General features: G+C 56.3%; 106 protein-coding genes and 2 pseudogenes (1 of these 108 running past the window's edge). 64 read left to right on the top strand and 44 right to left on the bottom strand.

The genetic code is table 11. The features are described 5' to 3' along the window. From ACR0JA_RS15605 to ACR0JA_RS15590, 4 genes are all read right to left on the bottom strand, one after another. Nucleotides 1–931 carry the 5' portion of a glutathione S-transferase family protein gene (locus ACR0JA_RS15605; protein ID WP_480576690.1) on the bottom strand. 17 nt of this gene lie to the left of the window's left edge, so only the first 931 of its 948 coding nucleotides appear in the window; the start codon lies at nt 929–931; the stop codon falls past the left edge of the window. A 4-nt stretch (nt 932–935) separates the two neighbouring features. Further along, the gene (locus tag ACR0JA_RS15600; RefSeq protein WP_480576687.1) at nt 936–2,501 is read right to left on the bottom strand and encodes an ABC transporter substrate-binding protein; all 1,566 of its coding nucleotides are present in this window, start codon (nt 2,499–2,501) and stop codon (nt 936–938) included. Nucleotides 2,502–2,651: 150 nt separating this feature from the next. Then, nucleotides 2,652–4,232, bottom strand: coding sequence for an ABC transporter substrate-binding protein (locus ACR0JA_RS15595; RefSeq protein WP_480576684.1), 1,581 nt, complete (start codon nt 4,230–4,232; stop codon nt 2,652–2,654). 179 nt (nt 4,233–4,411) lie between these two features. Further along, complete coding sequence (locus tag ACR0JA_RS15590; protein ID WP_480576681.1) at nt 4,412–6,757, bottom strand: alginate lyase family protein; 2,346 nt, start codon at nt 6,755–6,757, stop codon at nt 4,412–4,414. Nucleotides 6,758–6,985: 228 nt separating this feature from the next. Here ACR0JA_RS15590 and ACR0JA_RS15585 point away from each other — a divergent pair, with 228 nt between their 5' ends. Then, nucleotides 6,986–8,296: a UDP-glucose dehydrogenase family protein gene (locus tag ACR0JA_RS15585; RefSeq protein ID WP_480576678.1), complete on the top strand. Its 1,311-nt coding sequence runs from the start codon at nt 6,986–6,988 to the stop codon at nt 8,294–8,296. Nucleotides 8,297–8,320: 24 nt separating this feature from the next. Here the strand turns inward: ACR0JA_RS15585 and ACR0JA_RS15580 are convergent, their stop codons facing one another. From ACR0JA_RS15580 to ACR0JA_RS15570, 3 genes are all read right to left on the bottom strand, one after another. Next, the gene (locus tag ACR0JA_RS15580) at nt 8,321–9,193 is read right to left on the bottom strand and encodes a glycosyltransferase family 2 protein (RefSeq protein ID WP_480576675.1); all 873 of its coding nucleotides are present in this window, start codon (nt 9,191–9,193) and stop codon (nt 8,321–8,323) included. Nucleotides 9,194–9,198: 5 nt separating this feature from the next. Continuing rightward, nucleotides 9,199–10,983 (bottom strand): ABC transporter ATP-binding protein, encoded by a 1,785-nt coding sequence (locus ACR0JA_RS15575; protein WP_480576672.1) that lies wholly within the window; start codon nt 10,981–10,983, stop codon nt 9,199–9,201. Between the two features lie 217 nt (nt 10,984–11,200). Continuing rightward, on the bottom strand, nt 11,201–11,884 hold the full coding sequence (locus tag ACR0JA_RS15570) for a DnaA N-terminal domain-containing protein (protein ID WP_480576669.1): 684 nt from the start codon (nt 11,882–11,884) through the stop codon (nt 11,201–11,203). A 469-nt stretch (nt 11,885–12,353) separates the two neighbouring features. On the opposite strand from ACR0JA_RS15570, the gene ACR0JA_RS15565 reads away from it, so the two are divergent. The 8 genes from ACR0JA_RS15565 to ACR0JA_RS15530 all read left to right on the top strand — a co-directional run bounded on the left by ACR0JA_RS15565 (nt 12,354) and on the right by ACR0JA_RS15530 (nt 22,949). Next, the gene (locus ACR0JA_RS15565) at nt 12,354–13,661 is read left to right on the top strand and encodes an AAA family ATPase (protein ID WP_480576666.1); all 1,308 of its coding nucleotides are present in this window, start codon (nt 12,354–12,356) and stop codon (nt 13,659–13,661) included. Then, on the top strand, nt 13,658–14,764 hold the full coding sequence (locus tag ACR0JA_RS15560; protein WP_480576663.1) for a ParB/RepB/Spo0J family partition protein: 1,107 nt from the start codon (nt 13,658–13,660) through the stop codon (nt 14,762–14,764). The genes ACR0JA_RS15565 and ACR0JA_RS15560 overlap by 4 nt, the downstream gene beginning before the upstream one ends. A gap of 341 nt (nt 14,765–15,105) precedes the next feature. Next, the gene (locus tag ACR0JA_RS15555) at nt 15,106–15,789 is read left to right on the top strand and encodes an IS6 family transposase (protein WP_480576660.1); all 684 of its coding nucleotides are present in this window, start codon (nt 15,106–15,108) and stop codon (nt 15,787–15,789) included. A gap of 294 nt (nt 15,790–16,083) precedes the next feature. Beyond that, entirely contained in the window at nt 16,084–16,395 is a 312-nt protein-coding gene (locus tag ACR0JA_RS15550; RefSeq protein WP_480576657.1) for a hypothetical protein, read from the top strand. Next, nucleotides 16,388–17,167 (top strand): peptidoglycan-binding domain-containing protein, encoded by a 780-nt coding sequence (locus tag ACR0JA_RS15545; RefSeq protein WP_480576654.1) that lies wholly within the window; start codon nt 16,388–16,390, stop codon nt 17,165–17,167. The genes ACR0JA_RS15550 and ACR0JA_RS15545 overlap by 8 nt, the downstream gene beginning before the upstream one ends. Before the next feature lie 262 nt (nt 17,168–17,429). Next, a complete protein-coding gene (locus ACR0JA_RS15540; RefSeq protein ID WP_480576651.1) occupies nt 17,430–18,890 on the top strand; it encodes a hypothetical protein in 1,461 nt (486 codons plus the stop codon). Nucleotides 18,891–18,921: 31 nt separating this feature from the next. Next, on the top strand, nt 18,922–19,764 hold the full coding sequence (locus tag ACR0JA_RS15535; RefSeq protein ID WP_480576648.1) for a M23 family metallopeptidase: 843 nt from the start codon (nt 18,922–18,924) through the stop codon (nt 19,762–19,764). 758 nt (nt 19,765–20,522) lie between these two features. Further along, entirely contained in the window at nt 20,523–22,949 is a 2,427-nt protein-coding gene (locus tag ACR0JA_RS15530; protein ID WP_480576645.1) for a LysR substrate-binding domain-containing protein, read from the top strand. Nucleotides 22,950–23,834: 885 nt separating this feature from the next. On the opposite strand, the gene ACR0JA_RS15525 is transcribed toward ACR0JA_RS15530, so the two are convergent. Then, the gene (locus ACR0JA_RS15525) at nt 23,835–25,031 is read right to left on the bottom strand and encodes an NADH:flavin oxidoreductase/NADH oxidase family protein (protein ID WP_480576642.1); all 1,197 of its coding nucleotides are present in this window, start codon (nt 25,029–25,031) and stop codon (nt 23,835–23,837) included. Nucleotides 25,032–25,132: 101 nt separating this feature from the next. Between ACR0JA_RS15525 and ACR0JA_RS15520 the strand changes: the two genes are divergently transcribed. Then, nucleotides 25,133–26,032, top strand: a complete 900-nt coding sequence (locus tag ACR0JA_RS15520) for a LysR family transcriptional regulator (protein ID WP_480576639.1) — start codon at nt 25,133–25,135, stop codon at nt 26,030–26,032. A gap of 305 nt (nt 26,033–26,337) precedes the next feature. Here ACR0JA_RS15520 and ACR0JA_RS15515 read toward each other — a convergent pair whose 3' ends face one another. Genes ACR0JA_RS15515 through ACR0JA_RS15505 form a run of 3 tightly spaced genes read right to left on the bottom strand, consistent with a single transcriptional unit; the run spans nt 26,338 to nt 29,026 of the window. Next, nucleotides 26,338–27,666, bottom strand: a complete 1,329-nt coding sequence (locus ACR0JA_RS15515) for a sensor histidine kinase (protein WP_480576637.1) — start codon at nt 27,664–27,666, stop codon at nt 26,338–26,340. Then, complete coding sequence (locus ACR0JA_RS15510) at nt 27,666–28,325, bottom strand: response regulator transcription factor (RefSeq protein ID WP_480576634.1); 660 nt, start codon at nt 28,323–28,325, stop codon at nt 27,666–27,668. Before ACR0JA_RS15510 ends, ACR0JA_RS15515 begins: the two co-directional genes overlap by 1 nt. Before the next feature lie 38 nt (nt 28,326–28,363). Further along, on the bottom strand, nt 28,364–29,026 hold the full coding sequence (locus ACR0JA_RS15505) for a PepSY domain-containing protein (protein ID WP_480576631.1): 663 nt from the start codon (nt 29,024–29,026) through the stop codon (nt 28,364–28,366). 198 nt (nt 29,027–29,224) lie between these two features. On the opposite strand from ACR0JA_RS15505, the gene ACR0JA_RS15500 reads away from it, so the two are divergent. After that, a complete protein-coding gene (locus ACR0JA_RS15500) occupies nt 29,225–30,361 on the top strand; it encodes a hypothetical protein (RefSeq protein ID WP_480576628.1) in 1,137 nt (378 codons plus the stop codon). A gap of 395 nt (nt 30,362–30,756) precedes the next feature. On the opposite strand, the gene ACR0JA_RS15495 is transcribed toward ACR0JA_RS15500, so the two are convergent. Further along, the gene (locus ACR0JA_RS15495) at nt 30,757–30,945 is read right to left on the bottom strand and encodes a hypothetical protein (protein ID WP_480576624.1); all 189 of its coding nucleotides are present in this window, start codon (nt 30,943–30,945) and stop codon (nt 30,757–30,759) included. A gap of 387 nt (nt 30,946–31,332) precedes the next feature. On the opposite strand from ACR0JA_RS15495, the gene ACR0JA_RS15490 reads away from it, so the two are divergent. Continuing rightward, nucleotides 31,333–31,665: a hypothetical protein gene (locus ACR0JA_RS15490; protein ID WP_480576621.1), complete on the top strand. Its 333-nt coding sequence runs from the start codon at nt 31,333–31,335 to the stop codon at nt 31,663–31,665. Nucleotides 31,666–32,066: 401 nt separating this feature from the next. Here ACR0JA_RS15490 and ACR0JA_RS15485 read toward each other — a convergent pair whose 3' ends face one another. Both ACR0JA_RS15485 and ACR0JA_RS15480 read right to left on the bottom strand, forming a co-directional pair. Beyond that, entirely contained in the window at nt 32,067–34,766 is a 2,700-nt protein-coding gene (locus ACR0JA_RS15485) for a M64 family metallopeptidase (RefSeq protein WP_480576617.1), read from the bottom strand. A 21-nt stretch (nt 34,767–34,787) separates the two neighbouring features. Further along, nucleotides 34,788–35,108 carry a hypothetical protein gene (locus tag ACR0JA_RS15480; RefSeq protein WP_480576614.1) on the bottom strand — a complete coding sequence of 107 codons (321 nt, stop codon included), beginning with the start codon at nt 35,106–35,108 and terminating at the stop codon, nt 34,788–34,790. A gap of 920 nt (nt 35,109–36,028) precedes the next feature. On the opposite strand from ACR0JA_RS15480, the gene ACR0JA_RS15475 reads away from it, so the two are divergent. Then, the gene (locus ACR0JA_RS15475) at nt 36,029–37,264 is read left to right on the top strand and encodes a RidA family protein (RefSeq protein ID WP_480576611.1); all 1,236 of its coding nucleotides are present in this window, start codon (nt 36,029–36,031) and stop codon (nt 37,262–37,264) included. A gap of 385 nt (nt 37,265–37,649) precedes the next feature. Here ACR0JA_RS15475 and ACR0JA_RS15470 read toward each other — a convergent pair whose 3' ends face one another. After that, on the bottom strand, nt 37,650–38,492 hold the full coding sequence (locus ACR0JA_RS15470) for a COG3904 family protein (protein ID WP_480576608.1): 843 nt from the start codon (nt 38,490–38,492) through the stop codon (nt 37,650–37,652). A gap of 150 nt (nt 38,493–38,642) precedes the next feature. Between ACR0JA_RS15470 and speB the strand changes: the two genes are divergently transcribed. Then, complete coding sequence (gene speB / locus ACR0JA_RS15465) at nt 38,643–39,617, top strand: agmatinase (RefSeq protein ID WP_480576605.1); 975 nt, start codon at nt 38,643–38,645, stop codon at nt 39,615–39,617. 36 nt (nt 39,618–39,653) lie between these two features. Here the strand turns inward: speB and ACR0JA_RS15460 are convergent, their stop codons facing one another. The 10 genes from ACR0JA_RS15460 to ACR0JA_RS15415 form a co-directional block, all read right to left on the bottom strand. Next, a complete protein-coding gene (locus ACR0JA_RS15460; RefSeq protein WP_480576601.1) occupies nt 39,654–40,874 on the bottom strand; it encodes an aminopeptidase P family protein in 1,221 nt (406 codons plus the stop codon). A 162-nt stretch (nt 40,875–41,036) separates the two neighbouring features. Further along, a complete protein-coding gene (locus ACR0JA_RS15455) occupies nt 41,037–42,248 on the bottom strand; it encodes an ABC transporter permease (protein WP_480576599.1) in 1,212 nt (403 codons plus the stop codon). A gap of 4 nt (nt 42,249–42,252) precedes the next feature. Continuing rightward, nucleotides 42,253–43,527, bottom strand: coding sequence for an ABC transporter permease (locus tag ACR0JA_RS15450; RefSeq protein ID WP_480576596.1), 1,275 nt, complete (start codon nt 43,525–43,527; stop codon nt 42,253–42,255). A gap of 73 nt (nt 43,528–43,600) precedes the next feature. Further along, nucleotides 43,601–44,698 (bottom strand): ABC transporter substrate-binding protein, encoded by a 1,098-nt coding sequence (locus tag ACR0JA_RS15445; protein ID WP_480576593.1) that lies wholly within the window; start codon nt 44,696–44,698, stop codon nt 43,601–43,603. A gap of 102 nt (nt 44,699–44,800) precedes the next feature. Continuing rightward, nucleotides 44,801–45,892 carry an ABC transporter ATP-binding protein gene (locus tag ACR0JA_RS15440; RefSeq protein WP_480576923.1) on the bottom strand — a complete coding sequence of 364 codons (1,092 nt, stop codon included), beginning with the start codon at nt 45,890–45,892 and terminating at the stop codon, nt 44,801–44,803. A gap of 153 nt (nt 45,893–46,045) precedes the next feature. Further along, on the bottom strand, nt 46,046–46,753 hold the full coding sequence (locus ACR0JA_RS15435) for a maleate cis-trans isomerase family protein (RefSeq protein ID WP_480576590.1): 708 nt from the start codon (nt 46,751–46,753) through the stop codon (nt 46,046–46,048). Continuing rightward, complete coding sequence (locus ACR0JA_RS15430; protein WP_480576587.1) at nt 46,750–47,895, bottom strand: M24 family metallopeptidase; 1,146 nt, start codon at nt 47,893–47,895, stop codon at nt 46,750–46,752. Before ACR0JA_RS15430 ends, ACR0JA_RS15435 begins: the two co-directional genes overlap by 4 nt. Further along, on the bottom strand, nt 47,892–48,935 hold the full coding sequence (locus ACR0JA_RS15425; RefSeq protein ID WP_480576584.1) for a pyridoxal-phosphate dependent enzyme: 1,044 nt from the start codon (nt 48,933–48,935) through the stop codon (nt 47,892–47,894). Before ACR0JA_RS15425 ends, ACR0JA_RS15430 begins: the two co-directional genes overlap by 4 nt. A 244-nt stretch (nt 48,936–49,179) precedes the next feature. Continuing rightward, nucleotides 49,180–50,046 (bottom strand): urea carboxylase-associated family protein, encoded by an 867-nt coding sequence (locus ACR0JA_RS15420; protein WP_480576581.1) that lies wholly within the window; start codon nt 50,044–50,046, stop codon nt 49,180–49,182. A gap of 23 nt (nt 50,047–50,069) precedes the next feature. Next, on the bottom strand, nt 50,070–50,915 hold the full coding sequence (locus ACR0JA_RS15415; protein WP_480576578.1) for a LysR family transcriptional regulator: 846 nt from the start codon (nt 50,913–50,915) through the stop codon (nt 50,070–50,072). Between the two features lie 102 nt (nt 50,916–51,017). Here ACR0JA_RS15415 and ACR0JA_RS15410 point away from each other — a divergent pair, with 102 nt between their 5' ends. The 5 genes and pseudogenes from ACR0JA_RS15410 to ACR0JA_RS15390 form a co-directional block, all read left to right on the top strand. Further along, nucleotides 51,018–51,818, top strand: coding sequence for an alpha/beta fold hydrolase (locus ACR0JA_RS15410; RefSeq protein WP_480576575.1), 801 nt, complete (start codon nt 51,018–51,020; stop codon nt 51,816–51,818). Between the two features lie 2 nt (nt 51,819–51,820). Further along, nucleotides 51,821–52,855: an LLM class flavin-dependent oxidoreductase gene (locus ACR0JA_RS15405; RefSeq protein WP_480576572.1), complete on the top strand. Its 1,035-nt coding sequence runs from the start codon at nt 51,821–51,823 to the stop codon at nt 52,853–52,855. Between the two features lie 9 nt (nt 52,856–52,864). Beyond that, complete coding sequence (locus ACR0JA_RS15400; RefSeq protein ID WP_480576570.1) at nt 52,865–54,343, top strand: aldehyde dehydrogenase; 1,479 nt, start codon at nt 52,865–52,867, stop codon at nt 54,341–54,343. Nucleotides 54,344–54,621: 278 nt separating this feature from the next. Then, nucleotides 54,622–55,269 (top strand): maleylacetoacetate isomerase, encoded by a 648-nt coding sequence (gene maiA, locus ACR0JA_RS15395; RefSeq protein ID WP_480576567.1) that lies wholly within the window; start codon nt 54,622–54,624, stop codon nt 55,267–55,269. Next, nucleotides 55,245–56,504: pseudogene (locus ACR0JA_RS15390) on the top strand (PHA/PHB synthase family protein); the annotation flags it as partial. The gene maiA and the pseudogene ACR0JA_RS15390, both read left to right, overlap by 25 nt. Nucleotides 56,505–56,714: 210 nt before the next feature. Here the strand turns inward: ACR0JA_RS15390 and ACR0JA_RS15385 are convergent. After that, nucleotides 56,715–57,500 (bottom strand): helix-turn-helix domain-containing protein, encoded by a 786-nt coding sequence (locus ACR0JA_RS15385; RefSeq protein ID WP_480576564.1) that lies wholly within the window; start codon nt 57,498–57,500, stop codon nt 56,715–56,717. A gap of 670 nt (nt 57,501–58,170) precedes the next feature. Here ACR0JA_RS15385 and ACR0JA_RS15380 point away from each other — a divergent pair. The 11 genes from ACR0JA_RS15380 (at nt 58,171) to ACR0JA_RS15330 (ending at nt 67,870) form a co-directional block, all read left to right on the top strand. Then, a complete protein-coding gene (locus tag ACR0JA_RS15380) occupies nt 58,171–59,484 on the top strand; it encodes a cysteine desulfurase-like protein (RefSeq protein WP_480576561.1) in 1,314 nt (437 codons plus the stop codon). 36 nt (nt 59,485–59,520) lie between these two features. Beyond that, nucleotides 59,521–60,327: a transporter substrate-binding domain-containing protein gene (locus ACR0JA_RS15375; protein ID WP_480576558.1), complete on the top strand. Its 807-nt coding sequence runs from the start codon at nt 59,521–59,523 to the stop codon at nt 60,325–60,327. Nucleotides 60,328–60,418: 91 nt separating this feature from the next. Further along, the gene (locus ACR0JA_RS15370; protein WP_480576555.1) at nt 60,419–61,111 is read left to right on the top strand and encodes an ABC transporter permease; all 693 of its coding nucleotides are present in this window, start codon (nt 60,419–60,421) and stop codon (nt 61,109–61,111) included. Further along, entirely contained in the window at nt 61,108–61,803 is a 696-nt protein-coding gene (locus tag ACR0JA_RS15365; protein ID WP_480576552.1) for an ABC transporter permease, read from the top strand. Before ACR0JA_RS15370 ends, ACR0JA_RS15365 begins: the two co-directional genes overlap by 4 nt. Before the next feature lies 1 nt (nt 61,804). Continuing rightward, nucleotides 61,805–62,551 carry an amino acid ABC transporter ATP-binding protein gene (locus ACR0JA_RS15360; protein ID WP_480576549.1) on the top strand — a complete coding sequence of 249 codons (747 nt, stop codon included), beginning with the start codon at nt 61,805–61,807 and terminating at the stop codon, nt 62,549–62,551. Nucleotides 62,552–62,560: 9 nt separating this feature from the next. After that, nucleotides 62,561–63,346, top strand: coding sequence for an inositol monophosphatase family protein (locus ACR0JA_RS15355; protein ID WP_480576546.1), 786 nt, complete (start codon nt 62,561–62,563; stop codon nt 63,344–63,346). A 26-nt stretch (nt 63,347–63,372) separates the two neighbouring features. Beyond that, complete coding sequence (locus tag ACR0JA_RS15350) at nt 63,373–64,335, top strand: ornithine cyclodeaminase family protein (RefSeq protein WP_480576542.1); 963 nt, start codon at nt 63,373–63,375, stop codon at nt 64,333–64,335. A gap of 19 nt (nt 64,336–64,354) precedes the next feature. Next, nucleotides 64,355–65,512, top strand: coding sequence for an aminotransferase (locus tag ACR0JA_RS15345; RefSeq protein ID WP_480576539.1), 1,158 nt, complete (start codon nt 64,355–64,357; stop codon nt 65,510–65,512). Then, nucleotides 65,509–66,471 carry a pyridoxal-phosphate dependent enzyme gene (locus ACR0JA_RS15340; RefSeq protein ID WP_480576536.1) on the top strand — a complete coding sequence of 321 codons (963 nt, stop codon included), beginning with the start codon at nt 65,509–65,511 and terminating at the stop codon, nt 66,469–66,471. The genes ACR0JA_RS15345 and ACR0JA_RS15340 overlap by 4 nt, the downstream gene beginning before the upstream one ends. Before the next feature lie 183 nt (nt 66,472–66,654). Beyond that, nucleotides 66,655–67,545 (top strand): 4-hydroxy-tetrahydrodipicolinate synthase, encoded by an 891-nt coding sequence (gene dapA / locus ACR0JA_RS15335; RefSeq protein ID WP_480576533.1) that lies wholly within the window; start codon nt 66,655–66,657, stop codon nt 67,543–67,545. 67 nt (nt 67,546–67,612) lie between these two features. Then, nucleotides 67,613–67,870, top strand: coding sequence for an FAD-dependent oxidoreductase (locus ACR0JA_RS15330; protein ID WP_480576530.1), 258 nt, complete (start codon nt 67,613–67,615; stop codon nt 67,868–67,870). Between the two features lie 26 nt (nt 67,871–67,896). Here ACR0JA_RS15330 and ACR0JA_RS15325 read toward each other — a convergent pair whose 3' ends face one another. Continuing rightward, nucleotides 67,897–68,118 carry a hypothetical protein gene (locus ACR0JA_RS15325; protein WP_480576527.1) on the bottom strand — a complete coding sequence of 74 codons (222 nt, stop codon included), beginning with the start codon at nt 68,116–68,118 and terminating at the stop codon, nt 67,897–67,899. A 30-nt stretch (nt 68,119–68,148) separates the two neighbouring features. On the opposite strand from ACR0JA_RS15325, the pseudogene ACR0JA_RS15320 reads away from it, so the two are divergent. The 5 genes and pseudogenes from ACR0JA_RS15320 to ACR0JA_RS15300 all read left to right on the top strand — a co-directional run. Further along, nucleotides 68,149–68,232: pseudogene (locus ACR0JA_RS15320) on the top strand (hypothetical protein); the annotation flags it as partial. 39 nt (nt 68,233–68,271) lie between these two features. Further along, nucleotides 68,272–69,069 (top strand): pyrroline-5-carboxylate reductase, encoded by a 798-nt coding sequence (locus ACR0JA_RS15315; RefSeq protein WP_480576524.1) that lies wholly within the window; start codon nt 68,272–68,274, stop codon nt 69,067–69,069. Next, nucleotides 69,066–69,827, top strand: coding sequence for an SDR family NAD(P)-dependent oxidoreductase (locus ACR0JA_RS15310; protein WP_480576522.1), 762 nt, complete (start codon nt 69,066–69,068; stop codon nt 69,825–69,827). Before ACR0JA_RS15315 ends, ACR0JA_RS15310 begins: the two co-directional genes overlap by 4 nt. Continuing rightward, entirely contained in the window at nt 69,827–70,582 is a 756-nt protein-coding gene (locus ACR0JA_RS15305) for an SDR family NAD(P)-dependent oxidoreductase (protein ID WP_480576519.1), read from the top strand. Before ACR0JA_RS15310 ends, ACR0JA_RS15305 begins: the two co-directional genes overlap by 1 nt. Nucleotides 70,583–70,602: 20 nt before the next feature. Beyond that, nucleotides 70,603–71,619, top strand: coding sequence for a proline racemase family protein (locus ACR0JA_RS15300; protein ID WP_480576516.1), 1,017 nt, complete (start codon nt 70,603–70,605; stop codon nt 71,617–71,619). A 391-nt stretch (nt 71,620–72,010) separates the two neighbouring features. On the opposite strand, the gene ACR0JA_RS15295 is transcribed toward ACR0JA_RS15300, so the two are convergent. Next, nucleotides 72,011–72,217 (bottom strand): hypothetical protein, encoded by a 207-nt coding sequence (locus ACR0JA_RS15295; protein WP_480576513.1) that lies wholly within the window; start codon nt 72,215–72,217, stop codon nt 72,011–72,013. 88 nt (nt 72,218–72,305) lie between these two features. Between ACR0JA_RS15295 and ACR0JA_RS15290 the strand changes: the two genes are divergently transcribed. Genes ACR0JA_RS15290 through ACR0JA_RS15280 form a run of 3 tightly spaced genes read left to right on the top strand, consistent with a single transcriptional unit; the run spans nt 72,306 to nt 74,600 of the window. Beyond that, complete coding sequence (locus ACR0JA_RS15290; RefSeq protein ID WP_480576510.1) at nt 72,306–73,130, top strand: class I SAM-dependent methyltransferase; 825 nt, start codon at nt 72,306–72,308, stop codon at nt 73,128–73,130. 56 nt (nt 73,131–73,186) lie between these two features. Then, nucleotides 73,187–73,567: a group I truncated hemoglobin gene (locus ACR0JA_RS15285; RefSeq protein ID WP_480576508.1), complete on the top strand. Its 381-nt coding sequence runs from the start codon at nt 73,187–73,189 to the stop codon at nt 73,565–73,567. A 4-nt stretch (nt 73,568–73,571) separates the two neighbouring features. Continuing rightward, nucleotides 73,572–74,600 (top strand): adenylate/guanylate cyclase domain-containing protein, encoded by a 1,029-nt coding sequence (locus ACR0JA_RS15280; protein WP_480576505.1) that lies wholly within the window; start codon nt 73,572–73,574, stop codon nt 74,598–74,600. A 23-nt stretch (nt 74,601–74,623) separates the two neighbouring features. Here ACR0JA_RS15280 and ACR0JA_RS15275 read toward each other — a convergent pair whose 3' ends face one another. Then, nucleotides 74,624–76,123, bottom strand: a complete 1,500-nt coding sequence (locus tag ACR0JA_RS15275; protein WP_480576502.1) for a winged helix-turn-helix domain-containing tetratricopeptide repeat protein — start codon at nt 76,121–76,123, stop codon at nt 74,624–74,626. A 229-nt stretch (nt 76,124–76,352) separates the two neighbouring features. On the opposite strand from ACR0JA_RS15275, the gene ACR0JA_RS15270 reads away from it, so the two are divergent. Continuing rightward, a complete protein-coding gene (locus ACR0JA_RS15270) occupies nt 76,353–76,796 on the top strand; it encodes a methyltransferase family protein (RefSeq protein WP_480576499.1) in 444 nt (147 codons plus the stop codon). Nucleotides 76,797–77,126: 330 nt separating this feature from the next. Here the strand turns inward: ACR0JA_RS15270 and ACR0JA_RS15265 are convergent, their stop codons facing one another. Continuing rightward, nucleotides 77,127–77,315 carry a hypothetical protein gene (locus ACR0JA_RS15265; protein ID WP_480576496.1) on the bottom strand — a complete coding sequence of 63 codons (189 nt, stop codon included), beginning with the start codon at nt 77,313–77,315 and terminating at the stop codon, nt 77,127–77,129. A 476-nt stretch (nt 77,316–77,791) separates the two neighbouring features. Between ACR0JA_RS15265 and ACR0JA_RS15260 the strand changes: the two genes are divergently transcribed. After that, a complete protein-coding gene (locus ACR0JA_RS15260) occupies nt 77,792–79,066 on the top strand; it encodes a TAXI family TRAP transporter solute-binding subunit (protein ID WP_480576493.1) in 1,275 nt (424 codons plus the stop codon). 154 nt (nt 79,067–79,220) lie between these two features. Beyond that, on the top strand, nt 79,221–79,502 hold the full coding sequence (locus tag ACR0JA_RS15255; RefSeq protein ID WP_480576490.1) for an HlyU family transcriptional regulator: 282 nt from the start codon (nt 79,221–79,223) through the stop codon (nt 79,500–79,502). 1,090 nt (nt 79,503–80,592) lie between these two features. On the opposite strand, the gene ACR0JA_RS15250 is transcribed toward ACR0JA_RS15255, so the two are convergent. The 3 genes from ACR0JA_RS15250 to ACR0JA_RS15240 form a co-directional block, all read right to left on the bottom strand. Continuing rightward, the gene (locus tag ACR0JA_RS15250; protein WP_480576920.1) at nt 80,593–81,969 is read right to left on the bottom strand and encodes a TRAP transporter large permease; all 1,377 of its coding nucleotides are present in this window, start codon (nt 81,967–81,969) and stop codon (nt 80,593–80,595) included. Then, entirely contained in the window at nt 81,857–82,675 is an 819-nt protein-coding gene (locus ACR0JA_RS15245; protein ID WP_480576487.1) for a TRAP transporter small permease, read from the bottom strand. Before ACR0JA_RS15245 ends, ACR0JA_RS15250 begins: the two co-directional genes overlap by 113 nt. Before the next feature lie 70 nt (nt 82,676–82,745). Beyond that, nucleotides 82,746–83,747 carry a TRAP transporter substrate-binding protein gene (locus ACR0JA_RS15240; protein WP_480576484.1) on the bottom strand — a complete coding sequence of 334 codons (1,002 nt, stop codon included), beginning with the start codon at nt 83,745–83,747 and terminating at the stop codon, nt 82,746–82,748. Nucleotides 83,748–83,916: 169 nt separating this feature from the next. Between ACR0JA_RS15240 and ACR0JA_RS15235 the strand changes: the two genes are divergently transcribed. The 4 genes from ACR0JA_RS15235 to ACR0JA_RS15220 are packed head-to-tail and all read left to right on the top strand — an operon-like array spanning nt 83,917 to nt 87,747. Next, nucleotides 83,917–84,822 (top strand): alpha/beta fold hydrolase, encoded by a 906-nt coding sequence (locus tag ACR0JA_RS15235; RefSeq protein ID WP_480576481.1) that lies wholly within the window; start codon nt 83,917–83,919, stop codon nt 84,820–84,822. After that, nucleotides 84,819–86,213 carry a 3-isopropylmalate dehydratase large subunit gene (leuC, locus tag ACR0JA_RS15230; RefSeq protein WP_480576478.1) on the top strand — a complete coding sequence of 465 codons (1,395 nt, stop codon included), beginning with the start codon at nt 84,819–84,821 and terminating at the stop codon, nt 86,211–86,213. The genes ACR0JA_RS15235 and leuC overlap by 4 nt, the downstream gene beginning before the upstream one ends. A 1-nt stretch (nt 86,214) precedes the next feature. Further along, on the top strand, nt 86,215–86,820 hold the full coding sequence (gene leuD, locus ACR0JA_RS15225; protein ID WP_480576476.1) for a 3-isopropylmalate dehydratase small subunit: 606 nt from the start codon (nt 86,215–86,217) through the stop codon (nt 86,818–86,820). Nucleotides 86,821–86,835: 15 nt separating this feature from the next. Then, a complete protein-coding gene (locus ACR0JA_RS15220; RefSeq protein WP_480576473.1) occupies nt 86,836–87,747 on the top strand; it encodes a LysR family transcriptional regulator in 912 nt (303 codons plus the stop codon). 374 nt (nt 87,748–88,121) lie between these two features. Here ACR0JA_RS15220 and ACR0JA_RS15215 read toward each other — a convergent pair whose 3' ends face one another. Further along, the gene (locus ACR0JA_RS15215) at nt 88,122–89,249 is read right to left on the bottom strand and encodes an amidohydrolase (protein ID WP_480576470.1); all 1,128 of its coding nucleotides are present in this window, start codon (nt 89,247–89,249) and stop codon (nt 88,122–88,124) included. After that, the gene (locus tag ACR0JA_RS15210; protein ID WP_480576468.1) at nt 89,242–90,252 is read right to left on the bottom strand and encodes a pyridoxal-phosphate dependent enzyme; all 1,011 of its coding nucleotides are present in this window, start codon (nt 90,250–90,252) and stop codon (nt 89,242–89,244) included. Before ACR0JA_RS15210 ends, ACR0JA_RS15215 begins: the two co-directional genes overlap by 8 nt. 84 nt (nt 90,253–90,336) lie before the next feature. Here ACR0JA_RS15210 and ACR0JA_RS15205 point away from each other — a divergent pair, with 84 nt between their 5' ends. Next, nucleotides 90,337–90,816: an Lrp/AsnC family transcriptional regulator gene (locus ACR0JA_RS15205; protein ID WP_480576465.1), complete on the top strand. Its 480-nt coding sequence runs from the start codon at nt 90,337–90,339 to the stop codon at nt 90,814–90,816. 93 nt (nt 90,817–90,909) lie between these two features. On the opposite strand, the gene ACR0JA_RS15200 is transcribed toward ACR0JA_RS15205, so the two are convergent. Both ACR0JA_RS15200 and ACR0JA_RS15195 read right to left on the bottom strand, forming a co-directional pair. After that, nucleotides 90,910–91,797, bottom strand: coding sequence for a c-type cytochrome (locus ACR0JA_RS15200; protein ID WP_480576462.1), 888 nt, complete (start codon nt 91,795–91,797; stop codon nt 90,910–90,912). 13 nt (nt 91,798–91,810) lie between these two features. Continuing rightward, nucleotides 91,811–92,278, bottom strand: coding sequence for a c-type cytochrome (locus ACR0JA_RS15195; RefSeq protein WP_480576459.1), 468 nt, complete (start codon nt 92,276–92,278; stop codon nt 91,811–91,813). A gap of 85 nt (nt 92,279–92,363) precedes the next feature. Here ACR0JA_RS15195 and ACR0JA_RS15190 point away from each other — a divergent pair, with 85 nt between their 5' ends. Next, nucleotides 92,364–93,215, top strand: a complete 852-nt coding sequence (locus ACR0JA_RS15190; protein WP_480576456.1) for a LysR family transcriptional regulator — start codon at nt 92,364–92,366, stop codon at nt 93,213–93,215. Nucleotides 93,216–93,313: 98 nt separating this feature from the next. Here ACR0JA_RS15190 and ACR0JA_RS15185 read toward each other — a convergent pair whose 3' ends face one another. Next, nucleotides 93,314–94,024, bottom strand: a complete 711-nt coding sequence (locus tag ACR0JA_RS15185) for an aspartate/glutamate racemase family protein (protein WP_480576453.1) — start codon at nt 94,022–94,024, stop codon at nt 93,314–93,316. Beyond that, on the bottom strand, nt 94,021–94,725 hold the full coding sequence (locus ACR0JA_RS15180; RefSeq protein WP_480576450.1) for a GntR family transcriptional regulator: 705 nt from the start codon (nt 94,723–94,725) through the stop codon (nt 94,021–94,023). Before ACR0JA_RS15180 ends, ACR0JA_RS15185 begins: the two co-directional genes overlap by 4 nt. Nucleotides 94,726–94,837: 112 nt before the next feature. Here ACR0JA_RS15180 and ACR0JA_RS15175 point away from each other — a divergent pair, with 112 nt between their 5' ends. Continuing rightward, nucleotides 94,838–96,532 carry a thiamine pyrophosphate-binding protein gene (locus ACR0JA_RS15175; RefSeq protein WP_480576447.1) on the top strand — a complete coding sequence of 565 codons (1,695 nt, stop codon included), beginning with the start codon at nt 94,838–94,840 and terminating at the stop codon, nt 96,530–96,532. Here ACR0JA_RS15175 and ACR0JA_RS15170 read toward each other — a convergent pair. Then, nucleotides 96,493–97,413, bottom strand: coding sequence for a LysR family transcriptional regulator (locus tag ACR0JA_RS15170; RefSeq protein ID WP_480576444.1), 921 nt, complete (start codon nt 97,411–97,413; stop codon nt 96,493–96,495). The genes ACR0JA_RS15175 and ACR0JA_RS15170 overlap by 40 nt on opposite strands. Nucleotides 97,414–97,508: 95 nt before the next feature. On the opposite strand from ACR0JA_RS15170, the gene ACR0JA_RS15165 reads away from it, so the two are divergent. The 6 genes from ACR0JA_RS15165 to ACR0JA_RS15140 all read left to right on the top strand — a co-directional run bounded on the left by ACR0JA_RS15165 (nt 97,509) and on the right by ACR0JA_RS15140 (nt 103,792). Continuing rightward, the gene (locus tag ACR0JA_RS15165) at nt 97,509–98,642 is read left to right on the top strand and encodes an enolase C-terminal domain-like protein (protein ID WP_480576441.1); all 1,134 of its coding nucleotides are present in this window, start codon (nt 97,509–97,511) and stop codon (nt 98,640–98,642) included. Then, a complete protein-coding gene (locus ACR0JA_RS15160; protein WP_480576438.1) occupies nt 98,639–99,889 on the top strand; it encodes an NAD(P)/FAD-dependent oxidoreductase in 1,251 nt (416 codons plus the stop codon). Before ACR0JA_RS15165 ends, ACR0JA_RS15160 begins: the two co-directional genes overlap by 4 nt. Nucleotides 99,890–99,940: 51 nt before the next feature. Continuing rightward, nucleotides 99,941–100,915: a TRAP transporter substrate-binding protein gene (locus ACR0JA_RS15155; RefSeq protein ID WP_480576435.1), complete on the top strand. Its 975-nt coding sequence runs from the start codon at nt 99,941–99,943 to the stop codon at nt 100,913–100,915. 71 nt (nt 100,916–100,986) lie between these two features. Then, nucleotides 100,987–101,520, top strand: coding sequence for a TRAP transporter small permease (locus ACR0JA_RS15150; protein ID WP_480576432.1), 534 nt, complete (start codon nt 100,987–100,989; stop codon nt 101,518–101,520). 4 nt (nt 101,521–101,524) lie between these two features. Then, nucleotides 101,525–102,838, top strand: a complete 1,314-nt coding sequence (locus tag ACR0JA_RS15145) for a TRAP transporter large permease (RefSeq protein WP_480576429.1) — start codon at nt 101,525–101,527, stop codon at nt 102,836–102,838. A 9-nt stretch (nt 102,839–102,847) separates the two neighbouring features. After that, nucleotides 102,848–103,792 carry a hypothetical protein gene (locus ACR0JA_RS15140; protein WP_480576426.1) on the top strand — a complete coding sequence of 315 codons (945 nt, stop codon included), beginning with the start codon at nt 102,848–102,850 and terminating at the stop codon, nt 103,790–103,792. A 120-nt stretch (nt 103,793–103,912) separates the two neighbouring features. Here ACR0JA_RS15140 and ACR0JA_RS15135 read toward each other — a convergent pair whose 3' ends face one another. Next, a complete protein-coding gene (locus ACR0JA_RS15135) occupies nt 103,913–104,569 on the bottom strand; it encodes a GntR family transcriptional regulator (RefSeq protein WP_480576423.1) in 657 nt (218 codons plus the stop codon). Nucleotides 104,570–104,620: 51 nt separating this feature from the next. Further along, complete coding sequence (locus ACR0JA_RS15130; RefSeq protein ID WP_480576420.1) at nt 104,621–105,007, bottom strand: YciI family protein; 387 nt, start codon at nt 105,005–105,007, stop codon at nt 104,621–104,623. Nucleotides 105,008–105,091: 84 nt separating this feature from the next. Between ACR0JA_RS15130 and ACR0JA_RS15125 the strand changes: the two genes are divergently transcribed. From ACR0JA_RS15125 to ACR0JA_RS15080, 10 genes are read left to right on the top strand one after another with little or no spacing between them, the layout of a single operon-like run. Next, nucleotides 105,092–105,976 carry a fumarylacetoacetate hydrolase family protein gene (locus ACR0JA_RS15125; protein ID WP_480576417.1) on the top strand — a complete coding sequence of 295 codons (885 nt, stop codon included), beginning with the start codon at nt 105,092–105,094 and terminating at the stop codon, nt 105,974–105,976. Further along, on the top strand, nt 105,973–106,638 hold the full coding sequence (locus ACR0JA_RS15120) for a malonic semialdehyde reductase (protein ID WP_480576414.1): 666 nt from the start codon (nt 105,973–105,975) through the stop codon (nt 106,636–106,638). The genes ACR0JA_RS15125 and ACR0JA_RS15120 overlap by 4 nt, the downstream gene beginning before the upstream one ends. Nucleotides 106,639–106,650: 12 nt before the next feature. Then, nucleotides 106,651–107,112: an OsmC family protein gene (locus tag ACR0JA_RS15115; RefSeq protein ID WP_480576412.1), complete on the top strand. Its 462-nt coding sequence runs from the start codon at nt 106,651–106,653 to the stop codon at nt 107,110–107,112. A gap of 34 nt (nt 107,113–107,146) precedes the next feature. Next, complete coding sequence (locus ACR0JA_RS15110) at nt 107,147–108,220, top strand: C4-dicarboxylate TRAP transporter substrate-binding protein (RefSeq protein WP_480576409.1); 1,074 nt, start codon at nt 107,147–107,149, stop codon at nt 108,218–108,220. A gap of 30 nt (nt 108,221–108,250) precedes the next feature. After that, nucleotides 108,251–108,802, top strand: a complete 552-nt coding sequence (locus tag ACR0JA_RS15105) for a TRAP transporter small permease subunit (protein WP_480576406.1) — start codon at nt 108,251–108,253, stop codon at nt 108,800–108,802. Next, entirely contained in the window at nt 108,799–110,103 is a 1,305-nt protein-coding gene (locus ACR0JA_RS15100) for a TRAP transporter large permease (RefSeq protein ID WP_480576403.1), read from the top strand. Before ACR0JA_RS15105 ends, ACR0JA_RS15100 begins: the two co-directional genes overlap by 4 nt. Nucleotides 110,104–110,113: 10 nt before the next feature. Beyond that, nucleotides 110,114–110,980, top strand: a complete 867-nt coding sequence (locus tag ACR0JA_RS15095; RefSeq protein ID WP_480576401.1) for a dioxygenase family protein — start codon at nt 110,114–110,116, stop codon at nt 110,978–110,980. A gap of 21 nt (nt 110,981–111,001) precedes the next feature. Beyond that, on the top strand, nt 111,002–111,808 hold the full coding sequence (locus ACR0JA_RS15090; protein ID WP_480576398.1) for an amidohydrolase family protein: 807 nt from the start codon (nt 111,002–111,004) through the stop codon (nt 111,806–111,808). Beyond that, the gene (locus ACR0JA_RS15085; protein WP_480576395.1) at nt 111,805–112,182 is read left to right on the top strand and encodes a FixH family protein; all 378 of its coding nucleotides are present in this window, start codon (nt 111,805–111,807) and stop codon (nt 112,180–112,182) included. The genes ACR0JA_RS15090 and ACR0JA_RS15085 overlap by 4 nt, the downstream gene beginning before the upstream one ends. 59 nt (nt 112,183–112,241) lie before the next feature. Beyond that, a complete protein-coding gene (locus ACR0JA_RS15080) occupies nt 112,242–113,303 on the top strand; it encodes a cytochrome-c peroxidase (RefSeq protein ID WP_480576391.1) in 1,062 nt (353 codons plus the stop codon). Between the two features lie 223 nt (nt 113,304–113,526). On the opposite strand, the gene ACR0JA_RS15075 is transcribed toward ACR0JA_RS15080, so the two are convergent. Together ACR0JA_RS15075 and glyA are read right to left on the bottom strand one after the other, a co-directional pair. Continuing rightward, nucleotides 113,527–114,504: an HpcH/HpaI aldolase/citrate lyase family protein gene (locus ACR0JA_RS15075; protein WP_480576388.1), complete on the bottom strand. Its 978-nt coding sequence runs from the start codon at nt 114,502–114,504 to the stop codon at nt 113,527–113,529. 18 nt (nt 114,505–114,522) lie between these two features. Further along, on the bottom strand, nt 114,523–115,343 hold an 821-nt coding region (glyA, locus tag ACR0JA_RS15070; protein ID WP_480576385.1), incomplete at its 5' end, for a serine hydroxymethyltransferase.

Below are 115,343 nucleotides of genomic sequence, written 5' to 3'. Positions count from 1 at the left end.
CGACCGCGCCGCGATTGTGCGGTGTTTCCCAATTTACGTCGGGACCCAAGGGCACGAGACCCAGAGGGTTACGCAAGTCCGACGGCGAAAAATACCCGGTCTTGTAGATATCGAACGCCACGGTGTCGGCGATTTCGGGCATCGCATACAGCTCGCAAGCATAGCCCCACAGGTTCGGGTAATCGACCAGTCGCCGCAGATTGCACCTGAATGCATAGTGATAGGCGACATCGAACCGCGCGAGGGTTGGAAACAGGCGTAGGTCAGCCTCGGTCAGTGTATCGCCGCACAGGTATCTGTTTGTCGACAGGTGGCTTTCGATCTCATCCAGCATGGCAAACACATCGCGGCATCCGGCTTCATAAGCCTCTTGCGTGCGGGCAAAACCGGCGCGGTAAACCCCGTTGTTGAGACGCGGATAGATCTTTGCGTTCCAGTCGTCGATCTGGTCCAGCTTGTCGGGCGGCGCAAGGTTCGGCCCATAGCCGGGCATGCTTCCGAGCATTCGCACCAAATCGGCGGATTCATTGGAGACCGCGCGATCCTCGCCCCGGTCCCAAAGCAATGGGACCGTGATCCGGCCGGTATAGTCTGGCAAGACCCGCGCATAGACCTGATGCAGCGCCGTGACCCCGAATAGCGAATCCGAAAATTCGCCATCGATATCAAACACCCAGCCATCCGGCGTCCGTCGTGGCTTGGCGTAAGACACCGAAATCAGGTCCTGCAACCCTTTGACGGCCCGGGTCAGCAGAACCCGATGCGCCCACGGACAGTTCCAGGCCGCGTAAAGATGAAAGCGACCGGGTTCCAAATCTCCATCGGGCAAGCTGTTTCGGATGGTCGAGGCCTGACGGCGAAATGCGCCATCAAGCCCGGAATCCGGCGCTGGGTCATCGACATGATAGACCCCGCCGATCATCACTCCCATCTGGTCAGTTCACCGTCACCCAGCGCAGCAGGAAGAAGTTGTCGGGGCGTTGCGTCAACTCGATGTTGCTGCGTGTGCCCCAGACCAGAGGCTGCACATACATCGGCACGTAGACATGTTCGTCCTGAATGATGCCTGCAACCTCATCCAGCATGGCCTGGCGTTTTTCCTGATCAAGCTCCGACTGGATCTGCGGCAGCAACTCATCAACCCGTGCGTTCGAGAAACCGCCAAAGTTCCAGCTGCCCAGTTTCTTCTCTTCGTTCGGGGTCGCCACGAGGAAACGAACCGGATGCTCAGCGTCGAATGTTCCTGGGCTCCAGCCCAGCAGATACATGTCGTAGTTATCTTCGCGCAGTTCCGGCCAGTAGTTGCGTACCGGCATCGCCTCCAACTCTGCCGTAATCCCGATCTGGGCCAGCATCGAGACAACTGCCTGACACACCGCCTCATCATTCAGATAACGGTCATTGGGGCATTTTAGACCGAATGAGAATCCATCCGGGTACCCGGCCTCGGCCAGCAAAGCCTTGGCCGCGTCTACATCATAGGAAGGGCGATCTTCGTTCGTGCGGGAATAGCCGCTCATCGCCGGGCTTACCAATTGCGAGGCCGCTTCGGCATTGCCCCGCATGATGGTCGCCAGAATGGCATCGACATTCACCGCCTGAGCAACCGCCTGCCGCACGCGCACATCTTGGAACGGGTTCGGCTTGCCCGCGTCATCGGTATACTTCAGCGTACTCGCCTGATGATCAAATCCCAGCATGATCACGCGGGCCTCAATCCCCTGAATGACGTCGACCTCATCATTGCCCTGCAATCGCGCCACGTCCTGAATCGGAACCGGGTTGATCATGTCCACATCGCCCGACAGCATCGCTGCCACCGCAGTTGCGGGGTTCTGGATCGGGGTGAATTCGGCGCTGGTGATGTTGTGTTCGGCCGTGTCCCACCATCCGTCAAAAGGTTCCAGCACAGTCCGCAGGCCGGGCTCGCGCGCGGTGACTTTGAACGCGCCGGTGCCATTTGCGTTTAGGGTGGCGAAGTTCCCGGTCTCTTTGTCCGGAACTGCCGCATCATTCGCCTCGGCCCAGCCCTGATCCATGATCATCCAGTTTGCAATCGAGGATGGGAACAGCGGGTTTGGCGCAGTCATCATGAAATCAATGGTGTAATCATCCACCACGTTCACTTCGCTCACCGGAGCGAACCAGCTACGGGTATCCGCCGCTTCACCCGAGGCACGCTGATAGCTGAACAGCACATCCTGTGCGTTGAATTCGCTGCCATCGTGGAACGTCACACCTTCGCGCAGATTGAACCGCCACCCGTCGCCATCGCCGATCGATTCCCAACTGACCGCCAATGCGGGCTCGACCCGCATATCCTTGCCACGACGGACCAAGCCTTCGTAGACATTGTTGAGGAACCCCAGAACCGGGGCCGAGTTCACCGCATGCGGGTCCATCGTCTGCGGGTCCGTGGTCGAGGCCCACTTGAACTCTTCGGCCTGCGCGGTGCAGGCAAGCAACATGGTCAGGCCAATGGCGCTGTTCCTGAGGATCATGGCAATAACTCCCTGTTTACGGTTCAAAGCTTCGTGGTTTTTTGCATGCGGGTAAAGGAATTCTCGAAACCGGATCACACGCCCGTTACCGGCAGCAATAACAGAAACAGGGCGCGAACGCGCGCCCTGTACCAACGTTTGCAAGATGCTTCAGTTCATCTCGAAGTATTTGATCTTCGGCGAATCTTCGGGCTCGACGATCGTCCCAACATTCGACTTCATACCCCAGTTCAGCACCTGGTGGTGGATCGGAATATAAAGCTGGTCATCCTGAACAACCTGCCAGATTTCGGCGATCTGCTGATCACGTGCAGGCAAGTCCGTTTCGGATGCCAGAGCCACGATCTTGGCGTCAAGCTCGGGGTTATTGTACCGTGTCGCGTTCCACGAGCCGTATTTCTCACCCTTGGTGTGGACCAGGAAGTTGAAAATGTACTCCGAGTCATAAGTCGGAACGCCCCAACCCAGCATGTAGAAGTCGGTCTCGAGGTTCGACAGCAGCGGGAAATGCTGCGCCTTCGGCTTGGCGTCCAGATTCACGGTGATCCCGATCTGGGCCAGCATACCAACCGCCGCCTGACAAATCGCTTCGTCGTTGATGTAACGGTCATTCGGGCAGTTTAGCGTGATCGAAAAGCCATCAGGATATCCGGCCTCGGCCATCAACGCCTTGGCCCCTTCGATATCGGTCGTGGACGATGCATCCATATCCGCATCCCAGCCGTTCACGAAGGGCGGCGAGATCATGCCCGCCGGTGCCGACTGTCCGCGCATCACCACCTGCTTGATCGCATCGCGGTTGATCGCCTTGGACATGGCCTGACGCACGCGCACGTCAGCCAGCGGGTTCTTGCCGTCCACATTGTCCGAGCCCAAATCGTCGTCACCCATGTTCATGCCGAAAAAGATCACCCGGTTTTGCGGCGCGGTGCGCACGTCCAGACCGTCGGTGCCTGCAACCCGCTCAAGATCCTGCACCGGAACGTCCTGAATGAAATCGACTTCACCCGACAGCAGAGCGGCAACACGGGTCGCGGCATTCTGGATCGGGGTATAGATGATTTCGGTCACCTGAAGCGGAAACTCGTCCTTGCCCCAATAGTTCTCATTGGCGGTCAGAACGGTTTTCACGTCCGGCTCGCGGCTGACCAGTTTGTAGGGGCCTGTTCCGTTGGCGTTCTTGGCGGCAAACGTATCCTCGCCGCCCTCATAGTCCTGAACCTTTACGGCGTTGTTTGCCTCGGCCCAGTCCTTGTCCATCATGAACATGTTGGTCAGGTTGTTCGGCATGATCGGGTTCGGACCGTTGGTCTCGATCTCGACCGTGTATTTGTCGGGTGCGCGCACCTCTTTGACCGAGGCCAGCAGCTCTTTGTAGTCGGAATCCGGCGTCATCGCGCGGTTCAGCGAAAAGACCACATCGTCACTGTCGAACTCGGCACCATCATGAAAGGTCACGCCCTCGCGCAGCTTGAACACCCAGACATTCGGGTTCTCCTCGGAAGGAGCCCATTCGGTGGCCAGCGAAGGCACCAGCGCGCCGGAATGATCGCGCATCACCAGCGTTTCCATGATCTGATGCGCAAAAGTCGAGGTCGGACCCTCATTCTGTGCATGCGGGTCCAGCGTCAGCGAGTCCCCGGCGCGCGCCCATCGCAGCGTTTCCGCCGAAGCGCCAGCCGCAATCATTGCGGTCGCGCTGGCGGCGACCATCAAAGTCTTAAAAGACATCTTGTTCTCCCCATTTTGTTTTTACCGCGCATTCACGCGGATGACCGGATTCTCCGATCTTTGTGACGCCGATCATCCAGATCATTCCGAAACTTGCAACAGCAGATTGAAACCGGCTGTTCGCATTCAGCCCGACGGTCCGGCCAAATCCTATTTGAAAGCCATCGGATTACAGAGTGTCAGCCCAAGACATCCCGCTGCGCCTGACGCCAGAACGGCGCGATGCCGTCATGGGGATGGAAACAGGCGGGCGCATCGTCAATCGGCAATACCCGCTGCCCGCTGCGATGGCGCAATTCCTGTTCAATCGGCGCAAGCCGCGCCATGTCAAACGGCTCGGTCTGGGGGTGCTTCCAACCCTCTGCAGATTCCGTCAGCACCAGCCGCATGGCCGCCACCAACCGGTCAGCCGCCGCACTGTTCCAGGGGCGCAGACCCGCCCCTTCCAACAGATTGAACAGGTTGATCCAGCTTTGTAGATTGAAGGCGCAATAGTGCTGCGTCATCGTGCGGGTCATCTCATGCGGTTGTTCGCCGCTTTCGGTGATCGTCGCCACGACACGCGCCTGCGCCCGCAGGTTTACCCGCTGCAAATGCTGAGTGTCACCGACAAACGCCGCCAGAGCCGCAGCCTGCAAATCGTAGCATGTGCCGTGGTTATTCGGATTTCTGCATTCCTTAAGACCCTGTTCGCTGGTCGTAAACCAGCCCAGAAATTCCGCACACCAGCCGCGAAGTCCGTCTCTCAGATCGTCGTCGCCCAGCAACCGGACCGCGTCGAGAAAGAAGTAGAAATCCTTGGTCTCGATCAAACCGTTATCCGACCCTCGGTCGTCATTGTGTCCGCGTCGAACCTGAGCGTAGTTCAGGTTCGGGTTCATGCGGGTGGCTGGATCAATGAACCAGGTCCGGATCAGGGTTTTTGCATGATCGCGATAGACCGCATCGCCCGTGACCCGGGCAGCCAGCGCCAGGGCGGTCGTGTCATAGAACATCCGTTGCAGGCGCGTGCGGTCAAAGCGGTCGCTTTCAGGCTCATAAAGCCGTGTACCCGGCACCCGGTTGCCGTCCTGCCTGATATAGGGCAACCCGTCCGACCTTTTGGGGTTGGGCCACCAATACGGAGCCGGATGGAAATAGTCGTGCCTGTCCCCGCTGGGGCCCGCTTCGGGCTTGTCGGTGACCGAGAACGGCCCACGTTTCAGCGCCGCATCCGCCGCCGCCTGCAGGGCCGCGCCGTCGAGATCCGAGGACTCTGCGGACAAGGCATCAAGCTGCTTTTCGTTATAGAAAACGGGAGGCGCCGAAGCAGCCATCTGGCGCGCCTCAAGCATGTCGAGCGTGGCCTGAATGGCCAGGTTACGCGCGACGCCCCGATCCCGGATGGTGTTTCCTGCGTCCTGTTCCAGCTTTGCCTGACCCGAAAACAATCGAGCCACCCAACCAGCCCGCCCTACACGGTGGCCTTCGGGCGAAACTTTGCGGGGCGGTATGTCGAACCGCGCAATGGGCCATTTGTCCCACGGCCCTGGGATGCCAAGATGCACGAACATCTCGACCTTGGGGCGGCGACCATAGGGATGCGCCTCATCAAACCGCAGGGGCGCATCGCAGCGAAAGGCCAACTGCGGTTCTTCCGTTGCATTGGGCGCTTCGGCGTCGCGCAGCAGATCCTGATTGTCCAGCATCCGCGCCATCGGAACGGTGAAATACCGCTTGTCCCGCTGGGCCAGGATGTCAGCCTGGAATGCCTGCCAGGCGCTTGCGGTGAAAAAGCAGTTTCCATCAAAGGGCAGTGCCCATTTCGCATGTTGCAGACACAGCTCCAACGCGGCGTTTCGCGCGCCGTTGTTGTTCATGACATAGTTGTTTCGCAGCCGATACGCCTGCGACTCCAATGGCAGTCCGGATTTCTCCTCCAAGGTCGAAAGCGTGCCATCGACAAATACCATTGGGTCTTCGATGGTTGAAAAGTCATACCCGATGGACTGCAACACTTCTGCATCGAACGGGATGCGCTGGTAGATCTGCCCGTGTTGATCCAGCAGCGCAATCAGCTTTGCTTCGGTCTCAGGATCAAAGATCCGGTTCAAGACCCATAGTTTGGTGCAATTCTCGAACTCGGGCTCGTGATCCAGAATGAACCGCACGTTCTCCAGCGATTGTCCGGCCTTGTGCCTGGGCACCAGATCGTTGCCGATCACACGACACAGGGCGAACGTGTCGGGCAGGGCGTCGACCCGCGCCTCCTCCTCATTGTTGCGGGGTGTCGGTGTTGCCGAGGCCAACGACCCGGCCATCTGACCCATTTGCCCCACCGGTGCAATGGGCGAACGTATGATGCGTTTCCTGCCGCCAAACAGCGACTTTCCCTGACGACGGCGCATGACGTAATAGACAGGCAGCAAGACGGGTGAAAACAGAATGATCAAAGGCGACAGCAACAGCAGCAGACGGTTGCGCCGGGCTTTCCTGTCATGAGGCGACGTTGTCGCCGCTTTCCCGTCTTTTTCGTTTACCGCCATTTACTTAACCTGCCGCCCGCGCGGGATCCGTTTCCCTTGCCGCTCTGGTATGTATCGAGTCATATCAGACTTCGCCCCCTTTACGCGCAGCAAGACAGTCAAGGCAACCGTTTCATCCAGTACGCGCAGAACAGGCTGGTTAGAGCGCGACCGGCAAAATCCGCTTGAAACCCCCATGTTGAAAGGCGTATTCCGGCGCAACGGCCCCAAACAAGTAGGACTGGACCTATGCGCATTGCAATGATCGGCACCGGATATGTTGGCCTGGTGTCTGGTGTATGTTTTTCGGATTTCGGCCATGACGTGATCTGCGTCGACAAGGCCGCCGAAAAAATCGAGATGCTGCAAGCCGGAGACGTTCCGATTTATGAGCCCGGTCTGGACACTCTGATGGCCAAGAACGTGGCCGCGGGTCGTTTGACCTTTACCACAGATCTGGCCGCCGCGGTCAATGGCGCGGACGCCGTCTTTATCGCCGTTGGCACGCCAACCCGGCGCGGCGACGGCCACGCCGATCTGACCTACGTGATGGCGGCAGCGCGCGAGATTGCGGAATCCCTGACCGGATACACCGTCATCGTAACCAAATCGACCGTTCCGGTTGGTACAAACCGTAAGGTGCATGAGACCGTCCTGGGTGCGAATCCCAAGGCGGAATTCGACGTGGCCTCAAACCCCGAATTCCTGCGCGAAGGTGCCGCGATCGATGATTTCATGCGCCCTGACCGCGTGGTTGTTGGTGTCGAATCCGATCGAGCCGCTGAGGTCATGGGCGAGATTTACCGCCCGCTCTATCTGCGCGATTTTCCGATCATCACCACCGATCTGGAAAGCGCCGAACTGATCAAATACGCCGCGAACGCCTTTCTGGCGACCAAGATCACCTTCATCAACGAGATCGCAGGCCTGTGCGAGCGCGTTGGCGGCGATGTGAAAGAGGTTGCGCGCGGTATCGGTCTGGACGGGCGGATCGGCAACAAATTCCTGCGCGCTGGTCCCGGCTATGGTGGGTCCTGTTTTCCAAAGGATACGGCCGCGCTGGCCCGGATCGGACAGGAACACGCCTATCCGATGCAGATCACCGAAACCGTCATGCGCGTGAATGACGGCGTCAAAAGCCGGATGATCGAGAAGATCCGTGATGTCTGCGACGACAAGTTCAACGGTAAGACCATCGCGGTTCTGGGTGTCACCTTCAAACCCGACACCGACGACATGCGCGACGCGCCCTCGCTGACAATCGTGCCCGCTCTGATCGGTAGCGGTGCGCGGGTGCGCGTTGTGGACCCGCAAGGGCGGACCGAAGGTGAGGCGCTGCTGCCCGGCGTCGAGTGGATGGATGACCCTTACGCCGCTGCCAAGGACGCGGACGCCGTTGTGATCCTGACCGAGTGGAACGAGTTCCGGGCGCTCAACCTGACGGATCTGGCGGGTGCGATGACCACCGCCCGCATGGTTGATCTGCGCAACGTCTATTCGCCTGCAATGGCCGAAAGCGCCGGTTTCGAAACCTATGTCGGTGTGGGTATCGGCGCATAGCCCGACGCAACTCCACCTGCCGGGTCAGACCCGTTGATCCGGCCGCCGCAGCCATAGCAAGCGGACCGTTTCGGTGATTTTCACCACCCGCAGAACATAGTGCACGCCCCAAACCTTCAACGCCTGAACTGCACTCAGATCTGGGCTACGCAGCAGTTTCATCAGCGTCTTGAAAGACGGGATCAGCTTGTGGATCGGGGGGATGTAGTTCACCCATCCCCGGCCTGCATTGCGCCTTAGGCGCGCGCCTTCGATCCGACGCGCCTTGGTTATATGTGCCCGCAGATTACCGCGTGCCGGGTGGCGAACGGCTGCGTCTGCGGCAAAAACGATCGGCGCGCCCGCCGCTTTTGCGCGGTCATTCCATTCCATATCCCCGCCGGACAGAACCGTGTCATTGAACGGGCCAATGCGATCCATCAGGCTGCGCCTGACGATCAGGTTCGCAGTTACGGCCCGGCTGCGCTCGACCCATTTTTTCTGCTCGAGTCCCAGATGCAGATCGTAAAGTTCGGACGCGGTCCAATCCTTGCCATTCGGGATCAGGACAACATCTCCCCCAAACCGTCCGGTCTCAGGATATTCCTGCGCGATTTTCAAACCCGCCTCAAGGTATTCCGGAACCGGGCGGCAATCAGAGTCCGTGAAGAACAGCAGATCTGCGGCAGCTTCGACAATGCCGCGATTGCGCGCGGCATAGGATCCCGGCTTTGCCTCTTGCAAGATCTTCGCGTTAGACGGCAGACAGAATCCCTCGGGCACCGGGTCCGACGGGTCATTGTTGACCACCAGAACCTCGTACCTGCGAGCATCGAGCGTCTGTTGCGACAGGCAATCCAGACAGGATTGCAACTGATCCCAACAGCGATAGGTCGGGATGATGACCGAGGCATCCATCCGCCCTACCCCGCTTTTATCGCGCCAGAGAATTGGTGGTCATACAGTCTGCGGAATGGTCCAGCGCTCTCGAGCAGCGCTTGGGCACTGCCCTGTTCGCTGACCTGCCCGCTTTCAATCACAACGATCTTGTCTGCATGCATGATCGTGGACAGCCTGTGCGCCACGATGATGGTCGTCCGTCCTTTGGTCAAACGATGCAGCGCCTCTTGCACCAGATGTTCGGATTCCGAATCCAGTGCACTGGTTGGTTCGTCCAGCAACAGGATCGGACTGTCGCGCAGCAGTGCACGCGCGATCGCAAGACGTTGTTTCTGCCCTCCGGACAGGAAAGAGCCATTCTCGCCCACCATCGTATCAAAGCCGTTTTCCAGCTTCATGATGAAGTCATAGGCGTTTGCCGCCTTGGCGGCTTCGATCACCTCGTCGCGCGAAGCTCCTTCGCGGCCAAATCTGATGTTGTCTGCGACCGAGGCCGAAAACAGGAAGGTCTCTTGTCCGACAAAGGACATGTTATTGCGCAGCGTCTTGAACGAGGCATGTTTGATATCCTGCCCGTCGATTGTGACCGCCCCTGTTTGCGGATCATATAGGCGCAGGGCGAGATTCAGAATGGTGGACTTACCACCGCCAGACAAGCCAACAAGTGCTGTCGTCTCGCCTGCCTCGAAGGTCAGCGACATGTCTTTCAGGATCGGTTCCTTGCGGCGATAGCCAAATGTGACATGGTCGAACTCGACTTTGCCCGGACCACCCTCTGGCAGGCTATGCGGGTTCTCGTCTTCTGGCAGGGTCTCGGGCTCGTCCAGCAGTTTGAACAGCATCCGCACGCGACGCAGGCCGATTTCCAGCCCGACGCGCACCTTGGACAGGCGCTTGGCGGGCTCGTACGCCATCATCAATGCGGTCACGAACGACATCAGTTCGCCCGGGGTCGATCCGCGCGAGCCAAACAGGCTCGCCGCGCTCAGCCCGATGACCGAGGCGATGGCAAGCCCTGCCAGAATATCCATCAACGGGCTGGTGGCCGCTTTCAGACGCGCCAGTTTGTTGCGGCGTTTCTCGACACTCTTGACGGCCGAGTACATCTGACCGGCCATTCTTTCTTCCAGGCTGAAAGTCTTGACCACGCGGATACCGCGCGAGGTCTCCTGGATCACTTTCATGATCGCCGACATCGATTGCAGTTCCATATCCGCAATCTCGCGCACTTTGCGCAACAGGGTGCGAACGCCCCAGATTGCCAGCGGTCCGATAACCAGCGTGATCAGGGACAGCACCGGCTGTTGATAGAACATCACCGCCAGCAGACCGATCAGCGTCAGCGTGTCACGCACCGCAGAGGTCACCATCAGCTCGATCACCGTCCGCGCAGCCTGCGCCGATTGTGTCACCTTCATCAGCAGATCAGAGCTTTCGGTCAGGTTGAAAAAGGACACTCCCTGCCGCAGCAGCTTGTCATAGAGTTGTATTTGCTTGACCGCCACGATCCGGTTGCCTGCGCGGGTCAGAGCCACAACCTGCACATATGTCGCAACCCCTTTGATCAGGAAAATCACAAACACCGCGATCGACACCCCGATAACCCGCGCAGAGTTTTCGCTGTCAAACAACGAGTCGACAACATCCCGCATGATGAACGCCACTGCTGCAGTTGTTGCCGCGACAAAGACCATTGCAACGATGGCGATTGAATATGGGACAAGCTGCGACCGCATGTTCTCGGACAGCAGCCGCCACAGGATCGATTCATCCAGGCCCTGGGTGAACTTTTGTTTCAACTTTTGCAAAGCGAAATTCCACAGTCATTACAATTGGAACAGGCCGAATTGGTGCCCCACCGGCTTTTGAACCGTCTACGCTAGATAGTCGGCAACCCGAATTGGGGCAAGACCGGCCTGGGATCGCACCCTTTACGGCCCGGATCTGCCGACAAAAGGATTGCGCCAACCGATATCAAGAGCCGATGCCGTCACGTAACCCAACCTCCTGCGCCGATGCGGTGCCCTATTCCGCCACGTCGATTCGCAGTGTTCTGATCGATGGATCTACCCGGCCATAGGCCGCGAGAACGCGCGCGGTCCATTTCTGCGAAATATAATCCGCCATGAAACGCGATGGCGCGATGAGCGTCACACAGCCCCCTGCCCTGTCCGCCTCGCTCAGATGCTGAAACCAGCTCGACCACAATTCAGGGTCGCGCCTGTGCAGAATCGACTGCACCTGTGCCCAGACATCTGCGCCATCTGGTTCGGGCGGCGCAGGCCTGGTTTGAAACGGAATGACATTGGTTTCGGGCTCAGGGTCTGCCTGCATTCTGTCCTCGAAATCCGGTCCGATTGTCGGCCAGACCCCAGACGTATCCAACAGAATCTGTTTCAGGTCCAGTTCGTAAACCGCCACACGCCCACGTGCAGCTGGCCGTTTTACCGTGACCCAGCCGCTTGTCCGCAACTTGGCCATCTCTCGCTTGACCGTCCGTTCATCAACCGACCAAAGCCGGGCCATCTCCTCTCGTCCAATCGAAAGTTCATTGTTGCGCCAGTTATAGCGCGTCGTGATCAGAGACATGATCCGCAGCATACTGCGATGACGGTGCTTGTCGCCTGACAATGCATAGACAGTCAGCGCAGATAGAATATCGTATTTGAGGGCGGAGGCATTGCGCCCCACCGGTTTTGCAACCTGCATCGTCCTCCTCACCGCTCTTGCTGCCTCATACGGGGGTTTATTCCCCTCATCGCGCCGTTGTTCAACGCTTTTCGCTATCGTGCCCTGATTAGCGTCCATTGATCCGATTCTGTCAAGCCCGAGGTAGATTTTTGCGGATCACGGCTACATTCGCATCAAACAAAATGAAAAGAATCCGGTGAAGTTATGGTGATGGGGGACATTCTGGGTGACCCCCTATTTGGGCCTTGTGTCCCCCTAAATGCCGCGAGTTGCCCGGGTATGACCCCCCAAATACAGTGGTCGCCTACAAGTGGATCGCGTTTGGTTCGAATGCAGTCGCGGCGAATCGCAAACCGTCCATTGGCGCCTTGTTTTCTTACCCATGGGTAAGTTCTAATTCATACAATAATTTCTTTTGCCAAAACTGCAAATTGGGCGTAAATAACAACAACAACAAAATTTACGTCCACTAAATGAGACCCGAGGCATGTACACGCACGAAGACCTGAACGCATTGCGCACGCAATCTCTCAAGTTGCAGGGATGGATCCGCCGCCAGACTTTCAGCCCCGAGATGGAAAAGACCCTACGCCGATTCTCCAGTTGGGAAGTGGCCGAGCTGATCTTTCGGATCAACCAATCCACCTTTCGCGGCAAGCTGGCCGCGGATCCGTCGTTGCCCGGTGGCGAGGTCGAGCCGGAAGGGCGGCAGCGCTGGTTCAGCCTCGAAGAAGTCAATGAGCTGCGCCGCCGCCTTAAGTTGAACCGGAAGGTCCTGATGCCTCCGCGGCCTGTTGGGAAGCGGGCGATCCGGGCAGCGGTGGCGAATTTCAAGGGTGGTGCCGGCAAGTCAACCGTGGCGTTGCACCTTGCTCACGCCGCAGCTCTGGATGGCTATCGTGTGTTGGTTGTTGACTTCGACCCGCAGGCGACGCTTAGCCATTCGATGGGCCTGACCGATGTGGCCGAGGACTATACCGTCTGGGGTATCATGGCGCGTGACCTGATCCGCGAGACCCAGCGGATGAACAACAGACCCGCCGCTGCAGAATCGGGCACCGCCCTGCCCCAGCGTGAATTGCCGCCGTCGATCACAGATATGGGGCTGGGTGATCTGAGAATTTCGGACTTCGTTCGGCAAACCTCGTGGTCGACGATCGATGCGATCCCGTCCTGCGCAAACGCGGCCTTTGTCGAATTTGCTTCGGCCCAGTACCGGCACCTGAACCCGGAATGGTCTTTCTTTGCGGCTGTTTCCCGGTACCTGGATCAGATCCCGGATGATGCCTATGACCTGATCCTGTTCGATTGTCCGCCTGCGATTGGTTACCAGTCGATGAATGCTGTATTTGCCGCTGACATGCTCTATATCCCTTCGGGACCCGGTTATTGGGAATACGATTCCACCACATCGTTCATCGGGCAATTGGCCGAAGCGCTCGAGGATCTGGCCTATGGCTTCGACAAGACCTTACCCACGGGTAAGATCGGGTTACCCAAGGCGTTCTGCGAAATTCGGTTCCTTCTGACACGATATGAACCTGGTAACGCCTTGCACGCGGCCATGTATGATGCCTTTAGCAAAGTCTTCGATCAACATCTGGCCAAACACCCGGTCGAGATGACGCGTGCGGTGGAACAGTCGGGCCGCTTTCTCAGTTCGGTATACGAGATGGACTATCGCGAAATGACCCGCGAGACCTGGCGTCGCGCCCGGTCGACATTTGACAACGTCTATGAAGAATTCCGGAGCGTGATGCTGACCGCCTGGGACAAACTGGAGGATGACGCATGAGCCGCAAACGTAGAATGTTCGATATCGACATGCCGGCCATGGATGACATTCCGGTCGGCAAGGTGCCCGACAAAGTTCTGGAAAAGCGGCGCGGGCCGATGGCCGCAGCGATCTCGGAAAACGCCGAGGCACTGCGGGACCAGCAATCGACCGAGGATGCCATTCGGGTCGAAAATGACCGGTTGGCCCATGAACTGGTTCGACTGCGCTCGGAAGGGTTGGTGACCGAGCACATCAATCTGGACGATGTGGTGACTGAAAAACTGACCAGGGATCGCAAGCCCGGCCCGGACCCGGAACTGGACGAGCTGAAAGCGTCGATTCAGGATATCGGATTGTCAAACCCGATCCGGGTCGAGAGGCGCGAGGATGGCCGCTTTGATCTAATACAAGGGATGCGTCGCCTGTCAGCGTATCGCGCGTTGTTGGATGAAACCGGAGACGCTGAATATACAAAGATTCCCGCGGGCATATCGGATCCGGCAAATCTCGACGACAGCTATCGTCGGATGGTTGACGAAAACCTGATCCGAAAAGACATCTCCTTTGCAGAGATGGGAGCGCTGGCGCGTGCTTATGCCGAGGACCCAGCCAATGATTGCGCGGATGTAGATAAGGCCGTGACAATTCTTTTCAAATCGGCCAGCTATACGAAGCGCAGTTACATCCGAGCGTTTGCCAATTTGCTGATGATGCTGGAAAAGGTCTTGGAACACCCGAATGATATCCCGCGCAATGTCGGTGTTGACCTCAAGCGGAAACTGGACAGTGATCCGGGTTTGATACGACAGCTCCGCACCGCACTAATGAAGGCTCCTGGTCGCAATAGTGCGCAAGAATTAGAGATTTTGCGCAGCTTCGTGACAGGAGAGTCTGCGTCACAGTCAAAGCCACGCGCTCAGACGTCCGAGAAACCGCGACGCGCCAAGACCACCTTCCAGGTTCCGGGCCGGGCAGGGATCGCCAAATGCTCAGCCTCCAGCGGCCGAATGGAATTGCGATACAATTTAGATTTCACACGGGTTGACAGGGCGAAGCTTGAACGTGCGATTGCAAACCTGATTGATGAACTGCGCGAGGAGGACGACGTTACCCACGGGTAAGAACGCCGGATCAACTGTCTATCAGCGAGGCACCGGGATTTTCCAGAGCTTTTCTTCGTTTCAGCTCCGATCCGCGACGCGACTCGTTTCGATTTTTTGATCCGGAGGGTCGGGAACTTCAACGCGACAAAGCTGACCGCGCACTCAGTGCTCTACATTGGCTGCCTTGTAAGCTGGCATGAGATCGTCAATACACAATTGAAGGGCAGGGCGGACGAGCGAATGGACGCGAACCTGCAGGGTAGTCTTTGTGGGTTGTGTCGCAAACTTTGGGCCTAGATTGACGAGCATGCAGAATCCGGCGTTTGTTGTCCGCGTATTGTTCTCCAACAGGTTTCAGCATGATATCCTTGAAAGGCTGCCATTTCCCCAAGGATGCCGTTCTGTACGCTGTATATTTCTATTTGCGGTACACAGTTTCGTATCGTGATTTGGAAGAGATCATGGCTGAACGCGGTGTGCGAGTTGACCACGCCACACTGAATAGGTGGGTAGTGAAAGTTTCGCCGATAGTCGCTGCTCGTGCGCAATCAAGGATGCGTCCAACTCAGAACTCCTGGCGCATGGACGAAACCTATCTCCGTGTGCGTGGCAAGTGGTTGTATCTCTATCGAGCGGTCGACAAAGCGGGAAACACCCTTGATTTCATGCTGTCTGAGCGACGAAATCGTTCAGCAGCCACCAGGTTCTTTGCCAAAGCAATGTCGTCAAACGGGATCCCAAACAAAGTCTTCATAGACAAGAGTGGCGCCAATGCAGCTGGCATTCGAGAAGTGAACAGAATCCTGAAGCGGTTCGGCTGCCCAGCTAAAGTACAGCCGATCAGGTCCAAATATTTGAACAACATGATCGAACAGGATCACAGATTCATCAAACGACGCGTGCGGCACATGTTTGGGTTCAAGTCGTTCAGATCAGCTTCAGCCACACTGGATGGCATTGAGGTAGCCAACATGATCCGGAAGAAGCAATTCTCTAGTGATTCGACTTCCGGCTTTCGGATGTTTGCTGAGATCGCAGGATAACTGCGGATAGCATATCAATGGCTCTGGGCGTTCCAAAAGTTTGCGACACAACCATGTAATGCGCAATATATCGGCATTTAGCTCATAAAGCAGAGCGGGGGCTGCAATATATCCATTAACTCCTGATATTGGAAAGCACTTGTCACGATCACTCGATTTGTTGTTCCCTTAGAGGAGCCCATGAACGTCAACGTAATTGAAGCGACGCACATTTAGCACGGGCCGTTTGAAGGCTTTCTCAGTCGAGAAACGCGTTCAATGTAGTGTGAGTACGATAGCATATGGAACGTATGGTTGTTTGTTCGATTTGTTAATTGGTTGGGATACTTACCTAGAAAGCTAACTACGATTTTGTTTTTGTTCTGGATGTCATTTGGACCCGCAAGCGCTGCCCTGGAAGAGGGGATTTTTGCGGCGGCTCGGATCATCTATCAATCCGCACAAAACCAATTAGGAGAGGTTAAGGTTGAAAGCTATCGACGCGTTCGATCCTTGCTCGATCAGATTTTATCCGATCATCCCGAGACTGATCTCGCCACTCGAATCCTGTTGCAGGACACGATCGATGGCGTCGATGTGCTGGAATTGGATGGCTTTTTTGGATGAAGGCGCAATTGGAGTCGCGCCCGACGTGACTGATCCGCCCGATCAAACCGATAACATTCCAAAAGCACCCGACGAGACCGTTTCAGCCGTAACCACCCCAAGCGAGGAAACCGATGCAGCCAATTCCCAGGGTCAGACACCGCATTCAGTGGTCCGATACGCAGTTTCGGATGCGACGACCGAGAATTCCCTTGGGTTGGACAAGAATGGCATCCGCGACCTGCAGGCGCGGCTGCTTGTCATGGGTCATGATCCTAACGGCGTGGACGGAGCCCAGGGCCGGGGCACCCGCGCCGCGATCTTGTCCTGGCAAGCATCGATAGGCGCTGTCGAAACAGGATATTTGAGCGCTAAGTTACTCGAGGTTCTAAAAGACGCGTCACAAGCTGACCTTAGTGTTTGGTTACGGGAGTCAGAAAACGCTCTGAAATATTATCCGCCGACGCCCATAGCGATCAGACCCGGAAATTTGTCGGGTCGCTGGAGCTATGTGACAAGGTACGGAACCAACAGCAAATTTCGCAAGCGGATGAGGATTACTGGCACGTTGTTTATGAAGCATGCCGGAGGAATAATCTATTCTGGCACACTTGCAAACTCCGAAGGTCTGCGCGGTCGTGTCAGTGCGACATTGCGGGGGCGCTCGGTATCCGCCGTCACGAACTTCGGCGTCCTGATTGGAAAGGCGAGTTTGAAAGCCCGTGTTGATGACCAGCAGCTTGTTTTGCGCGGAAGGGATTCGAACGGTTGCAGCTTTTACGCGTCGAAGTAAGAGGTGGCCATGTTTCGGTTTAAAAAATTAATGGCCATCTGCCTGCTCCAGGCTGGTGTTCTTTTGGGTCCGGTCGGGGCTCAGGAGGCAGAGACCACCGACCCGATTCCGAACGCCAATATCCTGATAGCGGACGCGGTAAAACTCTACCGTCAGGCAGAAGGCACATCAGGGCAGCAGCGCGTTGGAACTCCTTCGGCAGGTCGGGGGGATTCTGGATCGTATTCGAACAGAATTTTCAGGCTCGGTACCAGCCCAATTCATGAAAGACGGTCGGCCGCTTGGCCCGATTGACATGACCATCGTCGCGGCTGCGAAAGACGCCGCCTACTTTGATGCGTTGCCCGAGATCACTGTTTCATCGGTCTTCAAGGTCTCGCGCGAGGCTTGCCAGGCAATTGCTGCAGATCACGGCGAACAGGAACTTGCGGAAGCACTCTTTGAATACATCACGATTCTGGCTTTTGATATGAACCGCGCCAGCAATGCTGAACAGGTGCGGTGGTTGTTCTCAAATCCAGGTCGATTCAACGACAATCTGGCAAGGGTAAATGCATTTGAGTCGTTGCTGGGCGATGAAGTCTTTCGCAACGACTTCGTGAGCCGCGTCAACAGTCGGGTTATGGCCGACCTGAGTGCGGAAATCACCGCAGATGTCGCGTTATCGTTTCTGAGTGGGGTGGTCAGCGAAACCCTGGCACAGCACTACGACGCACAGGGCAACCAACGGGCTGCCGCCTTCACCCGCAAGTGGATGGAGCCAATGGTCGATATCTCGCTTGTGCTTGACGGTGCATCCTCTGCTTCGACCACAGGAGCCGGGGTCGGAGCCGCGCTTATATGGGCAAAAAACAGCTATGCATTCTGGCATTTGGGCGAGAAACAGTTCCGCGCAGAACAAACCGGAGCTTCTGGGGACCAGCAGCTTGAACGTCTCGCCGCAGAAATAGAGTCTTACACACGCACACTTATCTCGGGTCGGCTGACGGGTGTCGCGTTCGAAGGCATCGAAGGAGCCTTGCTGACAGAGCGACATGCTGCGGTGATAAAGTCGGTTTTGGGAGGTCACTACGAAATGCAGCAATACTGGTTGAGCAGCGATGACGCGATGTTGCTGGAAACTCTGGACGTGGTGCTTGACGCAGCAAGGGTGTTTTATGAAAGTTCAGGACGGCTGGCTGAGCCAACGCCGTTGTATGCGGCCGACAGTTCCGGCGCGTTGCCAGCCGATCTGCAAGGGCAGAGTTTGCAGCCTGCTCCGAACGGGTTCATCGGGTCGCCAACGACTGACGGAAATGTGACGGCGACCGCCGACAGTGTTGCGCAGCAGCCGAACGCCGAGGTTGGCGCAGTTGGTGATTTTGACACCGGCGGATGGAACATGTGGGTCGTTCTTGCTTTCCGCCAGACCCTGCGTGAGGCACGCGAGTTTGTCGCGACCGCAGAGGCAGGGCTCAGAATTTTCAGAACCCAGAACGATTGGTTCGTGATTGCCAGTGGGCCGCTGGCCGAGCCGGATTACGAAGGCGATGGATTGGCCAGTATCATCGCTTACAAGAAGTGGCCTTCTGACAGCCTGCTTTCGCGCGGTGCCAATTTTGTTGCGGAGTACCCCTTGGTCAAGGGGGGCGGCCCCTCCGCATCCGGCGTTCACACATACGAAAACCAGCGTTGCGACAAACACTCTTTCCCGATCAATGCAGGGTGGCACACCTGCGTATGACAGGGGTGAAAGACTTGATGCAAGAACCATCGTGACCGTTTGGGGGCAACCCGACGCACATGGAGATTGCCTGATCAGTAGACACGAAGGTGTGTTCCTGAAATGCCGCGATTTGGTCGGATTTACGTCAGATCAGAAAATCAACGAAGTAGCTGTTGATCACACACCGGACACGGGCCGGACTGCGAAAGTGATCTCGCCTGTCGGAATTGTGCCTCTTGCGGTTTCGGCTGGATTTTTCGATCCGGCATATCCGACTTCATGGACCCCACCCGCTCAGCATTTGGGGATTGATCTGCCTGCGGCCGAGGGCACCATCGTCCGGTCGCCGGTTGCGGGTCAGGTTGTACTCAATCGAACCAACCGTTCGGATGCCTTCAACAAATACCTCATCATCAAAGACCGGGACGGGCTTGAGCACGTGTTTGCCCATCTCGACAGCACTTTGACAGCGGGCCAGCTGGTGAAAATTGGCGATGGTATTGGTGCAATCGTGAACGCAGGTACAGGGCCGCATCTGCATTGGGGGATAAACCAGGGGAACATTCCCTCGACATTCACAAACAGCTGGGGATTTGGACGTGCCCCTCTTACCGCAACGGAAGCCGATGCCAGGGCCAAAGGATGGCTGGACCCCGAAGAGTGGTTTGCGTCCCGGTCGTCGGGTGCCCGTCAGGAGGGAATAGAACTCGTCTTCCCCAAAGAAGAACTTAATCGCGTTGCCGCCCAGTCCAATGAAGGCGAACTCCGCTCAACCGGTTTCGATGTCGCGCTTTCGGAACGTGTCACTGTCAGTTGCACGCACTGGGTGTCTCAGGGCGCAGGCGCCGCATCCGAATATGGTATAACGACCTGGGAAGCTTTGCTTCCATAGCTACAGTGCAATGTCTGGTCAGACATCGGGGACGGGTCATCTGGCGCAGTCCCGGACATCGACGTCTCGGCAAAATTGTCAGATAGCGGCGCAATGATAATAAGGCTTGGTGATGTCGATTTTTTCTTGGCGAACGGCAGGGCAGGCAAGGAAAATGTACGTTCTCCATACAAAGTCAGGTTTTCGGTTACAAAAAGGACTGGTTGGCCGACTGCCCCAGCCGAAGCATTGCGTCTTTCAATCAAATTGAATTCAGCGCTTTGACGGATGGTCTGTACGGCCGTGCATCAGAGAATTGCACAGTTGATCCGGCAACTGTCGGAGACAGATGGTACAAACATTTCCGCTTTGTGCGTAAACCGGAAATATCCGGCGGGTTCGAATCCACTTGCACTGTATTGAGCACCTCTACCAAAGGCCTTGCAACGGTTCTGGCGTCGTCCTGCCGTGCGCCGGCTGGGTTTTCCGACCGCCAGCTCAGATGGCATATCCTGTCAGCATCGCCCTTCATTGATCTGGACGCGCGCGGTGGACCTGCCGAGTTTCGACTGTGTCATGCGGATACGCCTCAGGCGAAGCCCGAGAAGGAATGGACCTCGGCGATTGTTCATACGGGTGGATATGGCCGACAGGAGCTGACCAAATATATCTGGGCAGGGAAGAAGTCGGCCTATGAATGCCTTAGGGAAGACGCCGCGAGTGACGAAACCCTTCGGTTCGTGCAGGCAAGAGCTTCCGAAGGCGGCGAGGGGCCGGAAGTGCCAATCGACTTCCGCGAATTGGGTCAAGTAGACATTGCGATTCTGGATGCCTTTTCAATGAACGGCAACAGATTTGATTACTTCGTGAATACATCCCCCGAAACCATTTCCTACCCGAGTTTCCCCGTGCAGGACCTCTCAACGCTCGCAGGCCGCGGCGACCGTCGCGCCAGAGCAATTCTGAACCAATTTCCAGGAGCCACTGCATGGAAGCCCTTTGTGGGGGGAATGCGGGTTCTGCCAAACGGCCACCAAAGGTTCTCAACCATCGGGTATTGGACCGAGACCTGCCGTGCGTGTCCAATCGTGGGATACAATGTTGCGACCGTTGACTTCGATCAGGACGGCAGATTTCGTGCATTCGAGACGCGCGGGATTTTCGACAACCGACTCCATGGCAAGTTTCTGGGACTGGATGCAAATGATCTCGGGGCGGACAGCGCTGCGGTTCAGTTTTACCTCAACCTGAGAGGATACGATGCCGGGCCCATGGACGGCGTATTTGGGCCGAGGACACACAAGGACCTTGCGGATTTTCAGCGCGAGAACGGCACTAGTTCGGGAACCGAACAAATCGACCATAAGACCCTTCAGGCCTTAACGGACAATGATACGCTTTTCAGCAATGGCGTTGGTCGGCCGGCTCTCGCTGGATCCGGGGCGCCGGTCACCACGGGCTCGATGGTGGCTGCGTGCCAAGTTGGGGGTGAGCCCCTCAATACGGGTGGTATCTTTGATCACTTGGTCTCTCGCCCCCTGAAAGGGCGAACCCTGAGCGGTAGGGACTGGTCTTTGTTCGTGCGTGATGATCGACCTTCAAATTTCGGGCGCGCGACCTTTACAAATTCCGCAGGTGAGACCGTTACCGGCACGTGGCATGTAGGTGGTACAGACCGTGGTACGGCAGCCTTTTGTCAAAACTACACCGGCGGCTCATCGTCGGTCTGTCATGAGATATTGCGATGTAACTCTGACGGCCAATCCACATTTGCGATGAGAAATGCTCAAGGTGGAATCTCGTCCATTGTCACGTCGCGAAACGTAATTGCTCTTCCGCCAAATGGTTTGACAGATGTTGATTTGGCCGCGGAGGCTCACAGCGAAGCAAGTCCCGAGCGCGAAATGCCCGGGAAATACGAAAGCCCCTGGGAATACATGGAGTGGGTTCAAGTCGCATCACGGCAAACACTTGAGGAAGCGCGCACGGTTTCACGGCAGTTCGTCTCTGGCTTTCCCAAGACACGAATATTCAGGGCATCGAATGGCTGGCATGCCATTGTCGTGGATTACGTTGATGATCATTTCGATAACGAGCAATTTCTCTCCCAACTCATCGGCTCGTGTAATCATAGTCGCTGTCCTTTCGTATTCAGTTTGATGGCTTCCGCCCCCAATAGATCTTGGACAGAAGGGCCGTTCGGGGATGCCCGGCTGGGCTTCACTTGTCAGCTAGCCCGCGATCAGCATAATTGGGATGACGCAGACGGCATGATGGGCATGCAGAAAATGAATGATCCTTTAACTTCTCTGGATGTGCGGACTTTGCGGTTTCTGCAACTCCTGCTTCGCACAAGCAGCGTGACGCGAACGGCCATGCATCTGGGGATCAGCCAGCCAGCCGCCAGTCGGATCCTCGCACGGGTGCGGGATCTGATCGGAGATCCGGTACTGATCCGCACGCAGTCCGGATACCAGTTGACGGATCACGCTCTGGGCCTAAATGCGCTTGTCGATGCCGCACTGTCGGCGATTGGTGACGTCTTCAGGCCGTCCGCCTTTGATCCGGAACAGTCCAACCATTGCTACCGCATCGCCTCAACAGATTACGGCGTTGCGGCTGTCTTGGGGCCGATGATGGAGGTCTTTGCCGATACAGCGCCAGCGCTAAGGTTCGATGTCTCGCCACTGGTACCGCAAAGCTTTAACGATTTGGAAAAAGGGGCAATTGATCTGCTGCTTTACGCAGATCTGGACGCAAGGGACGATTTGCTCGTTCAGAAACTCTTTGATGAAACCTACGAAGTTCTATTCCGACAGGGCCATCCGCTTGAGGGTCATTCAGCATCAAATCGGGCCCTTACTCCTCAGGACGTTTCGGCTTACCGGTTAATTGAGTTCAGTTTTCCGGGCACTACAGGTTTGAAACCGGATACGATCATGCGGGAAGACGGAGACGGTTCGAATGCCGTATTCCAGCAGCCCTATTTCACCACGCTGCCTTTTTTGGTCGGACAGACGGATGCAGTTGCAGCTGTCCCAAAGCGGTTGGCAAAGCAAGTCCAGAAATTGACCTCCCTTTGTTCTGCTCCGTTTCAGCCGAATTACGGTTTCCCCTACTACCTGTTCCGCCACGAGCGCAGCCGCTTCAATCCAGCGGTCAATTGGTTGAGGGAACAGGCATCGGAGATCACCAAGTCCGACTGATCAGATATTCGAGCCATGATGATGGTTTGAACATCAGGTTTCTGAGTTCACATATGCGATCCAACCCGCCAACTGACCCGGGGTCCCGACAAACTACACTATCTTCATGGAGCAATGGCAACGCTCCGATTGGTCTCGCCCCAAAAGCTCTGGGCGTGAGGGAAGCGAGTTCGCAGGTTCAATCCGGAAACGGAATGATTTTTAAAAGCAAGGGCAGAAAGCTGCCCTTGCTTGATCGCTTCCTTAAAAGGGGAACCGATAGTGCGAAGGAGGCGGGTGTTCAACCTCCGGCGGAAGGCCGACGTCTTTCCTCAGGTGAGGCGGCAGCTCGGCTCTTTTGCGCAGAGCAGGCCGCTTTGTGTTGGATCGCTGGGCGAAGAAAGCCACTAGTCGCAATAAGAGACCACGCGACCGGCCGATTGGAATGTAAAGTGATAAGCTTGGCATTGTTCTCTCCATGAAATGATGGAAAGCCGCCACATGAGGAAAACACAAAAAAGGCCGCTCACGAGGCGGCCTTCAGATCGGAAACCTGTCAGACCGCTTTAACGGGCTACTGCGCCTGCTGCGCGAAGCATTGAGGTCTGACAATTCAGCATTTCTGAACTCTCCTGTATCAGGGTTTCCAGTGCCGTCTGTTACCAGACGAGCGGTCCCAATTCAACAACCCAAACATGTATTGGTCGAAATCCGCCAACTTGCCAGTTCACTCGCGTTGGGAATAAACCAACGTTTTGTTCAGTTTGCATCCGATGGCGACGGTGGCGTTGGTCGTTTTTCAAACTCTGCGTTCGCAGCAAATCGCGGCTATACGGGCTACATTCGCCGTAGCTTGACCTATCGGCGAAGGGCAGGTTTGGGCCGCCCTTTCAGCACCGGAACATCTTACAGATCGGAGAACTTTGTCTTCCACTGAGCAACACGCAACTCATCGCGTTTCTCATACTCTTTAATAGCTTGATGGATGTCCCTGTGAACTTGATCCTCTCGATCTTCTCCGAGATCGGTCATGCGCATGGTGAACCAAGCGGTCATTCCTCCAGGCGGCAAGGTGGCAAAGCGAGGGAAAGAGGGGTCACCTTTGCCTGCCTGCCATGTTGCAGGCAAGGAGGGATCAAGAACAATACCCCGTGCCACCCCCACGACATCCGCATCCCCTGATCGGACTGCCGCTTCAGCCTCGTCTTTGCGTTTGAAGCCGCCGGTGACCATAAGTGGAGCCGAAATCAGTCGACGCGCGGCGCGTGCAAATTCGACAAAGTAGGGACCCTTCGTCGCGCGTTCCGAACTGGAAGGCGCCCCGGGGAAATAGGTCCCGCCGCTGATATCCAGAAGGTCGATACCCTTGCCTTCAAGTCCAGCAACGACTTTTAGTGCTTCGTCTTCGGTTAGGCCTCCGTCGAGTTGATCGGTTGCATTCAGTTTTACCGTTACCACAAAGTCGGATGGCACCGACGCGCGAACAGCTTCGACTGTTTCAATGAGTAGCCGCATCCGCGCCTGTATCGGACCGCCGTAAGGATCGGTTCGGCGATTGAAAAGTGGCGACAGAAACTGGCTCAGCAGGAAGCCATGTGCGGCATGGATTTGCACGCCGCCAAATCCCAATTCCGCCGCGCGCAGCGCGGTGCGGGCAAAATTATCTGGAACGGCCCTTATCTCGGCGATTGACATGGCTTCGCTGCGGAAATCAGGAAAGTCGATGGCGCTTGGCCCTCTGGGTTTGCTGATCGGAAGATGAGCCATTGCTCCAGCATGCCCGAGTTGTAGCCACAATTGGGCTCCGTTAGCCGACCCGCGTCGTGCAAGGTCGTGAAACGCTTTCACATCGGCTTTATCATCCAGAACCAAATTGCCTGGTTTCTCGGGATACCTCGGATCACCCTGCACCTCGCCGATGATCGACGCGGCAAGCCCCCCTTCAGCCCAGCGTTCATAAAGCCGCATCTGAGAAGGAGTTGGGTTTCCCTTTCCATCCGCCAACGAATCCGACATCGCTGATTTGATGATCCGGTTCTTCAATACACGCCCATTCGGCAAAGTAAGTGGCGAGAAAAGGGAAACGGTCGAGGCGGTTTGCAAAGCAGTTCTCCGTTGAGTTTTTGTCTCCACCTGAGATATCGTGGATCACTTTGCCTGATAAGATGGCTACGCGGATCATCTCTTGATAGATTTTGGAACAAATGACGCAAAAGACTGAAATTGAGATCCTTCTGGCTGTTGTTGATCACGGCAGTTTTTCAGCCGCCGCCAGAGTGTTGGGATACACCCCGTCCGCTGTGGGCAAACGTGTGCATCAGATGGAACAGCGGTTGAAGGTGCCGCTTCTTGTCCGCTCAACCCGACGCATGGCCTTGACCGATGCAGGGCAGCGATATGTAGAGGAAGCACGGGGCCTTCTGGCTCGCCTGACAGCCCTTGAAGAGGATATTGCCGATGATGGCGTTAGGCTGCGTGGCACAATCCGCGTGACAAGCGCTGCGGCTCTTGGCCGCCTTCATGTGGTTCCCCTTGCGATCGAGTTTATGGAGCGACATCCGGAGGTTGAGATCGAATTGCTGTTGACTGACAAATTGGTCGATTTGGTCGGAGAAGGTTTTGACCTTGCGATCCGCAGTGGTGTCTTACGAGACTCATCCCTGGTCTCGCGAAAACTGATGACCAACCGGCGGGTGCCATGTGCCACACCGGCCTATCTCGAGCAGCATGGCACCCCTCAGCAACCGGAAGAGCTTACGACCCACAAATGTCTGCGACTAGGCCATGAGAAGTATCTTTCGGATTGGGGGTTTGCCCGAAACACACACGGGCATGCACGGCTTGGTCCCGGCTTCATTTGCAACAGCCTTGAAGCTCTTCGCGCAGCGTGCGGCGCGGGGCGCGGCATTGCTTGGCTGCCAGAGTTTCTCATCTCCCAAGACCTGTCGAATGGCCACCTGGTGCCGCTGTTAGCTGATTGCACTGACCAAGACGCCGGCGGTGGGATCTTCATTCTACGGCCGGAAACAACCTTTCTGCCGCGACGGGTACGGGACTTCATCGAGTTCCTGGCGGGCCACTTCCCTGACATTCGAGCCGATTGAAGCGGGGAGTCCTCGACAACCACACCCGCTTTCTTCCGGCACAGGAAATTGTTCCATGACGACCTGCGTTCCGACATTGGCCGCATGTTGCCCAGAGGAACGTTTTGGGCCGTTCTCAACAGACCCTGTTGTGTCTCAATATTGGAATACTGAGTGCGCTCCCAAGGCAGCTATGCACTGATAGTGGCTGTTCGAGAATGCGCTGCCATTCCGTGCTCGCGGTCCGCGTTGCCGCCATTCCCTGCACCCGATGGGCAGAATACCGACCAAACTCAAGCCTCGGTCTCTACCGTACACGAAGGGGTCTAACCAGAAACTATAATCTGGCAGGCCAAGCCGCCAAAGTTTGCGGATGTACCTAACGTGAGCTTGCAGCCGTAGGCATTCAGCAGGTCAGCAGATATGGCCAATCCCAAACCCGTGCCGCTAATAGAAGTGTCCAAACGCCCTCCGGAACGAAGTGCCCCTTCACGTGCGTCTTTTGGAATACCGGGCCCGTCATCCTCGACGCAGATTTCAGTTCCGTCGTCAACACGTTTTGCCGCGATGTGAATTGTTGTTCCGCACCATTTCAGTGCGTTGTCGAGGAGATTTCCAATGACCTCTTCGATGTCCTGAGGATCCATTCGAACCTGAAGCCCAGCCTCACAATCTGTCGTCAAAGTTTTCCCTTCACGCTCAGCCATAACCGAAAACAATCTGGATAGCCGGTTAACGGAATTTGTTAGATCAGTGCGAGAATGCGTCAGTTCAGCGGTGTTTGACGCGCGCATGCGCGCAAGAGACCGCTTGAGTTGGGCATCTATCCTGTTCAACGCGTCATCTGCAGGTTCGGTATCTGAGCCCGCGTCCGACAAAGTTGCAAGTTCGTTTCGAAGGATTGCGGTCGGCGTTTTGAGCGCATGTGCCAAGTCCGCTGCTTGCCGTCTGGAACCAGATACAATTTCGCGGTTTCTGTGCAGCAATTGATTGAGGTCCTCAACAAGCGGCGAAACTTCTTCCGGATAATCTTCCGGCTTCAGATCGTCACCCTTGTCCCAGCGATGCGCCACATCTGCACGCAACTTCCTGAGGGGGCCGATAATTGCAGACATCAACAACAATGACCCCGCAACTCCGATCAAGCCGACCAAGCCAAATACCGGAAGCAGGTTGTTTTGCGCCGCGCGGCGTTCACTTATTAGCTCAAGCCGGCTTTCAGCGACCGTTACGCCCCACTCGGTTCCGTCTTCGAATGTGATTTTCTGGTAGACGCCGCGAACGGCCTCATTGTCCGGTCCAGATGTGTTCCAGACGGTGAACTGTTCCGTCACACGCGCAGGTTCGGAAATTGTTTCATCAAAGAGCGAGGCAGATGTAAATGTGGCTCCGTTGCCATCGGTCACTTGCCAATACCTGCCGGAGTATGGAGTTCCGTAGGCCGGGTCGAACATGAGATCGCGCAAAGCCTCTGGGTCGTCGGTCGTCGCACTCAACCCGACAACAAGTTGCGTGTGCCTGTCGCGCAGAGTTTCGTCGAATTGCTCCAGGACACGGGTGTTGATGTATGAAAACACAACCAGCGTTCCGACGCCGACAGAAAGCGCACCTGTCGCGAGGCCGCCAAGCAAAGCGCGCTGCCGCAGCGATAACATCAGGCCGTATCGATCATATAGCCGCGCCCTCTGACCGTTATGATAAGGTCAGATCCCAGCTTTTTTCGTAGCCGGGTTATGAATACGGCAATGGTGTTCGAATCCCGGTCACCGTCATACTCGTAGATGTGCTCTGACAACTCGGTACGTGACACCATGCGTCCCATGTTGTGGGCAAGGTAAGTCAGCACAGCAATCTCTTGCGCGGTCAGATCGACCGGAATTCCACCCACACTGACACGCCCGTTTCGCGTATCAAGCATGACGTCCCCCATCTCGATCACCGGGTTCAGCTGACCGCTTTGTCTGCGCAGGATGGCGCGCACTCGCGCCGCCAGTTCGGGCATGTGAAACGGCTTTGTCATGTAGTCATCAGCGCCTGCATCAAGGCCATCCACACGTTCGCTCCACCCGTCGCGGGCCGTCAGGATCAACACCGGCGTCTTGACGCCCGCACTTCGCCATTCCCGCAGGACAGAAATACCGTCGCGCTCCGGCAACCCGATGTCGAGGATGATCATGTCGTAAGGTTCAGTCGCACCTAAATGCAGGGCGTCTGTTCCGTTATTGGCCACGTCGACCACGCGACCTTCTGAACTTAGAAGTTTCTTGATCTGCTCGCATAGCTGCGGCTCATCTTCGGCCAGAAGTACTCTCATATTCAGAAGCTACAGTCACAACGGCTTTGGTTTAAGCACTATTTTTTACCGTTGCCTTTGCCGTTCCCGCCAGAATTGCCGCCACCGTTACCACCGCCGTTTCCGCCACCATTCCCGCCGCCGTTACCACCGCTATTACCACCGCCGTTTCCACCACCATTGCCGCCTCCATTGCCGCCGCTGTTGCCGTTTCCACCGCTGTTGCCGCCGCCGTTTCCACCGCCGCCGCCGTTGCCATTGCCGCCACTGTTACCATTGCCGCCGCTGTTGCCGCGACCGTTGCCACTGCCGTTGTTTCCACGGTTCGCAGAGGCACCACGGTTGCTGTTGGTCTTGCGGTTGTTGTTGGCGTTGGCGGGATTCGAACGCGCTGCTTTCGATATTTGACGCCCAACACTGGATCGGTTGGAAACGACCATTCCGGTCTGCGCATTCACAATCACGCTGACTATTTTTCCATCAGGCTTTTTGACTAGAATGCGATAGTAAATCTGATCAGCCTGAAACGCGCGGGCATCAACCGGTGTGCCGCCATAAGCTTTCTCGACACCTTTGATAACCCGTTTCAAACGGATGGTGCCCCCGGTAAGGGTCGCCTTGCGCAGTTCGCCTTGCTTAAGCTCACGCGTCTGGGCGGCCGCTTCCCCAATGGGCAAAGCAACCAGCAGGCTTGCAACCACCAAGATCACCTTCGCACGCATGAAAGTCCTCGTATTTCGCGGCTAGAGACTACGTCTTTCGACATGAACCGATGATGAACAAGCAGTTAGCCCTGCGTTCAAGCACGCTCAAGTTAAATGGCAACAAGCTTAGGAGATTCGTGCGCGAATCCAGACGATTGAACACAGCGAGTTGTTTCAGAAATCTGATGCCCGCTGATTTCCACCGGAGAGGTCGATATGAAAACCACCAGTTTGACACTGTTAAAAGCATCTACCTTGGCAATTGCGTTGCTGGGATCAACAGCCATCGTAGCCACCGTCGCTATGCCCGACGTAGCCTTTGCAAAGGAAGGCAAGGGCAATGGCGGCGGAAAAGGTAACGGTGGAGGAAACGGCAAGGGTGGCGACAACGGAAATGGTGGAGGAAAAGGAAACGGTGGAGGAAAGGGTAACAGCGGCGGCAAAGGGAATTCGGCCAAAGGTGATCGTGGCGACCATAGTTCCGTTGGTAACAAAGGCGGCAAGAAAGGTGCGGACAAAAGCCGTGGTGGCCGAAACGCCGGCAAATCCAAGTCATCGAATGCCAGCAAATCGAAGTCCAAGTCCTCACGCTCTGCTTCGGGCAAGGGTGGCCGTTTTTCCTTGAAGGACATTTTTGGCGGTAAAGGTAAATCGAGAACCGTTGCCACCTCCAAGAACGGCGCGAGCACGAATGGTGGCAGGCAAAAGCCGAGGACCTACCACAAGTCGAAAACCGTGATTGTGGAGGAATCTGTTCGTCCTGCCGTCCGGACCAAAGGCAACACAATGGCTGCGCTACTTGGTGCCCACCCGTCTGAACTGGGCGCTTTGAACGCCGCCAATGCCAGCGAGACTGCACTGGCAAACGCGGCCCCCAATTCGCGCGTCGGTCGAATTGCAAATTATCGCGACACCGTGTTGGCAGGTGAGCCGCTGCGCGAAGAGCTTGCGGAACAGCTGGAAGAGCTCACCGGACTGGAGCCACCGGAACGGACCGTTTCTGAGATCGAGGAAGACCTGGAGGTTGCACTGGACGAAGTCCAGGAAAACCAGGAACGCGTTGAGGATCTTGAGCAAGCGCTTGAAGACGCAGGCGGAACGGATCCTGAGATTGAAGAACAATTGGATGAAGCCCGTGCTGATTTGGACGAGTCGATCGAATTTGCGCAGGACCTGAACGACGAAAGACAGGCGGCTGTCGAATACGAGGAAGCAACCGAAGAAGTGCAGGAACTGGCTGATCTGGTCGAAGAACAGGAATTGGCCGAGCGCGAAGCGTTGGAAGCTGCGGCCAACAAACCTGTCACCGATGCCGTCGAAGCGGAGGTTAAATCATTGCTGGGCCTGTACTGAGGGCCGTAAGCGCAAGGTGGGGGGGAAGACCATGACGAAAGACGACCTGGCATTGTGGGCAGTAGAGAAACTGAACACGCCCAAACACGAGGCTGAGCAAGTTGCTGAGATGCTCATGGAGTTGCTCAGGACCGAAAACAAACGGTTAGCGAGTCCGCATCGATCTATCCACAGTGCTGACTACTCACGGAAGTACTGAAAACCGGGCCAGCCATATGCTTTACAGGGATGGGAAGCGGCTGGCCCGACTAATTCTAAGTGAAAGATCCCGCCGACTTTGTTCACCGTCGCATGAAGAAAGAAATCCCGCCCCAAAAACCGGAGCGGGATTCAGTTTTCAATTCCAATATCTAGGACGAATACCGGGAATTGTTTGGGGGTCTGCTGAACTGCCTTCAGACGTTGTTATGTGCCTCAAAAAGCCGCTTGTTTTTAATGATCTCTGTCAGTGCATTTTCGATAGGAGGGAAGCGACCACTGCTCGATTTGGTCGTGGTTGACAAACGTTCTCCGGCAATCTTACCAGAGGTTTGCATCACAGCTGTTGTGCTGGATTTTTCAGTCACAAAGGCAGGCTTGATCATGCTTTTCCCCTTGTCAGCGATCAAACGACACACCACTCGTTCGATCCAACCTGATCACTATGCCTCAACATGGTTGAACACTGTGCGAATACATTGTTCACGTTCGGTTAATGTTGTTCGCGAAATAAAGACAAACGAATAACGGACGCCTGGGTGAACCAAGAACAAGCTGTCTGAATACTGCTGGTGGGTTCTGCGACGTGAGGTTCCTCATTTGGTTTCTGAGAGTGCGTTAGCAGTGTCGCCGCATCGAAAGGCGCATTCTTGCCGACCGCCTCGCCCTTACGCGTTCAAATGCATATCTAAACCCTGAAACTTAAGAAGGCGCTGGAAATGAAAGTATCAGTTGGAGTTCTTACGGCAGCCCTAACCCTGCAAGGGGCGTCTATGGCAAGTGCAAACGACAGGTTATGGGGTCATAGCACCGACCAGGGTTTTGGCTTCAACGCAACCGCGCCAATCCTTGTGAAATCCAAATCCAAACACTGCCCGCCCGGCCTTGCGAAGAAGGCGGTGCCATGTGTACCGCCAGGCCAAGCCAAAAAATATCGCCGTGGTGATTACATCTATGACGGGTATGTCCGTATCGACGATCCGGGCCGATGGGGATTACGGCGCAATGGCTATTACGTGCGCGCAGGTGATTACGTATACGAAGTGAACCGTGAAACGCATGAAGTGCTGAATCTGATAGGGGCAATCGCCGACGTTTTGAATTGAGTTCGTCGGCGACCCCCCGGGCCAAACGCCGTTCGCGGCCACTTGGCCGACACAGCAAATTCGAAAGAATGGGTCCGCCCCGGTCCTCTCTCGTAACACAGAATTCAGCCAATATTGGTCTGCCAAAGGCTAGAACCGGGCATTTGAACAGCCCTCCTAACGTTGCGACGACAAAGAACTGCAACGCCCGCTTTGTCACAGGTTTTTCGATACGGGCCGCAGCGCGGGGGTATCGTTCATGTGCAACCCCGCTCACGTTGAACAACTCGACAAGAAGGAAGCCGCAGGAGGCTGGGCAGCGTCTGCCTCAAGGACAGCCGATGCAAAATTCTTGGAAGAACTGTTCGGTTCATTCCTGGATGATCGTCACTTTCAGAGGCATCGTGCTTGGCATTAGTGCGTTAGTTGTCGTCATCTCGCGCCAATGCCCGCGTCGCGGCACGTAGCCTGGTCAGGTCAAGCCGTGATGCACCGCCTTCTCTGGACTTCTCGCAACATTCCTCGACGAACTTTGCCAAAACCCGCAGCGCGCGACGCGCCTCGTCGCATTGGTCGTCCTGGGGTCCGTCGCCTGTGTTGCCACCGTTGCCGCCGCCATTCTGATCATCCTTGCCCGGCCTATAGATCAAAGCGGTCATGGTCCGATATCGCGTGACCGGGTGTCCTTGTGGCGAGGACGCAGTGACTTCGGCGTCGACCCGATAAGGACCTATCACCGGTGTATCTGTATAGACACCGCGATATTGAAGGTCAGCGTCTGCATTCAGTGTTACAGTACGCTTCACTCCGTCTGGCCGCGTGACTATGGCCTGTACTGGCGCATCCAATGCGATAGGTTGACCAAACATGCGAGGTTCCAAAACTATCTCGAACGGCGAGCCGGGCAGATGTTCGATCTGCAATATGTTGCCCTTCAACAGAAGGTTGCTGCGGGCCTTGGCCATAACTGAATAAATCAGCGTGCTATCAAACTGCGCGGCGGCCTCGATCACCTCGACCCAGACCCGCCAGACTCCGACATGGCCCGTGGGATTGGTCGGATCGAAGGGGAACTGCACCCTATAGAAGGCGTGCGAATTGCGGAATACTAGATCGACCGAGGGATGTCCGGTGCTGCCGTCGATGATCGTCCCGTCGGGGGCCTGCAGCCAGAACTTCATGTATTTTGGAAACTCAGTGCGCTCGCGCCATGTCAGGATAAAATCGCAAGCCACGTCGATCTCAGACAAATAGATCGGTGTTGCTCTGCGCTGGTTGAAGCGCAAGCGTTCGACAGGGTCGCGTACAAATGCCTCATCCGCCACGTCCGAAAGGATTTGAACATAGAGTTTCTGCAAAAGGAACTCGCGCTCATCGACCAAGGGGCCGGTGATCTGTGCCACGCCGCCGGTAACCGATGCGATTTCCAATAGTCGGTCTTCTAACTGGTTCAAACCAAGCCCGACCGCAAAAACACGCTGCTCTGGTGTCTTGGATTGAACATGGGACTGGCCCGCCTCGATGGTGGGTGGAAAGTTCTGCCGTCCGTCGGTCAGCACCAGCAACGCACGCGCGTCCGCCGTACCGCCATCCAGAACATCCGATCCATTGATGATCCCAGATCCGATTGAGGTACTGCCCGCTGGCATAAGGTTCGCGGGATCCAATGCAGCCCGCGCCGCAGCGCGCCCGGCACCGCTGTCCAGGTCACCCGCCGGCCGCATGGTTAGAAGAATATCGCTGGCCCCCGAATTTGTGTTGTAGCGTACAACGCCGATTTCGTCGGTCTCTTTCAGAAGCCCGACGTATAACTCACCCGCTTCAATCGCATGGTCGGTCTTGGTCTGCCCCGGAACACCCGTCGGATCGGCCATGGAACCGGATCGATCCACCACCATTACGGTGTCGACAGGCACTGGCGCTACTGCCTCGCCATGCAGCGAAATTGTCTCGGATTGCCCTCCTGCCTCGGACACAACGAGTTCTCCGTCGGCATCGGAACCTGCGGCCCCGGCAGTGTAGCCGATAAAGATTAGCTTTGAGGTAAAAGCTTCGAACACCGGCGCCGGCAAGGTGAAACTCGTGTCTTGCCCCGGCACGATGAAGAACCCTCCATCCGGGGCTCCGATCGTCACGTCCATCGGCATAGGATGCCCAGACCGGACGTTACGTATCTCAATCGGAAGATGTAGTGTCAGACCGGCGGCGATCTGCCCGAAATCCAGCGATCCGGGCGAGACTTCAAGCATGGGGTCAGCGTCTGCAAACTCACCCAGAACATTGACAATCGCCTCAACACAAACCCTGCAGAATGGTTGCGAACTCGACCGCATTCGACAGGTATAGGCTGGGCGGAACATGTCGCAATGCTCGTATCGCGCGCCTTCGTACATACCTATGGCGTGATCGTCCGGCAGGACATTCGGCGCGGTATTACACAAGGCGCAATCGGGGTTCAGTTGGGTTGGGATGGGCACGCCAGGCGTTCGCAAATGGCGCCATTTCAGCGTGGCCTCAGTTGCAGAACGGCTGACATTCGCTTCCGGTGAAGTCGTACGGGCGTTCTCGTCAGAACAGTCTGACCAGTAATCGTATTCATCAGCAAGATCGAATGCCGAATGTCCAAGTTCATGCAGAACCGTGTTTTCCCAGCCAGAGCCAATATTGGTGAAGAAAACATTGCCAGTCGCACAGCCACCGTGTTGCGTTGTGTTCACCAACACCGCGGCAGCGTGCCACTCGGGCAGCCGAGCATCCAGCTCGTCCCGCACCAGGTTGAGGTTGCCACTCAAACAGCGACGGATGGGCGGGTTGCCATTGCAAAACGATGAATCAAAGTAGGTATCGACTGCGGTACCATCACCTCCACAATCTGTGGGATCGTCCGCTCCGGCCTCGTCGGATTCCACGTCTAGCCGATAGACGTTCAATGGGCCACCCGCGACGCCAAACCAAGGCTCGGATTGAAGGTTGGTAATAAAATCGTCGCACAAATCCCGATAATCGCCCTGTTGTGACGCTGTGAACCCGTCTCCGATCAGAACGATGTTGCATTGCTCGGATGCCGGACGCGGTTCGAGCAATGGTGTCAGACCTTGAATTGTTCCGTCGGCCGCTCCCATACTGCCCCCTTTCGAGTGCTGTTACTCTTTCAATGGCTTTAATTTGAACCCTTGCATGTGTGGCTTTTTGCGCCCTTCCTTGATTGGCAGGCTGTTCCCGTGGGCAACAATGCGTACCCGGTCGGCCTGTTTTACATCAGGCGCCAGAATGTCGATCACCAGCTCGCGGTCGCTATCTATACGCGAGATCTGACCCTTCTCGAAAAGCTCAACGCTGCTGTCCAAAGGGTCGGCAATACGCTGTCGGTGGATCACGTCGCCCTTGGCGTCGAGAACTTCAACGAAGCTCGCCGCGTCCAGACCACGCCCTTCTGCGGGATCCCAATGCGGGCGAAGGGTCATGCGTTTGACACGCATTTCCTTGGTTACTTGCCATTCGTTCTTGGACACAGCGACACGAAGCCGTCGGACGGGCCCCCGATATGCACGGGGTCGAATGGGCTGGTGTGTCTCTGACATAGCAATCACCATTCATTATTTAATATATGCATGGATCATATCGCATTCTCGGGGATTCGTCGAATGGGACATGCGTCGTGAAATTTTGGAGCGATCGGGGACGCTGACTTACTGAACACACGTATCCAGAGATCGTGGTAAATCGCTGAAAGCCATTATTCGTTGTACAGGGGAATTGCCTCTGCTGATCATGCTGGCGGCCTCGATGCCGCCCAGACTAACCGGGGCGGATCTCAACGATTTGAACCCGCACATGCGTCGTATGCGGCGCATGATGCTGCGCGACCCGGCAAGCAGAGCGGTCGACATAAGTGCGCCAATCGTTTGAAGTCGCCAATAGCTGCCATTGTAAAACTCGGGTCAGGACCCTTTGAATGCCGAGAGGTGGGTCCGCGAAAGCCCCGGAACAGCTTTGGCTCTAACCGGTGTGATCCGCATAAACACCAAGCTTACCGATGATTTCTTCCAGATCCCGATTTGACACGACATATCGGGGATAGAGAAGGGCAGCAGGTACGACCTCTTCGGTCGGCAACAAACAACTCAACAAACCGTTCGAATTTGTGGGCGTCGCTTTGCGATGTTCAGAGCAAGAGATATGGGATTGCAGGCGTCAAAAACATAATCTATAGTAAAATAAATTTATAATAGGAAACGATAGCGCGATATGTCACCCTTTGACTGAAGGCGCGTGGGGTCGATCGAAATCCAAACTCTGCAGAACAGGTGGCTCCGCCACAAAACGTACTGTGCAAAGACAAGTACGCGCGTCTGCACACCCAAAAAACCGGAGGAACAACTATATGACCGAAGATATCAAGAAGAACTCACGAAATACGGACAAAGCACCGAAAGACCTGAGTTCGCAAACAGTTGCCTTCTCCCACTACAACAACTTGTCGGCCCAGCTTCCGATTGACCCTGAAACCGGGAAAATCGTATCGGGAGACGTCATAGCGCAAGCGAAGCAATGCTTTAACAACATCAAAGCAATTGTTGAGAGCATCGGACACGTCATGGATGACGTCGTAAAACTCAACATATTTCTCAGGAATATGTCTGATTTAGACGCTGTCGACGAAGTATATAAAACGTTCTTCCAGCATGAACTTCCAACACGGGTGACCGTCGAAGTTGCAGACCTTCCGTTGGGAAATGCGCTGCTGCAGATCGATGCTTTGATCTCAAACGGTGAAGGTACGACCCCGCAAGATCCGGTGGATCTTATCAAAGTATCTCGAAACACTGACAACGCGCCGAAAGACCTGAGTTCGCAGACGGTTGCCTTTTCTCACTACAACAATCTGACAGCCCAGCTTCCCCTTGACCCAAAGACCGGCGAAATCGTCTCCGGCGGTGCAAAAGAGCAAGCAATACAGTGCCTTAACAACATTAAGGCAATTCTCGAGAGCATCGGCCATGTCATGGATGACGTGGTTAAAACAACGATCTATCTCACGAATATTTCGGATATCGACGAAGTAAGCGAAGCATGCGAGGCGTTCTTTCCAGACTATGTTCCTGCGCGAACAATAGTAAACGCGTCCGCACTGCCCAAGGGCGCGTTGGTGCAAATTGATACGGCTGCCTCTCATGGCGATGGCACTCCGCCGCAACTTGCCGAAGACAGCCGTCTAATTGTCAAAGAAGCAAGTAATACCGAGACTGCGCCAAGTGTGCCCTACGCTCACACGGTTGCGTTTTCACACTATAACCATATCTCCGGTCAGCTTCCGTTGCATCCAGCGACTGGAGAAGTCGTCGCTGGTGGTATCGAAAAGCAGGCCGAACAATGCCTGAACAATATCAAAGCAATCATCGAAAGTGTCGATCATGTCATGGACGATACGGTCAAACTCAATATCCAGCTGAGGAATATTGCGGACATTGAAGCGGTAAACAGCGTCTACACGACGTTTTTCACAGGGGACCTTCCTGCCAGAACGACTATTGGCGTTTCAGGTATCAACATGGGTGCCCTGGTGCAGATTGACGCCGTCGTTTCCAATTGTGAAGGCACGCCTCCGCCGCAAGTGTAGCCAATCGCCGCTCGCAAAGAATGTGTTGGAAAGTTATTCGCCATGAAACTGATGGGGTAGGGGCGCTCAGTCTCAACCCAGCCAGTTAGCATGACCTTTTTGGTTCACGCGGGTGCAGCGGGATTGTGGCGTTGATCGGCACATAGGATCAGCTGTGACGAAAGTGCGAAATTGATATGCACGATACCTTTCAGACACTGCCGATTTCCACCGATCATCATCCACTGCGCTATAGGTATGTTTCTGCGCAATCCACTTTCCTGTCGGGATGATGCAGATATTTTGATTGGGCGCGGCTTGCTTCACCTGACGTTTTGCAACAACGCCGTGCCGCCGTAAAATTGAGTGATTGTTTCGGCTTGTTGGCTCGGACGCTGGATCCAAGTTACCGTTCGACGGGGCGCAGGATGTCAGTGACGACACCGGCGTTTACAAGGTCGTCGATATCCGGAAACCACATACTATGCGCTTCACTCTGATAGAGTTTGTCCAGAAACCACGGCGCAACGCCTGCGCGACGAAAAATTTCCAGATCGCGCTCTTGTTCTCGGTCAGGGTCGACGGCGAGGAATATTGCGTTGGAGGTAAAGCGGTATTGGTGAAATCCGAGTTTCGCCCTGTTTGCTACAGTACGGGTGTCGCCCCCGATAAAAACCAGCGTACAGGCGGAACTGCACTCGCTTTCGACGGATGTCGCCAGGCCACGATTCTGGATTTGTGCCGCCAGACCGCGGGCTTCAAAGACGTTGCCCCCTGGGCTAGTGAGACGAATGGTCTTGACCGAGGGATGGGCATCAAGGAGCGCTGACAGGCGCTTGGTAATTCCAAGCTCCAGCGAACCTTCGAGGGCGACGAACGTCTGGTCGTCAGACAGCGAGAGGCGATAGCGGGTTGCGCGCTCAGCATCGAGTTCGGCAAAGCTGGGCATGGTCGTGTCGGTTTGAGGCCGAGTTAGGTGCCAGGCCTCAAGGCTGTAGGACAGAACCCACATCGCGGCGACGATCAGAGCCAGTTGACTGCCCCAGAGATTGAACATCTGTCCGCTGCCTTGGCAGTACCTTTCCGCTGCCCGCAGGAGGCCAACAGCTTGCCAGACAAAGATGCAGCCATGAAAAACGACCACCGCCGGCATCACCAGCCACACGGGAAGCACTGCGCCCGGTGGCAGAAAGGTCGCAACGGTTTCCTGAAAAAGAAACAAGACCAGCCGGAGGATCACAAAATTCACCCAGAACGACCAGGCAAGGCCCTGACGACCTTGCCAGTGGTTGATTACATATCGAGCGAACCCTTTAATTGTCCTTCTCTCCGTTTAGCTGACGTGTGCAATGGGATCGGTTAATACTAGCGCAACAAGGTAAAAGATGGGGCACATTTCATGGACGAACATGGATATATGGGAGGGCGGTTGAACTTGCCCTTCGTAGGCATTTCATCATTCGGCAAATCGCCGGTGGTCGAGGATTGGAATCGGATCGAGGCGGATGTTGCGATTTTAGGCGCACCTTTCGATTTCGGGACGCAGTGGAGACCAGGCGCACGGTTCGGTCCGAGGGCTGTACGTGAGGCTTCGACCCTGTTCAGCTTTGGTCATGCTGGCGCTTACGACCACGAGGATGACGCGACCTATCTCGATGCCTCGGTGCGGATGGTGGATATCGGCGATGCCGACATCATCCATACCAAGACCGAGGAAAGCCATGCGAATATCGCAAAGGGCGTCGGCAAGATACTTAGCGCAGGCGCGTTGCCTGTGGTGATCGGCGGTGATCACTCGATCAATATTCCATGCATAGACGCCTTTGCCGAGGATTGTGCGCAAAACGGCCCGATCCATGTGGTACAGATCGACGCGCACCTGGATTTTGTCGATGTGCGGCACGGAGTGACCGCAGGGCACGGCAATCCGATGCGCCGCGCGATCGAGAAACCCTATGTCAGCGGCATGACCCAGTTAGGCATTCGCAACGTCTCGTCAACCGCGAAGGAAGGCTATGAGGATGCCCGTGCACGGGGCTCGGACATCTTGTCAGTGCGGCAGGTGCGAGCGCTTGGAACAGAAGCGGTACTGGCACGAATTCCCGAAGGCGCGCGCTATTATGTGACCATCGACATCGATGCCTTTTGTCCGTCTATTGCGGCGGGAACCGGCACGCCCAGCCATGGCGGCTTTCTTTACTATGACGTGTTGGAAATCTTACAGGGTCTGGCACAGCGCGGCGATGTGGTTGGCGTGGATCTGGTCGAGGTTGCACCGGCCTATGATCCGACGGAAAGCACTCAGATCCTCGCGGCCCAACTGTTGCTGAACTTCATCGGGTTTGTGTTTCATGAGCGCGCCGCCCGTGGCTAGCGGGACAAATTAGGGGCGGCGCACCAAGGCGATGAGTCAGGCCCTGACGCAGTTGTGTTCAGGACCATAGGGGAAGCCGGTGATGTTTTCAGCGCCGTCTTCGGTCACGACAAGGATGTCATGCTCACGGTAACCGCCAGCGCCCGGTTGACCCTCGGGAATCCAGATCATCGGTTCAATCGAAACCACCATGCCGGGTTGTAACTCGGTGTCGATGTCCTCGCGCAATTCCAGCCCTGCCTCGCGCCCGTAGTAATGGCTCAGAACGCCGAAAGAGTGGCCATAGCCGAAAGAGCGGTATTGCAAGAGGTTCTCGCTGGCAAAGAAACGGTTGATTTCGTCCGCGATGCCTGAACAGGTGGCCCCCGGTCGTATCAGGCTCAGGCCCAACTCGTGGGCTGCGACGTTGGCGTTCCAATACCGCAGGCTGTCTTTGTCGGGTTCCCCCGCGAAAAGTGTGCGTTCCAATGCAGTGTAATAGCCTGAGATCATGGGAAAGGTATTCATGGATAGGATGTCGCCCAATTCCAACCTCCGGTTTGTCACCGGATTATGCGCGCCATCGGTGTTGAGCCCGGATTGGAACCAGACCCAGGTGTCTCGGTATTCGGCATCCGGATAGGCGCGGGCAATCTCGCGCTCCATCGCGTCGCGTCCAGCGATGGAAACCTCCAACTCGGTCGTCCCGACACGGATCGCGTCGTAAATGGCGGCGCCGCCAATATCCGCAGTACGGGCACCAGCCTTGATTAATTCGATCTCTTCCGAAGACTTTACCATTCGCGCTGCCATCGTATCGGGGGCGACGTCGAGCAATTCCGGCTCGCCCAGCATCCTCAGCGCTGTATCCCGTGCCGCCAGTGTCAGGTGATCGCTCTCAATCCCGATCCGCTTGGCTCCACCGATCAGGCTCGCGACCGCACGCCAATAATTGTCTCGTTTCCAGTCTGTATAAATTACGTTGTCTTCCACAGATCGCCGCCAGGGTTGGCCCGCGTCGATGTTGGCCGAGACAGTCGTGCAGGTATCCTGCGTCACGACACAGGCATAGGGCCGACCGAAACAACAATACAGAAAGCCCGAGTAATAGGCGATGTTCTGCATCGAGGTCAGCAACACAACGGGGATGTCGCGTCTGACCATGATCGAGCGGAGCTTGGCAAGCCGGCGGGCATATTCATCATCGGAGAAGGGCAGCTTTGCCTTCTCACCATTGTGGCGGTTAAAGAACTCGGGACGGTTTTCAATGTCTGTCATGTCAGGTCTCTCCTTTGCCGGGATATGCGAAGGCCCGGCCACATGTCCCGGCGTACAGGACAGGCGGTCTCGGGATCCGAGAGCCGAACACGCCCCTTCTTGTCGCGACGCCATCGCGACGGGGCTGAACGGAAAAACCGTTAGATCAGGACGAGATTCGCGTCAAGCGGGACTGAGACCGCGCAGACGCTCCGAGCGGCGGCGCAGAAGTTCAACTGTCGTCAAAAGCGCAATCGAGATCACAACAAGGATGGTCGCTACCGCCAGAATGGTCGGGCTAATCTGTTCGCGAAGGCCCGTAAACATTTGCCAAGGCAAGGTTTTCTGACTGGCCGAACCGACGAATAGCACCACCACGACCTCGTCGAAGGATGTGATGAATGCAAACAGCCCGCCCGAGATCACCCCGGGCAGGATCAAGGGCATCTGGATCGAGAAGAAGGTTCTCACCGGCCCTGCCCCCATATTCGCCGCTGCGCGCGTAAGCGATCGGTCAAATCCGACCAGCGTCGCCGTCACGGTGATGATCACAAAGGGAATTCCCAATACGGCGTGCGCCAGGACGACTTTCACATATCCGACGAAGGTCTTGTTCATACCAAGCGTGCCTTCGAGGAAGTTACCGATCGACGAATAGAAAAAGAACATGCCCGTGGCCGAGATAATCAAGGGCACGATCATCGGCGAGATCAGGATACCCATGATCGCGCGCCGCCCTGGTACGTGCGACTGGCTGAGGCCGATGGCCGCCAGAGTACCCAGCGACACAGAGATAACCGTGGCTATTGGTGCGATGATCAGAGAGTTCTTGAAGCTCCGCTGCCATTCGTTGTTGGTGAAAAAGTCGCGGTAGTGCTTCAGCGAATATCCTTCGGGATCGAGCCTTAGCATCTCGGGCGTGAAGGTGAAGAAATCCTGCGAATTGAACGAAAGGGGCAGAACCACAAGGATCGGAGTGATCAGAAAGATAAAGATCGCGCCACAGATCACGCGGAAGGCGTAGTGCCAGAAGACCTGACCCGCGGTCATATAGGGGAGTAGCTTTTGCCGGTAGCGGCCCTCATAAAGCCAATAGATGAAGAATCCGAAGAACCAACCGGCCAGCAGGCCCAGAATACCGCTCATCACGCCGCCGAAAATCAGGCCCAACGCACCAAAGCCGATGATGGTGATCCAGCGGGCCACGCGCTCGTTTTTCAAAACTTCGATATAGACCCAAGCGAGCGCTGCGATCACAACGGCGCCACCGACGATGCCCAAAAGAACCGATCCCTGCCCGGCACCAACGAACATGCCCGCGAAGGCACCCGCCAAGCCGACGCTTGGCAGGACCATCGAAAGAGGTTTGCGGGATATAGGTGTCAATGCTGCCATGTCTCTACCCCAGCTTCACGTTGTCGATGCCGACGATCTTGTCGTAGGCCCAGTAGAGGATCAGAACCACCACCAGAAGGATCGTGCCCAATGCTGCAGCAAGACCCCAGTTCAGTGACGACGAGATGTGATAGGCAATCCGGTTGGAGATAAAGACACCTTTTGTGCCGCCGACGATCTCAGGCGTGATGTAGTAACCGATCGCCAGAATGAACACGAGGATCGAACCGGCGCCGATGCCCGGAATGCTTTGCGGGAAATAGATCCTCCAGAAGGTCGTCCAGTTGGTCGCCCCCATGGATTTGGCAGCACGGGTGTAACTGGCCGGGATAGTCTGCATCACCGAGTACATTGGCAGAACCATAAAGGGCAAAAGGATATGCGTCATCGCGATGATCGTGCCGATCTGGTTGTTGATGATGATCAATCGCGCTGCATCGTCCACCAGCCCCAGCCAGACCAGAGTGTCGTTGATCACGCCTTGTTGTTGCAGCATCACCTTCCATGCGGATGTCCGCACGAGCAGGGAGGTCCAGAATGGTAACAGGACGAGGATCATCAAGAGGTTCGACACCCGCATCGGCAGCGTGGCCAGAAGATAGGAAATCGGATAGGCCAGCAGGATGCAGGACGCTGTGATTACCAGCGACATGAACAACGTGCGCCCGAACAGTTTGACCAGAATCTGTTTGTCCTCGGGCTGCGCGCTCACACCATCTGGCGTCAGCCGCATATCAACCGCAGCGAGGAAATATCCGGGTGTGATAGTGCGGGAATGGGTCTTGATAACGCGCCAGTTCTCGACATCGCCCCAACCTTTTTCCGCATCAATAAGCTTGTCCTTGAACGGCGCTTCTGTTTCGGGATCCCATTTTCGGACCTTTCGCCCTGTTTTGCGGAACAAGGACGAGATACCCGGCTCTTCGTAGTTCAACCGTGAGCCCAGCCGGGTATGTCTCTTTTCGGCGACCGCAATGACCATATCGCGGACAAAGGCGTCATAGACTTCCTCACCCGGCAGTTCGCCGCTTGCCTCATCCCAGTTGGTCAACGCCTCGGTCGTAAGCGGAAGTGTGTTCTCGACAATCCCGTTTTCCACCGAGCGGAACAACATCGAAGCGATCGGAATAATAAATGAGAAAAGGACAAACAAAAGAAGAGGGGCGACCAGCAGCAGCGCCCGCAGCTTCTGCCGTCGCAGCGACCGCGCCAGTGATTGCTTGAGCGGAGTCCCATCCGCGGCAAGCATGGGTCCCGCGTTTTGGCTTGCGTCAGTCATCTGTGCCCCTTGGGTTTCCCTGAGGCCGGGGGCGGCGATCCGCCCCCGGTGATTGGTTCATGTCAAATGCCGGTTACTGCGACAGCCAGGCCTGGAAGCGCGCATCCAGGTCGTCGCGGTAGTCAGCCCACCATTCGTAATTGTTCACAAATGTGTTTTCCGCGTTGTTCGGATCTGTCGGCATGTGTGGAGCCATTTCTATGCCCAACTCGGCATGTGTGCTCACCAATGGTGCCGAAGACTTACGCGCAGGGCCATAAGAGATATATTTGGCTTGATCCGCCAGTCGCTGCGTATCAGACGAGAACCGGACGTAGTCGAGTGCGCGTGCTTCGCGCTCGGGGCTTAGACCAGCGGGGATTGCCCAACCGTCCAGGTCAAACATCTGCCAGTCCCAAGCCATTCCGACAGGCTGGTTCTGCTCAACGATCATCGAGAACAGACGCCCATTATAGGTCGAACCCATGAAGATCTCGCCATCGGCCAAAAGCTGAACCGGTTCTGCTGCTGCAGACCACCAGATCGTCTGATCTTTGATCGTGTCCAACTTGGCAAGCGCGCGTTCAATACCTTCTTCGGTTTCAAGCGTATCGTAGACGTCCTCATAGGCAACGCCGTCGCACAACAGAGCCCATTCCATATTGGCAATCGGACGCTTGTTGAGTGCGCGTTTGCCCGGGTATTTCTCAAGATCGAATACGTCGCATGCACCGGTCGGGGCCTCGACACCTTCGGGCACCATATCGGTCCGATAACCGAAGGTTGTCGAGTAAACGATCGTCGGAATATAGCAGGGTGACACCAACTGATCGCCGAAATCCTCGGAGGCCGGTGTGCCATCAGGGGCGGGCGCGAGGTGCACATCCGGGTCAATCTCGATGATAAGGCCTTCGTCGCATGCACGGATGTTATCCGCCGCCTCCAGATCGACCACATCCCAGGTGATGTTGCCAGCTTCGTTCATCGCGCGCAGCTTGGCAACGCCTTCGGGCGAGCTGTCATCGTTCAGGATGGTGACGCCCGTCTTCTCCGAATAGGGCTCGTGATAGGCCTTGAGCTGTGATTTGGAATAGGCGCCGCCCCATGAGACGATGGTCATCTCCTCGGCGGTGACGGCACCCGCCGCTGTCGCCAAAGCGGCTGCGGTCAGCAGAGTTTTGGTTGGTTTCATGTGTTACTCCCAGTTGATCCCGTTTGTTATTTGGTCAGCTGGCGCACGGGTTTTCGCCAGCCGGTCCCCCGGTAATTCCGCGCTTGTGCCGCGCGGGTTGGTCTATGCGTCAAGCGCACGACAATCCTTGGCCAACCAGCCGATGTCGACCTCTTGGCCAGGTTGCAGACGAACGGCGTCGGGGGCGTTGCGTGTCTTGACGATGAAATCGTCATTACCCGCGACCGACATGCGAAAGCGGAACACATCGCCCATATAGATGAATTCTTTGACAGTCGCCTTCAGCGTATGCGCATCGGCATGCAGGCGGTCTTTGTTAAATTCCACACGCTCGGGCCGGATCGAAACCTTGGTCCGCTCACCCGGATTGTGCACATTGATTGGCACCGCGTCGATTTCCGAGCCGTCGTCCAATTGAACCAAACAAGCGTCACCATCGATGAATTTGATGACGCCTTCCAGCGTGTTGTTCTCACCGATGAACTGCGCGACAAAGCTGTTTTCGGGCTCTTCATACAACTGATCCGGCGGCGCAAGCTGCTGAATGCGGCCATCATCGAACACCGCGACACGGTCGGACATGGTCAATGCCTCGGTTTGATCATGGGTCACGTAGACCGTGGTGATGCCCAACTCATGCGCCAGTCGGGTGATTTCAAATTGCATATGTTCGCGCAGCTGCTTGTCGAGCGCGCCAAGCGGTTCGTCCATAAGGACAAGTTCGGGTTCGAAAACCAAAGCCCGGGCCAAAGCAATCCGCTGTTGCTGGCCACCAGATAGCTGCGCCGGACGGCGGTTGCCGAACGCACCCATTTGCACCATGTCAAGCGCGCGCTTCACCTTGGCTTCGCGGTCCGACTTGCCGATCTTGCGAACTTCCAGCGGGAAGGAAAGGTTCTCGGCCACCGTCATATGCGGGAACAGAGCATAGTTTTGAAACACCATGCCAATCCCGCGCTTGTGCGGTGGGATATTGTTGATTGGATGCCCATCCAACATGATCTCGCCGTGGGTTGCGGTCTCGAACCCCGCCAGCATCATCAGACATGTGGTCTTGCCAGAGCCGGACGGCCCCAACATTGTCAGGAACTCCCCTTTGGGCATGGAAAGGTTCAAATCCTTCACGACGAGGATTTCGCCGTCGTAGGATTTTTGTACGCGTTGAAACTCGACGAACGCGGCGTCGGTGGACATTTCGGCCAAGTGGCTCCCCTGTGTCGTCTCTTCCGGCCCCGTTGATCCGGGCCTGTCATTAGATCGTTGGCTCACATTTAACGCGATAATCCGCGCGCTGGGCAAGACCCAAATTTGAGAGGGTTCGGCGAGGCAGGTCTCTGTGTGCACCGTTCACGTCGTGTTCAGACGCCTCATGTGCCAGGCAAGACACTGGTTCGAAGACATTACAGGTTTTGAAATCCGCGCTTCAATCTGGGGAATTGCGGCAAGTGTTCTGAGATTTGTGCAACTTAGGAAAACAGCTTCGACCGCTGAATCCTTGCCCAACTCTGCGGCGGCTTCGACGATTGACGCGGTGGCGATCCGCACCACTTTGGCTTCGTCCGCCTCGCCGAAAGTCGCGAAGACGTCCGTCGAAAGTCCGTTGTCGGCGAAGGCACTGCGGAGCGGCAGGTTAACTTCTTCAATATAGGGGGACAGAAGTGCGAGTTTCGAGACACCAAGGTCTTTTGCGTAGGCTGACGCGGCGCGAAGGGGATTGGTGACGGTGGTTACGTCGCAGGTTTGCTGCACCATCTTCTCGACCCGGTCCGAGCCAATGACCGAACTGGCTGAGGTACATCCATACCCGACCACACGATAAGGGCGCGCTTTTGGCAGGAGGTCGGCGGCAGCGGGTAACGCAATTTCCATTTCGGCCAAGCTGTTGGTGGTGACTGTGGCGCCGCTGGGGATGCGAGTGACATAGATCGGGTCGTCCTGATCCGTGAAGAGCGTTCTGAAATCAGGTTCGATGGTCTCGTCGGTTTGTAGAACAATCAGGCCCATTGGTGGCTTGCGCGGATTGTCTGGATCGAGCGTGTAGGGCAGAAAGGTCATAGGCAGGGCAACTCCGATCCGATCCTTGGACTGATGAAACGAGGGCCAGCGTCGGTAATGACGATGTTCTCTTCGTGGACAAGTATCTTGCCGCCAACGTCGATGCCAGGTTCCAGCGTCAGAACCATTCCGGGTTCCAGCACTGTGTGGTCGGTTGGGATCAGCGAGGGCCATTCGGTCAGCGACATTCCAAGCCCATGCCCCAACCGGCCGGCATCTGTTTCGCCCCCGTCGCGTGCAAGAACAGCATTCATCTCGTGGTAGAGGTCCGCAGCAGTGGCGCCTGGCCGCGCGATCCCAAAGGCCGCGTCGGAAGCTTCGATCAGGCGAGCATGAGCCGATTGTACCTTTGCGCTGGCCGGACCAATTGACCAATTCCGGTCGAAGTCGCAGAAATAGCCATCAAAGACCAAACCTGTATCCAGCATCAGCACATCACCCGGGGCGAGCGGCGTATTACGCGCAGGCGAGATCACATCCATATACCCACCCTGTTCCGCACCTCCTGCCAGATAAGGTACCCAATCGGCACCTTCTTCCAGGCAGAGCATCTGGAACCTTCGAAACACTTCATCAAGCGCCACGCCCGCCCGCGCTATTTCCGGCACCCGCGCGAAGGCCCGGCCCCCGATGGCGCACGCGGTTTCGATCTTCGCGATCTCGGTGGAGGATTTCACCATACGCAGCGCGCGCAAGATGCCGTGGTCTCCGGCGATGTTGCGGGATCCAATCGCATACTTCACGCGCGCCAGATCAGCCAAAGGCATCCGGGTGTGCGATTCATGACCGTCGGGCATCCCGATCCTGGCGTCTGTCGGCGTCAATTCGATCAGGGCCTCGGCCAACAAACCCACCCCGTCGTCCTCGAGATCCGGCGCGCTCCAGGTGCGAATGTCGTTGATCCATGTTTCGGCCATCAATGTGGCCCCGATAGATGGGATCACCGCCACGGGTTTGCCGGTGACCGGCAGGATCACAAACCAGGGGCGCGTCGGGCTTTCCCAGAACCGGGTCAAAAATCCCGTGAAGTAGCGCACCTCAGGTTCGGTTGTGAGCAAGAGTGCGGACAAGCCACGCGCATCCATCATTGCCTGGGCGCGTTGGGTACGCGCTTCGAATTCGGCCGACGCAAAACCCCTCATTCTGCACACTCGGACAGAACGCAAAGCACTCGGGCGTCTTGCTCGATATGCAGCGCCTCGCGCGCCGCGTCATGTAAAACCGCCGCCATACCCGCACCGCCCGACGCGGTGGTGGCAAGACCGGCACTGGCCAAAGCAGGCAGACGCATGGCGACCTCATCGTCGGTCAATGTCAGGAAATCATCGGCGTCCCGCGCCAGCCCGTTCAGGGCGATCAACGAGGGCTCCTTGCAGTCAAGGCGTCCCATAATGCTGTCCGGGCCATCAGCGAAAACGCATTTACCCGCCTCAATACTGGCCTGAAGTGCAGGTGCTGCGGTGGGTTCAACAACGACGATACGAGGCGCGTCGCCCCAAGTTTCGCGGGCATAGGCGGCCACCGCACCGGCCAATCCGCCGACACCCGCCTGCAGCATGATATGCGTGGGTGGCTCGGGGCATTGCCGCGCGGCTTCAGCGGCCATCTGCAGGTAACCTTCCATCAGGATATGCGGCAGTTCGGTGTAACCCTCCCACGAGCTATCCGACAAAAGAACCCATCCATTGTCCTCGGCAGCGCGCATCGCGGCGTCCATGCTGGCGGCATAATCTGTGCCTGCCCGGACCACCCGCGCCTTTTGCGCCTGCAACCGCTCTGCGAAACTCTCGGGCACGGTATCAGCGATATAAACCACGGCTTCTGCTCCGAATATGCGCGCCCCGGCAGCGACACTCATACCGTGGTTGCCGGCGCTCGCAGTGACATAGGTTCGACCGCGCAAAGTTGTGGCATCAGGCGTCTCAGAAGTCTCAGCTGCGTGGCGGGCGATCACATAGGCTGCACCGAGCGCCTTGAACGAGCCAAGGTTCATCCGCGCGCGCTCGTCCTTGACCCAAAGTCGTGCGATTGGTGCCAGTTCCCGCGCATCGACCAAGGGTGTTTCCGCTGCTGCAGGGCACGACGCAATCAGCGACGCTACCCGGTCTGCGTCGACTGATGGATAGGGCGCCAAGGGCGCCAACCTTTTGGCGAGCCGATGAGGGTTTGAAACGATCCGCACGTGTGCTCCTCTTGATGCCTGACCTGCTGAAGTCATCCGATTGGCGAAGGTCTGTCAACTAGACGCAAGCGAGAAGCCCACAAATCGCTTGCGCCGAGGCCAGAGTTTACCGGCATGTGACTCCAGCAAGATAACCTTTGCGCTTGGCGCAATCGCCCAAGGCCGCATTCCTGATGGTTTTATCAGGCGGTTCGTCAGAGTTCCGCTGGCCAAAAGTTCTGCGGCTTGTTTAGCATTCGACGAGTTATCCTGCCCCGTGCGTCCGGTCATAGGCGGACGGATTGGAAACTACATGGTTCGCGCGCATCTCTTCGCCGGGATCGAAGACTTCGATCAATAGGGGATGACAGGCGGCGGTGTCCGAAGAATGCGACGACGAGCAATCGCCGCCCGGGCAGGCAGACAGCCCCACGAGCAGATCAATCTCTGCATGGAACTCCAGATAGTCGCCAGGTCGGACGGGACTGGCCTTCATAAAATACTGGCCAGTGTCGCGTGTGAACCCGGTACACATGAAGACATTCAATACATCATGCACATGGGGCTCGGCCTCTTCCCGCGAAAGACCGGTATGGCTGGCAAGCGCGCGGGTCAGGTTCGAATGGCAGCAATAATGATAGTCCGTGCCCGACAAGAGCCGTCCCGTATAGGGATCACAACGTGTCCCGATGACGTCATGCACCGATCCCCCGAATGCATCGAACCCGTACCAATCGAGTGTGTCGGCGGTGATGGTCGCCATAGAGCGCAAGTTCGGAAAACTCGACCACATGCGGTCGCCCGTGGACAGATGCGTGCCATGCAAGGCGCGAGTCTTGCCAGAATAAAACCGCTCAGTCAGGTCGGCAGCGTTCCAGAGATTCAGATCGCCGACTTGTGGACCTTCGACCGATGTGATGCGAAAGAAAGCCCCGGCCGGAACTTCACAACAACTTGCATCGCGCGGCGAGACGGTGACCTCGGCTGTCTTAACAGACACGTCCCGGATTGCCTGCAAAGCGACCAGGTTCGGCGGCTGCAAACTGTTGGGCGGATAGCAGATAACAGGCGCTATGGCCTTTAGCTCTTCGGCGTTGGCTGGCGCGTCAAAATTCGGTGTTTCAAGCTTCATATCGGTCTCCGTCTTGCTCGATGCTATCCGTCAATGGTCTGAAACAACCAGTCCCCGAAAGCTCGGGCACTCGGAATCTCTTTGTTCACTGACAGGAAATAACCCTCATTTCCCGCGATTTTCGCATCGTGGGCTGGTACGAGTATCCCTCTGGCCACCGCATTTCTTGCCAAAACCGAGCTCGCCAGTGCCACACCGTTTCCTTCGGCCGCCAATTGCAAGGCCAGCCCATATGAATCCGCATAGAGCGACGGTTGGAGGCCCGGAAGTTCCGCGGCCTCGCCCCAGACCGACCAGCCACGTGACACACCAACCGCTTCGATCAACGGAAGTTCTGTTATCTCGCCGGTAAGTTGTGGAGATTTCAGTGCAATCAGGTCACTCGGCAAGATTGGCGCAGCATCTTTGCCGACTTGTTTGGCTGACCCGAAACGGATTTCCACATCTGCAGCGGAGGTATTGAATTCATCCGGCCAGATCGCTGTCAGAAACCGGATCGTCACGCCGGGGTGTTTGGCGGTGAAATCGTGCAATGCAGGTGCAATGATCCATTCCGTTGCGCTGATCGAGGCCGCGATTGTCAGATCGCTCTCGCCGCTTTCAGTGACATATCGATCTACGGCGCCCGCCAGCATTTCAAGGGCGGTATCCACTTGCGGACGAAGCTTGCGACCTTCGTCCGTCAGGGCAAGGCCGCGCGCACGCCGTTCAAACAGGGTGACGCCCAGGCGTGTTTCCAGCGCACGAATCTGCTGGCTGACGGCGGATTGCGTCAGGCCGATTTCCTCGGCGGCCGCAGTGAAACTCAAGCGGCGCGCAGCGGCTTCGAAGGCGCGAAACCAATTCAGAGGTGGCAGAGGTCTTGTCATCCAGAAGTCAGCTATTAGTCAGAATTATAGCTAAGACCGAAAATCCTTCATTTGTCGATTCCGAACAATCGGTTGATACAGGCCTGAACGCGAGGAGGCATGATGGAGCCTGACAGCAACAGGTGGAACTGGGGCTGCCGTCCGCGGCAAGACCTTGGTTCGCTGGCGGCGATCGTCGCGGGCGAGGGGCCACTTGTCCTGCTGTTGCATGGTGTGGGTTTGCGTGCCGAGGCCTGGTCGCCTGTTATCGACGCACTTTCCGCAAGCTTTCGCGTGGTCGCACCTGACATGCCTGGCCATGGACAAAGTCCGTTTGATGCCTCAATCACCGACCTGGCGGGTTACACTCGGGCTGTCGCGGGTATCCTCGATAGCCCGGCCATTGTTGCCGGGCATTCCATGGGAGCTATGATCGCAACCGACCTGTCGGACCAAGCGCCGGACCAAGTGCGTGCTGTCCTCGCCTTGAACGCGATTTTCGAGCGTGACCCGGTCGCACAAAATGCGGTCCAAAATCGCGCCGCCGCACTTGATGAATTGTCGGTAGCCGATCCGTCCCAGACAATTTCCCGCTGGTTCGGCGCGTCATCGTCTTCCGCCGCGACAGCCTGCCGCGATTGGCTGAATTCGGTCGATCCCAAAGGATATCGCAACGCCTACACCGTCTTTGCAACCGAGGACGGACCAAGCCGAACCAGCCTTGCCAATCTGGCAGTTCCCGCCCGTTTCATAACGGGTGCAAACGACCCGAATTCCACACCAGACATGTCCCTAAACATGGCGGCCATGACCGCGCAAGGACAGGCGCAGGTGATAGAAGGGGCCGCTCACATGCTGCCAATGACGCATCCGCAAACCGTTGTGACGGCGATACGCCGACTCGCCCAAATGGAAAGGACGTAACCATGGACTTCTCGCTGTTCGCCCATATGGAACGCCTGACGCCCGACGAGGATCATATCAGCCTTCACAAGGACTTCCTTGAACTTTGCCGCATGGCGGACGCAGGAGGGATGCGGGCAATCTGGACCGGCGAGCATCACGGGATGGAATTCACCATTTCGCCAAACCCCTTCTTGTCACTGGTGGACATCGCACATCATACCAAGGACATCCGACTTGGCACGGGAACCATCATCGCGCCGTTTTGGCATCCGATCAAACTGGCCGGAGAAGCCGCCGCCGCTGATCTGATGAGCGGCGGACGTATCGAATTGGGCATCGCGCGCGGGGCTTATTCTTATGAGTACGAGCGGTTGATCCCCGGCCAGGATGCCTGGATAGCCGGGCAACGGATGCGCGAAACCGCGCCGCTGCTTCGTCCGTTGTGGGCTGGGGATTGCGCGCATGCAGGTGAATACTACAGCTTTCCCGCCACCAGTTCCGCCCCAAAACCCGTGCAGCCGGGAGGGCCACCGATCTGGATCGCTGCGCGCGACATCAACAGCCATGAATTTGGCGTCCACAATGGGTTCAACATCCAGGTCACTCCTTTGTGGCAAGGGGAGGAAGAGATCAAAACACTCATGAGCCGGTTCAATGAGGCCTGCTCGAGCCATGATGGTCCCAGGCCCAAGATTATGTTGCTCCACCACACCTATGTTGGATCGGACAGCGACGATGTGGTGCAAGCGGCCAACGAGTTGTCGCGTTTCTATTGTTATTTCGGCGCCTGGTTTCAGAACAAGCGACCTGTCGAACAGGGCTTGATCGAGGCGCTCAGCGATAGCGAAATTGCGGCGAATTCGATGATGGCCCCCGAAAACATGGCGCGCGATCTGACCATCGGCACGGCTCAGGAAGTGATTGACCGCATCAAGCGATACGAAGACCTTGGGTATGACGAATTTTCGTTCTGGATCGACAGCGGGATGAGCGCAGACCGCAAGCGCGCATCGCTCGCCCGGTTCATAGATGACGTCATGCCTGCTTTTGCCTGAGGATTCACGATGAACGACCTGCCCCATTACTCACTTTATATCGACGGCGCGTTCACCGAGGGATGTTCAGGCCGAACCATGAACAGCCAAAACCCGGCGACAGGGCAAGACTGGGCGACATTCGCCTGTGCAGCACCCGAAGATGTAGACAATGCAATTGCCGCTGGGCGTCGTGTCCTTGCCGACCCAACCTGGCGAGACATGACGCAGACCGCGCGCGGCAAGCTACTCTATCGACTGGCTGAATTGATCGCGGATAATGCTCAGGTACTCGGGCGGCTCGAAACGACAGACAGTGGCAAGCTTCTGGCTGAAACTGTGTCGCAGACCGGCTATGTTGCTGATTATTATCGCTACTACGCGGGTCTTGCGGACAAGATCGAAGGCGCGGTCCTTCCGATCGACAAGCCAAATATGCATGTTTTCACGCGTCGCGAACCGATCGGCGTGGTCGCGGGTATCGTGCCCTGGAATGCTCAGATGTTCCTGACCGCCACCAAGCTTGGACCTGCGCTTGCCGCGGGCTGCGCTGTGGTTCTTAAGGCGTCAGAAGCGGCGCCGATCGCAATGCTGGAATTCGCGCGCATGATAGACGAAGCCGGATTTCCTCCCGGGGTCGTCTCGGTGATAACAGGGGATGCCGAGAACTGTGCGATACCCCTGACACGTCATCCCGACATTGACCGCATTGCTTTCACCGGCGGCCCCGACACAGCGCGGCATGTGGTGCGAAGTTCGGCCGAGAATTTCGCCGTCACCACGTTGGAACTTGGCGGCAAGTCTCCGATCCTCGTGTTTGATGATGCCGATCTGGAAGGGGCGGCCAACGGGTTGATTGCCGGAAATTTCGGCGCGTCCGGGCAAAGTTGTGTTGCAGGGTCGCGCGGGCTGGTTCACCGCCCGATCTTCGACGCCTTGGTCGAGAAGATCGCCGCAAAATCCGCAGGTATCGTTGTTGGTGATCCCTTGGATGCAAGGACACATCTGGGCCCTCTGTGTACTAATGCGCAGGTATCACTGATTTCGGACACGCTGGCCAAGGCGAAAGATCAGGGTGCGGAAATAGAATTCGGCGGCGCACCTCTGGACAGGTCCGGAAACTTCATGGCTCCCACGCTCGTCACTTGCTCGTCACCCGAAACCGAGACGCTCAAGGTCGAGATGTTTGGCCCCGTCATGTCGCTTCTACCCTTTGATGACGAAGAAGGGGCAATTGCATTGGCCAACGACAGCGTGTTCGGGCTGGGCTCGGGAATTTTCACCCAGAACCTCGCACGAGCGCACCGTGTAAGCGCGCGGCTTCGCGCCGGGATTTGCTGGATCAATACCTATCGCGCCGTATCACCGATAGCGCCCTTCGGCGGTTTCAACCAATCGGGCTATGGGCGCGAAGCGGGGATAGAGGCGATCCTGGACTACACCCGCACAAAAACAACCTGGATAGACACCTCTGAAGAACCAATGGCGAACCCGTTTGTCATGAGGTAAAAGCGCTCAGAGGCAAGCCAACGGTATCTGCGATACGGGATCGTTGTTCCCTGCGGGACGCATTGCATCTAAACCTTGTATATTGATCGCGAAGAGCTTTTCGCGTGCCGCATTCACTACCGCACCGATTGAACCCACAGAAAGCCCACCCTTGGCTGGTAATGTTCTGGGCTATCATTTCGGTGGTAAGCCTCTGGACTTGATTTCCTCTAGTGAGCAGAATTACGTTAAGTTGAACGCGCAGTCTGTCGATCAGTTCGACTGAGAAGGACCCTCCGGTGAGTAACGTAATTTTGTATGACTATTGGCGGTCATCGGCGAGCTATCGGGTTCGCATCGCATTGAATCTTTTGGGCGTTTCCTACGAGGCGCGGCAGGTAAACCTTCTGGCTGGCGCGCATCGCTCGGCGGCGTATCTGGCGCTCAATCCTCAGGGGATCCTGCCGTCGTTGCAAATTGATGGTCAGGTGCTGACGCAGTCTTTGGCGATCATCGAGTATCTGCATGCTACGGTGTCGGGCTCGACACTGCTGCCTGAGGATCCGTTGGAGCAGGTGCGGGTACGACAGTTGGCCTATGCCGTCGCGATGGAGATCCACCCGGTCTGCAACCTCCATGTTGCCAAACATCTGGTTGAACTGACCCAGGGTGGTGACGCGGCGCGGGTGGAGTGGATGCGCCATTTCATTCGTAAGGGGCTGGTGCCCCTGGATGCCTTGCTGGCGCAGAACCCGTTATCTTCCTTTTGTTATGGCAACGTGCCGACCATGGCCGATTGTTGCCTGATCCCGCAGCTTTACAACGCCGATCGCTGGGGCGTGGACTATTCCGACCTTGCCCATGTCAGCCGCGTCGCCGCACTGGCCGAAGACATGCCGGCCTTCATCGCAGCACACCCCGACCAGATCGGACCACCAGAGGACTAGAAGGGTCGCAAAGTCTGATTGACGGGTTGGAAAAATATGTGACCGACATCGAGGCCAACAAGGGTCAGATGCTGGTGACGCTGGCCAACAATGAGGCGTTTTCGGTCGGGGATAACATCGCCACCACCGAAGGCGCGGTCGTGTTCCGGAACCGTATGTTCGAGTTGATCCAATACGCGCCCAAGACCAAGACGGTGCATAAGACGCCTCTGATCATCTTTCCGCCCTGGATCAACAAGTTCTACATAATGGACCTCAAACCCAAGAACTCGTTGATCAACTGGATCGTCGAGCAGGGCTTTACCCTGTTTGTGGTAAGCTGGGTCAATCCCGATGCATCCTACCGTGATGTCGGCATCGACACCTATATCGAAGAAGGCTATCTGACCGCGATCGAACAGGCAAAGGCGATCACTGGCGAAAAGCAGGTGAACGCCGTGGGCTACTGCATCGCTGGGACAACCCTGTCACTGACACTGGCACTATTACACAAGCGCGGCGACAAATCCGTCAAATCCGCGACCTTCTTTACCACGCTGACCGATTTTGAGGATCAGGGCGAGTTTACCGTTTTCCTGACCGACGATTTTGTCGAAGGCATCGAAGAAGAGGTGACCGAGGAGGGGGTTCTCGATTCCTTCTTCATGTCCCGCACCTTCCGCTATCTCAGGGCAAACGATCTGATCTACGGACCCGCGGTTAAACGCTACATGATGGGTGAGGCACCGCCGGTCTTCGATCTTCTCTATTGGAACGGCGACAGCACAAACCTGCCGGCGCGCATGTGCGTCGAGTATCTGCGCTGGCTCTGCCAGCAGAACCGCTTTGCCCGCGACGGTGTCGAGATTTTGGGCGAGGCTTTGTCGATCAAGGATGTACAGGTACCCCTGTGTTCCATCGCCGCTGAGGCCGATCATATCGCCGCTTGGAAGGCCTGTTATAACGGGGTCACGCAGATGGGCAGCCGTTCCAAGACCTTCATCGTGTCTGAATCCGGCCATATCGCCGGTATCATCAACCCACAGTCGAAAAAGAAATACGGCCACTACACCAATAGTAGCCTGCCCAAGTCGAGCGAAGAATGGATGCAAGCGGCTACCTATAACGAAGGCTCATGGTGGCCCCGTTGGGGCGAATGGCTGGCCAGAAAATCCGGAGCCCAAACGGACGCACGGAATCCCGGCGACGGCACCACAACCCTGGCAAAAGCGCCTGGGACTTACGTCATGAACTGAGCGCGTACCTACACGCGAAATCAACCGAACCTTTACTAATTGTCCTGCTACGAAAGACGAGACTATTGGCGGCCGGGCAACCCACGCCACAGAGTCTCTTCTTTTTAACAGTTCGTTTTATGAGCTGGATAATCGCCCCGCCTGCGCAACTTGGGAAAACTTGAAAGAAATCTGTGACAGAGTGCTTTCTTGGGAACTTCCGTTGGCGCTTCATTTGAGATGCAGCAGAAATAGGCTAAAAAGTTCGGCCTGCGAAGAAATCTGAAGTTTGCTGTATATATTCCGCCGATGGGTTTTTACCGTCGGAAGAGAAATGCCCAGATTTAGCGCTATCGAGTTGCTGCTATGCCCGATCAGAACAAGCTGGGCGATCTCGCGTTCCCGATGTGTAAGCGTATCACCACCAAAATCATTAAACCTTTCGTCTTGAACACCGGTCGTCTCTTCCGACATCAGGCTGGATGGGTTGGTCGCAAACTGTCGATCAATGACGGCCCGCAGATAGGGAAAAAACACCTCTAAGGACTGAAGGCAGGCAGCTGTTTGCTGGCTATCGCGGGGAACCAGCAGGCTGAAATCAAGCATCGTATCGTTTGGAAGTGAAACGAGTGTGATTATCTCGGCAATGTTCTTGGGCCAGCCTGGTGTTCGATACCCTATCTGCTCGGTATCATCGACATGGACATCGATTTCTCGTGTTTGAACAGGAGAAGATCCTCGACCTTCCAACAATGAGGGCATTGGATAAACACCGGATTCTTTGCCGGCCAAAAAGGCTCGGTAAGCGGGGTTAATAACGTAGGTGTAGTTCAGAAAGTTATAGAGCCCACGCGCGTAACTGACCGGAGTCGGGCGATCCGCCAAGGACACGGCGGCTTGTTTTCTACGATAAAGAAATATGTGAAAATTCCCGTAGCCCAGCCGTTGCTCCATCAGATCTGCAAGATCCTGAACAAAACTGTCACGACCGATCATGGTGATCAATTGCACTGCCATTTCGTTTGTCAGTGTGGGGTACTTTGTGACCGGAAGGCATTCGAACATATTTTGGGCCTCACATAGAACTGGACTCAGATTTACCGCCCCAACATCAATCCGACAATCTCTTCGATCCGGCCCACAGAAATCACTCATCCTATAGGACGATTCAAAGATCGAATACCTCGGCAAAATTTCTTTGTGTTCAAAGGCAAAGATGAGAGCCACGTATGAACTTGTGAGAAAGCCGATCGAGCAGGAAACCCTCGAACAACTTGGACGAGCATTTGGGTTTCATCGGCCTTGAATAACGGTATGAATGGCTGGTTCAGAACAACATCAGGATCTACGACGCGTTTGATATCATCAAACGTTGGATCAACCGCGAAGAACTTGTCGAATGGGTTCAGCCCTCGGGTTTCTGTGTATGCATCCCACGCATCAAAACACAATTCAAATTGGATAGCGCACAACTCGATCAAACCCTGTTTCAAGAGTTTGGCACATATGTTGGGGCTGGGCGATGGTCCGAAATGCCGGATACCTTTTCCGCATGGTCTAAGCTTAGCCGGCACTGGATAAGCTGTCGCAGGGTCTGGACACTGTGTCGGGCGCGAAACGTAATTTCTTACAATCTTAGCTCAAGACACGTTCTCATCCTTTAGGACGATAGGACGTTTTGGGTGGTTTGAGTGACACTTCATTCCGACAGGCGATCGCTGGGCGCCGACAACACGGAATACGACACTTGGAATTTCCAATATACAATGTACGCGACAGGTTTCCTTCGCTTTCAGTGCAGGATGATGGCGTGCGGCGTACGTATCTTGATAATCCGGCAGGTACTCAGGTTCCGGGTTCGGTTGTCGATGCTATAGGTCACTATCTTCTCAACCATTCAAGCAATGCAGGCGGGAAATTCCAGACCAGCGTTGAAACCGACAAGGTCTGGCTGACAGCGCATGAGGATATGGCGACTTTCTTGGGTGGGTCCTCAGCTGCTGAGATCATTGTCGGTCAGAGCATGACCAGTCTGACATTTCATCTCTCGCGCAGCATCTGCCACGAATTCCAGCCCGGCGATCAGATTGTGATCAGTCGGATGGAGCACGAAGGCAACGTCGGGCCATGGCTTGAAATCGCCAAGGACAAAGGGCTGGAAATCAGATGGGTCGATTTTGATCGCGAAAGCTGGCAAGTTGAACCCGACGACCTGATGGCGCAGCTCACCGACAGAACGCGGCTTGTGGCCCTGAACTATGCCAGCAATCTTACGGGTTCCATCAATGACATAAAGCGTTTGACACGCATCGCCAAGGATGCAGGCGCGCTGGTCTTTGTGGATGCGGTACAATTGGCGCCGCATCACCTGGTCGACGTTCAGAAGCTTGGTTGCGATTTTTTGACCTGCTCGTCGTACAAGTTTTTCGGACCGCATCTGGGCGCGATTTGGGGGCGTCAGGTGTTGCTGGAGTCGCTATATCCGTACAAGGGTCGATGCGTATCGGATGCTAGCCCGGATCGATACGAGATGGGTACACCTCAATACGAGCTGCTGGCGGGCCTGTCGGCGACCGTACGCTATTTTGAAGATATCGGCAGAGCTACCGGAGGCACCGGCGATCCGCGTTCTTTGATCGCGCGAGCGTACGAAGCTTCGCGAACTTATGAGGAACCACTGACCAACCAATTTATCTCCGGTTTGCAGGATATTTCCGGCATGTCTATCTATGGGATTGTCAATCCAAATCGCATTGGTGAACGGGTGCCGACGGTTTCGTTCAGGCACGCCAGCGTGCGACCAGACGCCATTACCACGGCTCTGGCCAAGGCTGGAATTCATGCATGGCATGGCCATAATTATGCCTATGAACCAGCCAGAGCCCTTGGATTGCCACTGGATGAAGGTGTCGTCCGAATTGGCATCGCACATTACAACACCGCTTCCGAAATTGATCAGACGCTAGAGCAGATTTCGAAAATTGTCACAGAAGCCAGATAAAAATTGGCCAATCCATTCACACAAGGAGGAACAAAAATGAACTTTAAATCCAAACTCGTAGCTGCCGGTCTGGCGGTGCTGGGGCTGGGGGCACCTGCGTTGGCAGAAACTTTGCGCGTGGGCATGGAATGCACCTATGCTCCTTTCAATTACCGAACCGAATCCGGTGAATTGGCGGGTTATGACGTCGATGTTGCCAAAGGCGTAGCCGAAATCATCGGCGCCGATCTGGAGTTCGTCTGTCAGCAATGGGACGGAATGATCCCTGCGCTGCTTGCCAACAAGTTCGATCTGATCATCGCATCAATGTCGATCACGGAAAGCCGGCTGGAAAAAATGGACTTCTCCAGCCCGTACCGCGACTCGGTTGGCCGGATCGTAGGGAAATCGGGGCAGAACCTGAACCTGTTCGATGCTGACGGCAATCCAATCCCCGAAAACTTTGATGGTCTTAGGGTTGGGATTGAGCGCGCTTCGACCTATGAAAACTGGTTTAATGCCAAGCTGCCGGATGCCGAAGTTGTACTTTATGACGGATCCGAGCCGCTATACCTGGATCTGGTCAATGGCCGTGTTGACGCGATCATAACCAACCCCATGAAAGCACATCTGCGATTCCTGTCTCAGGAAGAAGGCAGCGGCTTTGAATTCGTCAGCCCGCCAATCAACGAGGTTGAGTTCTTTGGCATCGGCGTGGGCATCGGACTGCGTCAGGGTCAGCCTGAGCTGAAGGAACGCCTGAACGGTGCCATCAAGCAGCTGATCAACGACGGCCAGCTGACCGAGTACGCGTTGAAATACTTCCCATTCCCAATCCACAATGAGGAATGGGGCGACGGCTAACCTCCCCTGACGCGGCAGCGCACAGTAACGCGCCGCCGCGTCTTAGAACCGATTTTGCACCGATCATACTAAGTAATCGAAGGGACGTAGTGTGGAAGTCTTGGCCGGATGGTGGGATGACTTCTTTTGGGGGTCTGTCGTTGTTCTGCAGGTGTTTCTGGCATCGCTGGTGCTGATGGTCCTGTTCGGGCTGATCGGCGCGGCGGCGAAACTGTCGAATAACCGTATCGCACAGAAGATCGCAGGCGCCTACACTGTGATTTTCCGCGGAACCCCTGAAATTTTGGTGATCTTGCTGCTCTATTTTGGGTCCGCGATCACCCTGACCGCGATTGCGCAGATGTTTAATCCCGACATAAAGTTTCTTGATGTGCCACCCTTCTGGGCCGGGACCATCGCCATTGCTCTGATTGTTGGCTCCTACGCGACCGAGACCTTTCGCGGTGCGTTCCTGGGGGTCAAACCAGGCAGCATCGAGGCGGCGCGGGCGCTCGGAATGTCGAACCTTCAGACGTTTATCTACGTTCGCGTTCCCGAGATGTGGCGATTGGCCCTGCCTGCCTTTGGCAACCACATGCTCTCGCTGATCAAGGATACGGCCCTGATTTCGATCATCGGGCTCAACGAGACCCTTTTTGTCGCCAAACAAGCCATTGGGACAACCGGCAAACCCTTCACCATGTATATCGTCGTCGGACTGATCTATCTGGGCTTTTCGACGGTGATTACCCTGACCGTGATGGGGCTTGAACGCTTTGGCAAACGCACGACGAGGCTGTCATGAGTTTTGATCTTTCCCTCATCGTCGAATCCCTGCCCAAGATGCTGATGGGCATGGGCGTGACCTTTCAGCTTCTGATCCTGTCGGGGTTTCTGGGGCTCTTGCTTGCCATTGTGCTGATGCTGATGCGGATCAGCGGCAAATGGTATCTCGATTGGCCCGCTCAGGTCTATATCTATGTCTTCCGCGGCACGCCGATCCTGGTGCAGATCTTCATCGTATATTACGGGTTTCCGCAGTTCGAGTTCATCCGAGAAAGTGTCTTCTGGCCGATCTTTCGCGACCCGTTCGGCTGCGCGATCTTTGCTCTGACGCTGAATACCGGCGCATATGTCTCAGAGATTTTGCGAGGCGGTGTTTTCGGTGTGGATCGCGGTGTGCTTGAGGCCGGCGAAGCCCTGGGTCTTTCCAAATCGCAGCGCTTTGTCTACTTGACCGCACCGATTGCGACACGTCTGGCGCTACCCGCATATGGCAACGATATCATAAGCTTGCTGAAATCCACTGCGCTTGCCAGCACCATCACACTCATGGATATGACGGGCATAGCGCGCACCATCGTGGCGCAAACCTATGCGCCCTACGAAATCTTCATCTCATTGGCGATCATCTACATGATCCTGACGTTCATCATCCAGAAGATATTGGCCCGTATCGAACGATATGTCGGCCGCTATGCCGTAAGGGAGGGCTGATATGACATCCTCGGAGCCTCTGATCCGGATGCAAGGGGTCGGTAAGCATTTCGGCACCTTCCAGGCACTGAAGAACATAAACCTTAGCGTTACAAAGGGCGAACGGATTGTTGTCTGTGGTCCTTCAGGGTCGGGAAAGTCCACCATGATCCGATGCATCAATCGGCTTGAAAAGCACGATGAAGGTAAAATTGTTATCGACGGGATCGAATTGACCGACGATCTGAAGGATTTGAACGCCGTACGCCGCGAAGTTGGTATGGTGTTCCAAAGCTTCAACCTGTTCCCACATATGACGATCCTCAACAATCTGATGCTGGCGCAGAAACTGGTGCGCAAGACACCGAAGCCGGAAGCGCGAGAGATTGCGATGCACTATCTCGAACGCGTGAAGATCCCCGAACAGGCTGGGAAATACCCGATTCAACTTTCCGGCGGCCAGCAGCAACGCGTCGCGATCGCCCGTGCGCTGTGTATGAAGCCTGAGGTGATGCTGTTTGATGAACCTACATCGGCATTAGATCCGGAAATGATCAACGAAGTGCTTGAGGTCATGGTTGATTTGGCGAAGGACGGCATGACGATGATCTGTGTGACACATGAAATGGGATTTGCACGTTCGGTCGCGGATCGCGTGATCTTTATGGATGCCGGCGAAATCGTCGAAGAGGCTGAGCCGGATAGGTTTTTCAACCAGCCAAAAAGCGAACGCACCCGAACTTTCCTCAGCCAAATACTAACGCATTAAGGGGCCCTTATGACTTCGCGCCTTCCTCCGTATTCCGAGTATTTGACGTTCGCCGAGAAACTGGCGGACCTTAGCCGCTCCATGCTGCTGCAGGCCCATCAGCACAAACCGGAAGTTGAGATAAAACCGGATGCATCTTTTGTAACCGCCGCTGACAAGGCCGTAGAGGCCGCCTTGCGCGCGAGGATCATGGATGCCTATCCGGATCACGGAATTCTTGGTGAAGAATTCGAAAACTCCAATCTCGATTCCGAATTTGTTTGGGTCCTGGATCCGATTGATGGCACGGCCGCCTTTATCGCCGGCATTCCTGTCTACGGCTCGTTGATCGCGTTGGCTTGGCAAGGCGCGCCCTACCTGGGTGTTATGGAACATCCGTTGACCGCAGAACGTTGGGTTGGAGTTGCAGGGGAATTCGCCCAGTTCAATGGCAACCCGGTTCGTGTCCGGTCGTGCGCCTCGATCGGAACGGCATACGCAACGTGCAGCAATCGTGATTTTATGAGCGTTGCCGAACAGGTTAAATTCGATCGCGTCCGCGAGCGCGTGCAATACGTGCAATATGGCGGATCCTGCTATTCCTACGGTGTTCTATCCTCGGGCCGGACCGATCTGGCGCTGGATGGCGGCCTGGATGCGTTCGATATCTATGCACCAGCGGCCGTGATCACCGGGGCGGGCGGGCACGTCACCGATTGGGAGGGGCAACCTCTTTCATTCGATATGAAGGGTTCGGTTCTCGCTGCCGGAGACCATGCGCGCCTGGAAGAAGTTGTGTCGATCCTGCAGGATTGATGCGCGGCATAATTGGAGAAGCATTGATGCCTGAAGACTCTACGCCAATGATTTTGCAAGACGAAATCATCAAGGAATTATTGCCGCAGCTTGACGTTCAAGGCGAATTACGAGTGATGTTCAAGGCCTTGGCACAAGGCAAGGCCGAACAACCCGCACAGACCGTGACAGAATTCCCCAACAAGGATGGCGATTTCATCACCTATCTGGGAGTGGTTGAAGCGATGGGTGTTTTTGGTGCCAAACTGTCGCCTTATATTGTGACGGACAGCGCACCGATCATTACCGCCTGGACTGCTCTGATGAGCATGCGGACAGGTCAACCTCTGGTCTGGTGTGACGCGGGCAGGCTGACGACCGAACGTACGGCTGGCACGACTGCTCTGGCCGTTGACTACTTAGCCCGGGTCGACGCCAAAAAACACGCGATTATTGGGAGTGGAGCCGTCGCACAGGCACATCTGCGCCATGTTCTGGGACTTCGAAATTGGGATCAGATCGCTGTTTATTCCCCATCTTTGACACAGGAGCCGGAGCGTCAGCTCACATGGCAGTCCTTGTCTGAAAAAGTTGCCATCGCCGACGATGCCGCAAGCTGCGTTACTGACGCGGATGTGGTAATGCTGTGCACGTCATCAGGAACACCGGTGATTGATCCGGCCGATATCGGCAAACCTGCTCTTATAACGTCCATCAGTACCAACGCGCCCAATGCGCACGAGGTTCCACCGAGTTTTCTGAACCAGGCCGAGGTCTATTGCGACTACGCGGCGACCACGCCGGGTGCAGCGGCGGAGATGCAGATCGCAACGGCTGACCATGGATGGTCGGCGGATCAGATCAAAGGCGATCTGGGTTCGCTGGCCTGCGGCAAGGCTCCGCTGCCTGACTTTACCAAGCCAGTCTATTTTCGCTCAGTCGGTTTAGGCCTTGAAGACATCGCCATGGCCTATGGCATCTGGAAACTGTCTCAGGCGCAAGGCAACTGAGGAAAAGGGAAGAGACAAGATGAAAATCAAACCTTTTGGTGTTGAGATCTGGATGAATGAATTCGAAAATCATTGCGAATTCAATCTCGCCGAAACCTGTGTAGCATCTCTGACGATCGAGCAGCTTCTGAAATTGTCAGGCAAGAACTCGGACGTTCTTGACGATCTCAAACCGATGAAGCTGACTTATGGTGCAATCGAAGGGTCCGACCGTTTGCGTGATGCGATTGCGACGCTCTATGACCGTCAGGAGCGTCACAATATCGTCGTCACACACGGCGCGATCGGGGCTAATGCTTTGGTCCATGAAACGCTGGTGGAACCGGGCGACCATGTGATCTCGGTCCGGCCAACCTATCAGCAGCACTATTCGATCCCCGAGAGCTATGGCGCCACAGTTGATATCCTTCACCTGCGGCCAGAAAACGGCTTTTTGCCTGATCTCGAAGAATTCGCCGCATTGATCCGACCAGAGACCAAGTTGATCGCGATCAACAACCCCAACAATCCGACCGGCGCATTGATGGATGCCGGTTATTTGGAACAATTCATCGAGATTGCCCGGCGCAGTCAGGCCTATGTGCTGTGCGATGAGGTATATCGCGGCACCGGTCAAACAGGGGACGGGTTCTGCCCCGCCATTGCGGACCTCTATGAACGGGGTATCAGCGTGGCCGGTATGTCCAAGACCTTTTCGCTGGCAGGGCTGCGACTGGGTTGGATCGCAGCGGCGCCAGAGGTGCTTGAGGCGGTTTCCATCCATCGCGATTACAACACGATCAGCGTGGGTATGCTGGATGACTATTTCGCCGCCCTTGCACTGGAAAACAAAGCCCGCATTCTTGAACGTAGTCACCGGATCACTCGCGGAAACCTCCAGATTCTTGATGATTGGGTATCGAATGAACCCCGGATGTCCTACGTTAAGCCACAAGCGGGCACGACGGCACTGCTGAAATATGATTTCGATATGTCATCGCGCGATTTCTGTATCTCCTTGCTGGAAGAAACCGGAGTGATGTTCACACCTGGTTCGGTTCTGCATATGGAAGGCTGGTTGCGCATCGGCTATGCTAATGATCCCAAAATTCTGGAGGCTGGGCTGCGTAAAGTCAGCGCATTTTTGCAGCGACTTGAAGAGAAGGGTGTACCTCCTGTTGCATCCGTGACCGCATGAACGAAAGCATTTTCCAATCAGCCGCGCGTTCGGTCCGGGCGCGGCAACGCGTAGCTGGGTTGATTTACCAGACGCCGGTACTGCCTTCGCTGTCGTTGGGGGTCAAAACCGGATGCGATCTGTATTTCAAGGCTGAGAACTTCCAACTGACCGGATCGTTCAAGATGCGGGGGGCCGCCAGCAAGATGACGGCGATGGAACCGGGGCAAAAGCTGATCACCGCGTCCTCGGGCAACCACGGCATTGCCGCGTCACGCGCGGCCTCTCTGACCGGTCAGAACCTTACCGTAGTGCTGCCGGAAACCGTGGCGCGCGCCAAACTCGACAAGATCCGCTCTTTCGGGGTCGAGGTTATTCTGCATGGGTCGGAATCCGGCCTGGCCGAAGCTCATGCGCAAAGCCTCGCGACCTCAGGAGATTACACCTATGTTTCTCCCTATAATGACCATGATGTGATCGCTGGACAGGGTGTGATCGGGTTGGAGTTGCGGGAGCAGCTTCAGCAAATCGACAACGTGTTCATCTCGATGGGCGGTGGAGGGCTCATTAGCGGTATTGGGTCGGTTCTCAAGTGCTTTGGTTCGAACACGCGCGTAATCGGTATATCGGCACAGAATTCGGCTGCTTTGGCAGCGTCGATGCAGGCGGGCAAGGTCGTCGAAACCGAACATCTTTACACGCTGGCTGATGGGGTTGCCGGCGGCGTTGACGAAAACAGCGTGACCCTTCCATTGGCGATGAAGGTGATCGACCGGGTCGTCACCTGCACTGAAGAGGACATTGCAGAAGCGCTAAGGCGGCTCGCGATTGAGGAGAACATGCTGGTCGAAGGGGCAGCAGCGCTAGCCTTGGCAGGGTTCCTAAAGTTGTCTAGCGAGCTGCAGGGACAAACCAATGTAGTGCTGCTCTGTGGGGCCAATTTTGATTGGCCAAGAATTTGCGAGTTAGTTGGGTTTTGAATTTCTCTTTACAGCCGCTCGTTGTCGAAGAAGGCTCTTCGGTTTTGTCCGCAATTCTCTAGTTTGAGAATCCTAGGGTGTTGCAACCGCGGCGCTTGTTCGAATGGCGGCCGCGATCGCAGTATTATGACGGGAACTGTTGTAAACCTTAGGCCATTACAACAAATCACAGGACACCGACCTATGAGCTACAACGTCAAACTTTCTGGCATCATGCCAGCGCTGGTGACGCCGTTTGGCGACGATAACAAGATCGATTTCGGCGCGCTCGAAAAGCTGCTGTCGCATTTCCGCGAGGCAGGCGTCACCGGCTGGGTGCCGAACGGATCAACGGGTGAGTATTTCTCGCAGAGCACCGAAGAACGACGCTCTGTCCTGCAGTTCGTCAAGGATTTCGCCAACGAAGACGAAATCCTGATCGCGGGGACAAACGCCCCCGCCACGCGCGAAGTGATCGAGCAAACGGCGATGGCCAAGGAGATCGGGTACGACAATGTGCTGCTTGCCCCGCCATTCTATACGCGCCCGACACAGGATGAATTGATCCAACATTATGAAACGGTGCTGGCCGAGGTGGATGTCAATCTGGTTCTGTACAGCTATCCGGCAAAGGACGGCGCGGATATCAGCTTTGAGCTCATGGATCATTTCGCCGACAATCCGCGCGTGATCGGCATTAAGGAAAGTTCGGGCGTGTTGCAACGCGCCGTCGACATCGCCAGCCGGTATGAGGGCAAAATTCAGCTGATCTCGGGCTCGGACGACATTGCGCTGGACTTCATGTTCTGGGGTGCGGACAGTTGGATCTGCGGGCCGTCGAACTGCATGGCCCGAGCCTGCTGCGATCTGGACCGTGCCTATCGGTCAGGGGATTTGAACGCGGCGCGCGAGATGATGAAGAAGCTATATCGCGCCATGAACATTCTGGAATCCTGCAAGTTCGTTCAGAAGATCAAATATGGCTGCGAACTGCAGGGTCTGTCGATGGGCGAATGTCGCGCCCCTCTGGGGCCGCTGACGGATGAAGAAAAGGCAGACATGCGCGCGGCGATGGAGCCGATCCTGAACTGGTAATCCCATCCCGGGCGCGTTTGGTCACATGCCGTTTGCGCCCGGTTTTCCATCACGTTATCGATCTGTGATGTCACAAACCGAACAACTGTTTGACACCGCCATCGTTGGTGCCGGGATTATCGGTGCCGCGCTTGGCCATGACCTTCAGAAACGGGGGCACAGGGTGGCCCTCATCGATTGTGATGCGCCCGGAAACGGCGCGTCTTTCGGTAATATGGCTTCGATCGCGGTGACCGAATTCATGCCGGTGTCGCGCCCCTCGGTCTGGATGCAGACGCCGCGTCGGCTATTGGACCCTGAAGGGCACAAGTTGGCCCTGATGTGACCCTCCGAATTCCGCGAGTTTCTGGCTCAGGAACTGGGCAGCGTTGTCCGCCACGGCAAGGCTATCAACGTTGAAGACGTGCAGGCGGCCTTTGAACCGTCGCTGAGTTTCCCGACCTCCAGCGTCTGCCGCGTTGGGGTGTCCAGCTTTGCCAAGCAGTTCTCGGACCGGTATGGCCCGGCCAACAACCGCATGAACTGCTTGCCAGCGTCTTTCAGGCCGGTATCGTCTGGATCAACTGCTCGCAACCGACCTTCAACTAAGCGCCATGGGGCGGGTACAAGAAATCTGGTATTGGGCGTGAACTGGGGGATTGGGGTTTGAACAACTACCCCGAAACCAAAACAAATCACGTCTTATGACCGCTCCAAACCCTGGGGTTGGTATATCAAGGAGTAGGTATGCGACTTGGCTTCATCGGAACAGGGGTCATAACCGAAGCGGTTGTGACCGGGCTGCTGGCGTCCGACGTTGATGTCACCGCGATCTACGTCACCGAACGTAATCGCACGATATCGGCGCGGTTGGCGTCTGCAAGCGACAAGGTGCAGGTCTACGCAGATGCGCAGGCCGTTGTTGATGGGTCTGATCTGGTGTTTCTGGCGGTCCGCCCGCAGGATGTGCAGGCGGTGCTGGCGCCTTTGCGATTTGCCGAGGGACAGCATGTTTGCAGCCTGGTCGCGACAGTGACCCATGAGGTTCTGCAAGACTGGATCGGCACGCCTGTGCGCCTGCTCCGCGCAATACCTTTGCCCTCGGTTGCCCATCATCGCGGCGTGACAGTTCTGTTTCCGCACGACCCGGTGGGTGAAGCGCTGTTTGGTCCGCTAGGGACAGCGGTCAGCGCCCGAACATCGGAAGAGTTTGATGCCTTCGCCGCCGCAAGTGCCCTGATGGGAACATATTTTGGCTTTCTGGGCGTTGCCTCAGACTGGATGCAATCCAATGGGATTGGGCGCGTGGATGCACAACGCTATCTGAGCGGAGTTTTTTCCGGATTGGCGCATACCACTATGGAGGATCGTGACAAACCTTATGAATCGCTGCGGGTCGAACACTCGACTCCCGCAGGACTGAATGCGCAACTGTTCGAGGTGTTTGCAAGTAACGGTGGTCCGAAGGCTCTGATAGCAGGGCTCGACAGCGTTATGCAGCGGTTGAGCGATGCTCGCAAAACACCCAATGGAGATGCGAAATGATCCATTCTCTGCGAGGTAAGACCATTCTGTTGACGGGGGCTACCGGGTCGATAGGTCAGGCGATCGCCCGCGAATTGGCGGCCGAGGGCGCGCGCGTTCTATTGCATTCCCATAGCAACGCAACCCGTGCCGAAGCGTTGGCAGCAGAGATCGCGCAAGGAGCAATTGCGTTTGCAGCCGATCTGTCCGATCCATTAGGGCCAAATGCGCTTTGGGAGGCCGCCGAAGCCCAAGCGGGCCGCATAGATGCGTTGATCAACAATGCTGGCATCCTCACCGCCTCTTCCGTGGATGAGCCTTTGAAGGATTGGCATCGCGCCTGGCACGGTGATCTTCAGGTCAACCTGATGGCCGTCGCCGATTTGAGCCGCGCGGCCATTCGGCACTTTCGGGCGCAAGGCGGCGGCCGGATCATCAACATGGCGTCGCGCGCGGGGCAGGGCGGATACAGGGCCGAGGCGATGTCTTATGGTGCAACCAAAGCGGCCATGATCAACCTGACCCAAAGCATCGCGCGTGGGTTTGGAGCTGACGGGATCACAGCGGTGGCTATAGCACCGGGTTGGGTGCGGACCGAGATGTCCGAGGATTACACACGCACCCATGGCGAAGCTGCTGCCTTGTCGGGCATTCCGCTAGGCCAGATGGCCGAGCCGGAAGAAATTGCCGAGCTTGTCGCCTTTGTTCTGCGGCCCTCGCAAGCTTCGCTCACAGGCGCGGTTCTGGATGTAAATGGCGCAAGTCAGATGAGGTCATGATGCGGCGTTTTGAAGGAAAATCTGTTGTCGTCACCGGTGGAGCAGGCGGTATTGGCACAGCGATCTGTGAGCGGTTTGCAGCCGAAGGCGCCTTTGTTTGTGTCGCCGATGCAGATATCGACAAGGCAGAAACGGTCGCCGGGAAAATACTGGCCGCCGGAGGTCGGGCGGAGGCCCACGCCTTCGATCTAACCGATCCTGCGGAAATCCGGGATTTCGTCCGAGAATGGACCGGCGCAGGGCGCAAAATAGATGTGTTATGCAACAATGCCGGGCTGATGCGGCGGGGCGCGTTGATGGAGCTGTCAGCCGAGGATTGGCAACAGTCCTTTGCCGTCAATGTCGACTCGCTGTTCCACATGTGTCAGGCGGCGATCCCGGTGATGCAGCAACAGGGCGGCGGGGCCATCGTGAACACGGCTTCGCAATGGGGCATGCACCCGGCACCGGGCCATATCGCCTATAACACCACCAAGGCAGCTGTTGTGGCCTTCACCCAGAACCTTGCTCGCGACTATGCGCCGGACAACATTCGCGTGAATGGCGTGGCCCCGGGCGAAGTTCGAACGCCGATGCTGGAAAGCAATCTGGCGCGGTCGGGGCGCAGTCTTGACGATCTGAATGCGCTGGTGCCATTTGGCCGGATTGGAGAGCCAGATGAGATCGCCGCCCTCGTCGCATTTCTGGCCTCGGATGAGGCGCAATACCTCTGCGGCTCGGTGGTGGAAATCACCGGTGCGCAGGCTGTGGCTTAGAAAACGGAAAGAACAAACCTATGCGTTGGTCCCGAACTCTGCAAACGGTCGATGTCCATTGCGCTGGCGAAATCGGTCGTGTCGTGACCGTAGGGGTGCTGGACATCCCCGGAGCGACCATGGCCGAAAAGCTGGACCATCTGAACAAGGTCGATGACAGCCTGCGCCAGCTCTTGTGCTCGGAACCGCGTTCGGCACCGGCGGGGTCTTTCTGTCTGCTGGTGCCCGCCTGCGACCCGGAGGCTGATATTGGGTTCATTGTTCTCCAACCGGATCAGGCCCATGCGATGTCTGGCTCGAACGCCATGTGTGCAGTGACCGCATTGCTTGAAACAGCTTCGATCCCGATGGTCGAACCCGAAACCATTGTGACCTTGGACACGGCAGCTGGCCTCGTGCGGGCGCGGGCAGCTTGCACCGATGGCAAGGTGACACGGGTATCTCTGGATATGCCACCGTCTTTTGTTGCCAAGAAGAACAGTAAAATTGAGACCCCGGACTGGGGGACGATCCGTTATGATCTGTGTTTCGGCGGTGTTTTTTATGCGCTTGTGGATGTGGACCAAATAGGATTGTCGATCACACCGGACAACGCGCGCGACCTTGCCACGCGCGGCGTCGCTCTGCGCAATATGATCGCCAAGGTCGAGGATGCCCCACACCCGACCACTCCGGCTTTGAATGGATTGGCATATGTCATGTTTCGGTCAACCGACCCCGACGGCGCGGTACGGACCTGCACAACGTTGCGCCCTGGCCGTGTAGATAGGTCACCCTGCGGTACCGGTTCAAATGCGAATATGGCTGTGCGCCATGCGGTGGGTCTGGCCCAGCCCGGAGATGTAGCGGTCTCGCGTTCGATTATCGGTGGCGAGTTTACAACAGAGTTTCTAAGCCTCACGAAAGTGGGCGAGTTTGAAGCGACACAGAACCGCGTGTCAGGGCAATGCTGGATCTATGCGATCTCTCAAATCGGGCTCGACCCCACCGATCCGTTTCCAAGTGGCTTCAGGCTGTCGGACACCTGGGGTGGTTAGCGCTATTGAGGGAAAGCCTAAGGTCTTGAAGGTAAAAACGCTCTCGCTGACCTCGACAAGGGATGTGTCGCAATACTTGGGGCCTGATTGACTGGCGCCTGAGAAATTGACGTTTCTTTCCGTCGAGCCGGTTTCCAACAGGTTTCAGTTTGATTTTTGTGCAAGGTTGCCATTCCCCCAGAGCAGCAGTTTTCTACGCTGTGGACTTCTATCGGTGGTACACGGTTACCTGTGGTGACTTTTAGGCGATTATGTCCGAACGCAGTGAGCGGGTTGATCGCTAGTCCCTCAACAGGTGGGTTGCAATATACTTACCACTGGTCGCTTCACGGGCGCAATCTGAGCGGGGGAATGGTTCGGCAGCAACTAGTTCGTTGCAAAGGCTCGATCTTCAAACGGCATCCGGGACAAATTCGTGATCGACAAGTGCGGCGTCTATGGGGCCGGAATTCGAGAAGTGAACCGAATTTCGAAGCGGTTCATAGAGCGACGCGTTCGCCAAATGTGTGGCTTCAAGTCGTTCGCAACTGCCTTCGCTACATTGGATGGCACCGAGGTTGCGAAAATGATCCGAAAACGCCCAATCTGCAGAAAACATCAGACATTCTACAGGTCTTCTGCAAGTTTCAAATCCCGATCTTTGGCAAGAATGCTTCCATTGAATGCGATATCAATGGAGACAGACAATGAATACCGCCGCCTTAGTTTCACCTGCACCCGACTTGGCTGCAGTAAAATCAAAACAACACGCGACTTGGTCGTCGGGCGACTACGCCGCCGTAGGTACGACTTTACAAATTGTCGGTGAAACCCTTGCGGAAGCGATGGATTTGCGCCCGGACGCGCGCGTTTTGGATGTTGCGGCAGGAAATGGCAATGCCACGCTGGCAGCCGCGCGGAGACACTGCGATGTTGTCTCAACAGATTATGTTCCCAGTTTGCTGCGCGCCGGTGCCGCCCGGGCCGAAGCCGAGCATCTGACGGTAGCCTTTCGGGAAGCCGATGCAGAGGATCTGCCCTTTGAGGCCGCATCTTTTGATCATGTCACTTCTACGTTCGGCGTCATGTTCACGGCCAACCAACAAGCTGCCGCCGACGAAATGCTGCGCGTCTGCCGCAGCGGGGGCACGATCGGTCTTGCCAACTGGACGCCAGAAAGTTTCATCGGCGAAGTGTTTCGAACCATCGGCAGGCATGTGCCACCGCCAACCGGCGTTCGTTCTCCATTGGAATGGGGAACCGAGGAGCGCTTGCAAGAACTCTTTGGGGCACAGGCCAAGAAGATCGAAATCACAAAACGCCATTTCACCTTCCGTGAACGTTCACCGCAACACTGGGTCGAACATTGGCGCGAAGTATATGGCCCCGTACACAAAGCCTTTGCCGCCGTTGGCGAGCGGGCACCGCAGCTTGCAGCGGACCTTATCGCCGTGGCGCGAAACTACTCCGCCGATACTCAGGCCATGATTATTCCAGCGGAATACGCCGAGATCATCATTCATCGAGCGTGAAGAAAGTCTGCGCCCGGCGGAATGCCGCCGGGTCAATCGTATTAAGGAGACCCTGTATGCTCGGGCGTTCAGACAACAAAAGAGCACTCCCGCTTTTTGACAAATACGGTGGCATGCGTGCGTTGCACTCGGTGATCATCAATTTTTACGATCGGGTATTGGACAGCGAAATCGTTGGCCCGTTTTTCGACGATGTCGACATGGCCAAACTGATCGATCACCAGACAAAGTTCTTCGCTTCGGTTCTGGGTGGGCCCGCGAAGTACACGGATCAACGACTGGTCAGCGCTCATTATCACTTGACCGTCACAAATGCACATTTCGATGAAGTCATAGCGCTTTTGGGTGAAACGCTGACCGATGCGGGTTTTGCACCGGAAGATCTTTCCAAAACGCTGTGCGCTGTCGAAGCGCGCCGTTCGCTGATTGTGAGGTAGCACTATGCGGATACAGGATATCAGTGCGAGGCTGCTTGGCTCCATCAGAGTTGGCATTTGCATCGTTGACTCTGACACCGGCATCATTGTTTCGCTAAACCAGACATTTGAAACTTGGTTCAGAGGCACGACCCAGGGACAGGTTTTGAATTTGGATATGCCCTGTGCGCCCAGGGAACTGCCAGACCGACAACCGGTGGAAATTCGCACGAAAGTCAAACACCGGACTGTGATTGTCGAGCTCAACGCGCATGAAGCGGAATACGAAGGGCGTAGACACGTTGTTATCGAAGGACACAACATTTCCCGTCTGCGCGAGACCGAAGCCATGATCGACAGCTACGCCGCCATGGTGGAAAAGCGCACGCGCGAGCTGGAGCGACAGAAGACGCGGGTGGAAAAACTGCTTCTGAACATGATGCCAAAATCCGTCTTTGAGGAGTTCATGACATTCGGTTGTGTCGCCCCGCGGTTGTTTGAGCCGGTAACCGTCATCATGCTCGATTTTGTTGGATTCACGAAGATGGCGGCGGCAGGTGATCCGAATGTGACGGTTTCAGAACTGAATTCAATCTTCACCGCCTTCGATCAGATTGGCGAACTTCACGGGAGCGAACGGATCAAAACCATCGGTGACTGCTATATGGCAGTGACCGGATTGCCGCATTCCACATCAGATCACGCGCTTTCTGCCGCACGCGTCGCGTCTAAAATGATACGGTTTTTAGAGCGGCGCAATCAAACGCACCAACACCAATGGCGCGCCCGCATCGGCATCGCGAGCGGCTCTGTAGTTGGCTCTGTCGTCGGTGTTCAGAAATACGTGTACGACGTCTTTGGTCCTGCTGTGAACATGGCCGCGCGGTTGCAGGTTCAATCAGATCCTATGGAGATAACTATTTGCAACACTATGCGCGAGGAACTTATCGACAAGTTCAGAATCAGTGAGGCCGAGACCGTTTCTTTGCGTGGGTTTGGGGAAACGCAAATTGCCCGTCTGAGGCAATATCAATCGCACGAAAATGCCGCGTGAGTCGTATACTTGGCTTCTCAGACTTAAAAACCCGCCTTGCGAAATGAATTAAGCATTCGGTCACGGTAGGCCTGATCTCTCACGACACTTGCAGCGACAAGATTCTCGGCGGTGGCATCAGGTCTTACGCTACGGACTTTTGCGGCCATGGCATGCATCCTGTCGGTCAGGTTCAGTTCGGCAGCGCAGGCTAGGATCAGGCGCGGCGCCCATGTAGAGCCGGGCGCTTCAATGTAACCTTGTTCAAGCAGAGATAATGCATCTTCATATTCGCCCAATCCGTATCGGGCGGCGCCAATGCCAAAGTAATAGCTAAACCGCATCGGATCATGCGGGCTAAGACGCAAGGCTCTTTCGTAGTTCGCTACTGCTTCGTTCATGTTCCCGGCGAAGGTTTCCACGGCCCCCAACATGGCCCAGGCCCAAGCCAGACTCGGATCCAGCGCAAGCGCAGACTCAAGGTGATGGCGCGCTGCGGTATGTTGCCCTGCGGCCACCTCGGCCGTGGCCACGAAAGTCAGAACCAATGCATCGCGCGGCGCAAGGTCAAGCGCGCTTTTGCCATGTTCCATCGCCTCTGCAAGTGCAGCTGGTCCGTCCGGGGCCCAATCGGACATCGCCTGTTGTCCCAGGCACCACGCAAGCATGGCATGTGACAAGGCATGTTCGGCATCTGATACCAATGCACGTCGCAAATGAACTACGGCCTGCCGATTGTCATCCGCATCCATACGCATGCAAAGCGGCGTTGCGCGCAAGAGTTCATGATAAGCATCCGTCAAGTCAGCCTCGGCCAGGGCGCGTTGCACTTCAACCATCATTATATTCGGGACGAGACGGCCCAGAATGGCAGCAACAACCAGGTCCTGTGCCGCAAAAGGATCTTCGAGTTGCCCTTCAAAACGATCTGCCCAGACCTCTGCTTGCCGTCCGGCATGTAATAGAGATGCATTCAGGCGAAATGCATTACCCGCGAACCGCAGCTTGAGCCCAAGCACGTACCGAACGCCCAATTCTTCGGCTGCTTGCTTTGCGTCGTCCTGACCTGAATATCGCGCGACATAAATCGTTCCAACCCGGCCTATGGCTGCGCTAATATCGTCTTCCAATCCTTCGCCGAAGGCCCGTTGGGCATCTGTTGGATGCACCATTGTGGTCGCCATGATGGCAATTGAGGGTTGCGATAAAACTGCTGCAGAGCCGGTCTTGTCATGCGTTTCCTCGACCGAGCCAACAAATTGAAACCCGTGCCCATGTACAGTTCGAACTAAAGCCTGTCGCGCACCGTCATCTCCAATGGCTGCTCTGACCGCCTTGACCCGGCTGCTAAGAGCTGCGTCCGAAACGATCCTGCCTTTCCAGATAACCGAAAAAATTTCGTCTTTCGACACGACACGTTCTCGGTTCTCAATGAGATGCCGAAGCAGCGCAAATACCTGTGGTTCGGTAGCAACTGGAACGTCTTCCCGCGTCAATTGCAGGCGGCTTGCGTCCAGAACGTATTGATCAAATGCATATTTCACAGGGTAATTCTGCGCGAATTCAGATTTTTCGTAAAGCGCGAACGCAATTCGCAGCGCGCACGTGCTGCTGTTGTCATATCCAGGCAAAGCGTTGTGGCCGCGGCCGGTCTGCTTACTCGTCAAGTCTTCAGAAAATCATCAGAAAACCTCCAAGAAAGGACCAAGCATCGGATCAGCCAGCTTGGGCAAACAGGGTCATCTGAAACAAAGATGAATTTGAGCCTGACTTGTGAACCGCCCTGGTCTGATCCCGGCCATGTGGCAGTGGCGCCCGCTGCCCGAAACGATCTGGATTGCCGATGGCAACCTTGTGTGGCTGACCTATGGCATCTGCGCACTGGGTGTCTTTCTGGTTTTGCTTTCGACCTTTCTGATCGACCATTTTGAGTTGTTTCGCCTGCAGCAAATTTGGACCGCGAGCAGATTGCAACCTATGCCCAAACCACAATTCAGAACGCCCGGGCTTTACCGCCACGTGCGTCACCCGATGCAGCTTGGCGTCAGACTGGTCTTGTTTGGCACGCCGCACATGACGGTTGGTCACGCGCTCTTTGCCGGGTTGATGGCGGTCTACGTGATAATTGGCCTATGGTTCGAAGAAAGATCTCTGGTGCGCGAATTTGGCGGTACTTACCGCACGTATATAGCAATGGTTCCCATGCTGAAGCGGTAAGCAGGCACAATCGCTGAAGCGACGCGTCGTCGTTATGGACCGTGCCACCGCTTCAGGAGAATGGACGAGGTTTACATCAAGGTGATTGGTAAATGGGCCTATTTCTCATGAGCTGCCGGCAAGCACGGCAAGGCGTATGATTTCATGCTTTCGTAGCTTCGAAACTATCCCGTCCGATGCTCGTTTTTAAGTCCTTTGCTTCGGTTTCAGCGACCCTGGCAGGCATCGATGCTTCGCACAGGTCCGCAATCGCCAATTCACACCAGAACTCCGCCCCTTTCAACAATTCAAAGAGCTGCTCGCATAACAAATTAGGTCAGACGTATTTCTCTAAACTTCGGTAGACTTCGCAACAGAACCTGCGAAGGCAGCGAAGGCCTCGACGGTTGGTTGTTCATTTTTGATCGTCAGAATTGGTCCGCCGGCATAATTCGTGTCAACAATTTCTTGCGCGGTCGAAGCAGCTACGATGATCGTTGTCCCGGCGACAATTGCTGATCCAAAAATCAAAAAAAACATCCGCTCGTTCCTTAAATTTAAATTTGCATCAGAAAACCAAGGCAGTCGTCACAATGGAGTATTCGGTGCGCATTCTTTTCTGCGCTGCAACGCAAACGGCCATATGGAAAGAGCACTGTAGCATCAGATATTTACAACTCGATCAGAACAAATTTCTCTGATGGATCGGGTTGCTGCCACAAACTTTTTTTGATCCCCTAAAACATGAAAAGAACAGTCAAGGGTAATACCGCCGGATATAGATCTTGCACTGGGATTAGAGCCTAATTCGGAGGCAGTGCAGGGCGACTACTCGATGCGGATCGGCGTCACATTAGGGTCAAAGCACGCGCAATAGGGCTGACTTTGGCAATTTTTTATCTTTTTGGCGCGTGGCGCCTGTAACCGTTTGCGTAGGGACGCGAACGCTCAATAATTGACAAAGAGTTGCAACAAAACAGATTATCGGCAGGATTTCGTAATTACCAAGAAGACCGATGCGACTGTTTTTCACTCTTCTAATACCCGTCTTCGTCGTTGTTTTAGTAATTCTTCTAATCAGCAGCCTTGTTCCACCCGAGAGCATTCGGCTTGCCACGGGGCCAAAAGACGGCGGGTATTGGCGGATCGGGTCAGAGTATCGGTCTAAGCTGGCCAGGGACGATATCTCGCTCGAGTTGGTTGAGACAGCTGGCTCGGTTGAGAACATTCAACGGCTCATCGATGGAGATGTAGATGTCGCCTTCGTGCAGGGCGGAATACCTCTTCCTGGTGACCACGGACTGGAGTCCCTTGGGGCTCTTTTCCCTGAACCGTTGGTGATTTTCAGACGCTCTACTGCACAAATTGGCCCATACCCCGGGGACTGGCGCGGAATTCGTTTGGCTGCTGGCCAGGTTGGATCGGGCACACGCGCCGCGGCTTTGGCCCTTATAGAAGCAGCGGGTATTCAGGACTCGGGCATCGAGCTTAAGGAAATTGGTGGTTTCGAGGCCATTACTGCTTTGCGCTCCGGTGAGGTGGACGCGGCGTTGTTTGTATCGCCTTTGGATGCTCCATACTTGACCGAGGCTATCGTCGATCCTGATTTGGATCTGATCCAAATGGCATTGATCGACGCCCTATCTTTCAGATTTGTCAGCGGCCATTCCGTTGTTGTACCTGCCGGGTCAGCCACTCTGGCACCGCCGCGACAGGAACAGGACGTCAAAATACTGACTTTGACCGCATCAATGATAGCAACCGACGAATTGCATCCGGCGGTTGTCGACCGGCTCGCGCATAGTGCAAACAAGATCCACGGAGATCGAACCGTACTGCAATCAGCCAAGGAATTTCCAAACACCAATTCCCCTCCTGCGCCAATCAATGACGTCGCCTGGCACATGATCAACTCCGGGCCCAACATTCTTCATGACATTTTCCCATTCTGGGTTGCTGCACAGTTTGGTCGCGTACTGCTTTTCCTCTTGCCGCTGTTCTTTCTCGCGCCATTGCTTCGTCTCGTTCCGGCTTTTTATGTGTGGTTCCAAAACCGAAGAGTTTGGCGGCACTATCAACACATTGCATCGCTGGAAGCGGAGATGGAAGACGCTGCGACGTCAGAGGAAATAGAAGCTGTAGCGAAGAAACTCGATGACATATCTGCGACGCTCGCGAATCTGAACTTGCCGCTTGCATACCGTCAAAAGGCGTACGACGCGCGGCTGCACATCGAACTTATTGCGCAAGAAATCGAACGTCGCCGCTCGGGTAGGCACCAAAAACACTAAGCGCCTTCCACCCAATTGAACCATAGCTTTGCGCTGAATGGCGCCTTGGGTGCTTTCGGATCAAGATTCCAATGAATTGATCGCACAACGCGCTTCACCCCGGCCCTGAGCGGCGCTAGTCTCCGACCAGTACAACGCTGAAAGGAGCCGCTCGATGTCCCTCTTCTCAAAACTCTTCGGTGGCGTTGAGAAGTCCAAGCCGGAGCCGGTCTCATACAAAGGGTACGAAATCTATCCTGACCTGATGCCCGAGGGTAGCAAATACCGCCTGCTGGCCCGTATCGAAAAGACCATCGACGGAGATCGCAAGACCTATGCGGTGATCCGCGCGGATGTATTCGAAAACCGTGATCAGGCCGAAAGCTTTAGCATCGCCAAAGCGAAACAGGTGATTGATGAGCAGGGCGAACGCATATTCGACCAGAGCAGCCGTTAGCTTGTCGCCCGCTCTATGATCTGGACCGCAAGTTGAACGAAGTCTTGCGCGTCACCCGTAGGCATGTTTCTAAGTACTGGTCCTAACACTCGCCTTGGTTGATCCTTGGTCAACCCTTGTTCGGCGAAGAAGCCCTTGTACAGCAATTTAGCCGCCGATTGTTGGTTTTGGCTGCTTTTGCACGGCGCATATGCGAACCTTCGTATAAGTTTTTGGTCGGCAGCTTTGTCCGCATACTGACTGTAGTCGCTTCACACCTTTCCGTCACCAGTTTCGGATAGATTGAAACTAGTAGATCAAAGGTGGTCCCAAAGAAATCCGAAAATAGCGGCCAGGTAGAGGCCCGCGATAACATAGCCTTTGTATCCGTGATCCGCCCATTCCTGCATCGTCAGTGTAAAGCACTTCAGGCGACAAGTATTGAGGGAACCCGAAAACTCGCCGCCGAAAAGAAAGAAAGTCGCTAAACCACCGAACAAAATCAGCGATAGCCACTTTCTATTCTGCCGAGGTATCCTAATCCGCATGTGGTCTGTTTAAGGCATCAAGATAAGTGACACCGTGAACTAAGTCACGCTCCGGCAAAGGCGCATGAAGTGAACGGAAACAAGAGTTTAGCGTACTTGGCAGTGTCCACTTCGAGCCGAGGCGGTGTGGAAATCTCTTTGGCTATTTGCCGTCCTTTGCTTGTATCATTTGGAATTTTCGGTTTCTTGACCGTTCTGAGGCTTTTGCCCGGCAGCGGGGATGGAAATCGAACTCTTACGGATCTTTTGCCGTGCAATCTGGTTATTTCGCCCCAATTCAGGCCGGAATGGCGGTCGGAAGCCGACATGCGGCGATCGGAGCGATCAAACGTTTGGAGTAACAGTGCGTAATGCGCAGGCCATAGGTTGCGAGCGCAAAGCGCCGACGTAAACCATTGCGGTTTGTGAAGATATTTCAGCTCGAGACGTACCTAACATCTGCTCAAATCTTGCGACGAGACTTTCGGAAGAAGGGTGTGTCGCACCGCCAAGACGCCATGGGCGATCGGACCCACCGTCTGAACAAAACGCGCCGGCGACAGATGCCGCCAGCGCACTCCGCATCACTGGGTTATGATTTCCGGTCCCATGAACGTGTTGGGCAGGAATGTCGACAGGAACGGGACGTAGGTGACGATGATCAGGAACACGAACAGCACGGCCAGGAACGGCAGGGCTGCTTTGACAACGCTCATCATTGGCATTCCGGCAACGCCCGAGGTGACGAAGAGGTTCAGGCCCACCGGTGGGGTGATCATCCCGATCTCCATGTTGACCACCATGATGATGCCCAGATGGATCGGGTCGATGCCCAACTCGATGGCGATGGGAAAGACCAGGGGTGCCACGATGACCAAGAGGCCCGAGGGTTCCATGAATTGACCACCGATCAGCAGGATGATGTTGACGACCACAAGGAACATCACCGGACCAAAGCCTGCCGACAGCATGGCATTGGCAACCTGCTGCGGGATTTGCTCATCCGTCAGCACATGTTTCAGGATCAGCGCGTTGGCGATCACAAACAGCAGTGTGATCGTCAGTTTGCCGGCATCAAACAAGGTCTTTTGAGTGTCCGGATGCACAATCGCGGTGACAATCGCCCAAGGCTTGCTCCTAAGAGGAATGCGCGGGCCGGCAGGCGCGTCTTCGATTACTGCGGCTGCGGAAAGGCTGCGGGTTTTGGGGGCGGCCAGTGGCCCCATGTCTTTGTACACAAAGGTGGCGATGAAGAAGGCATAAACTGCGGCCACAGCTGCGGCTTCGGTTGGCGTGAAGATACCGCCATAGATGCCGCCCAGAATGATCACGATCAGGAACAGGCCCCAACCGGCCTCGCGGCCCGACTGGAACACTTCACCCCAGCCTTTCCATTCGCCCTTGGGAAGGTTCTTGATCTTGGCGATCACATAGATCGTGACCATCAGCATCAGACCTGCCAACAGCCCGGGAATGACACCTGCAAGGAACATTCGGCCCACTGACACTTCGACTGAGGCGGCATAGACCACCATCACAATGGAGGGTGGGATCAGGATGCCCAGCGTACCGGCGTTACAAATCACGCCGGCGGCGAATTCCTTGGAATATCCGACTTGCCGCATACCGGCGATCACAATTGTACCGATGGCAACCACGGTGGCAGGCGACGACCCTGACAGCGCGGCAAATAGCATGCAGGCAAAGACGCCAGCAATGGCAAGGCCGCCCGGGAAATGGCCAACACATGCAATGGAAAACCGGATGATCCGCCGCGCCACACCGCCGGTTGTCATGAAGGACGAAGCCAGAATGAAGAAGGGGATCGCCAGCAGGGTAAAGTGGCCTTCAAATGCGGCAAACAGGGTCTGCGCGACCGAGGCGAGCGAACTGTCGGAAAACCACAGCAGGAATAGAATTGAAGACATCCCAAGAGAGATTGCTATCGGGACGCCGATCATCAGGAACCCGATGACCATGGCAAAAAGAAGGACGGTTTCCATTATTTCGCCTCCGCGTTCTGGCTTCAATTTCGGCCAGTTCTTCTTCAACCTCGTGGCTGGCCACGAGCCGATCCGTCTTTCCGTTCAGGATGCTGAATGTCGCCTGAACAAACCGTAGCAACAGCAAGGCCATCGAAATCGGCAGCACGATGTAGGGCAGAAAACGCGGGATTTTTTCGTAGGCTTCGCCCTCGTTAAACGTGCCCGCCATCCATGCAAGAATCCCGGGCATCGGGATATCATTGGTCTCGTACCAGCCCTTTTCGCGATAGTCTTGCTCGAACCCAAGCGGGAACCAGCGCCCCTCGGTGGCGGGCAGGTTGGCGAAGTTGGCCCAGTAGTCCCAAGATCCCTTTAGCATTAGAAATGAGAAGGCGACACATACGGCGGCAGCGGCCAGCGCCAGCCGTTTCCGGGCTTTGCCGTGCACCATGTTCACCATCAGATCGACACCCAGATGCGCGTGTTTTTTTACCGCGTAGGAAGCCCCCAGCAGAACCAGCCAGGCGAACAGGAAGACCGTCATCTCCAACGCCCAAAGGATGTTTGAGTTAAAGACATATCTGGCGACGACGTTGGCAAATGTCAGTGCGGTCATCAGACCCAGAATACCGGCGATCAAGACCTCTTCGATCCGGTCCATGAACGAGTGATTGTTGGTCATAGCCTACCCTCCCAACAGCCGTTTTCAGGAAAACAGCAGGCAGGATTGTCCTGCCCGCCGATGGTGTGGCTCAGAAGCCAGAGTTGATCTGAACCGCCGCGTCGAGGGAGTCCTGACCGATATCGTCCGAAAACTGATCCCAAACCGGCTGCATGGCGGTGACCCAGGCTTGGCGTTCGTCATCCGACAGGGTGCGGATAGTGCCGCCTGCATCCAGGATCGCTTGACGGTTCTTTTGATTGACCTCATAGGATTCCGAGTTCCGGGTGGCCGTTACTTCGTCCAGAATGGTCAGGAACTGCTCGCGGACCTCTGGGTCCAGACCGTCCAGCCAGTCCACCGAGGTCACCACCAGATAGTCGATGATGCCGTGATTGGTCTCGGTAATGCCGTCCTGCACCTCGAAGAATTTCTTGCCATAGATGTTGGACCAGACGTTTTCCTGCCCATCGACAACACCCTGCTGTAGCGCGCCGTAGACCTCCGAGAATGCCATTTTCTGAGGGCTACCTCCGATGGCTTCCATCTGCGCCACCAACACGTCCGAGGACATGACCCGGAATTTCAACCCATCCGCATCGGCGGGAATAACCAATGGCTTGTTGGCCGACATCTGTTTCATGCCATTGTGCCAAAAAGTCAGCCCCTGAAGGCCACGACGCTGCATCGAATCCAGCAGGGCTTGTCCGGCGTCCGAGGTCTGGAACGCATCGACCGCCTCGATATTCTTGAACAGGAACGGCAGGTCGAAGATGCGGAATTTCTTGGTGAATTTCTCGAATTTGGACAGTGAGGGCGCGGCCAGCTGCACGTCGCCCTGCAACATGGCTTCGAGCACCTTGTCGTCATTGTAGAGGGTCGAGTTCGGAAAGACCTCCATACAGGCTTTGCCGTCCATCTCATCGTTGATGCGCTGTTCAAGTAACGTCGCTGCGATACCCTTGGGGTGTTTGTCCGTATTGGTTACGTGGCTGAACTTGATGACGACTTCGCCTGGATCACAGGCGGCAAATGCGGAACCCGCACCAGTAACGAGCGCAACAACCAGGCTTGATGTCTTCCAGAATTTCATAGCTTCCTCCCGTTCTGTCAGGCCGGTCTGACCCGATCAAAGATGCTGAGCGAGAGTACATACTTGGGCGGCGATGATTTTTCGGAAGAATTGATCAGTTTATTCGATCAATATCGGTGTAAAAGTCGGGTATCGTGAATAACAACCCATTTTCGCGGAGCGCTCCGGTATGTTTCTGGAATTCGAGGAACTGACTCTGAATGTCGGCGAGCAGAAGATATTTGTTCGTCACGGTGGCGACCCCGGCAATCCGGGCCTTTTGCTGTTACACGGCTATCCGCAGACATCGGCCATGTGGCACGCTGTTGCCCCGCAGCTGATAGATCAGTTCCGTGTCATCTGCGCCGACCTGCGCGGATATGGCCGGTCGTCCAAACCCGCCTCGGATGATCGCCATACGCCCTATTCGAAACGTGAAATGGCAAAGGACATGGTCTCGGTCATGTCTCAGATGGGGCATGAGACGTTTCTGGTCGGCGCCCATGATCGTGGCGCGCGGGTCAGCCATCGGATGGCTCTGGATCATCCGAAGAACGTCCGGGCGATGGTTCTGTTGGACATCGCGCCGACGCGTGAAATGTATCGCGATACCTCAAAGGAATTCGCCACTGCCTATTGGCACTGGTTCTTTCTGATCCAGAAACACCCCATCCCGGAACAGATCATTGGCTATGATCCCGCGCAGTTCTGGAAATTGAAATGCTTTAATCAGGCCAAGGGCGAAAACCCGTTTACCTCTGCGGCGCTCGACGAATACATCACTGCCTTCGGCACACCAGAGGCTATCCACGCCGCATGCGAGGATTATCGCGCCGCGGCGACCATCGACATTGAACTTGACGATCAGGACGACGGGCAGAAGATAGAACAACCGCTGCTGGTCCTATGGGCCAAGCGTGGAGTGATCGAGACTTGCTTTGATGCGATGGCGCTGTGGCAGGAGCGAGCGCACCGGGTTGAGGGCGAGGCCGTCGACGCCACGCACTACATGGCCGAAGAGATCCCGGACGAAATAGCCAACCGAATGCGCGCATTTTTCCTGCGCCAGATCGATCAGAAGGATGCCGCCGAATGAGCAGGACGCTTTACGATAAACTGGTGGACGCGCATAAGGTCTGTGATCTGCCGGACGGCGACATGCTGATCTATGTCGATTTCCACATCATGAATGAATACACCAGCCCGCAGGCCTTTTCCGGGCTGGATCAGAAAGGACTTTCCGTCTGGCGGCCCGAGGCTCATCTGTCGGTAGTCGATCACGTGAATGCCACACGGCAGCGCGATCCGCATGATGCAGCGTCCAAGTTGCTGATTGATAATCTGGAGACCAATTGCAAAAAGCACAACATCGCCTTCTATGGCCTGGGTGACCGCCGCCAGGGGATCGAGCATGTTGTTGTCCCCGAACAGGGGCTTGTCGCACCGGGGATGTTGATCGCCTGCGGCGACAGCCATACCACCACCTATGGCGCCTTCGGGGCGCTGGGTTTTGGTATCGGCACATCCGAGGTCGAACATGTGCTGGCGACGCAGACCCTGCGCTATAAGCGGCTGAAGACGATGCTGGTCAATATCGATGGCGATCTTGCCCCCGGTGTAACCGCCAAGGACATCATCATGAAGGTCGTTCAGGTGGTCGGCGCAGGCGGCGCCAATGGCTATGCCGTAGAGTTTTCCGGCTCAGCCATCCGCGCACAGGAAATGTCCGGGCGGATGACGATTTGCAACATGGCGGTCGAGTTGGGCGGACGGGCCGCCCTGATTGGAGCCGACGAAAAGGCGCTTGAGAAAATCAAAGGGCGCGCGCATAGCGGTACGCTGGATTTTGGTGGTCTGGAGTGGAACTCGGACCCCGGCGCAGAGTATGATACGGTGTTCGAGATCAACGCCGCCGATATTGCCCCGCTTGTCAGCTGGGGCACCAGCCCGGATCAGTCGGTGCCGGTCGATGGCTCAGTTCCGGCCGAGACAGAGGGGATGACGCCCAAGGCACGCGAGGCGCTGACCCGAGCACTGGACTACATGGACCTGAAGGCTGGTCAGGCGATGACCGATATTAAAATCGACAGCGCCTTTATCGGATCGTGCACCAACAGCCGTATCGAGGATCTGCGCGCAGCGGCCACAATCCTGAAAGGGAAAAAGGTCGCCGGGTCGGTGAACGCCATCGTCGTTCCGGGCTCGACCTTTACCCGCCTACAGGCCGAATCTGAGGGGATCGACCGGGTGTTCAAAGAAGCGGGCTTTGACTGGCGCCCTGAAAGCGGCTGTTCGATGTGCCTTGCCATGAATGACGATATCGCCATGGATGGCGAGCGGATTGCCTCCTCGACCAACCGCAATTTCGAAGGCCGGCAGGGCCGCGGGGCACGCACTCATTTGATGAGCCCAGAGATGGTGGCCGCCGCCGCCATTCATGGCCGTATCGCGGATGTCCGCGAGTTTCTGAGCGAAGGAACGGAATAAGTTGCCAAAAACTGTTCACGGGCTGGCCGCCGCCTTGCCGCTTGCCAATGTCGATACCGATGTGATCATGCCTAAACGCTTTCTGATAACGATCACACGCGAAGGGCTGGCGGATGGCACTTTCGCTGATCTGCGCTTTCACGACGACGATACGCTGCGCTCGGATTTTGTGCTGAATACGCATCCCTGGCACAAGGCCAGAATATTGGTTGTCGGCGACAATTTCGGATGCGGGTCCAGCCGGGAACACGCGGTTTGGGGGCTGGTTCAACTGGGTATTCAGGGCATCATCGGCACCAGTTTCGCGGGCATTTTCTACGACAATGCGCGCAAAAACGGACTTGCCTTGCCCATCGTCAGTCCCGAGGTGCGGGATCAGTTAATGCAAGCGGCGTCCCATGAGGATGGTGTCAACTATACGATTGATATCGAAAACCGGGTCATCAGACACGGAGAGGCAGAGCTGCCGTTTGAAATGGACGACGCAACGCAGACCGCTCATCTTGAGGGCCGCAACGATACCTTGAACTCGCTGGAATTCGCTGATGCGATCCGTAAATTTGAACGCGGGTTGGGCGAACGGCAAAGGGTGCGCGTGATACAGTAGCCGAGGTGGTTTGATTTGGAATTTCGCCAACTTCAGTGCTTTGTGGCAGTCGCCGAAGAACTGCATTTTCGAAAGGCAGGCGAACGCCTGGGCCTTAGTCAGCCAGCCTTGTCCGACCGTATTTCCGCGCTGGAACACGAGTTGGGCTTTGCCCTGTTCTTTCGGACAACCCGGCAGGTCAGCCTGACGCAAGCGGGGTCCGAGTTCCTGCGCGATGCTAAACGTATTCTTGCAGATATCGACAAATCCGTTTCCAAGGCCCGGCACACGGCCGACAGTGGGCTGAAGACACTGCGAGTCAGCGGCGTTGACGAGGCAATCTCGATGCTGTTGCCGCCGGCGCTGATGGAATTCCGCAAAAGGCAACCTTCGGTTCATGTGGACATTCTTGAGATTTCGTCTTCGGATCACCATACGCAAGAGCTTGCAAATCACCGCACTGACATTGCATTTGTTCGCCAGCCTCCTGAAGACGAGTTTCTGAAGGCAGATCTGTTGTACCAGCAGGGCGCCGTCGTGGTTTTGCCGTCCGCATCGGAACTTGCCAGTCGGGAAACGCTATCAGCGGCGGATATCAGGGATCATCCGATTATCGGGTTTCCAAAACACGCCCGCCCGATCCTTCACCACCTGCTCTGGAACAGCTACCGTGCCCAGGGATGGCAACCGGACATTGCCTGCGAAGTCATTGACAAATCCACCCTGCTGCAACTGGTGGCGCACGGGGTCGGTATTGGGCTGGCACCCGCCTGGATTCGCGTCCTCGCGCCGCCGCATTTAAGTTGCATCCCGTACCAAACGGACGGCCAACGCATCGAACTCTACGTCGCGCGACGAGCGGCAGGAAACTCGAAAATGGTCGACGAGTTTGTGGACGTAGTCAAAGAAGCCTCATCGCGATTGCATGCCGTCGGGACGGTTCGGTGACCGGACCCCTGTTGCGATCCACAGAAGCACTCGTCTTTGAATCGCGCCTCGGAATACCCCGTCGTTGCTAGAAGTGTCTCAATCGGACAACTTTGCGATGAGGTGTACGCACGTAGGGCAGATCTAGAGAGCACGCGAGACAATGCGTTAGCTCAGTTCCCTAAAGGGCCAGTATCTTCGGCGCTCTTGGCGCTTTGAATGCGGTCCCGCGCTTGCTTGCTAAACTCAGGAATTTCTTCACGGGTCGAAAGGATGGCCTCGGTGGTCATCTAGAACCGTTGACCGAGCGCACCGGACTACGCGGCAAAACGCATATGACGGTCGATATCACCCGCCAGTTCTCGGCGAGCACCGGCCTCAACGGGCCCCGCTGCTCAGTGTCCTCCATTCTTCGCCAGGCGGACCCAAAATGCGATCCCGTGATCAATGGCGCTATCATTGAAATCATAGTCGGGGTTGTGCAGCGGCATTGCGGCGCTGCCATTGTCACCATTCCCCATGAGGACAAACGCGCCCGGCCGGTGCGCCAGAAACTCCGCAAAGTCCTCTGAAAATCCGACGCGACCATAGTTTGCATCAACCCAACCGACGGCCTTCGCGGCCTCAGCGACCTCGCGGGTTGCAGCGGCGTCGTTTATCAAGGGCCGGAACGAGGTCGCATAGTCCAGGTCCGCTTCAGCACCTTGCGCCGCGCTTATGCCTTCAACAATTGCCCTCATCCGGGTTTCGATCTTTGTCGAAACCTCATCTGAAAAACCGCGACAGTCTCCTTTCAGAGTGACGTTGCTTGGCAGGATGTTGCGGGCACCATCAGTCAGGAATTCAGTAACCGAAACAACCGCATGATCCTGAGCGGGAAGCGACCGAGAGACGATGGATTGAAGTTGCATGACAATGGCAGACCCGGTCACGATGGGGTCAACGCCCTTTTCCGGCATCGAGGCGTGACCGCCGCGACCTTTGATCCTGATCTCGAAATTGTCCTCGAAGGCGCAGAACGGTCCGGCTTGGGTTGCAAAGTGACCAAGCGCCATACCCGGCATGTTGTGCAGCCCATAGATCGCCGACATCGGGAAACGCTCAAACAGACCGTCGGCGATCATGGCAGCCGCACCGTTGCCATTCTCTTCGTCGGGCTGGAAGATGAAGTGGACCGTCCGGTCCAGAGACTGATCCGCCGCGAGGTGCAGGGCAGCGCCAAGCAACATTGTGCTGTGCCCGTCATGCCCGCAGCCGTGAAACTTCCCCGGATACTTTGAACGGTATTCAAAGCCATTTGCTTCTTCGATCGGCAAAGCGTCCATATCCGCCCGCAAGCCGATCGCTGTGTCTTCAGGCCCCCGCTTCAGGGTTGCGACAAGGCCCGAACGGCCAAGCCCAGGTGACACTTCAAGCCCGGCCCGTTCCAACTGCTCAGCTATCAAACGCGGTGTACGCTCCAGATCAAATCCGGTCTCAGGATGGGCATGAAGATCGCGACGGAAAGCGACTAGATCAAGCATCAGGCAGGCCTCGTTCGGATAGAATAACCAAGGGTAGCTCAGCGCCTTCGCGCATGGCAACGACAAGGCCTGCTGCGCCGGATGGCGTGGTCGAGAAGCCCATCTCGCGGGCTTGCAAAACGGCCTCTTCAGCTTGCGCGTCGCTGATGGTGACCCAGTTGTCCGCGCAGGCGCTCAGGATATCCAGCGCCAGCATAGAAGGCGTTTTGCAATCAAGCCGTCCCATTTTGGATACCGGGCCTTCAACGGTTACAATCTGGCCTGCTTTGGCGCTGTCTCGCAGGCAGGGTGCGGCGTCAGGTTCAACCACGACGATTTGTGGTTGTTTGGCCCATGTTTTGCGGATCATGTAGGCGATCGCCGATGCCAATCCACCTACACCCGCCTGCAAATAGACATGGCTGGGCCAGCGTCCCGAAGCCTGAAAAGACAGCCGCATCTCTTCGGCGATCACAGTATAACCTTCCACCACCAACCTTGGCGGTTCTGTGTAACCGGGCCATGACCCATCGGCGAGATGAACCGCCCCCGTGCGTTCCGCATCGGCAATGGCAGCCGCGACACTGGCTTCATAGTCCGCGCCTGAGCGGACAACCTCTGCGCCTTTGTCTCGCAAACGTCGGGCAAAGTCTTCCGGAACGGTATTAGACAGATGGATGCGGGCCCTGGCCCCGAAAATCTTTGCCCCGGCGGCGACAGCCAGACCATGATTGCCCGCACTAGCGCAGACAAACACGATGGACTGCGCGATTTTCTGAACAGCAACATCCTGAAAGCTGGTCTGGTCCAAACGAACATCCGTGTGCGCTTCGATAAGCTTGGCAACCGCGTAGACGCCGCCAAGCGCCTTGAAGGCGCCAAGGCCCATGCGGTCAGTTTCATCCTTGACCAAGATCGGGCGGCCCGCGATCTGGCAGGTTAGCAGCGGAGATGCCCGATAGGCCGGGCAGTCTTTGATCAAAGCCAGTGGCTTTGTGACGTCGAGGTTTGCAATCTTTTCCATGGGATTGATTTTAACCGGCCCCGACTATGCATATCGGTCTAATTCTGACATCTTTCGGGAAAAATTCTCACGAAGGACGTTATTTTGACCAATAAACTCGATTCAGCCGATCAGAAACTTCTGCAACTCGTACAGGTTGATGCGCGCATGGGGCTGGAGGCTCTGGCCGCTGAAACAGGTCTCTCTGTCGCGTCCGTTCAAAGGCGGCTCAAGGCGCTGAAATCCTCTGGGGCAATTGCGAGCGAGGTTGCCATCGTTGATCCCAAAAAGGTTGGGGTCGCGATGAGTTTTGTCGTCATGGTTGAACTGGAGCGCGAGCGCCAGGATCAAATCGATGCTTTCGCCAGACAAGTGCGGGCCGAACCCAAGGTTCAGCAGTGTTACTACATAACGGGCGACGCCGATTTCTGCTTGATCTGCACCGCGCGGGACATGGATGATTTCGAGGACCTCACCAAACGGTTGTTCTTTGACAATTCCAACGTTCGGCGATTTAGAACTTCGGTTGTCATGCGCCCTCACAAGGTCGGGCTAGGCGTGCCGATACCGGATCAAACAGACTGATGCGTTAGCACCAAAAACCGCCGTCTCTGCCTTACGTGTGATTGTCTGGTGCCGTCCGCAGCACGGCACCAGACAATCACAGGGGCGATCGGTTCAAGGAACCGGAACGGATTTAAGATAGGCCGCAATTGCCAAGCGCTCGTCATCTGTGAGCCGCGATGTGTTCTCGATAACCTCGACCATCTCACCTCCGGCGCTGTCATAATCCGGTGTGAAACCTGATTTCAGATACTCCGCAATGTCAGCCTCGGACCAGTCAAGCCGGTCTGGCGTTAGCCCGGGAATGCGACCTTTACCGCTTGGGTTTGGCGCGCCTGTCAGCCAGAGTTCGCGTTGCAGGCCACCCAAGGCATTTCGCGGCGTGTGGCATTCGGCACAGTGACCCAGCGCCTCCACCAAATACCGGCCCTGGATTTGTTGGTCGTTCAGGTCACCTTCGACAACCCAACCTGGCTGAAAGAACAATTGCTTCCACCCCCCAAGTGCTCGTCTGACGCTGAAGGGGAAGCTGACTTCATGCGTTTGGCTTTTGTTCTCAGCCGCAGGAAGTGTGCCGAGATATGCGTGGAGCGATACAATGTCCTCTGCGGTCATGTTGGTGTAGGACGAATATGGAAAAGCTGGGTAATAGTGCTGCCCTTTGGGTCCGGTCCCATGGATCATTGCATTGGCCAAGTCCAATGCGGACCAGGAACCGATACCAACCACCGGATCGCTGGAAATATTGGGGGCGATGAATGTGCCAAAGTCTGTTTCGAACCGACGACCACCTGCAAGGGTGAGCTTACCCTCATCAACGGCGTCCGGCGCCGAATGGCAAGACGCACATCCCGCTGCAAAGAAAACAGTTTCACCCCTAACGAGATCAGGAGAGATCCCGTCCAGCTCCGCTTGATCAAACCGTTGAGGTCGGGTCAGAAATAATCCGACCAACCCGACCACAAATACGGCCACAGCCGTGAGAAGGAATACCCGCCGCACGGCTATCTCCTAATCAGTCTTTCGGTGCCCTGTACGCTTTGTGACATGCCGAGCAGCTTCCACCCAGATCGCCCATCGCCGCCTTTAGGGCATCAACATCTTGCCCCGCCGCTGCTTGCATCGCGACGGCAGCATCCGCCATCGCCTGTCCCTTGGCGCCTACATCGGGGAAGTTTTCCCAGATCGCGGGCAATGCTCGTGAGGACGGGTCGGACACATTGTCTGATCCAGCCGGCCACATTGCGGATTGATCAATCTGCGTCAGAACGACCAGATTATTTGCGGCCCGAGTCGCTGCTTCGGCATCATAGTCAACCTCTCCTTTTGCCATGCCGCCAAGCGTGCCAAGATTGAATGCATAGAGTTGCATGATTGAGGTACGCGCTTTCACAGCCGGGTTTTCACTTTCATGTGCGATGGCTGTGCCAATAGCGGCAATCGACAATAGGCCTGCCGCGAAGATCAAGAATTTCTTCATCATGATGTGTCTCCCTGTTCAATAACCGGATGTTAGCTTGAACGAATTTTCTTGTAATTGTTTGTTATTGGTCTTCTGTTGTTAATTTATGAACAGGGATAACTGGGACGATATCAGGTATGTGCTTGCCGTTAGCAAATACGGTTCACTAAACGCGGCCGCTGCTGCTTTGGGGGTCACCCATGCGACGGTTCTGCGCAGGGTTGCAGCATTCGAAAAGCGCGGTGGCTGCCTGGTCTTTCAAAAAAGCCCGACCGGATATTCTGTTCTCCCCGAAGCGAGTTCGATCTTTTCGGCTATGGAAAGTGTTGAAGATGCGGTTCTTGCAGTTGAGCGGGCGATTGTGGGCGCAAATCGCTCTCCTGTGGGCCAGGTCCGGATAACATCCACCGATAGTCTTTGTCAGAATGTCCTCCCCCCCATATTGAGCGAGATCTCGCACCGGTACCCCGGCCTGAAATTGACCTTGCTGAGCGGCAACAGTCACCACGATTTGTCCCGGCTAACTGCGGATATTGCGGTGCGCCCGTCGATCAAGCTTGGCGAAGGGCTGATTGGACAGCGGGCCGGCACGTTGTCATTCGGCGTCTTTGACGACGGTTCCCCTGATCGCAAATGGATGCGACTGGATGGGGCGCTAAACAGTTCGCTCCCTGCCAAATGGCTGGCAGAGAATGTGGCCGATGACGACATGACCAACGGTGCAGACAGCTTTTTGGTGCTGCTGCAGATGGCCGCTTCGGGAATCGGAAAAACATTCCTGCCATCATTTCTAGGAGACGCGGACCCTCGACTTCAAAGATCGTGCGACGCCGTCCCAAGATTAGAAGTTCCGCTGTGGGTGGCGACACTGGACGAAATCGCAAACACGCCGAGATTTGCGATTGTGCAGCGGGCGTTGGTTGATCGTTTGGTAACCTGCAGCGCTGATCTCGCGTGAGTCTGGCATCATCCAAAGCGCAGGTCTGTGGGTCTGGGTGGCACAACTCGAAGCCGTCTGTCGACAAGCTAAGATACGTCGCATGACCAAGGCAAACGCTAATAGGTCGGGGGTGCCAGCCCCGCCTGGAACCAGGTGACAAGCGAGACCATCGAAAAAACTGGCAAGCCTGTGGCCTGCTGGATATCCGCTGCGTATGGGCACATGTTCGTGCACTCAAGAACAATTGCGCCAAGCTCTGGGTGGTTCGACTGCAGCTTACGGGCGGCCTCGATATTGTCGGCGCGGGCGTCTTCCACATCAAGCGTCATTTCATTGTCAAGAATGACCCGCGTAAACTCACGCCCGCCTTCGGTGGTGCCGATCGGGGTATCCGGCGGCACCTGTGCAGCTTGTAGGTGATCCTGAGTTAGCGTCGAGGCCGATATCGTCAATACTCCGGCTCGCTTGCCCGCCGGAAGGGTGCGGTTCACCATTTCGACCTGCATCAGCGAGGATGTGACGACCGGAACCGGGACCGCCTTTGACAGTTCGTGCTGAAACAGGGACAGAAATCCGCAATTGGTTGTGATCCCGTCGACGCCGTCTTTGACCAATTCTTGCGCTGCTGCGATGAACGCATCCAACATGCCTTCGGCCTTATGTCGCACGACACGGTCAGGCGAGGCGTCGCGAACAATTCGATACAGCACCGGGAACGGCCATGTTTGCGCATTGCCCATGTCGCCAGGAATGCGAGGAAACCGCGCGTCCAGCATGAGAATGCCGACCGACGCGCCATAGATGGATTTGCCGCCCTGTGCGATCATGCCTTCGCCTCCTCAATGATGCGGGCAGAAATGACGTCGGACCCTTCCATATAGATGCTGGAAATTCCTTGCCGCACCGCCTCTTGCACTTGGTCCATGCGCTTGGCGATATGAGCGCCCAAAACGCGGGCTGCGCCGTCTTCGTCGCGATCCAACAACGCTTGCATCACCTGTTTATGCTCGTCTTTCGAACGATGAAGGCGGTCCATGCTCATCGAGATCCAGCGGATATACCGGATGCGTTCGTTGATCCGCGTCAGCGTTTGCAGAAGCTCTGCGTTGCCGGACAGTTTGGCGATGCCAAGATGAAATGCTTCGTCCCGCTTTACAGCGCCCTCGACGGTCAGGCCGGTGATGTCTATCCCGGTCGAATAGAGCTCCTCGCGCAGCGACCTGAGGTCACCATCCGACGCCTTGACGCAGGCGGTGCGAACGGCGGCGACCTCGATAATCTGCCGCAGTTCGAACAGGTCAAACACGCTTTGCGCGTCAAGCGGACGGCAGAAGAAACCCTGACCGGGGCGGAAGTCAAACAGGCGTTCAGCGACCAGCCGGTTCAACGCCTCGCGCAGGGGTGTGCGGCTGACGCCCAGCTCTTTCGATAGAGCCACTTCGTTCAGACGGTCACCGGGGCGCAGACGGAATGAGACCGCCATCGCCTTGACCTGTTCGTAGATGTCATCGACGCGCGGACCCGCCATATCGTTTGTCCTTTCGGCTGCGATTCACAGGTGCCACAGGTGGTTCTTGAAATCAATATACAAAACTGTATACAGGTTTGCATGCAATTCTGACTTGAAGGAATCACAAGCCATGGGTGGGACGAACTATCTGACTGGGGCCGAGGCAATGGTGCGCATGCTCGAGGCGCATGGCGTGAAACATATCTTCGGCTTGTGCGGCGACACGACCTTGCCATTCTATGACGCGATGGCGCGGATGGATCATGGCATTCAACATATTCTGACGCGGGACGAACGGCATGCGGCCTATATGGCGGATGGGTACGCCCGCGTGACCGGCAAGCCGGGCGTCTGCGAAGGGCCATCGGGCGGCGGGGCGACGTATATCCTGCCAGGCGTGGTTGAGGCCAACGAAAGTTCGGTTCCAATTCTGGCGATCACCTCGGATGTGGCGACAAGCAGTCGGGGGAAATATCCGTTGACCGAGTTGGATCAACCCGGATTGTTCCGGCCGCTTGCAAAGTGGAATGCATCACTGGATGACGCGGGGCGATTGCCGGCCATGGTGCGCGCCGCGTTCCGGGCGATGACAACCGGCACACCCGGCGCGACACATTTGGCGCTGCCGTTTGATACGCAGAAGGCACAGGTTGACGAGGCCGAGATTTGGGCAGATGCGCGGCATCGAAGCTATCCGGCCGAGCGCGCTGGACCCGATCTGGATGCGATAGAAGCGGCTGCCGAGATTTTGGCCAAGGCAAAGTCGGCCGTGGCCGTTTGCGGCGGTGGGCCGGTTCTGTCCGGTGCCGAACCTGCGCTGCGCCGTGTTGCGGGCCTGCTGGATATGCCGGTCGCCACCACCGTTTCGGGGCAGGGCTCGATCGCCGAAACCGACCCGCTGGCGCTGGGCGTTGTCGGTTCGAACGGGGGCGTCCCGGCGACCCGTGCCGTGATTGATCAGGCCGACGTGGTTCTGTTCATCGGTTGCCGCGCCGGATCGGTCACGACCGAGCGTTGGAGAAGTCCGGGCCGAGACGCCACCATCATCCATATCGACAGCGATCCGATGGTTATCGGAGCGAATTATCAAACTGAAGTGGCGATCTGCGCCGATGCGTGTCTAGCGCTGGAGGCGCTGGCCGCGGCACTGGAAGCGCGACAGAACCTGCCGCGCCTCGGCGGCGCCGACAAGGCGCGCGCGGCATGGGAGGCGAAGTTGGCCGCTTTTTCCCCGCTCGCTGCAAGCCGAGAGACCCCGATCCGGCCCGAAGCGGTCATGGCTGTGTTGATGGATATCCTTGACGATGACGCGATTGTCGTTGCCGACCCGGGCACGCCTTGCCCCTATTTCAGCGCACATTATCGCTGGCGCAAACCCGGGCGGCATTTCATCACCAACCGGGCGCACGGGGCGTTGGGATATTCGCTGGGCGCGGCGATGGGCGCGCATGTGGGCCGACCCTCGGTCAAAACTTTGTCTGTCATGGGCGACGGGTCGTTCGGCTTTACCTGTGGCGAGTTCGAAACCATGGTGCGGCACAACATGCCGATCACCTCAATCGTGTTCTCGAATTCGGTCTTTGGTTGGATCAAGGCGGGACAGGACTCGGGGTTTGGTCAGCGATACTACAACGTTGATTTCAATCGTACCGACCACGCGGCGGTGGCGTCGGCCTTTGGTGTGAAGTCATGGACGGTCAAAGACCCCGAGGATCTGCCAAAGGTCTTGAAACAGGCAATTGAACATGATGGTCCCACGCTGGTCGACATTCATTCGCAACAGCTTCACGAGGCTGCGGCGCCGGTTTCGGAATGGGTTGCATAAGCCGCGATTGACGGGATCAGTTGGGCCAGAAAGTCCTGCGCGATCGACGACAACGGCCGACCCTTGGCCGTGATGATCGCAAGGTCCAACATAACGGCAGGCCGGAAGGGGCGGGTTTGATACCCGCTTTCTTCGTCGAAAGTGACGGTAAACGGATCGATCATCGCGACGCCCATGCCCTGTTTGACGAAGCTCAGCAGATTTTCGGACAGGTGCGTATGGATTTGCGTGCGCCATGTGCGTCCGGCGGACTGAAAGATATCGCGCGTCCGGCGGTGGGTCTGGTGTTCGGGGCCCATCACGATAAAGGGTTCGTTCTCAAGGATCTCGGGTGTCAGGATGTCGTGTTTTGCAAGCGGGCTGTCCTGAGGGAAGGTCGCGAGTGTTTCATACCGAAACACCTGATGGTTTAGCGTGTCATGCAGGATCGGCATTTCGACAATGCCGATCTCGAACAGGCCTGAGATCACCCATTCCTGAATCTTGGATGAATATTGCGACTGAAAACTGACCGAAAGGTTCGGACGGCTTTTGGCAAAGCGCGCGATCTCTTGCGGTATGAAGCCGAACGAGAGCAAATGAGGCGCCGCGACCTGCAACTGACCGGGGTGTTTGTTCTGCAGGTCTGTCACCGCCTGCGCCACATGATCCAGCCCGCGCACCACTGTATCGACCTCGCGAAAGAGCAACTCTGCCTCAGGCGTAGGTAGCAGGCGCCCCTTGTTTCGTTCGAACAGTGGTAACCGGGCTTCGCGTTCAAGCAGCGCCAGCAGGTTACTGATCCCCGGCTGCGAGATGCCCAGGACCGACGCCGCGCCCGTCACGGTTCCGGTTTCCATGATCGCGTGAAAAGCTTGCAACTGGCGAAATCGCAGGGACATCTAACACATCATATTTTCTGATGAACTCTCGAAGATATAGTATTTGAAATGATATGCTGGTCAAGGCAGGCTTCTTTTCGTCAACAGGGGACGAAATGAGCGATCTGGACCAGAAAATCGTCGGGTTTGATCTATGGCACCTGAAACTGCCGGTCACGTCGCGGCGGGATCACGGCATTGGGTCGGTCGAAGGCTCGTGCGAGGTCGTTATCCTGCGGCTGACGGCGGAAGACGGTACCGAAGGGTTCGGAGAAGCGTCGCCATGGTCGGTGTTCACCGGCACGCCCGAAGCCACATACGCGGCACTGGATCGATATTTGCGGCCCCTTGTGATCGGGGCAAAGGTCGGCGATCGCTCGGCTATCATGGCGCGCGCGGCCTTCGCAGTTGCGCATTGTACCGAGGCCAAGGCGGCACTGGAAAGCGCCCTGTTGGATCTGGCCGGTCGGATCGGCGGCGTGCCTGTTTGGTCGCTGCTCGGTGGACGTTGCAGGGACGTTATTCCGCTCAGCTGCTCGATTGCGAACCCGGATTTTGCGCAGGACATAGACCTGTTGGCACGCTTGCGCGAGGAGGGCGTTCGGATCGTCAAACTCAAGACAGGATTCCGGGATCATGCGTTTGACATCATGCGGCTTGAACACCTCGCGCAGAACTATCCGGACTTCTCGGTGCGCGTGGACTACAACCAAGGGCTTGAAATCGATGAGGCCCCGGCGCGGGTGCTGGACGTGGCCCAGTTTGAACCGGATTTCATAGAACAGCCGGTGCGCGCACATCATTTCGGTATGATGGCGAGGTTGCGCCAGATGACCAACGTTCCGCTATTGGCCGATGAAAGCATCTTTGGACCCGAAGATATGGAACGCGCCGCGCGCGAGGGGATTTGCGACGGCGTGTCGGTGAAGATCATGAAATCAGGCGGTTTGACCCGAGGTCAGACTGTTGCCCGTATCGCTTCGGCGCATGGCCTGACCGCATATGGCGGCGACATGTTCGAGGCTGGTCTGGCGCATCTGGCCGGGACCCATATGATCGCCGCGACGCCTGAAATTACATTGGGGTGCGAATTCTACCAAGCGTCGTATTTCCTCAGCCAGGACATATTGGAGGAACCGTTTCAAACGCGCGACGGCCAGGTCATTGTCCCCTCGGGCCCTGGACTGGGCGGCAGGCCCGATCTGGCGAAGCTGGATCATTATGCGGTGGCAAAGGCGGTTGCAGCATGAGCGAAGCCAAGACCATAGCCATCATTGGTGCCGGTATTGTTGGCGTATCCGCAGCGGTTTGGCTGCAACGCGACGGCCATGATGTGATCCTGATCGACAAAGCCGGGCCGGGTGAGGGAACCTCGCACGGCAATGGAGGCGTTCTGGCCTCGTGTTCCATTGTGCCAGTGACCGTCCCGGGATTGCTTGCCAAGGCTCCGAAAATGTTGCTGAGCGCATCTCAGCCGTTGTTCCTGAAATGGGGGTACTTGCCAAAACTGATCCCGTGGCTGCGGCAATATCTGAGCCACGCAAATGCCGATGACGTTGCGCGCATCGCGGCGGCACTTGTACCCATCGTTGGTGACAGTCTGAATGATCACAATGCCTTGGCGGTTGGTACAGGCGCTGAAAAGTGGATCGTACCGTCGGATTATCTGTTTCTCTATGATGACAGGGAACATTTCGAAAGCGATGCTTTCGGCTGGGACATCCGGCGCAAGCATGGGTTCGACTGGGAAGAGTTGGAGGGCCGGGCGTTCCACGAATATGATCCGGTTTTCAGTGAGGATATTGGGTTCGCTGCCAGGCTTTCGGATCATGGCCACATCGCGGATCCCGGTCGCTATGTGAAAGACCTGGCCGCATATGTTGAGTCGAACGGGGGCCGGATCATCCGCACCGCCGTTGACGATGTAGCGCGCGAAAATGGACGGGTCACCGGTGTGCGCGCGGATGGCGAAACCATTCCCTGCGACACCGCCATCGTGACAGCAGGGGTCTGGTCCGGACCTCTGGCAAAGCGATTGGGAGTTTCGGTGCCTCTTGAAAGCGAACGCGGCTATCATCTGGAATTGGTTGATCCTTCCGCGATGCCTCGCAGCCCTGTCATGGTCGCTTCTGGCAAGTTTGTTGCCACACCCTTGGACGGGCGGATACGCTTGGCAGGAATTGTGGAGTTTGGCGGGCTCGAGGCGGCACCATCGCGCGCACCGTTTGAACTGATGCGCAAGAACGCCCGGGCGGCCTTTCCGGGTGTGACATGGAAGGAGGAAGTGGAATGGATGGGCCACAGGCCCGCACCGGCAGACTCGATCCCCATCATTGGCGCGGTTCCGGGTATCGATGGTGCGTATATGGGCTTTGGGCACCATCACATCGGCCTGACAGGCGGGCCAAAAACAGGGCGCCTATTGGCGCAGATGATCGCGGGCAGAAACCCGAACACGGACATGAGCGTCTACGCGCCGTCACGTTTCGCAAACTAAAAGCAACCGGCGGGCAACGCTGGAAAATCGATATTCAATAGGGAGAAGACAATGAAAAGACTGACAAGCCTTCTGGCGGCAACCGCCTTGACCGCTGCCGCAGCCGCTCCGGCCATGGCCGAAAAGTGGGACATGCCGATGGCGTATTCGGCATCAAACTTCCATTCCGCCACGGGCGCGGAATTTGCCAAATGCGTGACAACAGGAACCGGTGGTGAGATCGAAATCGTCACGCACCCTTCCGGGTCACTGTTCAAAGGTGCTGACATCAAGCGCGCAATCCAGACCGGGCAAGCCCCGATTGGTGAGCGTCTGTTGTCGGGCCACCAGAACGAGAACGCGCTGTTTGGCTTTGATTCAATCCCGTTTCTCGCGACTTCCTTCGATGATAGCGCCAAGCTGTGGGACGCGGCCAAGCCGTCCATCGAAAAGCTGTTGGCCGAGCAGAACCTGACCCTGCTTTATGCCGTTCCATGGCCTCCTCAGGGTTTGTATTTCAAGAACGAGGTGAACTCGGTCGCGGATATGGAAGGCATCAAGTTCCGGTCCTACAACAATGCCACATCGCGGTTGGCGGAACTGACCGGAATGCTGCCGGTGACGATTGAAGCCGCTGAAATCAGTCAGGCTTTTGCCACCGGTGTTGCGGATTCGATGGTGTCTTCGGGTTCTACCGGGTATGATCGTAAGGTCTGGGAAAGCCTGAACTATTTCTACGAAGTTGATGCCTGGCTGCCGCGCAACTACGTGATGGTCAACTCGGATGTCTGGTCCGGCGTGTCGGACGCAAACAAGAACGTCATCAAGGGCTGTGCCGAACTGGCGGAATACGCGGGCAACTGGCGGGCCAAGGAATACACCGGCTTTACCCTTCAAGGTCTGCGTGATGGCGGAATGACCGTTGGTCCGGCGTCCGAGCAAATGACCAATGAGTTGAAAGAGATCGGCGTTACCATGACCAACGAATGGCTTGAGGCCGCAGGGGACGAAGGCAAAGCCATCGTCGATGCGTTCAACTCTCAGTAACCATTCATATGCGGGCGGCGGGTTATCCTGCCGCTTGCTTTCAATCCAAAAAAATACACAGCGGGGACAGCATGGCGGCAATGCGAGGGCTCAGGTCCGTACTGGATTTCATCTATCTTGCAGCAGGGGTTCTGGCGGCGCTTAGCCTGATTGCCATTCTGGTGTTGATTGTGGTGCAAATGCTGGCCCGCTGGACCGGCGAAGTTTTTCCCGGCGCGCCTGACTATGCCGGATATGCCATGGCGGCAGCCTCGTTTCTGGCTTTCGCCAACGCGCTGAACCGCGGCAGCCACATCCGTGTTTCGATCTTGTTGAACGCGGTTCCCGATGGGGTGCGGCGTATCCTTGAAATCTGGTGCTTTGCCATCGGCGCTGCCGTGATGTGGTATTTTTGCTGGTACGCCTATCGCTTTGTCTACTGGAGCTGGAAGTTCAAAGACATCAGCCAGGGGCAGGACAAAACTGCGCTTTGGATACCGCAATCCACAATGCTGATTGGGGCTGTGATCCTGGCCATCGCGCTGACGGATCACTTGTTCCACGTCCTGTTCAAGGGGGATCACCGCATCACCCGCGATCTGGCCGACCAAAGCCACGGGGAGTGAGAGTATGGAAAACATTTCAGTCATCATCCTCTTTCTCTTTGTTCTCTTCACCTTGCTAGGCAGCGGTGTTTGGGTCGGGCTGGCCCTGATGGGCGTCGCCTGGGTCGGGATGGAATTGTTCACGACGCGGCCCGTGGGCGACGTGATGATCACGACCATCTGGTCGGCATCCTCGTCCTGGACCCTGACCGCGTTGCCCATGTTCATCTGGATGGGTGAGATCTTGTATCGAACGCGATTATCCGAGGACATGTTCAAAGGGCTCTCGCCATGGATGGCGCCTTTACCTGGCGGATTGGTGCATACGAACATCGTAGGCTGCACTGTCTTTGCGGCGGTCTCCGGGTCGTCCGCCGCGACGCTGACCACAGTTGGCAAGATGTCGATCCCGGAACTGCGCAAGCGTAACTATCCTGAACGCATGGTCATCGGTACGCTGACGGGCGCGGCGACGCTTGGGCTCATGATCCCACCATCACTGACGCTGATCGTTTACGGCGTCACAATCAATGAATCGATCACCAAGCTGTTCTTTGCGGGCATCCTGCCGGGTCTGGTGCTGGCCGCGATGTTCATGGGTTATGTCGCCATCTATTCGAAGGTTGGCAAAGACTGGAACCCGAATGACGAAGGCAAGCTGAGTTTTTCCGAAAAGGTCAAGAACTCGCGCTTTTTGCTGCCTGTGATCCTGCTGATCATGGTGGTGATCGGGTCGATGTATCTGGGTTATGCCACAGCGACCGAGGCGGCAGCATTCGGCGTGATCGGGGGCCTGTTGCTGGCGGCAGGGCAGGGGTCGCTCAACTGGAAGACCTTCACCGAAAGCTTGATGGGCGCGACGCGCACCAGTGCAATGATTGCGCTGATCCTCGCGGGGGCTGCGTTTCTGTCGCTGTCGATGGGCTTTACCGGCCTGCCACGCGGGCTGGCCGACCTGATCGCCGGGTGGGAGTTAACGCGGTTTGAGTTGCTGATGGTGCTGTTGGTCTTTTACGTCATTCTGGGCTGTTTCCTCGACGGTATCTCTTCGGTCGTGCTGACGATGGCGGTTGTCGAGCCGATGATCCGCGACGCGGGGATCGACTTGATCTGGTTCGGCATATTTATCGTGGTCGTCGTTGAAATGGCGCAAATCACACCGCCCATCGGGTTCAATCTGTTCGTGATGCAGGGCATGACCAACCACGAGATGAGCTATATTGCGCGCGCCGCGATTCCGATGTTCCTGATCATGGTGCTGATGGTTTTCGTCCTGATCTGGTTCCCGGAACTGGCGACGTGGCTGCCCGAGAACCTGCGGCAAAGCCCGGGCGGGTAGGGTCGCTCGGTGAACCCGCTGCTCTGGGCGGCGCGCAATGGCCCTTACGTTTTGGTCTCTGGACTGGCTGCGGGATTGTTGTTGCCCGGGTTGGCCGAACCTATGCGACCGCTGCTGCCACCGCTTGTTGTGCTTTTGCTGTTCGCGACAATTCTGCGGATCGAGCCAGCGGCCATTCTGGGATCGCTGGCTGATCTGCGTCAGGTCATTTTTGTGGTTATCGCGTTTCAGCTTCTGACGCCGCTGGTCGTCGTCGCTATTGGTTTTGCAGGTGGATGGACGGGTTCGGCAGTTGTTCTTTCGCTATTGATTATGACCGCAGCGCCGTCCATCTCGGGCAGTCCGAACCTTTGCATGATGATGGGGTATCCTGCCGAACATGCAATGCGACTGGTCGTGGTTGGGACAGCTGTTTTGCCCCTTACATCGCTGCCGGTTTTCTGGCTGATGCCCGAGCTTGGGGATCTGTGGACGGTGTTAAAGGCTGCGTTCAGCTTGTTTCTGACCATCACAGTCGTCACCATTGTCGCCGTGTGTCTGCGCCGGACGGTTCTACGCAATCCGTCGCAATCAACGCTGCTGAGCCTTGAAGGGCTGGCCACGTTAACACTTTCGGTTTTCGTCATAGGCGTGATGCCATCGGTCAGCGCAACGGCGCTGGGCGACCCCTGGTCTGCCGCGTTCTGGATCGCCTTCGCGTGCCTGGTGAATTTCGGCGCCCAGATTGCAACCTTCCAGTTGACGCGCAAACGTTTGCCGCCGGCAAAGGCAGTCGCAATCTCTCTGATCGCGGGTAACCGCAACATCGCGCTGTTTTTTGTGGCTCTTCCGCCGGAAATCACAGCGCCGATCATGGTGTTTATCGGGGCGTACCAAATACCTATGTACCTGACCCCTTTGGTCATGCGCCGGATGTATTCACGGGGTGATGTCGCAAATTCAAGCGAACGCTAGTACACCTCCCCATTTGGTTCACAGCCAGAGCGCGACGGTAACTGCCGGTGCAAGAGGCACGATGGATGGCAGGAAGATCGGATTATTTGCGTTGAGAGCCTGAAAAACCGCACACAGACTTCAGGACCCCATCTGACTGCTCAGGTATTCGCCTGTGCGACGATAGTGGTCAATCAAGTGCCGGGTTGCACTCTCTTCATCACGGTCCAGTGCCGCGTCAAGAATCTGCTGATGCTCGGCCGCGATATCGCGTTTCTGATAACTTGGACCGCCCGCTGCCAGATATCGGTATCGAATGTTCAGGTCATACAGCTGCGAACAATATCTCATCAGCAGTGGCAGTTTTGAATTGCCCAGCAACGCCATGTGAAATGCCTTGTGGGCGTGCTCGAAATCGTCAGATCCCTGCAGACTGGCTTTTTTCATATGGTGATGCCGCAATACAAGCGTGTCTTCCCAAGCCGCATCTGCGTTGACGATCGAGGCGCGCAAAGCGGTTTCCTCCAAGTTGCATCGCAACAGCAGTATTTCTTCGAAATTGCACTTGCTGACAGGTGCGGCTCGGAACCCGCGCTGGTCAATCCGTTCCACCAACATGTCCGAGGTCAAAAGGCTCAGCGCCTCGCGAACCGGGCTGGCACCTGTATCCAGCAGCCCACGCAGTTGTTCGATCTTGAGCTTTTGCCCGGGAGGCAGCTCTCCGGTCAGGATCATCTCGCGCAGCCGACGATAAGCGCCATGAGTTGCCGATGTTTCCTTGCCTTCGGTGTCAAGCATGGCGTCCATATCCTGCCGTTCCTTTTTCGGCTGAGCGAATGTGATCTGAGTTCAACTTAGGGCGTTTGTTCCGGATGACAGGCCGACAGACAAAGTGAACGAGCCCTCATTTATCATCCAGCGGCGCAGGATAAAGCTGCGTGCGCCGCTTTTGTGCATCGGGTCGTCCTCGGCCAGTTTCCGGGCAGCCTCAAGGCTGTCTGCGCGGTAGATGATCAGACCCATCCCCTGCATGTGGGCACCGCTTTCGTCTGACATGGGTCCGGCAAACGCCAGATGACCAGATCGTTCAAGCTGTGCCTGATAGGCCAAATGATCAGGCAGCGATGCCTTCACATCTTCGGGCGCTTTGGCCGGAGTGCTGTGCGCAACATAAAGTTCCAACGCTAACGCACCCCGGCTTTTGGCTTGTGATTTGTAATCCGCCCAAGCGACCATGACTGCCTCCCAAAAATATCGATATTATTTGACACTTCGCAAAATAGTCGGCAAAAAGCAAGGAAACTGGCATGGGTGGTGGTGATGAAATACCTTGTGGGAGAGACTTCGGAAGGCGCTGCCGTCTTTGTCGTGTCCGGAGAAGACGCAGTAAACCTGACCACTTTGAACCCTGCCATAGGTCACGACCTGATGGGTTTGATAGCCAACCCTGCTCTGATCGACTCGCTGGCCGATAAAATCGCCGAAGCAGTCAAGGTGCCCGTATCCTCGATCACGCCCGCATTGCCGGTCGCAGCACCCGGTACGATCATCTGCATGGGATTGAACTATACGGACCATATTAAGGAGGGGGGGTACGACATTCCCGAATACCCAACGTTGTTCATGCGGGGGAAAAACTCGATCATGGCGGCGGGGCAGCCAATGGTGCGGCCCGCCTGTTCAGAAAAGCTGGATTACGAAGCTGAGCTTATGCTGATCGTTGGCAAACGTGGTCGGCACATTTCGGAGGCGGACGCATTAGATTACGTCTTCGGCTACACCGTATTCAACGATGGATCGGTACGGGACTATCAACGCAAAACGGTTCAATGGACACCCGGCAAAAACTTTGATGACACAGGTGCGATAGGCCCGTTCACAGTGACGCCTGATGAATTGCCCGAAGGGGCCTCGGGCCTGAAGATTGAAAGCCGCGTTGGTGATGAAATCCTGCAAAGTTCGAACACGTCCAATATGATCTGGGGTGTCCGGCAAGTGATCGCGACGATCTCGGAATACACCACTCTCGAACCCGGAGATCTGATCGCACTGGGGACACCGCCGGGTGTCGGGCATGCCAAGAAACCGAACCCCCGGTGGCTGAAGCCGGGTGAAACCGTCGAGGTCGAGATCGAAGGCATCGGCATCTGCGCAAGTCCGGTCATCGACGAGAAAGACGCCAAGTCAAAGGTGGCCGCGGAATGACTGCACCAACCGCAACAGAGCTGGAGGCGCTACGCGCGAAGGCGCAGCAGGATCATCGCGATCTTCGCGCCCGTATTCCACGCCTGTCGGATGATGCCATCGCGTTGATATTGCGCGAGTCCCGATCTCATTACGCGTGGACAGACAAACCCGTTTCCGACGCATTGCTTCATGAGATTTACGACATCACCATCAATGGCGCGACCAGCATGAACACGCTGCCGGCGCGGTTCGTTTTTGTTAAAAGTCCCGAGGGCAAAGAACGCCTTGCCAAATCCCTGAAACCCAAAAACGTGGCCAAGATGATGGGCGCGCCGGTGACCGCGATCATCGCCTACGATATGGAGTTCTGGAAAGAGCTTCCATTCCTCTTTCCGCACGAAGATCGTCGACCTTTGTTCGAGAACAACCCCGACTATGTGGCGGACACGGCCTATCGCAACGGGACGCTGCAAGGCGCTTATTTCATGATCGCGGCGCGGGCTGTCGGGTTGGACGTGGGGGCGATGTCGGGTTTCTCGAACGCCATTGTTGATGAAGAATTCTTTGTGGGAACAACTCTCAGGTCAAATTTTCTCTGCAATCTTGGGTATGCGGACGAAACCGGTTTGTTCCACAAACTCCCGCGATTTCCGTTTGAAAAAGTGTGCTCTTATGCATGAGGAGGTAACACTGTGGCGATCAAAGTGAAACCTGTCGTGACATACCGCACGACCGCTCAGTGTCCGACACATGCGCGCACCGAGATACCTGTTCGTGACCTAACCGTCATTATTGATGAACCCGTCGAGCGCGGCGGAACCAATCAAGGACCATCCCCGACGGAAACGGCAATGACAGCCCTGATAGCCTGCACAAATGTCATTGGACACAAGAATGCCAAACGGCTGGGAATTGACCTGGGAACCGTGACGATCGACGCCATGTGCAGGTTGGATCGTCGCGGCGTTCTGATGGAAGAAGAGATCGACGTACCCTTTCCCGAAGTCACACTCACGGTACGTTGCGATACGCGCGCCAGCCAGGAGGAGCTGGCGCGCGTAGGTGAAGAAACAGCCAAATATTGCGCCATTGCAAAACTGTTCAAAGCGGCAGGCACAGACCTGACCGTCAACTGGGTCAAAACCAACGAATAACAACGACAGGACCCGACTTTCTGGGAGGAGAGAGATGAAGAACTGGACCAAACGCAGCCTGATAGGCGCTGCTCTTGCCAGCGTTATGGCGATGCCTCTGGCAGCCGAAGAAACCATTTCCGCCGTTGTGATCGACGGTTATCCTGATCGCGCCTTGTGGGTGAAGGAGTTCACCAATTTCTTCATTCCCGAAGTCGATAAGCGACTGGCCGAATCCGGAAACTACAAGATGAACTGGCAGGAGAACTATGGCGGTTCAATCGTCAAGCCAAAGGGCGTTTTAGAGGGGATTCAGCTTGGTCTTGGCGATATAGGAATTGTCACAACCATCTTCCATTCCTCGAAGCTGCCCAGTCAGGGCATTTCGGGGTCAACGCCATTTGTTGCGTCGGATGCCCGTGCGGTCGCCAAAGCGGTGGATGAAATTGCCCGCGAATACCCGGCGATGCAAAACGAATTCGCCGCGCAAAACCAGGTCTATCTGGCGACAGGCGTGGTGCTCGACACCTATCAGATATTCTGCACGGAACCCGTTTCTTCGGTCGCCGATCTTGAGGGCCGCAAGATTGCCGGAGCCGGGCTGAACCTGCGGTATCTCGAAGGTATCAAGGATGCAGCGGGCGTACGTGGTGGCCTGACCGATTTCTACAACATGCTGCAAACCGGTCTGGTGGATTGCGGAATGCTGTGGCCCGAGGCCGCCAAGACTTTCAAGATCGCGGAAGTTGCGCCTTATATGCTGCGCGCTGATCTGGGGGCCGTGAATTCCAAAACCATCACCGTGAACGCGGACTATTGGGCCGGCTTGCCGGACGAGGTCAAGGATGTGCTGAAGGCCGTTGCCATAGACTATCGCGACCATGTGGCCGGTATCGCGATGGACCGCGCCGCTGCGTCGCGGGACGCCTATACCGAAGCAGGTGGTACGATTGTCGAAGTATCGGACGAGGACCGAGCGGCATGGGCCAACGCGATGCCCAACGTTGCGCAGGAATGGGCGGCAACGTTGAATGACAACGGTGAACAAGGCACCGAGATGCTGGCCGCCTATCTTGGCAAACTTCAGGATGCCGGGTTTACAGGGGTGCGTGACTGGACGGCCGAATAACCGTCTGGCGATCCAAGAAAGGGGCCTAACGTGCTAAAGACCGCAGTTGCTGGCCTTTCGCGGGTCGCCAATGCTCTTGCAATCACCGCCAACGCTTTGGGTACGCTCGTTGTACTGGCGTTGGTGGTTATCCTGAACGTGGATGTCGTTGCGCGCGGTCTGTTTTCTGCTCCGTTGCGGGGCACCTACGAGATGGTGCAGTTCTCGGTGGTGATGATCGTTTTTCTGCAGCTGGCGGATGTGGTTCGGGTGGACCGGTTGACGCGTTCAGACGGGTTTTTGAACCTTCTCCATAATCGCCGCCCCGGCCTGACGTCCAATCTCAGGCGCATCATCAATGCAATCTCGGCAATCTTCATGGGCCTTATCGCCTACGTCACCTTTCCCGAGTTCCTGCATATGTGGGAAACGCAGGACTATTTCGGCGTGCCCGGTCTTTTCACATTGCCATGGTGGCCAGTCAAACTGGTCATCGCGAGCGGTACTGCGCTTGCCTGCGTGATCTTCCTGCTCAAGGTCGTCACGGCGCAGGACCGCCCGCATCTTGTCCGCACCCCAGAGCATGACGAGGCCGCAGAATGACGCCGATTGAGATTGGCCTGATCTCGGTTATTGCCATCGTCTTTCTGATCTACGCTGGCGTCTACATCCCCATTGCCCTCGGTGTGGTTTCGTTCGTGTCGATCTGGCTGATGCGAGACAATTTCACGCTGGCACACAACCTGCTGAAAGTGGCGGTCGGCGACAGTGCGATGGAATATAGTTTCGCAACGATCCCGCTGTTTACCTTTATGGGGCTCATCGTCTCAAAGGCCGGGTTAGGCAGAGACATCTACGAAGTCATGACCATGCGGTTTCGCAAGGTCAAAGGCGGTATCGGCATGGCGACTGTCGGGGCAAACGCCGTTTTTGCGGCGGTAACCGGATCGTCAATTGCGTCGGCATCCGTGTTCACCAAAGTCTCGGTACCGCAGATGATGGCGCAGGCCTATAACCCGCGCTTTGCTGTTGGCGTGGTGGCTGGGTCTTCGGTTTTGGGTATGATCATCCCACCCTCAGCCATGTTGATCATCTATTCCTTTGTCGCTGAACAGTCCGTGGGAGATATGTTCCTGGCGGGCGTCATTCCGGGGATCATGCTGGCGATCGCCTATGTCGGCGCGATTTGGGTCATGGGTCGTTTCACCCCAGCATTTGTTGGTGGCCGTGTTGTCGAAGATACCGAATGGATGTCAGGGCGCGAGGTCGCCTCGAAGACATTGCCGACACTGTTCATCATCACCATCGTACTTGGCGGCATCTACACAGGTTGGTTGACTGCAGTCGAGGCAGGGGCCGCCGGAGCCTTCGTCGCCCTGATCATCGCCGTTGCCCGCAAGTCGATGTCTCCGCGCGCGTTCTGGGACGCATTGCTGGAAACCGGTCACATCACTGCGGCGATCCTGTTCCTGATCACGGCGGCTTCGATCTACAGCCGTATGCTGGGTCTTGCTGGACTGCCCAACCAATTGCAGGACTTGCTTGCAGGGAATTCGGCGTCATTTTGGTCGATCATGCTACTGTACGTGCTGCTGATGCTGTTTCTTGGGACATTGCTCGATACGGCATCGATCATTCTGATCGTCGTCCCGCTGTTTCTGCCGATGGCCGAGGCGCTTAATATGTCGCTGATCTGGTTCGGGATCATCACCGTTGTCGGAGCTGAAATCGGGCTTTTGACCCCGCCATTGGGCATATCCTGTTTCGTTATCAAATCCACGATCAACGACGACCGCATATCTCTCAAGGACGTGTTCATGGGCGCGCTGCCGTTCGCATTAGTTATGCTGATCGTTTTGTTTATTCTGATCGAGTTCCCGATCCTCAGCCTTGCCCTGATATAAGGAGGTCAAGATGCGCACTGTTACCAAGGACAACGTCACCGACGTATTCATGGGATATCTGTCCAAAGACACCGATCCGCGGATGCGTGAAATTATGGGGTCTTTGGTCAAACATCTTCATGATTTTGCCCGTGAGACCAATCTGACGCATGACGAATGGCGCGCCGGGATTGCATTTCTCGAAGGATGCGCCGCTGTGGAGGCCGAGGACAGGCACGAGTTTGTCCTGGCCTCGGATGTCCTGGGGTTGTCGTCGTTGGTGGATATGCTGCATTCAAGCCCCGACGCGACAAGTTCGTCAGTATTAGGTCCGTTTCATGTGTCTGGCGCACCTCCGCTGCCCATTGGCGGGGATATGAAGCGACATTACGGCGGACCGGTTCTGCTCGCCGAAGGCGTCATCCGGGATACCGAGGGCAAACCGATCGCAGGAGCCGAACTCGACATCTGGCAGACGGCACCAAATGGTCTTTATGCCAGTCAGGATGAAGAACAGGACACCTATTCATTCCACGGTCTGATGACGGTTGGAGAGGATGGAAAATATGCGTTCACCACAGTAAAGCCAGTTGAATACACAGTGCCGTCCGACGGACCAGTTGGCGATATTCTGCGCGCGTGCGGTCGCCATCCATGGAGGCCCTCTCACCTGCACTTTATCGTCAAAGCCCCGGGGTATCGCTCACTTGTGACCGAGATTTTTCCAGACGACGATCCCTATCTGGATCAGGATACAGTGTTTGGCGTTCGGGACGATCTGGTGATGACGTATGTTGAACGACCAGCTTCGGAATTTCCCGATGACATGGCACTTTCTGGTAGGATCACCGAACCTTACCTGCACGTGAATTTCGACGTCACGCTTGCTCGGGACTGAACGCCACGGAGGACACTAGAATTGCTAAGACACACTTTCATTGTATGTGCAGCGCTATTCAGCGGAGTGGCCATCGCCAACGAGCGCCCGATTTTCGATGCTCACATTCACTACAGCCATGACGCCGTCCAGCTGGTCCCACCCGAACAAGTGGCCAATATCCTGCGGGATGCAGGCGTGCGAAAAGCACTGGTTTCCAGTTCGGATGACAATGGGACGCAATTGCTGTTGGCCGCAGCGCCGGACATCGTTGTTCCGGCCCTTCGCCCTTACCGTCGCCGTGGAGAGATCAACACCTGGATGCACGATGAAACTGTTATCGACTATCTGGAAGCAAATCTGGCAAAGAACAAATACGAAGCTATCGGCGAGTTTCACGCTTATGGGGATAATATCAAAACGCCGGTCATCCAGCGCATGATTGCTCTGGCGAAAGAGCGGAACCTAATTCTACACCACCACGGCGACCGAGAGGCAGTTGACCTGATCTACGAGACTTGGCCAGAGGCAAGAGTTTTGTGGGCCCATTCTGGCTTTGACGACCCGGACAGTGTGGTCGATGCGCTGGATACCCATCCCAGGCTTTGGGCCGATTTGGCGTTTCGTTCAGATATGGTTTCGCGAGGGCGACTCGACCCGGATTGGAAAGCCGCGTTCCAAGCGCACCCGGATCGGTTCATGGTCGGTACGGATACCTTCGCACCAGAGCGTTGGTACTACGTAGGCCCTCATGCCGAGTTTTCGCGCGAATGGCTGGAATTGCTTCCTGATCAGATCGCCGACAACATTGCCTATGCCAACGCTGAGCGATTGCTGGCAACAAAATGATCCGCTGGGTTGTCTCGTTTCTGGCATCCTCTGGCGCGGCTGTCGCGTGTGAGCCAACCGGGCAACCCATGAAATCGGACACTCAAAACGCACCCAAAGTGCAAATTGCCGTCGAAGAAATCCCGTTGGCCCAACCGTTTTCCATTCTAATTTCCGTCTGCGACGAAACTGCAGTGAATGAAATACGTGTCGATGCGATCATGCCCGCTCACCAACACGGGATGAATTACACTCCCGTGGTAACTGCAATGGGTGGCGGGGTGTTCCGCGTCGATGATATCCTGTTTCACATGCCGGGAGAATGGGAACTGCAAGTGGACGTCGATTTCGACGGGCGAGTTGTAACCTACACCTCCGACATTGCGTTGAAATGAAGGTGTGGGCGACAGCCGCGTTCTTGGTCCTGACGGGAGCAGTGCGCGCGGAAGTCCTGTTGTCCGACGACGAAATCCAACAAACACTGTCTTTCGGCCCGTGGCCTCCATCAATCCAGCCGGATCCAAGCAACAGGGTTTCAAATGATCCAAATGCGATCGCGCTGGGGGCGGCCTTGTTCAACGATCCTGTGTTGTCAGTCGACGGTGCATTTTCTTGCGCAAGTTGTCATGATCCAGAACAGGCATTTACCACGTCGGACGCGCGAGCGCTCGGGCGGGTTTTGTTGGATCGCAATACTCCATCTTTGCGAAACCTCACTGGCCTTCGCTGGTACGGATGGGGCGGCAAGAGCGACAGTCTTTGGGCCGCAAGCCTGCATCCGATCATCGAAAAGCATGAGATGGCGCACAGTCGGTCCAGTCTAAAAACGGCAATTTCTCAGAGCTCATATGCGAATGCATATGAAGCCATCTTTGGCAATATTTACAATCAAAACCCAGAATTGGTTCTGGTGAATACCGCGAAAACTCTGTCGGCCTATCTGGAAACACTAGTTACAATGCGGACGCCATTTGATGAATTTCGAGATGCGCTGGAGCGCGGTGATCTGGCAATGGCGGCCAGTTATCCGGCAACTTCGCAGCGCGGGCTCCAGATTTTCCTAGGGCGCGGAAAATGTGTCTTCTGCCACAACGGTCCGAGATTTTCCAACAGCGAGTTCCACGACGCCAGCGTACCATATTTTCTGAACGACACCAAGGTCGATCAAGGACGGTTCGGCGGATTGAACGTCTTGCTTTCGAGCTCATACACTCTTGACGGAGACTGGAATGACGATCCGGACAAGCGTGGTGCTTGGGCGGTGCGTAACGTGCGCAGAAGCCATTCGGATTTCGGAGCCTTTCGTACGCCCAGTCTACGAGGCGTCGCCGAAACCGCCCCATACATGCATGACGGCAGTCTGATCGACCTGGAGGCGGTGATCAGGCACTACAGTGAGATAGACACCGAAAGGCTGCACGCCGACGGAGAAGCCATACTTTCCGAATTGAACCTTTCCAATCAGGAGATCGCGGACCTGGTTGCGTTTCTGGAGACTCTGTCCAGCGATCGGTAACCATTGAGTTTGCATCAGAAATTGTCACGGTGTCTGTGATTTCATAACCGTAGCGCAAAGTTCGCGACGGTCTGCATTTGCGCTCGCCGCTTTTATCATCCACTGGCTTTGAGTCCCAAGCGTTTGCCCTTTTTGACGGCCTGGGGAAATCTGCGGCAAGTTCGCCGAAGATTTCCCTGGCAGTGTTTTGTGGTGTGTCCAGTATCTGCTCGGGCGCTTGCGCTCATGCGGCAGCGATCTGCCCCGCCTTTTCGACCAATACTTCCGCCTGACGGATCGAAGCATAGTCGATCAACCGGCCATCCAAAGATACGGCGCCCTTGCCGGATGCTTCGGCCTCGGACATTGCCACAAGAATGCGCTGCGCTTTGTCAACCTCGGCGTCCGACGGCGACATGACCTCGTTCGCCAGCGCGATCTGGCTGGGGTGAATGGCCCATTTGCCTTCGCAGCCCAGAACCGCCGCGCGTTTTGCTGCGGCGCGATACCCCTCGGGGTCCTGGAAATCCCCAAACGGCCCGTCGATCGGACGCAGACCATTGGCACGGGCGGCAACCACCATGCGGGCCAGCGCATAGTGCCACATGTCACCCCAGTGGGTCAGGCGTCCTCCGTCGGCATCTGCGTCAGTCAGAACCGAGTAATCCGGGTTGACCCCGCCAATGATCGTCGTTCGCGCGCGGGTCGAGGCGGCATAGTCGGCAACACCAAAATGCAGACTCTCGTTACGTTTCGAGGCCGCAGCGATCTCGCTGACATTCTGCATGCCAAGCGCGGTTTCGATGATGTGCTCGAACCCGATCCGTTTCTTGTAACCTTTCGCGTCTTCGATCTGTGTCACCAGCATATCGACAGCATAAACGTCAGCGGCGGTGCCGACCTTCGGGATCATGATCAGATCAAGGCGTTCACCAGCCTGTTCGACGACGTCCACTACATCGCGATACATATAGTGCGTATCAAGCCCGTTGATCCGCACAGACATGGTTTTGCTGCCCCAGTCGATATCGTTCAGCGCCTCGATGATGTTCTTGCGGGCCTGCTCTTTCTCGTCGGGTGCAACGGCATCTTCGAGATCTAGGAAGATGACGTCCACGTTCGACTGTGCGGCCTTTTCGAACATGCCGGGCTGGCTGCCCGGTACGGCCAGTTCGCTGCGGTTCAGGCGGGCAGGGGCCTGGTCAATGGAATGAAAGCTCATGGGATCGGGTCCTTCGTCTTACAGGTTCGGATAGATTGGGAATTTGGCGCAGAGGTCTGCGACTTCGGCCTTGACCTTGGCCTCGACGGCGGAGTTGCCGTCTTCGCCATTGGCGGCCAGACCGTCGACAACCTCGATGATCCAATCGGCGATCTGGCGGAACTCGGTCTCGCCAAAGCCGCGGGTGGTGCCGGCGGGGGAACCCAGACGGATGCCGCTGGTGATGGTCGGTTTTTCCGGGTCGAACGGCACGCCGTTCTTGTTGCAGGTGATATGTGCCCGGCCCAGAGCCTTCTCGGTCGCGTTGCCCTTGACGCCTTTGGGGCGCAGGTCGACCAGCACCACATGGGTGTCGGTGCCGTGGGTCACGGTGTCCAGACCACCCTTGATCAGTTGATCCGACAGCGCCTGCGCGTTGGCCACGACTTGCTGGATATAGCTTTTGAACTCAGGGCGCAGCGCCTCGCCAAAGGCCACCGCCTTGCCTGCGATCACATGCATCAGCGGGCCGCCCTGAATGCCGGGGAAGATCGCGGAATTCACTTTCTTAGCGATATCTTCATCATTGGTCAGGATCATACCCCCACGCGGACCACGCAGGGTCTTGTGCGTGGTGGTGGTGGCCACATGTGCATGCGGGAAGGGGCTGGGATGCTCACCAGCTGCCACGAGACCGGCGAAATGCGCCATGTCCACGTGCAGATAGGCGCCGACCATGTCGGCGATCTCGCGCATGCGGGCAAAGTCAATCTGGCGCGGGATGGCCGAGCCGCCTGCGATGATCAGCTTGGGGTTATGCTCTTTCGCCAGCGCCTCGACCTGATCATAGTCCAGCATGT

Source organism: Ruegeria sp. AM4 (assembly GCF_056540665.1).
This window is presented reverse-complemented; position numbering and strand designations above follow the sequence as displayed.

Bases quoted from the DNA above. Each gene is read 5' to 3' on its own strand.
- ACR0JA_RS15290 (WP_480576510.1), top strand. From the start codon at position 72,306: ATGAATACCGCCGCCTTAGTTTCACCTGCACCCGACTTGGCTGCAGTA.
- ACR0JA_RS15510 (WP_480576634.1), bottom strand. From the start codon at position 28,325: ATGAGAGTACTTCTGGCCGAAGATGAGCCGCAGCTATGCGAGCAGATC.
- ACR0JA_RS15155 (WP_480576435.1), top strand. From the start codon at position 99,941: ATGAAAAGACTGACAAGCCTTCTGGCGGCAACCGCCTTGACCGCTGCC.
- ACR0JA_RS15255 (WP_480576490.1), top strand. From the start codon at position 79,221: ATGTCCCTCTTCTCAAAACTCTTCGGTGGCGTTGAGAAGTCCAAGCCG.
- ACR0JA_RS15520 (WP_480576639.1), top strand. From the start codon at position 25,133: ATGACGCAAAAGACTGAAATTGAGATCCTTCTGGCTGTTGTTGATCAC.
- ACR0JA_RS15340 (WP_480576536.1), top strand. From the start codon at position 65,509: ATGAACGAAAGCATTTTCCAATCAGCCGCGCGTTCGGTCCGGGCGCGG.
- ACR0JA_RS15560 (WP_480576663.1), top strand. From the start codon at position 13,658: ATGAGCCGCAAACGTAGAATGTTCGATATCGACATGCCGGCCATGGAT.
- ACR0JA_RS15555 (WP_480576660.1), top strand. From the start codon at position 15,106: ATGATATCCTTGAAAGGCTGCCATTTCCCCAAGGATGCCGTTCTGTAC.
- ACR0JA_RS15085 (WP_480576395.1), top strand. From the start codon at position 111,805: ATGATCCGCTGGGTTGTCTCGTTTCTGGCATCCTCTGGCGCGGCTGTC.
- ACR0JA_RS15460 (WP_480576601.1), bottom strand. From the start codon at position 40,874: ATGACAGACATTGAAAACCGTCCCGAGTTCTTTAACCGCCACAATGGT.
- ACR0JA_RS15330 (WP_480576530.1), top strand. From the start codon at position 67,613: ATGTCACAAACCGAACAACTGTTTGACACCGCCATCGTTGGTGCCGGG.
- leuC (WP_480576478.1), top strand. From the start codon at position 84,819: ATGAGCAGGACGCTTTACGATAAACTGGTGGACGCGCATAAGGTCTGT.
- ACR0JA_RS15235 (WP_480576481.1), top strand. From the start codon at position 83,917: ATGTTTCTGGAATTCGAGGAACTGACTCTGAATGTCGGCGAGCAGAAG.
- ACR0JA_RS15375 (WP_480576558.1), top strand. From the start codon at position 59,521: ATGAACTTTAAATCCAAACTCGTAGCTGCCGGTCTGGCGGTGCTGGGG.
- ACR0JA_RS15145 (WP_480576429.1), top strand. From the start codon at position 101,525: ATGGAAAACATTTCAGTCATCATCCTCTTTCTCTTTGTTCTCTTCACC.
- ACR0JA_RS15405 (WP_480576572.1), top strand. From the start codon at position 51,821: ATGGACTTCTCGCTGTTCGCCCATATGGAACGCCTGACGCCCGACGAG.
- ACR0JA_RS15245 (WP_480576487.1), bottom strand. From the start codon at position 82,675: ATGACCAACAATCACTCGTTCATGGACCGGATCGAAGAGGTCTTGATC.
- ACR0JA_RS15455 (WP_480576599.1), bottom strand. From the start codon at position 42,248: ATGGCAGCATTGACACCTATATCCCGCAAACCTCTTTCGATGGTCCTG.
- speB (WP_480576605.1), top strand. From the start codon at position 38,643: ATGGACGAACATGGATATATGGGAGGGCGGTTGAACTTGCCCTTCGTA.
- ACR0JA_RS15410 (WP_480576575.1), top strand. From the start codon at position 51,018: ATGGAGCCTGACAGCAACAGGTGGAACTGGGGCTGCCGTCCGCGGCAA.
- ACR0JA_RS15430 (WP_480576587.1), bottom strand. From the start codon at position 47,895: ATGAGGGGTTTTGCGTCGGCCGAATTCGAAGCGCGTACCCAACGCGCC.
- ACR0JA_RS15495 (WP_480576624.1), bottom strand. From the start codon at position 30,945: ATGATCAAGCCTGCCTTTGTGACTGAAAAATCCAGCACAACAGCTGTG.
- ACR0JA_RS15490 (WP_480576621.1), top strand. From the start codon at position 31,333: ATGGCAAGTGCAAACGACAGGTTATGGGGTCATAGCACCGACCAGGGT.
- ACR0JA_RS15280 (WP_480576505.1), top strand. From the start codon at position 73,572: ATGCGGATACAGGATATCAGTGCGAGGCTGCTTGGCTCCATCAGAGTT.
- ACR0JA_RS15505 (WP_480576631.1), bottom strand. From the start codon at position 29,026: ATGCGTGCGAAGGTGATCTTGGTGGTTGCAAGCCTGCTGGTTGCTTTG.
- ACR0JA_RS15445 (WP_480576593.1), bottom strand. From the start codon at position 44,698: ATGAAACCAACCAAAACTCTGCTGACCGCAGCCGCTTTGGCGACAGCG.
- ACR0JA_RS15365 (WP_480576552.1), top strand. From the start codon at position 61,108: ATGAGTTTTGATCTTTCCCTCATCGTCGAATCCCTGCCCAAGATGCTG.
- ACR0JA_RS15285 (WP_480576508.1), top strand. From the start codon at position 73,187: ATGCTCGGGCGTTCAGACAACAAAAGAGCACTCCCGCTTTTTGACAAA.
- dapA (WP_480576533.1), top strand. From the start codon at position 66,655: ATGAGCTACAACGTCAAACTTTCTGGCATCATGCCAGCGCTGGTGACG.
- ACR0JA_RS15100 (WP_480576403.1), top strand. From the start codon at position 108,799: ATGACGCCGATTGAGATTGGCCTGATCTCGGTTATTGCCATCGTCTTT.
- ACR0JA_RS15210 (WP_480576468.1), bottom strand. From the start codon at position 90,252: ATGGAAAAGATTGCAAACCTCGACGTCACAAAGCCACTGGCTTTGATC.
- ACR0JA_RS15310 (WP_480576522.1), top strand. From the start codon at position 69,066: ATGATCCATTCTCTGCGAGGTAAGACCATTCTGTTGACGGGGGCTACC.
- ACR0JA_RS15175 (WP_480576447.1), top strand. From the start codon at position 94,838: ATGGGTGGGACGAACTATCTGACTGGGGCCGAGGCAATGGTGCGCATG.
- ACR0JA_RS15180 (WP_480576450.1), bottom strand. From the start codon at position 94,725: ATGGCGGGTCCGCGCGTCGATGACATCTACGAACAGGTCAAGGCGATG.
- ACR0JA_RS15515 (WP_480576637.1), bottom strand. From the start codon at position 27,666: ATGTTATCGCTGCGGCAGCGCGCTTTGCTTGGCGGCCTCGCGACAGGT.
- ACR0JA_RS15485 (WP_480576617.1), bottom strand. From the start codon at position 34,766: ATGGGAGCGGCCGACGGAACAATTCAAGGTCTGACACCATTGCTCGAA.
- ACR0JA_RS15110 (WP_480576409.1), top strand. From the start codon at position 107,147: ATGAAGAACTGGACCAAACGCAGCCTGATAGGCGCTGCTCTTGCCAGC.
- ACR0JA_RS15450 (WP_480576596.1), bottom strand. From the start codon at position 43,527: ATGACTGACGCAAGCCAAAACGCGGGACCCATGCTTGCCGCGGATGGG.
- ACR0JA_RS15240 (WP_480576484.1), bottom strand. From the start codon at position 83,747: ATGAAATTCTGGAAGACATCAAGCCTGGTTGTTGCGCTCGTTACTGGT.
- ACR0JA_RS15540 (WP_480576651.1), top strand. From the start codon at position 17,430: ATGAAAGACGGTCGGCCGCTTGGCCCGATTGACATGACCATCGTCGCG.
- ACR0JA_RS15600 (WP_480576687.1), bottom strand. From the start codon at position 2,501: ATGATCCTCAGGAACAGCGCCATTGGCCTGACCATGTTGCTTGCCTGC.
- ACR0JA_RS15580 (WP_480576675.1), bottom strand. From the start codon at position 9,193: ATGGATGCCTCGGTCATCATCCCGACCTATCGCTGTTGGGATCAGTTG.
- ACR0JA_RS15075 (WP_480576388.1), bottom strand. From the start codon at position 114,504: ATGAGCTTTCATTCCATTGACCAGGCCCCTGCCCGCCTGAACCGCAGC.
- ACR0JA_RS15215 (WP_480576470.1), bottom strand. From the start codon at position 89,249: ATGCTTGATCTAGTCGCTTTCCGTCGCGATCTTCATGCCCATCCTGAG.
- ACR0JA_RS15300 (WP_480576516.1), top strand. From the start codon at position 70,603: ATGCGTTGGTCCCGAACTCTGCAAACGGTCGATGTCCATTGCGCTGGC.
- ACR0JA_RS15415 (WP_480576578.1), bottom strand. From the start codon at position 50,915: ATGACAAGACCTCTGCCACCTCTGAATTGGTTTCGCGCCTTCGAAGCC.
- ACR0JA_RS15195 (WP_480576459.1), bottom strand. From the start codon at position 92,278: ATGATGAAGAAATTCTTGATCTTCGCGGCAGGCCTATTGTCGATTGCC.
- ACR0JA_RS15305 (WP_480576519.1), top strand. From the start codon at position 69,827: ATGCGGCGTTTTGAAGGAAAATCTGTTGTCGTCACCGGTGGAGCAGGC.
- ACR0JA_RS15400 (WP_480576570.1), top strand. From the start codon at position 52,865: ATGAACGACCTGCCCCATTACTCACTTTATATCGACGGCGCGTTCACC.
- ACR0JA_RS15595 (WP_480576684.1), bottom strand. From the start codon at position 4,232: ATGTCTTTTAAGACTTTGATGGTCGCCGCCAGCGCGACCGCAATGATT.
- ACR0JA_RS15150 (WP_480576432.1), top strand. From the start codon at position 100,987: ATGGCGGCAATGCGAGGGCTCAGGTCCGTACTGGATTTCATCTATCTT.
- ACR0JA_RS15130 (WP_480576420.1), bottom strand. From the start codon at position 105,007: ATGGTCGCTTGGGCGGATTACAAATCACAAGCCAAAAGCCGGGGTGCG.
- ACR0JA_RS15590 (WP_480576681.1), bottom strand. From the start codon at position 6,757: ATGGCGGTAAACGAAAAAGACGGGAAAGCGGCGACAACGTCGCCTCAT.
- ACR0JA_RS15435 (WP_480576590.1), bottom strand. From the start codon at position 46,753: ATGACCTTTCTGCCCTACACGCTCGATCCAGACAATCCGCGCAAGCCA.
- ACR0JA_RS15475 (WP_480576611.1), top strand. From the start codon at position 36,029: ATGACCGAAGATATCAAGAAGAACTCACGAAATACGGACAAAGCACCG.
- ACR0JA_RS15350 (WP_480576542.1), top strand. From the start codon at position 63,373: ATGCCTGAAGACTCTACGCCAATGATTTTGCAAGACGAAATCATCAAG.
- ACR0JA_RS15500 (WP_480576628.1), top strand. From the start codon at position 29,225: ATGAAAACCACCAGTTTGACACTGTTAAAAGCATCTACCTTGGCAATT.
- ACR0JA_RS15585 (WP_480576678.1), top strand. From the start codon at position 6,986: ATGCGCATTGCAATGATCGGCACCGGATATGTTGGCCTGGTGTCTGGT.
- ACR0JA_RS15480 (WP_480576614.1), bottom strand. From the start codon at position 35,108: ATGACCCTTCGCCCGCATTGGGATCCCGCAGAAGGGCGTGGTCTGGAC.
- ACR0JA_RS15190 (WP_480576456.1), top strand. From the start codon at position 92,364: ATGAACAGGGATAACTGGGACGATATCAGGTATGTGCTTGCCGTTAGC.
- ACR0JA_RS15095 (WP_480576401.1), top strand. From the start codon at position 110,114: ATGCGCACTGTTACCAAGGACAACGTCACCGACGTATTCATGGGATAT.
- ACR0JA_RS15265 (WP_480576496.1), bottom strand. From the start codon at position 77,315: ATGTTTTTTTTGATTTTTGGATCAGCAATTGTCGCCGGGACAACGATC.
- ACR0JA_RS15185 (WP_480576453.1), bottom strand. From the start codon at position 94,024: ATGATCGCACAGGGCGGCAAATCCATCTATGGCGCGTCGGTCGGCATT.
- ACR0JA_RS15360 (WP_480576549.1), top strand. From the start codon at position 61,805: ATGACATCCTCGGAGCCTCTGATCCGGATGCAAGGGGTCGGTAAGCAT.
- ACR0JA_RS15170 (WP_480576444.1), bottom strand. From the start codon at position 97,413: ATGTCCCTGCGATTTCGCCAGTTGCAAGCTTTTCACGCGATCATGGAA.
- ACR0JA_RS15565 (WP_480576666.1), top strand. From the start codon at position 12,354: ATGTACACGCACGAAGACCTGAACGCATTGCGCACGCAATCTCTCAAG.
- ACR0JA_RS15570 (WP_480576669.1), bottom strand. From the start codon at position 11,884: ATGCAGGTTGCAAAACCGGTGGGGCGCAATGCCTCCGCCCTCAAATAC.
- ACR0JA_RS15165 (WP_480576441.1), top strand. From the start codon at position 97,509: ATGAGCGATCTGGACCAGAAAATCGTCGGGTTTGATCTATGGCACCTG.
- ACR0JA_RS15420 (WP_480576581.1), bottom strand. From the start codon at position 50,046: ATGAAGCTTGAAACACCGAATTTTGACGCGCCAGCCAACGCCGAAGAG.
- ACR0JA_RS15295 (WP_480576513.1), bottom strand. From the start codon at position 72,217: ATGTTTTCTGCAGATTGGGCGTTTTCGGATCATTTTCGCAACCTCGGT.
- ACR0JA_RS15160 (WP_480576438.1), top strand. From the start codon at position 98,639: ATGAGCGAAGCCAAGACCATAGCCATCATTGGTGCCGGTATTGTTGGC.
- ACR0JA_RS15125 (WP_480576417.1), top strand. From the start codon at position 105,092: ATGAAATACCTTGTGGGAGAGACTTCGGAAGGCGCTGCCGTCTTTGTC.
- ACR0JA_RS15440 (WP_480576923.1), bottom strand. From the start codon at position 45,892: ATGTCCACCGACGCCGCGTTCGTCGAGTTTCAACGCGTACAAAAATCC.
- ACR0JA_RS15135 (WP_480576423.1), bottom strand. From the start codon at position 104,569: ATGCTTGACACCGAAGGCAAGGAAACATCGGCAACTCATGGCGCTTAT.
- ACR0JA_RS15250 (WP_480576920.1), bottom strand. From the start codon at position 81,969: ATGATCGGCGTCCCGATAGCAATCTCTCTTGGGATGTCTTCAATTCTA.
- ACR0JA_RS15385 (WP_480576564.1), bottom strand. From the start codon at position 57,500: ATGGCAGTGCAATTGATCACCATGATCGGTCGTGACAGTTTTGTTCAG.
- ACR0JA_RS15260 (WP_480576493.1), top strand. From the start codon at position 77,792: ATGCGACTGTTTTTCACTCTTCTAATACCCGTCTTCGTCGTTGTTTTA.
- ACR0JA_RS15315 (WP_480576524.1), top strand. From the start codon at position 68,272: ATGCGACTTGGCTTCATCGGAACAGGGGTCATAACCGAAGCGGTTGTG.
- ACR0JA_RS15345 (WP_480576539.1), top strand. From the start codon at position 64,355: ATGAAAATCAAACCTTTTGGTGTTGAGATCTGGATGAATGAATTCGAA.
- ACR0JA_RS15120 (WP_480576414.1), top strand. From the start codon at position 105,973: ATGACTGCACCAACCGCAACAGAGCTGGAGGCGCTACGCGCGAAGGCG.
- ACR0JA_RS15355 (WP_480576546.1), top strand. From the start codon at position 62,561: ATGACTTCGCGCCTTCCTCCGTATTCCGAGTATTTGACGTTCGCCGAG.